The 89,670-nt window shown below is 41.7% G+C and carries 86 protein-coding genes, 1 other RNA gene and 1 pseudogene (1 of these 88 running past the window's edge); 32 read left to right on the forward strand and 56 right to left on the reverse strand.

The genetic code is table 11. The features are described from left to right. On the reverse strand, window positions 1–2,091 hold the 5' portion of the coding sequence (locus AAEU28_RS03780; RefSeq protein WP_421963010.1) for a Gldg family protein. The gene continues 843 nt to the left of window position 1, outside the view; only the first 2,091 of its 2,934 coding nucleotides appear in the window; it begins with the start codon at window positions 2,089–2,091; its stop codon lies beyond the left edge, outside the window. Then, a complete protein-coding gene (locus tag AAEU28_RS03785) occupies window positions 2,081–3,034 on the reverse strand; it encodes an ABC transporter ATP-binding protein (protein WP_421963011.1) in 954 nt (317 codons plus the stop codon). Before AAEU28_RS03785 ends, AAEU28_RS03780 begins: the two co-directional genes overlap by 11 nt. Window positions 3,035–3,420: 386 nt before the next feature. Between AAEU28_RS03785 and AAEU28_RS03790 the strand changes: the two genes are divergently transcribed. After that, window positions 3,421–4,281, forward strand: a complete 861-nt coding sequence (locus AAEU28_RS03790; protein WP_421963012.1) for a hypothetical protein — start codon at window positions 3,421–3,423, stop codon at window positions 4,279–4,281. Between the two features lie 15 nt (window positions 4,282–4,296). On the opposite strand, the gene AAEU28_RS03795 is transcribed toward AAEU28_RS03790, so the two are convergent. Then, complete coding sequence (locus AAEU28_RS03795) at window positions 4,297–4,665, reverse strand: DoxX family protein (protein WP_421963013.1); 369 nt, start codon at window positions 4,663–4,665, stop codon at window positions 4,297–4,299. A 100-nt stretch (window positions 4,666–4,765) separates the two neighbouring features. Here AAEU28_RS03795 and AAEU28_RS03800 point away from each other — a divergent pair, with 100 nt between their 5' ends. The 4 genes from AAEU28_RS03800 to AAEU28_RS03815 all read left to right on the forward strand — a co-directional run bounded on the left by AAEU28_RS03800 (window position 4,766) and on the right by AAEU28_RS03815 (window position 8,892). Then, window positions 4,766–5,644 carry a LysR family transcriptional regulator gene (locus AAEU28_RS03800; protein ID WP_421963014.1) on the forward strand — a complete coding sequence of 293 codons (879 nt, stop codon included), beginning with the start codon at window positions 4,766–4,768 and terminating at the stop codon, window positions 5,642–5,644. Between the two features lie 88 nt (window positions 5,645–5,732). Further along, window positions 5,733–6,671, forward strand: a complete 939-nt coding sequence (locus tag AAEU28_RS03805) for a hypothetical protein (protein ID WP_421963015.1) — start codon at window positions 5,733–5,735, stop codon at window positions 6,669–6,671. An 8-nt stretch (window positions 6,672–6,679) separates the two neighbouring features. Next, a complete protein-coding gene (locus AAEU28_RS03810; protein ID WP_421963016.1) occupies window positions 6,680–7,297 on the forward strand; it encodes a hypothetical protein in 618 nt (205 codons plus the stop codon). Further along, a complete protein-coding gene (locus tag AAEU28_RS03815; protein WP_421963017.1) occupies window positions 7,294–8,892 on the forward strand; it encodes a sensor histidine kinase in 1,599 nt (532 codons plus the stop codon). Before AAEU28_RS03810 ends, AAEU28_RS03815 begins: the two co-directional genes overlap by 4 nt. On the opposite strand, the gene AAEU28_RS03820 is transcribed toward AAEU28_RS03815, so the two are convergent. After that, window positions 8,889–9,779, reverse strand: coding sequence for a LysR family transcriptional regulator (locus AAEU28_RS03820; protein WP_421963018.1), 891 nt, complete (start codon window positions 9,777–9,779; stop codon window positions 8,889–8,891). The two genes, AAEU28_RS03815 and AAEU28_RS03820, sit on opposite strands and share 4 nt — an antisense overlap. 129 nt (window positions 9,780–9,908) lie before the next feature. Between AAEU28_RS03820 and AAEU28_RS03825 the strand changes: the two genes are divergently transcribed. After that, a complete protein-coding gene (locus tag AAEU28_RS03825; protein WP_421963019.1) occupies window positions 9,909–10,547 on the forward strand; it encodes an NAD(P)-dependent oxidoreductase in 639 nt (212 codons plus the stop codon). A gap of 80 nt (window positions 10,548–10,627) precedes the next feature. On the opposite strand, the gene AAEU28_RS03830 is transcribed toward AAEU28_RS03825, so the two are convergent. The 8 genes from AAEU28_RS03830 to AAEU28_RS03865 all read right to left on the reverse strand — a co-directional run bounded on the left by AAEU28_RS03830 (window position 10,628) and on the right by AAEU28_RS03865 (window position 18,510). Further along, window positions 10,628–10,819, reverse strand: a complete 192-nt coding sequence (locus AAEU28_RS03830) for a hypothetical protein (protein ID WP_138481103.1) — start codon at window positions 10,817–10,819, stop codon at window positions 10,628–10,630. A gap of 90 nt (window positions 10,820–10,909) precedes the next feature. After that, entirely contained in the window at window positions 10,910–11,404 is a 495-nt protein-coding gene (locus AAEU28_RS03835; protein WP_421963020.1) for a nuclear transport factor 2 family protein, read from the reverse strand. Continuing rightward, the gene (locus tag AAEU28_RS03840; RefSeq protein ID WP_421963021.1) at window positions 11,405–11,809 is read right to left on the reverse strand and encodes a hypothetical protein; all 405 of its coding nucleotides are present in this window, start codon (window positions 11,807–11,809) and stop codon (window positions 11,405–11,407) included. It abuts the gene before it with no gap. 284 nt (window positions 11,810–12,093) lie between these two features. Further along, window positions 12,094–12,702 carry a glutathione S-transferase family protein gene (locus AAEU28_RS03845; RefSeq protein ID WP_421963022.1) on the reverse strand — a complete coding sequence of 203 codons (609 nt, stop codon included), beginning with the start codon at window positions 12,700–12,702 and terminating at the stop codon, window positions 12,094–12,096. 35 nt (window positions 12,703–12,737) lie between these two features. Next, complete coding sequence (locus AAEU28_RS03850) at window positions 12,738–13,412, reverse strand: type 1 glutamine amidotransferase domain-containing protein (protein WP_421963023.1); 675 nt, start codon at window positions 13,410–13,412, stop codon at window positions 12,738–12,740. A 297-nt stretch (window positions 13,413–13,709) separates the two neighbouring features. Beyond that, a complete protein-coding gene (locus AAEU28_RS03855) occupies window positions 13,710–14,660 on the reverse strand; it encodes a carbohydrate kinase family protein (RefSeq protein ID WP_421963024.1) in 951 nt (316 codons plus the stop codon). A gap of 24 nt (window positions 14,661–14,684) precedes the next feature. Then, on the reverse strand, window positions 14,685–17,081 hold the full coding sequence (locus AAEU28_RS03860) for a TonB-dependent receptor domain-containing protein (RefSeq protein ID WP_421963025.1): 2,397 nt from the start codon (window positions 17,079–17,081) through the stop codon (window positions 14,685–14,687). A 232-nt stretch (window positions 17,082–17,313) separates the two neighbouring features. Next, window positions 17,314–18,510 (reverse strand): MFS transporter, encoded by a 1,197-nt coding sequence (locus AAEU28_RS03865; protein WP_421963026.1) that lies wholly within the window; start codon window positions 18,508–18,510, stop codon window positions 17,314–17,316. Window positions 18,511–18,711: 201 nt separating this feature from the next. Here AAEU28_RS03865 and gtfA point away from each other — a divergent pair, with 201 nt between their 5' ends. Beyond that, window positions 18,712–20,181, forward strand: coding sequence for a sucrose phosphorylase (gene gtfA / locus AAEU28_RS03870; protein WP_421963027.1), 1,470 nt, complete (start codon window positions 18,712–18,714; stop codon window positions 20,179–20,181). Between the two features lie 71 nt (window positions 20,182–20,252). Here gtfA and AAEU28_RS03875 read toward each other — a convergent pair whose 3' ends face one another. Next, window positions 20,253–21,308: a LacI family DNA-binding transcriptional regulator gene (locus tag AAEU28_RS03875; protein ID WP_421963028.1), complete on the reverse strand. Its 1,056-nt coding sequence runs from the start codon at window positions 21,306–21,308 to the stop codon at window positions 20,253–20,255. A gap of 146 nt (window positions 21,309–21,454) precedes the next feature. Here AAEU28_RS03875 and AAEU28_RS03880 point away from each other — a divergent pair, with 146 nt between their 5' ends. Continuing rightward, entirely contained in the window at window positions 21,455–22,330 is an 876-nt protein-coding gene (locus AAEU28_RS03880; protein WP_421963029.1) for a LysR family transcriptional regulator, read from the forward strand. A 54-nt stretch (window positions 22,331–22,384) separates the two neighbouring features. On the opposite strand, the gene AAEU28_RS03885 is transcribed toward AAEU28_RS03880, so the two are convergent. From AAEU28_RS03885 to AAEU28_RS03895, 3 genes are all read right to left on the reverse strand, one after another. Then, window positions 22,385–23,551, reverse strand: coding sequence for a DUF1624 domain-containing protein (locus AAEU28_RS03885; RefSeq protein ID WP_421963030.1), 1,167 nt, complete (start codon window positions 23,549–23,551; stop codon window positions 22,385–22,387). Between the two features lie 341 nt (window positions 23,552–23,892). Then, window positions 23,893–25,995 (reverse strand): TonB-dependent siderophore receptor, encoded by a 2,103-nt coding sequence (locus tag AAEU28_RS03890; RefSeq protein ID WP_421963031.1) that lies wholly within the window; start codon window positions 25,993–25,995, stop codon window positions 23,893–23,895. A 196-nt stretch (window positions 25,996–26,191) separates the two neighbouring features. Then, window positions 26,192–26,422 carry an Lrp/AsnC ligand binding domain-containing protein gene (locus AAEU28_RS03895; protein ID WP_421963095.1) on the reverse strand — a complete coding sequence of 77 codons (231 nt, stop codon included), beginning with the start codon at window positions 26,420–26,422 and terminating at the stop codon, window positions 26,192–26,194. Window positions 26,423–26,782: 360 nt separating this feature from the next. On the opposite strand from AAEU28_RS03895, the gene AAEU28_RS03900 reads away from it, so the two are divergent. The 3 genes from AAEU28_RS03900 to AAEU28_RS03910 all read left to right on the forward strand — a co-directional run bounded on the left by AAEU28_RS03900 (window position 26,783) and on the right by AAEU28_RS03910 (window position 29,365). After that, window positions 26,783–27,316 carry an endonuclease V gene (locus AAEU28_RS03900; RefSeq protein WP_421963032.1) on the forward strand — a complete coding sequence of 178 codons (534 nt, stop codon included), beginning with the start codon at window positions 26,783–26,785 and terminating at the stop codon, window positions 27,314–27,316. Further along, on the forward strand, window positions 27,313–27,732 hold the full coding sequence (locus tag AAEU28_RS03905) for a GNAT family N-acetyltransferase (RefSeq protein ID WP_421963033.1): 420 nt from the start codon (window positions 27,313–27,315) through the stop codon (window positions 27,730–27,732). Before AAEU28_RS03900 ends, AAEU28_RS03905 begins: the two co-directional genes overlap by 4 nt. A 172-nt stretch (window positions 27,733–27,904) precedes the next feature. After that, window positions 27,905–29,365 carry an amidase family protein gene (locus AAEU28_RS03910; protein WP_421963034.1) on the forward strand — a complete coding sequence of 487 codons (1,461 nt, stop codon included), beginning with the start codon at window positions 27,905–27,907 and terminating at the stop codon, window positions 29,363–29,365. 196 nt (window positions 29,366–29,561) lie between these two features. Here AAEU28_RS03910 and AAEU28_RS03915 read toward each other — a convergent pair whose 3' ends face one another. After that, a complete protein-coding gene (locus tag AAEU28_RS03915; RefSeq protein WP_421963035.1) occupies window positions 29,562–30,515 on the reverse strand; it encodes a LysR substrate-binding domain-containing protein in 954 nt (317 codons plus the stop codon). Between the two features lie 132 nt (window positions 30,516–30,647). Here AAEU28_RS03915 and AAEU28_RS03920 point away from each other — a divergent pair, with 132 nt between their 5' ends. Then, window positions 30,648–31,460 (forward strand): enoyl-CoA hydratase/isomerase family protein, encoded by an 813-nt coding sequence (locus AAEU28_RS03920; protein ID WP_421963036.1) that lies wholly within the window; start codon window positions 30,648–30,650, stop codon window positions 31,458–31,460. A 77-nt stretch (window positions 31,461–31,537) separates the two neighbouring features. Here the strand turns inward: AAEU28_RS03920 and AAEU28_RS03925 are convergent, their stop codons facing one another. Then, window positions 31,538–32,134: an OsmC-related (seleno)protein gene (locus AAEU28_RS03925; RefSeq protein WP_404394051.1), complete on the reverse strand. Its 597-nt coding sequence runs from the start codon at window positions 32,132–32,134 to the stop codon at window positions 31,538–31,540. Between the two features lie 122 nt (window positions 32,135–32,256). Between AAEU28_RS03925 and AAEU28_RS03930 the strand changes: the two genes are divergently transcribed. Beyond that, window positions 32,257–32,736: an Lrp/AsnC family transcriptional regulator gene (locus AAEU28_RS03930; RefSeq protein WP_421963037.1), complete on the forward strand. Its 480-nt coding sequence runs from the start codon at window positions 32,257–32,259 to the stop codon at window positions 32,734–32,736. A 19-nt stretch (window positions 32,737–32,755) separates the two neighbouring features. Here AAEU28_RS03930 and AAEU28_RS03935 read toward each other — a convergent pair whose 3' ends face one another. After that, window positions 32,756–33,121: a helix-turn-helix domain-containing protein gene (locus AAEU28_RS03935; RefSeq protein WP_349286344.1), complete on the reverse strand. Its 366-nt coding sequence runs from the start codon at window positions 33,119–33,121 to the stop codon at window positions 32,756–32,758. Window positions 33,122–33,228: 107 nt separating this feature from the next. Between AAEU28_RS03935 and AAEU28_RS03940 the strand changes: the two genes are divergently transcribed. From AAEU28_RS03940 to AAEU28_RS03950, 3 genes are read left to right on the forward strand one after another with little or no spacing between them, the layout of a single operon-like run. Beyond that, a complete protein-coding gene (locus AAEU28_RS03940) occupies window positions 33,229–33,810 on the forward strand; it encodes an NAD(P)H-dependent oxidoreductase (RefSeq protein ID WP_421963038.1) in 582 nt (193 codons plus the stop codon). Between the two features lie 21 nt (window positions 33,811–33,831). Beyond that, entirely contained in the window at window positions 33,832–34,374 is a 543-nt protein-coding gene (locus AAEU28_RS03945; protein WP_421963039.1) for a peroxiredoxin-like family protein, read from the forward strand. A 4-nt stretch (window positions 34,375–34,378) separates the two neighbouring features. Beyond that, window positions 34,379–34,750 carry a hypothetical protein gene (locus tag AAEU28_RS03950; RefSeq protein ID WP_421963040.1) on the forward strand — a complete coding sequence of 124 codons (372 nt, stop codon included), beginning with the start codon at window positions 34,379–34,381 and terminating at the stop codon, window positions 34,748–34,750. A gap of 85 nt (window positions 34,751–34,835) precedes the next feature. Here AAEU28_RS03950 and AAEU28_RS03955 read toward each other — a convergent pair whose 3' ends face one another. Continuing rightward, the gene (locus tag AAEU28_RS03955; protein ID WP_138481152.1) at window positions 34,836–35,447 is read right to left on the reverse strand and encodes a TetR/AcrR family transcriptional regulator; all 612 of its coding nucleotides are present in this window, start codon (window positions 35,445–35,447) and stop codon (window positions 34,836–34,838) included. Between the two features lie 172 nt (window positions 35,448–35,619). Between AAEU28_RS03955 and AAEU28_RS03960 the strand changes: the two genes are divergently transcribed. Both AAEU28_RS03960 and AAEU28_RS03965 read left to right on the forward strand, forming a co-directional pair. Then, window positions 35,620–36,714: an efflux RND transporter periplasmic adaptor subunit gene (locus tag AAEU28_RS03960; protein ID WP_421963041.1), complete on the forward strand. Its 1,095-nt coding sequence runs from the start codon at window positions 35,620–35,622 to the stop codon at window positions 36,712–36,714. A 2-nt stretch (window positions 36,715–36,716) separates the two neighbouring features. Beyond that, a complete protein-coding gene (locus tag AAEU28_RS03965; protein WP_421963042.1) occupies window positions 36,717–39,764 on the forward strand; it encodes an efflux RND transporter permease subunit in 3,048 nt (1,015 codons plus the stop codon). 69 nt (window positions 39,765–39,833) lie between these two features. On the opposite strand, the gene AAEU28_RS03970 is transcribed toward AAEU28_RS03965, so the two are convergent. Continuing rightward, on the reverse strand, window positions 39,834–40,811 hold the full coding sequence (locus tag AAEU28_RS03970) for an MDR family oxidoreductase (RefSeq protein WP_421963043.1): 978 nt from the start codon (window positions 40,809–40,811) through the stop codon (window positions 39,834–39,836). A gap of 69 nt (window positions 40,812–40,880) precedes the next feature. Further along, entirely contained in the window at window positions 40,881–41,510 is a 630-nt protein-coding gene (locus AAEU28_RS03975; protein ID WP_421963044.1) for a TetR/AcrR family transcriptional regulator, read from the reverse strand. 119 nt (window positions 41,511–41,629) lie between these two features. Here AAEU28_RS03975 and AAEU28_RS03980 point away from each other — a divergent pair, with 119 nt between their 5' ends. Further along, window positions 41,630–42,298 (forward strand): DUF1826 domain-containing protein, encoded by a 669-nt coding sequence (locus AAEU28_RS03980; RefSeq protein WP_421963045.1) that lies wholly within the window; start codon window positions 41,630–41,632, stop codon window positions 42,296–42,298. 145 nt (window positions 42,299–42,443) lie between these two features. Continuing rightward, entirely contained in the window at window positions 42,444–43,865 is a 1,422-nt protein-coding gene (locus AAEU28_RS03985; protein ID WP_421963046.1) for an alpha-amylase family protein, read from the forward strand. 77 nt (window positions 43,866–43,942) lie between these two features. Here AAEU28_RS03985 and AAEU28_RS03990 read toward each other — a convergent pair whose 3' ends face one another. Continuing rightward, on the reverse strand, window positions 43,943–44,341 hold the full coding sequence (locus AAEU28_RS03990) for a hypothetical protein (RefSeq protein ID WP_421963047.1): 399 nt from the start codon (window positions 44,339–44,341) through the stop codon (window positions 43,943–43,945). 142 nt (window positions 44,342–44,483) lie between these two features. On the opposite strand from AAEU28_RS03990, the gene AAEU28_RS03995 reads away from it, so the two are divergent. Further along, the gene (locus tag AAEU28_RS03995; RefSeq protein WP_421963048.1) at window positions 44,484–45,257 is read left to right on the forward strand and encodes a MipA/OmpV family protein; all 774 of its coding nucleotides are present in this window, start codon (window positions 44,484–44,486) and stop codon (window positions 45,255–45,257) included. 38 nt (window positions 45,258–45,295) lie between these two features. Here AAEU28_RS03995 and AAEU28_RS04000 read toward each other — a convergent pair whose 3' ends face one another. Next, window positions 45,296–45,688 carry a hypothetical protein gene (locus AAEU28_RS04000; protein ID WP_421963049.1) on the reverse strand — a complete coding sequence of 131 codons (393 nt, stop codon included), beginning with the start codon at window positions 45,686–45,688 and terminating at the stop codon, window positions 45,296–45,298. Window positions 45,689–45,852: 164 nt separating this feature from the next. Beyond that, window positions 45,853–46,122, reverse strand: coding sequence for a hypothetical protein (locus tag AAEU28_RS04005; protein WP_421963050.1), 270 nt, complete (start codon window positions 46,120–46,122; stop codon window positions 45,853–45,855). A 186-nt stretch (window positions 46,123–46,308) separates the two neighbouring features. Here AAEU28_RS04005 and AAEU28_RS04010 point away from each other — a divergent pair, with 186 nt between their 5' ends. Together AAEU28_RS04010 and AAEU28_RS04015 are read left to right on the forward strand one after the other, a co-directional pair. Further along, a complete protein-coding gene (locus AAEU28_RS04010; protein WP_421963051.1) occupies window positions 46,309–46,692 on the forward strand; it encodes a hypothetical protein in 384 nt (127 codons plus the stop codon). A gap of 97 nt (window positions 46,693–46,789) precedes the next feature. Next, window positions 46,790–48,769, forward strand: coding sequence for a TonB-dependent receptor plug domain-containing protein (locus AAEU28_RS04015; protein WP_421963052.1), 1,980 nt, complete (start codon window positions 46,790–46,792; stop codon window positions 48,767–48,769). A 129-nt stretch (window positions 48,770–48,898) separates the two neighbouring features. On the opposite strand, the gene AAEU28_RS04020 is transcribed toward AAEU28_RS04015, so the two are convergent. The 3 genes from AAEU28_RS04020 to AAEU28_RS04030 form a co-directional block, all read right to left on the reverse strand. Further along, window positions 48,899–49,702, reverse strand: a complete 804-nt coding sequence (locus AAEU28_RS04020) for a DODA-type extradiol aromatic ring-opening family dioxygenase (protein ID WP_421963053.1) — start codon at window positions 49,700–49,702, stop codon at window positions 48,899–48,901. Window positions 49,703–49,747: 45 nt separating this feature from the next. Further along, on the reverse strand, window positions 49,748–50,311 hold the full coding sequence (locus AAEU28_RS04025) for a YceI family protein (protein ID WP_421963054.1): 564 nt from the start codon (window positions 50,309–50,311) through the stop codon (window positions 49,748–49,750). 88 nt (window positions 50,312–50,399) lie between these two features. Next, window positions 50,400–50,927, reverse strand: a complete 528-nt coding sequence (locus AAEU28_RS04030) for a cytochrome b (protein WP_421963055.1) — start codon at window positions 50,925–50,927, stop codon at window positions 50,400–50,402. A 150-nt stretch (window positions 50,928–51,077) separates the two neighbouring features. On the opposite strand from AAEU28_RS04030, the gene AAEU28_RS04035 reads away from it, so the two are divergent. Continuing rightward, window positions 51,078–51,986: a LysR substrate-binding domain-containing protein gene (locus AAEU28_RS04035; RefSeq protein WP_421963056.1), complete on the forward strand. Its 909-nt coding sequence runs from the start codon at window positions 51,078–51,080 to the stop codon at window positions 51,984–51,986. Between the two features lie 228 nt (window positions 51,987–52,214). Here AAEU28_RS04035 and AAEU28_RS04040 read toward each other — a convergent pair whose 3' ends face one another. The 3 genes from AAEU28_RS04040 to AAEU28_RS04050 all read right to left on the reverse strand — a co-directional run bounded on the left by AAEU28_RS04040 (window position 52,215) and on the right by AAEU28_RS04050 (window position 54,007). After that, on the reverse strand, window positions 52,215–52,715 hold the full coding sequence (locus tag AAEU28_RS04040) for a GrpB family protein (protein WP_421963057.1): 501 nt from the start codon (window positions 52,713–52,715) through the stop codon (window positions 52,215–52,217). Window positions 52,716–52,888: 173 nt separating this feature from the next. Beyond that, an RNA gene (gene ffs / locus AAEU28_RS04045) (signal recognition particle sRNA small type) lies at window positions 52,889–52,985 on the reverse strand. 131 nt (window positions 52,986–53,116) lie between these two features. Further along, entirely contained in the window at window positions 53,117–54,007 is an 891-nt protein-coding gene (locus AAEU28_RS04050; RefSeq protein WP_421963058.1) for a DUF3014 domain-containing protein, read from the reverse strand. A gap of 151 nt (window positions 54,008–54,158) precedes the next feature. On the opposite strand from AAEU28_RS04050, the gene AAEU28_RS04055 reads away from it, so the two are divergent. Continuing rightward, entirely contained in the window at window positions 54,159–55,310 is a 1,152-nt protein-coding gene (locus tag AAEU28_RS04055; RefSeq protein WP_421963059.1) for a patatin-like phospholipase family protein, read from the forward strand. Between the two features lie 50 nt (window positions 55,311–55,360). Here AAEU28_RS04055 and AAEU28_RS04060 read toward each other — a convergent pair whose 3' ends face one another. Continuing rightward, on the reverse strand, window positions 55,361–57,334 hold the full coding sequence (locus AAEU28_RS04060) for a cation:proton antiporter (RefSeq protein WP_421963060.1): 1,974 nt from the start codon (window positions 57,332–57,334) through the stop codon (window positions 55,361–55,363). A gap of 144 nt (window positions 57,335–57,478) precedes the next feature. Between AAEU28_RS04060 and AAEU28_RS04065 the strand changes: the two genes are divergently transcribed. Continuing rightward, the gene (locus AAEU28_RS04065; protein WP_421963061.1) at window positions 57,479–58,375 is read left to right on the forward strand and encodes a GGDEF domain-containing protein; all 897 of its coding nucleotides are present in this window, start codon (window positions 57,479–57,481) and stop codon (window positions 58,373–58,375) included. Window positions 58,376–58,423: 48 nt separating this feature from the next. Here AAEU28_RS04065 and AAEU28_RS04070 read toward each other — a convergent pair whose 3' ends face one another. The 19 genes from AAEU28_RS04070 to rpsB form a co-directional block, all read right to left on the reverse strand. Beyond that, entirely contained in the window at window positions 58,424–58,765 is a 342-nt protein-coding gene (locus tag AAEU28_RS04070) for a hypothetical protein (RefSeq protein ID WP_421963062.1), read from the reverse strand. Between the two features lies 1 nt (window position 58,766). Next, window positions 58,767–60,092, reverse strand: coding sequence for a tRNA lysidine(34) synthetase TilS (gene tilS / locus AAEU28_RS04075; RefSeq protein WP_421963063.1), 1,326 nt, complete (start codon window positions 60,090–60,092; stop codon window positions 58,767–58,769). A gap of 53 nt (window positions 60,093–60,145) precedes the next feature. After that, window positions 60,146–61,102 (reverse strand): acetyl-CoA carboxylase carboxyl transferase subunit alpha, encoded by a 957-nt coding sequence (gene accA, locus AAEU28_RS04080; RefSeq protein WP_421963064.1) that lies wholly within the window; start codon window positions 61,100–61,102, stop codon window positions 60,146–60,148. A 14-nt stretch (window positions 61,103–61,116) separates the two neighbouring features. Continuing rightward, window positions 61,117–64,608: a DNA polymerase III subunit alpha gene (gene dnaE / locus AAEU28_RS04085; RefSeq protein WP_421963065.1), complete on the reverse strand. Its 3,492-nt coding sequence runs from the start codon at window positions 64,606–64,608 to the stop codon at window positions 61,117–61,119. Next, entirely contained in the window at window positions 64,608–65,204 is a 597-nt protein-coding gene (rnhB, locus tag AAEU28_RS04090; RefSeq protein ID WP_421963066.1) for a ribonuclease HII, read from the reverse strand. Before rnhB ends, dnaE begins: the two co-directional genes overlap by 1 nt. After that, a complete protein-coding gene (lpxB, locus tag AAEU28_RS04095; protein ID WP_421963067.1) occupies window positions 65,194–66,351 on the reverse strand; it encodes a lipid-A-disaccharide synthase in 1,158 nt (385 codons plus the stop codon). Before lpxB ends, rnhB begins: the two co-directional genes overlap by 11 nt. A gap of 80 nt (window positions 66,352–66,431) precedes the next feature. Beyond that, the gene (gene lpxA / locus AAEU28_RS04100; protein ID WP_421963068.1) at window positions 66,432–67,205 is read right to left on the reverse strand and encodes an acyl-ACP--UDP-N-acetylglucosamine O-acyltransferase; all 774 of its coding nucleotides are present in this window, start codon (window positions 67,203–67,205) and stop codon (window positions 66,432–66,434) included. Further along, entirely contained in the window at window positions 67,205–67,657 is a 453-nt protein-coding gene (gene fabZ, locus AAEU28_RS04105) for a 3-hydroxyacyl-ACP dehydratase FabZ (protein WP_138481217.1), read from the reverse strand. The genes lpxA and fabZ overlap by 1 nt, the downstream gene beginning before the upstream one ends. A 10-nt stretch (window positions 67,658–67,667) precedes the next feature. Next, window positions 67,668–68,705 (reverse strand): UDP-3-O-(3-hydroxymyristoyl)glucosamine N-acyltransferase, encoded by a 1,038-nt coding sequence (gene lpxD / locus AAEU28_RS04110; RefSeq protein ID WP_421963069.1) that lies wholly within the window; start codon window positions 68,703–68,705, stop codon window positions 67,668–67,670. Next, the gene (locus tag AAEU28_RS04115) at window positions 68,705–69,175 is read right to left on the reverse strand and encodes an OmpH family outer membrane protein (protein WP_421963096.1); all 471 of its coding nucleotides are present in this window, start codon (window positions 69,173–69,175) and stop codon (window positions 68,705–68,707) included. The genes lpxD and AAEU28_RS04115 overlap by 1 nt, the downstream gene beginning before the upstream one ends. Window positions 69,176–69,233: 58 nt before the next feature. Beyond that, a complete protein-coding gene (gene bamA / locus AAEU28_RS04120) occupies window positions 69,234–71,705 on the reverse strand; it encodes an outer membrane protein assembly factor BamA (protein ID WP_421963070.1) in 2,472 nt (823 codons plus the stop codon). Window positions 71,706–71,773: 68 nt separating this feature from the next. Then, entirely contained in the window at window positions 71,774–73,126 is a 1,353-nt protein-coding gene (gene rseP, locus AAEU28_RS04125) for a sigma E protease regulator RseP (RefSeq protein ID WP_421963071.1), read from the reverse strand. Between the two features lie 2 nt (window positions 73,127–73,128). Then, complete coding sequence (ispC, locus tag AAEU28_RS04130; protein WP_421963072.1) at window positions 73,129–74,319, reverse strand: 1-deoxy-D-xylulose-5-phosphate reductoisomerase; 1,191 nt, start codon at window positions 74,317–74,319, stop codon at window positions 73,129–73,131. Then, window positions 74,316–75,182: a phosphatidate cytidylyltransferase gene (locus tag AAEU28_RS04135; RefSeq protein WP_421963073.1), complete on the reverse strand. Its 867-nt coding sequence runs from the start codon at window positions 75,180–75,182 to the stop codon at window positions 74,316–74,318. The genes ispC and AAEU28_RS04135 overlap by 4 nt, the downstream gene beginning before the upstream one ends. 11 nt (window positions 75,183–75,193) lie before the next feature. Continuing rightward, on the reverse strand, window positions 75,194–75,967 hold the full coding sequence (locus AAEU28_RS04140) for an isoprenyl transferase (RefSeq protein WP_421963074.1): 774 nt from the start codon (window positions 75,965–75,967) through the stop codon (window positions 75,194–75,196). 76 nt (window positions 75,968–76,043) lie between these two features. After that, the gene (gene frr / locus AAEU28_RS04145) at window positions 76,044–76,601 is read right to left on the reverse strand and encodes a ribosome recycling factor (RefSeq protein ID WP_421963075.1); all 558 of its coding nucleotides are present in this window, start codon (window positions 76,599–76,601) and stop codon (window positions 76,044–76,046) included. Between the two features lie 23 nt (window positions 76,602–76,624). Further along, on the reverse strand, window positions 76,625–77,362 hold the full coding sequence (gene pyrH / locus AAEU28_RS04150) for a UMP kinase (protein WP_421963076.1): 738 nt from the start codon (window positions 77,360–77,362) through the stop codon (window positions 76,625–76,627). A gap of 149 nt (window positions 77,363–77,511) precedes the next feature. Further along, on the reverse strand, window positions 77,512–78,363 hold the full coding sequence (gene tsf, locus AAEU28_RS04155; RefSeq protein ID WP_421963077.1) for a translation elongation factor Ts: 852 nt from the start codon (window positions 78,361–78,363) through the stop codon (window positions 77,512–77,514). Window positions 78,364–78,466: 103 nt separating this feature from the next. Then, on the reverse strand, window positions 78,467–79,195 hold the full coding sequence (gene rpsB / locus AAEU28_RS04160) for a 30S ribosomal protein S2 (protein WP_349286406.1): 729 nt from the start codon (window positions 79,193–79,195) through the stop codon (window positions 78,467–78,469). A gap of 264 nt (window positions 79,196–79,459) precedes the next feature. Here rpsB and map point away from each other — a divergent pair, with 264 nt between their 5' ends. Continuing rightward, window positions 79,460–80,248, forward strand: a complete 789-nt coding sequence (map, locus tag AAEU28_RS04165) for a type I methionyl aminopeptidase (RefSeq protein WP_349286407.1) — start codon at window positions 79,460–79,462, stop codon at window positions 80,246–80,248. A gap of 57 nt (window positions 80,249–80,305) precedes the next feature. On the opposite strand, the gene AAEU28_RS04170 is transcribed toward map, so the two are convergent. Further along, window positions 80,306–80,515 (reverse strand): hypothetical protein, encoded by a 210-nt coding sequence (locus AAEU28_RS04170; protein ID WP_421963078.1) that lies wholly within the window; start codon window positions 80,513–80,515, stop codon window positions 80,306–80,308. A 240-nt stretch (window positions 80,516–80,755) separates the two neighbouring features. Here AAEU28_RS04170 and glnD point away from each other — a divergent pair, with 240 nt between their 5' ends. Further along, complete coding sequence (glnD, locus tag AAEU28_RS04175; protein ID WP_421963079.1) at window positions 80,756–83,374, forward strand: [protein-PII] uridylyltransferase; 2,619 nt, start codon at window positions 80,756–80,758, stop codon at window positions 83,372–83,374. 8 nt (window positions 83,375–83,382) lie between these two features. Then, entirely contained in the window at window positions 83,383–84,210 is an 828-nt protein-coding gene (dapD, locus tag AAEU28_RS04180) for a 2,3,4,5-tetrahydropyridine-2,6-dicarboxylate N-succinyltransferase (RefSeq protein ID WP_138481242.1), read from the forward strand. Between the two features lie 55 nt (window positions 84,211–84,265). On the opposite strand, the gene AAEU28_RS04185 is transcribed toward dapD, so the two are convergent. Genes AAEU28_RS04185 through AAEU28_RS04200 form a run of 4 tightly spaced genes read right to left on the reverse strand, consistent with a single transcriptional unit; the run spans window position 84,266 to window position 86,371 of the window. Then, a complete protein-coding gene (locus AAEU28_RS04185; protein ID WP_421963080.1) occupies window positions 84,266–84,856 on the reverse strand; it encodes a hypothetical protein in 591 nt (196 codons plus the stop codon). 1 nt (window position 84,857) lies between these two features. Continuing rightward, the gene (locus AAEU28_RS04190) at window positions 84,858–85,298 is read right to left on the reverse strand and encodes a flavodoxin (protein WP_421963081.1); all 441 of its coding nucleotides are present in this window, start codon (window positions 85,296–85,298) and stop codon (window positions 84,858–84,860) included. Then, a complete protein-coding gene (gene truC / locus AAEU28_RS04195) occupies window positions 85,298–86,032 on the reverse strand; it encodes a tRNA pseudouridine(65) synthase TruC (RefSeq protein WP_138562599.1) in 735 nt (244 codons plus the stop codon). Before truC ends, AAEU28_RS04190 begins: the two co-directional genes overlap by 1 nt. A gap of 12 nt (window positions 86,033–86,044) precedes the next feature. Further along, window positions 86,045–86,371 carry a YqcC family protein gene (locus AAEU28_RS04200; RefSeq protein ID WP_404393954.1) on the reverse strand — a complete coding sequence of 109 codons (327 nt, stop codon included), beginning with the start codon at window positions 86,369–86,371 and terminating at the stop codon, window positions 86,045–86,047. Between the two features lie 140 nt (window positions 86,372–86,511). Here AAEU28_RS04200 and AAEU28_RS04205 point away from each other — a divergent pair, with 140 nt between their 5' ends. From AAEU28_RS04205 to AAEU28_RS04215, 3 genes and pseudogenes are all read left to right on the forward strand, one after another. Further along, window positions 86,512–87,540: a DUF3549 family protein gene (locus AAEU28_RS04205; protein WP_421963082.1), complete on the forward strand. Its 1,029-nt coding sequence runs from the start codon at window positions 86,512–86,514 to the stop codon at window positions 87,538–87,540. Continuing rightward, window positions 87,540–87,842 carry a DUF3301 domain-containing protein gene (locus tag AAEU28_RS04210; protein ID WP_421963083.1) on the forward strand — a complete coding sequence of 101 codons (303 nt, stop codon included), beginning with the start codon at window positions 87,540–87,542 and terminating at the stop codon, window positions 87,840–87,842. The genes AAEU28_RS04205 and AAEU28_RS04210 overlap by 1 nt, the downstream gene beginning before the upstream one ends. Window positions 87,843–89,469: 1,627 nt before the next feature. Next, a pseudogene (locus tag AAEU28_RS04215) lies at window positions 89,470–89,670 on the forward strand (IS110 family transposase); the annotation flags it as partial.

Below are 89,670 nucleotides of genomic sequence, written 5' to 3' on the forward strand. Positions count from 1 at the left end.
GGCATCCATCACTAGGCTGTTTTCAATGTTTAAACCATGATGCGCTAACCAGTCTGTCAGCCCACTGTCGACTGAAGTCATGTTTAAACTACCACCAGCAAGATTGATGCTATAAGGCGACGTTGCTGCGATCACTGTCCCGCCTTTCATCAAGAATTGGTCTACAGCAAATAACTGTTTTTCATCCAGTGATTTAGGGGCGACGAGCATTAGAATGTCGGCTTCACCCGAAACACTACCGTCACTTAAATCTTCATTGATGATGTTCAGCTCACTGCCTAACATGCGCTCCAGCTCTCTAAAGCTGCTGCTTGGCATACCGTAGCCATAACTCGGTGCTGAAGCGGGTTTTACCAGCGCTAAGTTTTTAGTGAATCCAGAGGCAAAACGCTTAATTGCCGCATCTAGGTTACGCTCAAAGCTTGCGTCGCTAAAGTCATCCAGTGGAATTTGTACAATTTGATCTTCGCCCGCCAAAGTCAGATAAAAGTAGAAGGTTTGATCTGAGAAAAAGCTGGTTGCCATTGGCTCAAAGCCATAATCTTCGGCTATTTGAGTTGCAACTTTACCGCCTTCGGCTTCTGGCTCGATAAAGTTTACACTCAGCTTATTGTAAGACTTGGCTTGTACATCATTTAAATGCTTTTCAATGCCCTGCTTTAAGGTTTGTAACTGCTCAGGCAGTTTGTCATTTGCCGACACATAGGCGTTAAACGTCAGTGTTTGCTTTACAGTATCGAACAAGTTACCACCGCTTTGATAGTTTTGTAGTACGGTTTTAATCGCGCGGGTAATGTCGTGTTCAGGGTTACGTAACAGCACTTCAACATCTGATTCGGCGCGGGCATTAACCTCAATTAAGTCTCTAAACCCTAATACTTGATGCTCGTCACCGTATTGCACCAGAATATTAAAATAAGAGCTGACAATGGACGCTTGATAACGGTCGGCCACTTGGAACGGCATTGGTTTAATGCCAAATTGAGTGTTGGCTTCTTCTTCAAGCTCTGGGTGCATTTGCGGGTCAATAAACTCAACGCGCACTCTGCCATCGGCAACGACTTCGTACTCTTGTAATAAGTCTTTCACTTGTGGTACCAGTGGCGCAAGTAACGGGTGGGTTTTATTGCTGAAGTACCCTCGGATCAACATAGGCTCTTGTAACTGCGCCAGGTAAGACTCAGTCGCTTCAGAAATCGAGTATTGTTTGCCTGCGGTGGTGTCTAAACGCAGCTGTGGTAACTGACTGAGCCACACATTAGCTGTGAGTAAATTTACCACCAGTAAACCTGTCACTAACTGCCAGGTTTTATGATGACTTGACTGTGTACTTGCTTTGTTGTCGTTTTTCGCCCAGCGTTCTTGCTCTAAAAAGTAAGTGTTTAAAGCCAAGAATACTAAGGTTAACGAAACATAGTAAACCAAGTCTCGCACATCAATGACACCACGAGTGATATCGTCAAAGCGCGCGCCAGTGCCGAGTTGTCTTAAAAACTCAGCCCCTTGATGGGAGAAAAAGTCAGTGATCGCAGCGGTACCAATAAAGTAAAAAAGTCCACCAATCACACATGCGGTGATCAAACTGACAATTTGATTATCACTGCGCGCTGATACCGCCAAACCAATGGCAATATAGGCGCTACCCAATAACAACACCGCCAAATAACCCGAAATAACCGGGCCCCAGTCTAACTCACCTAAAAAGCTAACGGTGATCGGCAAAGGCAGTGTGATCACTAACGCTATCGCCAGCAGTGCCAAACAACCTAAAAACTTGCCCAATACAAAATGCCACAGTGGCACTGATAAGGTATGCACGTATTCAATGGTGCCACTACGTCGCTCTTCACTCCAGAGCTTCATGGTTAAGGTTGCCGATAAGAAGATCAATAGAATGGGCATCCACTCAAACATCGGGCGCACATCGGCAATGTTACGAGAGAAAAATGCCTCAGCCCAAAAGAAGATAAATAAGGTTAACCCCACAAATGCGCCAATGAACAAGTAAGCAATGGGCGATGAGAAAAATAGCGCGATTTCTTTTTGCGCAATACGAACAGCATTAAACTGCGCAGATTGACTAGGCTGCATGCGCGGCTCCTCCCTTAGTGTTATTCGCGGTCGCGACAAATTCGTCGTTATTAATTTGGTTAAAGACGGTTTCTAGGTCACGTTTTTGCGGATAAAGGGCAAACAATTGCGCGCCACTTTCAATAATGGTTTTGCTGATATTAGCCGCTACTTGCTGCATGTTCGCCTTGTCTTCTAAGCTTACGATAAATTTTTGTGGCTCGTGTACAACAGCAAAAATGCCTTTAATGTCTGTGAGCTTTTTCACTTCTGTTAAGTCGCTTTCGACCACCAACTGTTTGCTGTGCTGCAATGCTTCTAGTTGTTCATCAAGGACCAGTTGCCCCGATTTCAAGATCAACACACGATCACATAAAGCATTCACCTCTTGCATAATATGGGTCGATAAAATCACCGTGGCTTTTTTGGCGATGTCTCTGATCAGCTCGCGCATATGTTGTGTTTGCTCTGGGTCGAGGCCATTGGTTGGCTCATCCAAAATCAATAGTTTTGGTTGCCCCAAAATAGCCTGCGCCACACCCACACGCTGCTTGTAACCTCGCGATAAGGTCTCGATAGGTGCTAACAATTTTGCCGATAAGTCCGTAGCTTTGATGGCGCGTTTAATTTCGGCTACTTTAGTGTTGCCCTTTAGACCTTTTAAATCAGCGGCGTAATCTAGGTATTCGGCTACGCTCATTTCTGGATAGACGGGCAAACTCTCGGGTAAATAACCGAGTTGGCTTTGAAGTTTTTTAGGATCTGTAGAAAGCGTCACGCCATCTAAGCTGACGTCGCCAGTGTCGGCTTCAAGATAGCCACTGATCATTTTCATTATGGTGGTTTTACCCGCGCCGTTGTGCCCAAGCAGCCCGATAATTTCACCTTTTTGGATTTTAAAACTCACAGAATCTACAGCCTTAAAACTGCCATAGCTGCGAGTTAAATTACTCACCTCTAACATGGAAGTCTCCGAATTAAGCTTATTACTGATCGTTTATAAATAGATTTTTATTTGAAAAGAGTGTTTGAGATGTTATCGAAAAATACATTGTTATTATCTCCATAGTTGCTGGGCTTGTCCCCAAAACAAAGTAAAGAACGAATCGCATTTTTTGATATGGGCGAACTCAAAAAGTTCAAGAGAGAAATTATAAATTTGTTTTGCCTGGTTTATGACACTTTTATTTCAACTTACTTTATTTTTAGCCCTATGATTTTAAACAATTAAAGTCGAGACTTATTGTTAGTGTAAATACACTACCTACCACTTTTAACGTGTGTTAAAACTCTCCATCAGTTATTGTATTTATTGACTATAATGGAATAAATTAACTTCAAGTGGTGTTTATGAAGTACTTACTCTCGCTGTTTATTTTCGTGCTGATATCGTTTAATGCTAAGGCCGATACGGTCACATTGTTAAGTGATGATGCAAATGATCTCGAGCTGTTTTATAAAGATGGTCGCAACGATATTGCCAGTGACTCTTACCGCTTGTTATTTGAAAACTTAGAAAACGTTAAATTTGAGCTAAAAATCGCCCCCACCGCTCGTATTGACGCCCTGCTTAAACAAGACAAAACAATTTGTGCAGTTAATCGCATCAAAACCGAAGAGCGCGAGCTTTACAACCTCTATTCATATCCCGTGCATTTGTACCCTAGTCACCGTCTTTACTATTTTAAAGACCGCACACCTTTACTAGACAATATGCTAACCGAAAATGACGAGCTGATTAACTTAAATACTTTGTTTAATCACTACTCGATGGCAAGCCTTGCCATCGAAACAGGTAGGTCATATGGAAAAGGGTTAGATAAGCAAATACAGAAGTTGAAAGATGACAACATACTCGCTCGTGCTGGCAGCGATGCATATGATGCCATGATCAAATTGTTTGCCCGACATCGCGTTGATTTCTTAATTTCATACCCCACTATTTTTAAACAATATTACACTGAAGATCACACTGATATTGCTTCGGTGACTATTAACAATCACCCCAAGTTTATTGCAGGCCATATTGCCTGCAGTAGCACACCAAGATCTAAAAAAATAATAACAGAGATAAATAAGACCCTACTCAGGCTTTATCCCACTGAGCCTTATTTATCGATGCACTTACATCATGTGCCAAATATCGAGCAAAGCCTGTTAACTCGAAGGATCAGCGACTTGTTTTTGAAATATAAACTGCTCAGTGACTAAGTGTTTTGATAAATTTTATATGGCGTTATACACATATTGATTACTAAAAAGTAAAACAACCGATAATGCCAAAGTAACTATTGCAGGCAGCGCATCTTTTAGTGTGTCAAAACGTAGATGAAAGAAAATAGCGCCTATTGATGTAAATAGAATGCCAATTGCACCTAACGCATTGAGTAAGCTGTTGTCTATTAATACTGATAACAGCAAATTCAACGCTGATGCGCTTTCTATCAACCCAATTAAGAACATATGGGTACGACTCAAGCCATAGTTTTTGAAAAAGCCTAACTGGATCTGAAAAATCTTCTTTTGCCATCCCGTTAATTTGATTGAACTTGCAAATGAAAAGAACGCAAATAACACCAATGAAATAATCGTCATGTTTAAACTCCGTATTTGAGAATGGTGTTATTTAAGCATTCCTAAAAAATGCGATAAATGCTATTAATTACATAGTTAATATTCCCAACAGGAATGCATAATGGATAAACTCACATGCCTTTCGGTGTTTGCCACCGCAGCGCGTTTGGGTAGTTTTACTGCAACCGCAGACGAACTAAACATGACTCAAGGCGCTGTCAGTAAGCGCATTGCCTGGCTTGAACAAGACTTGGGCTTTACTTTATTTAACCGAACACCAAGAAAAATCACGCTAACAGATGCTGGGAGAGATTATTTAGCCTGTAGCCAAGAAGTGCTTGAAAAGCTATCGTTAACTGAGTACCAGATCCGCAACGAGCAATCTAAAGTCGTCGGCAAACTTAGAATTTCCGCACCTTCAGCGTTTGCAACAAAGCGGCTCGCTGAGCCCTTGAAATGCTTTATGGCACTCCACCCCGAGCTCGAACTTGATATATCAGTGAATGATCAACACGCTGATTTATTCAAAGACAATATTGATATTGCGATCAGGGCCGCTCACCTTGAAGATTCAAACTTAAAAGCGAAAAAATTAATCGAGCATTCTTTATGTTACTTCGCCTCTCCCAGATATTTAGCTGAAGTTGGCACTCCTCACACCACGTCTGAATTAAGCACTCATAAGTGCATTACCTACTCTTTAATGCGTCCTTCTAATGTGTGGACATTCAAAGACAGTAAAGTACAAGTAAACGAAGTGATAAAGAGCGATAGCCCTGACATGATAGTGAAAATGGCAAGGTTGGGTTCTGGTATAGCTGCCATGCCAAAATGGATGGTTGCAGAGTATTTTGAAAATGGTGAACTTGTTGAAATTTTACAACAGAAGCATGCATTTTCACTACCAATGTATGCTGTTTATAAAAATAGTAATTACATTCCTCACAAGATTAGCGCCTTTATTAAATTCTTGAGTGACTATTTCACAAAAAACCAATAAGCACTTTAGCTATGCACATTTATAAAAACTAATAAATTTGCATATTCGACTATGCTTAAATTATATCTGCTTGAAAAGAAGCTACTCTATGGACAAAATTATTTTATCCGTGCTTCTGTGTATAGCCAGCTGTTGCACATATGCGCAATCAAACGCTCGATTTTCTTTCGATGTTGCCACCCGTATGGTTTATAACCATAACCTAGACAATATTGGGTCTATGACCCCCATAGGTTTTGACTACCATAACGTGATAAGTGGTGAGTCTGGAGATGTTGGCACATTAATCATGCAGCTTTACGCTACAAAAATCGATAATCTCACTCCGCACCCTGGTTTTTTCTCAGACGAAAACGATATCGAAATTGTCACTCGTATTTTTAACTTCAATTACACAGGCCTAGGCCGTGATTTGCCAAATATAAAAGTGGGTCATTTAGAGCTACCTTATGGCTCCGAATATCGCATTGATACCAACGGAACACTCAAACAGTACAACCACGGTATTAATTTAGGCCCAAAAGCTGACTGGGGGGTAAGTCTCAATAAACAATATGAAAACTATGAATTTGAGTTTGCATTAACAACAGGCGGTGGCCAAGATTTTACCAATCAAAACGACTCTTATGTATTTACAGGGTATTTAGGCGTTCCCTCACACCATAATTTTCAATACGGCGTGTCTCTAAATAAAAGCAAAATTAACTTACTAGAACGCCAGAGCATAGCTTTTGATATTGCTTATTATTATCAGCTTTGGGGGGTGCTGTTTGAACTTCAATCAGGGGAGCGCCAACAACAGCATTATTCGCAAGCGTTCGTAGAATTTAATCGAACCAACTCAAGCAATACTTTAGAGCTTTACACGCAACTTCGATATCAAGAGAGTAAAAAAGTTACTCGGCAAGATTTCGTCATAGGCACAGACTACGCAATTACACCTAAAATCAGTATAAGTGCTCAATTCACACGTTTATTAAAGCAGCATAACAGCCAATTCATGGCACAGCTCAGGTGGCGCTTTTAGGAGAAAGTATGCGTATTCTTATATTTATGATTTTATTGCTATCAAGCCCATATGTTTGGGCAGAGGCATACTGTGGTTTAAGAGATCCAGTTGCAATGATAAGTAAACTTTACCCGAATTATCAAAGCTACCGCTCGATTGTAAGAACCATAGATGCTCAAACTCGTATCAAAGTGTCTGAGAAATTACCGGGGATGCCCTTACATTTTGGCGAATTGGGCAGACATACCTTATATGTCATCGAAGCAAAAGGAATAACCCAAGGTTTTGTGCACGTCCGCTCTGAGCAAACTCGGTGGGGGTTAGTCGAAATAGCATGGGCCATAGATCTAGATATGAAAATAATTGATTTCCAATTTCAACGTTGCCGCCATAGCGATAGAAAACATTTAGAAACATCTATTGCTAAAAGTGTATTTCAGGGCAAATCTTTAAACGACTTAATGTTGTTATACGACTTTAACAACAACAAACCAAACTCAAGTTATTATGAGCAAGTGAAGCACCAAGGAGATCTCAGTGACAGTGTCTTAAAATGCGCAATGAAAACTTTGTTAGTCACACAAATTGTTTGGCAGAAAGAATTAGATTCCATTAATCAATCTTTAGTAAACAAGGCGCCATGAAAATAGCGGTTCAAAGCCAAATGTTAGTTATGAGCTGCTTTATTATCAGTCTACTATCTTTTTGTGTTTTAGGTTTACAGTTCTACCAGAGCTCACAAACACAAACTGAGCTGAGTCAAATAGAGATAGAGAAAAGTCAAATTAATCACTTAGAGAGTATGTTAGGCCAATGGCTCACTACAGTAGATTTGTTTTTTAACAACCGCCAAAGCTACTTGGTTATGGGGATTGAACGCCAAGGCATACAAATCAAGGAGAAGCTCAAAAATTTAGGATTCAGTCAAATACATATTGCTAAGCCTTTGACTCAATTAAAGAACCATATGAATAATGCGCTTCCCTTAGTCAGTCAAGCTGCGATTATTGGTCCAGAAGAAACGGAAGAATGGCTCTCTTTATTAGAAGAGATTGACGGAAAAACAATTAGCCTAATTCAAGAATATGAGCTGCTTAAACAGCAAATCAAATTATTATCCGACAGAAAACGAAATGATTTTGAGGTACAAAAACAGCAATTAATTCTTAGTTTTGTTATCGTTATTCTGTTTACAGTGGCTATCTTAACTTTACTTGGTATTTGGAATAGCAGGAGCATAATTCAACCTCTGATACAACTTTCTCGTCTGTCAGACAATTCTGCGTCCTCCATGTCGTTTGATAATGCCCCCTTAGAGTTCAAAACAATTTCGCAAAAACTCACTAGCTCTTTTGTTAATTTGGCAAAAGAGAAGAGACAAGCTGAATTAGCAAACCAAAAGATTGAACAACAAAACTCTCAATTACAAGACACCATAGTACGACTTGAAGAAACACGGGTACAGTTAGTTGAAAATGAGAAATTGGCTTCAATAGGACAATTAGCTGCCGGCGTTGCCCATGAAATTAATAACCCTATCGGTTACGTAATGTCTAACTTAGAGACCTTAGAAGACTACATTAGTGATATGAAGGCATTTATTGAGCATGCCAATAAACTTCAAAATGAGATGCCACAATTAAAAGTATATTCAGAGCAATATGATATAGACTTTATTCTCAGTGACTTGCCTGAACTACTTAATAGCTCCCACTCTGGACTAAAACGAGTAAAAACCATAGTCAAAGATTTACGAGCCTTTAGCCATGATATGCCCAATCATATTGAAGAAATAGTCCTAAAAGATCTAATAGAACAAGCGACCAATTTAGTACGCCCGAGTTTGCCGAGCAATGTGTCAATTCACTTAAACTTAAACACAGAGCAAACATTAAATGGGTCAGCCACTAAACTTGCACAAGTTTTAGTGAACCTAATGCTCAATGCCGCTGATGCTATTACAAAGCAAGGCACCATTAACGTCTCATTATTATCTGAAAATAGCATTATCAAAATTCTTATTGAAGATGATGGCTGTGGTATGGATGATGAAACTCAAAACAACATATTCAATCCGTTTTTTACCACTAAACCCGTTGGTAAAGGAACTGGTTTAGGTTTACATATTTGCCTGACAATTATTAAAAGCCATGGCGGCGATATATCAGTTTCGAGTGAAATTGACAAAGGCACTTGTTTTACAATCAGTTTACCAGTCTTGAGAAATAATGATTTCTAAGAAGGTACTATATCTTCTTGCCACTGCTGCGCCACAAAGTCGATGAAAGCACGTACAACGGGAGATTGGTAACTTCTCGACAAGTACACCGCCCAAAGTTGGCTACTTTCAATATGATAATCTTGCAAAATAGGCACGAGCTTTTGCTCCTCAATATAGCCCCTTGCAATATCATACGGCAGCCAGGCGATGCCAGTGCCATTCATTGCAGCTTGCACGAGCGTCGGCACATCATTACAGACTAACGGCCCGTTCACTTTCACCTCAACACTTTGTTCTGCTTTAATAAATCGCCATTTGTCATGGGATAAATGAACTAAACAAGCATGGCTTTTAAGCTCTTCTGGACGTGTAGGTTCTGAATGATTTTCTAAATAATCAGCAGACGCGCAAACACAGGCGCCAATAGTCATGAGTCGCCTAGCAATCAAATTTTCATCGGGTGTATTGGTGTATCTAAGTGCGATATCTATGCGTTGTTCAACTAAATTCGAAAAACTATCGCAGGCATGAATATCAATTTTAACGTTTGGATGCTGCGCTATAAATTGACTGACCGCATTGACCAACATTGTTTGTGCAAAACCGATAGGGCTCGAAATGCGAACCGTGCCCGATAACGTTTGCCTACCTTCGGTACTCTCAGCAATTAATGCGCTGGTTTCATTTAAGATACGCTCGAATCTTAGCAGAGCTTGCTCTCCATACTGCGTTAAGCTCACCTTTCTGGTGGTGCGGTGCAATAACCTTTGTTCAAGCCATTGTTCTAGCTCTTGCACATGACGCGTCACTTGAAGGCGACTTAAACCGAGACGCTCAGCGGCTTTCGTAAAGCTAGACAAATGCGCCACTTCAACAAAGCTTTTAATGGCAGTAATACGATCCATATTAAAAATTCAGCCCATTATTAGATAGCAAATAAGAAATAATCTATTTCAATTTTACGCGATTATTTCATCTTAGTTTTCTTCTAACCTAGACACAACTCAAAACACTTACCCAAAGAGGAAAATATTATGAAACTAATCGTATTAGGCGCATCAGGTTGGATAGGCTCTCATATCGTGGCAGAAGCAAAATCAAGAGGTCATGAGATCACAGCTCTAGTTCGAGCACATGATAAATACGACGTACCCAATGTCACCGCAAAGTCGTTCGACTTAAATAACCCATCTGACGATTTACGCGCTTTAATCAGTGATGAAACGGTGTTTGTTGCAGCCATTGGCGGTCGAGCTTTGGGCAATCACGAAATTGTAAAAAATACCGCAGAACGATTACTCAAAGAGTTACCAAACACCAGCATTGAGCGTTTGCTTTGGGTCGGTGGTGCAGGCTCGCTAGAAATAGCACCAAACTTGAAGCTAATCGATACCCCTGAATTTCCTGCTGAATATAAAGATGAAGCCATTGCGCAAGGTGAAGCACTTGACGTGTTTAAGCAATCGAGTAGCCCATTAAACTGGACGTTTATTAGCCCTGCTGCCGAGATTTTCCCGGGTGACAAACTAAACCAATATCGTACTGGTGCTGAGCAACTTATTACCGATGAGCAAGGTAATAGTCGTATTTCAGTCGCCGACTATGCGGTCGCATTCGTAGATGAAATTGAAAAAGCAGCACATATCAACACAAGAATGGGTGTCGCTTACTAAGAAAAAAGCCTTGATGCTCAGTGAACATCAAGGCTTTAAATACTCAAGCTTGCTAGCTTTTCACAGGTTAATGCTCAATATTATAACTCTTTTTGCTTTAAGGCTTGAACTGTTCGTTCCAACTCTTCGACTCTTTTTTCAAGCGCTTCAATTTTTGTATTTGAGCCTTTCATCGACTTCAAATCTTCAATTATCTTCTGCGGTTCGAACATATAATTAATAATGAACATGAAGACCGCAAGACCTAACATAAATGACACTAGCTCCCACATACCGTTTCCTTATTATTTTTATCAAGCAAATATTTAAGCTCTTACCCCATTTAGCCGCACTTTTAAATTAGTAACAAATCTTAATTGAAGCTAGAACATCGTATTATTATTTTTAGAAGTTTCTGGTACGCGTTGGCTCACCCCCCAATGCTCTGCAAATTTGCCATTTTCCATGCGAAACACATGCATAACAGCTGAGCCAAGTGAATCAGGCGTGCGTTTTACATGAAGATGCAACCAAACTAAATCGCCCTCTGATGCGGCACGCTTTACTGACATTGATAACTGCGGAAATTTTTTATATCGCTTAGCAAAAATGGCTAATAATGCTTCTCGACCATCGGGAACATGGGGCGAGTGTTGAATATAGTTTTCTACAATGCAATCTGCTTTTAAAATCTCAATGCGTTTGGCGGGCTTGAGATCATTTCGATTTTCAAGTATCTCCATGCAATATAGAGCTTTATCTAAATTTTTTTGCTCTTGCTCCGTTCGAGTCACTTCAGTTGCAAATGCACTAAAAACAAAAATGTTCGAAACAAAAGTACATACAAATAGAGTAAAAATTAGTTTTAAGACTGTCATTTAAGTTCCTTTTATTAAATCAACTGTTACTTGTTTATGGCTAAGCCATACCTTTAGATATAAAAAGGCGATAGCCAATTCAGTCATCACCGCCAACAAAATGCCCGGCCCAGCTTGCCCTTGTTGAAACTCAAAAACGCCCAACCCAGCAAGTGCACACATCGAAACGGCAACGCTCAGGCATATTGCTTGTCGTGATTCTGAATGCTCAGCATTTCTGCCGACCCATAGCAATATTGCTAATCCCAAAAACAGCATTGCCATTCTTCGACCAACAAAAAGTGCTGAACTGCTTTGCTCAATACCAAATAAACTAAAAGGGAATTCAGGAAAAAGTAAAAATGCTGCAAACAAAGAGCATGCAATTGAAGCGGTAAAAGTGCTTATATTTTTGAAGCTAAACATGATTGTCCTTATCTAAATAAACTGACTGTAGATGTAGATAAAGAAACTACATCAAAGTACCTATATTTATACTTTAGAGTAGTGCAATAAACAACCACTTAAGTGCTCACAAAATCGCTTTGTCAGCACATATTTGTGCATGATGTAGAAGTACAAAAAGATAAGAACGACCCTATTAAAAGGAACCATCATTAAAGTCGATAGCGTGGTCAAGGTGACCCGAAAAATAAAAGCGTGCGAGACAAGCAATCTAACGCACGCTTTAAAAATTAGCTGACTAAGATTTAACCGAATGAACGCGCTTTCAAATACGCTTCTCGACTTTGTACATTTGTCAGATAACGGGCAATATTTTCACGGCCTTTTAGCAGGTTTAGACTACCTGCTATTTCAAGTGTAATAGTCATCATAATGTCGGCCGCTGAGAACTCATCGCCAGCAAAGTAGGTTTGCTGAGCGAGTACCGAATCTATGTATGAGAAATCTAGGTTTAGCTCTTTAGCAATATACCCGTCCATCGGGTTGGTGCCACTGCGCTCTTCCATTTGCATCAGTAAACTTGTGATCACAGGTAAGCCCAAAGAGCCTTCTGCAAAGTGCGACCACTCAACATATTGATAGTAGGCCTTGCTACCTTTTTCTGGGCGTAAACGTTGCTCTGTGTCTTGGTCAAGAATGTACTCCATAATTGCACCTGACTCACAGATCACAATGTCATTGTGCTCAATGATCGGCGCTTTATTTAATGGATGTACTTTACCTAGACTTGCGCGCGCTAAACGCGTAGCTGTATCGCGTTCGTGTTTCTCAACTTCATATGGCATACCTAATTCTTCTAATAGCCATAATACGCGTGTTGAACGCGATTGATTGAGATGATGTACTTTAATCATAAATCATTCCTTATTTAACAGATGTTACTAGCCAATTACTCAGCTAACAATTTCACCAAAAACTCACCTACCGCATGGGCACTTGCTGGATTTTGACCTGTCACTAAACGGTCGTCTTGAATGACAAATTCATTCCAAGGTTGTACCTTGCTATATTGAGCTGCTTTTCGCGTTAACGCTTCTTCAAGTAAGAATGGAATATCATTGATGGTGCCAAAATCGACTTCTTCTTCTCTGGTAAATGCAGTGACTTCTTTGTCCGCAATTAATAATTCGCCATTGCTGAGTGTAATTGGCAATAATGCAGCTGGACCGTGGCACACTGCCGCAATGATCCCGCCCGCTTCATAATGCTTGGCTGCCATTGCAGCAACTTCTTCGTTGCTTGCTAAGTCTGACAGTAAGCCAAAACCACCTGGATAGAAAATAGCATCGTAATCGTCTACGTTGACCTGAGAGACAGGCACGGTATTGTTGATCTGCGTTTGGAACGACGCGTCACCTAATACCTTATTATTCACCTCGTCACCCTCAATGTCGGTGCCATACAGTGGCGCTTTACCACCTTGAATAGAGGCAATATCGAACCCAATGTTATTCGCATTTAATACATCAACAACATGCGTCAGCTCTGGTGCATAGGTACCATTAGCTTGATCTGTACTGCCGAGTGTTGCGTGATTAGTGACTGGAATAAGTACTTTTTTCATGATGATTACCTTAACTCAGTGTTGTCATAAATTTGCTTGATGCTTTTCAGCAAGCTGCTAAAAAGACGATAAGGACACTGTATATTATTCCCCAATGAATGATAATTAGATAAATCAGTGAAACTCTTTTGCCATTTAGCAACAATCAATACAATTAATTGATTCAAGCTTATAAGATACGGCGCTGCCCTTTGAAAGATCGCTTTTCTATTTATTTCTTTTAAAAGCCTAAAATGAAAAAGGCCAGTCGCTTTAACGAATGGCCTTCAATCAAAATAAGTTAGACAAAGAAAGTAATTAATTTACTTCGTCGTAAGTTGGCAGTGCCGGCATTGCGCCAAGCTTTGTGCAGGTATAGGCCCCACACTTGACTGCAAACTCAGCGGCATCAATCAGCTTCTCAAGATTTGCGTTCAACTGGGATTGCTCTAATTGCTGCTGAGCTAAAGCGAACAAAAAGCCACTTATTAAACTATCTCCTGCCCCTGTGGTATCAACAGCGTTGATGCTCGGGGTTGCAATTGAGCGCGTCTGTTGTGGCGTGATCAATTGCACCGGATTTTTACCATCTGACACCAAGATCACCTGAACGCCCTGCGCGCATAATCGTTGAATATATCGCTCAGTTGAAAGCGACGCCGCTTGGCTTAAATATTCAAGCTCTTCTAAGCTGAATTTTAAGATGTCACACAGCGAAAAGCAGGCTTCAACGCGAGCCGGTAAATCAGCTAAATCGTGCCATAGATTTAATCTAAGATTGACATCAAAACTAATAATTTGCCCATGTGCTTTGGCCTGCTCTAATAGCGCCATATGCGTTGCTGTAATCGACGAATCCGTTAAGGTATTCGAACAAAAATGGTAAATACCTGCTTGCGGCCAAGTGAATTCATTAAAGTCATCCATTGATACGCTGATATCTGCCGTTTGTTGACGGTAAAAGCTAAATTGTCGCTCTTTGTGCTCATCGAGCTGAACAACCGCCAACGCGGTGTTTGCTGCTTTGATAACCGGACAATGTGCCGTATCTACCCCATAATGTTGCAATGTCTTAGCAATGATCTGCCCGAATGCATCATTCGATAGCCCACCTAAAAACGCACTGTGACCACCTAATTTGGCAAAGCCCACAGCGGCATTGGCGGGCGCTCCACCCACAATGGGAAGCAAAGCTTCGCCATCGTGAGGTAAAAGGTCTATTAATGCTTCGCCAAAGCAAGTTAGCTGCATGGTCGTTTGTTCAGTCATAATAACTCCAACTCAATATGCGGTTTAGAATTGATAGTTCAATGTGAACGACGTCGTACGGCCATTAATGCTTCGTGCGCGAATAATGTCGTTAGCTGGTACGCTGCCCTCTTCTGCTTCTGTTATGCCCACCGTATCAAACAGGTTATTGATGTTGAGTGAGACAGATAAGTTTTCAGTCACGTCATAGCTTGCAAATGCATTAACCTGCGTGTAGCCATCGAACTTTAAGTCATTATTATCTTGTGCATACGCATCTGTGGTGCCGATAAAGCTTAAACCAACCGCGCCTTGCTCCATGTTGTAACGCGCCATCAGTGAGTAGATAAAGTCAGCTTGACGGCGTGGCGTGTTACCAACCACCTCAGGTGTTAATGCATCTTTGGCTATTTCTGCATCCGTCCAAGTCATGTTACCTCTGAAGTCGAATGACCCTACGAAGTAAACCCCTTCTAGCTCAATGCCTTTTGCTTCGTATTGGCGATCAAAGAACTTTTGACTGGTTGCTTCAAAGTTTTGCTCTTCTGTTTCAGCATAAAATGCCGTTGCAAATAAACTGCCGTTTTCAAAACGCTGTTTTAAACCAAACTCATATTGGGTTACTTCATCAATGGCATCTTCTTTGGCCACGCTACCGTCGGCGTTTACTTTACCAAACAGTAATCTATCGGCATTTGCACGTGCACCTTCACTGACACGGCCAAACACAGCTTGTGTTGGGTTGATTTGATAATTCGCACCGATTGAATAACTGGTGTAGCTCCAGTCATAGTTCACAGCACTTGGGTTTGCGATATCGATGCCAGCAACTTGCTCTTCTGGTTTTGAAATAACGCCATCACCATTAATGTCTCGTTGTGATACGACAGCACCTGCATACGTGCCTTTGGCCTCTCCCGAGTCATAGCGCACACTTGCATCTAGGGTGATATCGTCAAATTGAGAAGATACCGCCAAATAAGGCGCTCGCGTTGAATAGTCTGTGTCGTAGTTACGTTGACAACAGTTGCCCCATGCTGGAGTGCCATAGGCGTACAAACCGTTTTCTGAATATGCAGTACCGTCAGCTGCAAATACATCGACGAGCGCGGCATTATCGCCTTGAAGCTCCATTAAATAAGAGTTCCAAAGCCAAGACATGGCAATGGTTTGCTCAGATGCATAAAAACCAAAAGTGACTGACGTATCATCGCTTAATGATTTAGTTAACTTAGTGTCATTGGCCATTGAGCCGAAATCACGCATTTCAACATCAAAGGTGTGAATACGCATCAATGTGTCATCATTAAAGGCTGAACCTGCTTGTGGACCGTTTGCATATTGTAAGGTGGCACCTTCTCCAGCAATACTTGCAGCGATATTCGATGCACTGCCAACCTCAGCAGGGAAAGGAGAATTAAAAGAGCCTTTCACACTTGCAACACGAAAACGGTTTTCTATTTTCCAATCATTACTGAGATCAAAACTGGCTTCTACGCCCACACTGTCTACTTGTGGATGCATGCCATCACGCATATCGCCTTGGCGAATTTCATTATTTGCGCCTAAGCCTTGTGTTTTAATAAAGTACGCCGAGTGTGGTGTATCAGATAAAGCGTCAAAGTTGGCTAACGAGTCGCCATTTGAGCGCATTGGCATTGGTAAATAGCTGGTGCTTCGGTCGTCTAAATGTTTTAGATACAAACGCACGTAACCGTTATTAAACTCTTTGGTTAAATTAGCTTTGATCTGGCCGCCTTTGTTACCTGTGTAACCTGTGTCTCTTGGCCCTTCACCTTGGCGAACAAAACCACCGATATGAAAGCGCACACTGTCAGATAAGTAAGTACCAAATTCGAAGTCAGTTCTGAACTCGTCATAATCTAAACCAAAGGTTGTCGCGATACTGCCTGACTCGCTGTCTCCTGTTTTAGAAATAAAGTTGATGATACCGCCCGGTGCATTACTTGCCGCCGTAGACGCAGAGCCACCGCGGATAGACTCGACAGATTGTACAGTGTTATCTAGACGTAAAAAGATATCAGCATTACCAAATGCAATATCACCAAACTGTAAAACCGGCAGCCCGTCTTCTTGAAGCTGTAAAAACTTAGCCCCACCCGATGCCACTGGTAGGCCACGCACGGCAATGTTTGCATTACCTTCACCGCCCGTCGACTCAGAGCGCACACCCGGTAATATTCTAAATGCTTCAGCGGTGGTTCTAGGTGTTGATACATTGATCTGCTCTGCAGAGATGCTGCTCACTGACACACTAGATGCCATCACAGTGCGACGTTGAGGCACACCTGTAACAATTATTTTTTCTAATTCATTTTGTGGCTTTGCGGTATTTGCTTGTTGTTCTTCAGCCAGTGTTTGAGTGCTGATCGCAAGTGCAATAGCGCTTAGGGCAAACCAAGTGGGGTTATGTGTTCTCATAATGTGCCTCATTGTTGTCAATTTAAAGTATGGCACCACGAATGTGGATTTACTTACTTAATCGATTAAGTAAGTTAGCAAAAATGTCACCTTTTGCAATAAAAAAGTGCTCGATTATTGTGCTTATTTTATTAAGTGATTGTTATAGATAACAAAAAAGTGTCCAACTCGGTGCACCCAAATTGGCAGATTTGGGGCAGTTGAACACTTTGACAAGGGGATTTGGTTTAAATTAAGCGTGGGCTAAACGCATTTTTGCTGGATCTTTAAAATAGTTATACAACATGCCTAGCATCAGTAAGGCAGCAAAGCCGGTTGCCAATGCAAAGCCATATTCAATATGGCCAAAATGATCGCTAACAATACCCATCAATAAAGGCGCAACCGCTGCTGACAACGCAGTGAAGAATAAAATAACCCCGGCGACAGAGCCATGTTGATGTTTTTCAAAACAGGAGATCCCTTTTGAGTTCAGGGTCGGATAAATCATCGACATAAATAAACCACTCAGTGGCAATGTAAACACAGCTGCATCTACACCAAACAGGTAAGTTGCTAAATAACATAAGAATATCGCGCTACTGAGTACAAGCATGACGCTCTGCCATGAGAATAAATTCAACAACCATACAGCCATAAATCGACCCACAGCACGCAGTACAAAGAAAATAGTCAACGCATAAGTCGCCAGTAACGTCCAATCTCCTTGGTAGGTTTTAAGCAAGGTTGGCATCCAGACATAGATCGCGACTTCAGTCGCAACGTAAAGCGCAATGGCAGCAGAAAAACCAAGGGCATGCTTGTCTTTTAACATCGCAAGCGTTTGTTTAAAGCTCGCCTGTTCGTTGTTTTTTTTCACTGTTTTAGCAGGGAAAGACACTTTAAAAGTCGCCAAACATAACAACACACACATGGCGCCTGCCAGTAAATATAGGTACTTCCAACTGACGCCAGCAACCAACATATAACTAACAATAGCCGGACCCACTATGGCACCCACAGCAAAGAACCCCTCTACGGTATTCATGGTTTTAGTATGCGCTTTACTTGATGGCGTCAAATCGCCAAGTAAGGCCAGCGCCGCGGTTTTAAACAAGCCAATTGCCAGACCTATCATACTTAACAGGCCGACAAATAGCGTAAATGTATTGCCGACAGCAAAACCAAAACACGCCACTGAGAATAATAAAAAGCCAATAATTATGGTCGGCTTATGGCCTATTTTATCTGCTAAAAAACCAAGGCACAGGCCACTAATAGCAATCCAAATCATGGGCGCATAATGAAAAGCACTGGCTTGTGTCATGGTTAGGTTATATTCGCTGATCAGCTCTGGAATAATCACGCCCACCGCGTCTGAGGTCATCGCAAACATGAAAAACATCATGTAGGTCAACCAGCGAAGCGTCGATAAGTTGTGTGTTGTCATAATGGTTACCTCGAGGGTTAATACCAACTTTATTAAGCAGTTAATTCAGTTGATATAACTGGCTGATCTTAAATAAGTCTAGCCTGTATCAGGCCAGCTTCAGCCAATTTTTATTGTAAATAGTACTTGAATATCTTTGATTGCTGATTAAAGATATAACTTAATCGATTAAGAATCAACTTTGAGATATTGAGTGCGACTATGAAAAACCAAGTGCAATTGATCACCTATGCAGACAGGCTTACAGGGAGTGGCCTACCAGTGTTAAAGCAGATGCTTGACGGGCCGCTGGTAGGTCTATTCTCTGGCGTACATATTTTGCCTTTTTACTACCCTATCGATGGTAGCGATGCGGGTTTTGACCCAATTGACCATGCTCAAATTGATAGTCGCTTAGGTAGCTGGCCAGACTTAAAAGCGTTAGGCGAAGACTATGAAATAATGGCTGATCTCATCGTCAACCACGCTTCTGGTCAATCTCCTGAGTTTTTAGATGTGCTTGAAAATGGCACAGCATCTAAATATTGGAGTATGTTTTTAAAAGAGCAAGATGTGTTTCCAAATGGCATCACAGACGAAGAAGCCGCCGCTATTTTTAGACCACGACCCACCAGTTGTTTTACACCTAAAACATTGGCTTCAGGCGAAGTTGTTAATTTCTGGACGACCTTTACCGACAACCAGATTGATATAAATGTTGAAACCGAAGCGGGTAAAAATTACTTAGATAAAGTACTCAACTTATTTGCCAACAATGGGGTGAAGATCATTCGTTTAGATGCTGCAGGTTTTGCCATTAAGCGTGCAGGTACCAGCTGTTTTATGACCGATGAAGCCTTTGCTTTTATTAAACAACTCTCAAAACAAGCCAATGAGATGGGCATGGAAACCATTGCAGAAATTCACAGCCATTATCAGACCCAAATTGCGGTTGCAGAAAAAGTTGACCGAGTGTACGACTTTGCGCTGCCACCACTTATCTTACACACTTTGTTTACGCAAAATGTGGATGCCTTGGTGTCTTGGTTGAATATTGCGCCACGTAATTGCTTAACTGTACTCGACACCCACGATGGTATTGGTATTGTTGATGCGGGCCCTGAAGGTGAAAAACCGGGTTTGCTTAATGCCGCTCAAGTCGACAACTTAGTTGAACAGATCCATGAAAATAGCAATTCACAAAGTCGTCAAGCGACCGGCGCAGCAGCCAGTAACGTCGACTTATATCAAGTGAACTGCACCTATTATGATGCCCTCGCCCGCAATGACTTAGACTACTTAACAGCAAGAACAATTCAGTTCTTCTCTCCGGGTGTACCACAGGTTTATTATGGTGGTTTACTTGCATTGCATAATGACATGGCATTACTTGATAGCACCAATGTTGGCCGCGATATTAATCGCAGTTACTTAACGCCAGAAAAGGTCGATATTCAATTACAAAAACCTGTGGTTAAAGCCCTGTCAAAACTCATTAAATTGCGTAATGAAAGCCAAGCTTTTAATGGTGCATTCTCTTTGCAAGGCGCTGACAGTTTATTGATCATGGAGTGGGAAAATCAGCAGCACACAGCCTGTTTGAAGATTGATTTTGAAACACACCAAATTGAAATGACCTTTGCTGATGGAAAAGGCACTAAGCGTTTTAATATCGCGGATTTACTTAAGTAAACTGAACTCTGAATATCAACCTCTTAACCAAAGCTCAGACTACTTCGTATCTGTTAATTACTCCAAAGGTGTTAGGTCGACTGACCTAACTTAAGATTGAAAGGCAGCATAACTTGCTGCTTTTCTTTATTTATAAAAAGCTCGGCCGCTTGTTGCCCTTTATTCTCACTGTTTTGGTGAATGGTGGTAATGGCTGGTTGAAAAAGCTCTGCTTCATCAATACCGTCAAAGCCTACAATTTTAAGCTCTTCAGGGATCTTAATTCCCTGAGCTTGGGCTTCTCTCGCTGCGGCGAGTGCAATCAAATCGCTCATACATAACAACACATTGGGTCGAGGTGATGTATTTAATGCTTCTTTGGCAGCAATGCGCGCATATCGTTCGCTACTCTCAGGTATATTCCAAGTTTTATCATCAGCAATGACGACACCCAATTCATTAATAGCTTGACGGAATCCAGCTAGACGTTGATGTGCAATCGAAGTATTAAGTTCAGGCAAATGATGGTCATACACACGACAGATAAGCTCAGTATCAAGTAAGCGTAGGCCTAAAATGGCCGCTTCAATGTTATCACTTGTGTTATCACTTGTCGTTTCAAAACCTGTAAATGCTTGTTTCGCGACGGTGTAAGCGGCTTCATGATTATTGATGTTGACACTGGCTTTATTGTCTAACTCAAAATCGACCGTCACGACATGCTTGCTGAGCGCTTCAAGGTGGGTGATTAATTTGGTATTGCGAGGACGGCCATAGCAAATAAAGCCATCAACAAAATCGACAATGTCATTGACGCTTTCAGCATTGCCCGAGAAAAGCAGTAAATTAATGCCTTGAGGTTCAAGCACTTTGGCAACACCACGCATAAAGCTGCTCGCCACCGGATCTGACACCATGTATTCAACGCTGTCAGGAAGCAAGAGCGCGACAATGTTGAACGTGCCTTTTCGCAACGAACGTGCCGCTTTATTTGGACCAAAGTAACCGAGTTCATGACACGCAGCGAGGATCTCTTCACGCTTTGCTTTCGACAGCTGATCTGGTCGATTAAAAGCATTTGAAACAGTGGCATTCGATACACCTAAATGTGCAGCGATACTTTTTAGCGTCCATTTTCTGTCGGTCATTAACGTTGAAACCCTGAGCAAATAATACTTGTGAGTGAAGATAGTAATAAATTTACCTATTAAAAGACAGCCAATCTTCTTTGCTATTTAGGATAAGTGATTGTTAAATAACACCTGAAAATATTTACCACATAGGCAAAGTAGTGATGGACAGTTTTGAAGGCATTTTTGAGTTTGTGGCTGTTGCCGAAACCGGTGGCTTTTCGGCGGCTGCAAAAAAGTTAAACTGCTCCACCAGCCATGTCAGCCGACAAGTTTCTCGCTTAGAAGCACGCTTAGGCTCGCGTCTTTTAGCACGTACCACACGCCAAATTAGCCTGACTGAAAATGGCGAGTTTTACTACCAACAGTGCAAGCAACTCGTCACTGGCTTACAACAAGCCAACGAACAATTAAGCCAGCAGCAATATCAGTTATCTGGTACGCTTAGAGTCAGTGCTGCAGGTGGGTTTGCCGAAAGTTACATCGCCCCTGCTCTGATGGAATTTGCCAAACAGCACCCCGAGCTCAATATTGAAATAGACTTCAATTCTCGACTGGTTAATTTTGTTGAAGACGGTATCGACTTTGCCATTCGCTATGGCGAATTGAATGATTCAAACCTCATCGCCCGTAAGTTAATAAGTCGCTCTATGATGGTGGTTGCCAGCCCTGAATATCTCAAAACCTATGGCACACCAAACCACCCCAACCAACTAAAAAGCCATCGCTGTATTATCGCTAATAACGACCACTGGGCGTTTAATATCGACGGAACCAAACAAAGTGTGAAAGTCACTGGTAACTGGCGTAGCAATAACGCCAATGTGGTACGCGAAGCCTGCGAACAAGGTCTAGGTATCGCCTATATGCCCGAGAGCACCTTCACAGAAGCAATCGAACAGCAAAAGCTGGTACCGCTTTTAGACTCATATTGCATTAAAGGCGCAACCAGCTGGGTTGTTTATCAAAACAAGCAATTTATGCCGCTCAGGGCACGCCTAGCCATAGACTTTTTATTAGAGCAGTTTGCAAAGTGGTAAATAACTTTGTAAAAATGAGGGCAATTCTTCAATTGCCCTGAACAAATTGAGCAACTAAAAATACTTAACCCAGCGCGCTGATGTTTTGCGCTTATAGCTCGCAAACCATTTACATAGTGGGTATAAAAGTAAACTTAAACAGATCGCAAACAGCCACACTTGCCAGACGTGATAAAAGCCAAAATATGCAGTCTGATCACTGCCATAATGCATATTTGTGCCAAATAGCCACTGTGCGACTATGCTAGCAACAAGCAATGCATATAAGTGCACTATGTAGAAAAACATAGGGGCCGAACCCAATATTCTTACAGGCTCTAACACCGTAAATACGCTCGTTTCTAACACGGCTAACACAATGGCGCCAACTCCCAATGTTAATAGAATAAAATCAAGAGACGGCGGATACTTGGTGAAATTAAAGAAGTCCATCACCGTCAAAAGCGCGGTTGCCTGTTGAGACCAACCAAGGGTTTCGCCGTAAATGTTTAGCCCTCTTAACATGAATAACCCTAATAAAAGCGCGGCGCCACTTTGCATCAAAATCGTTTTACGCTTTTGCGAAGGTACCGAACTCGAAAATAAAGGCCCCACCGCATAGCCACACAAAATAACCCCGATCCAAGGTAAAACTGGGTAAGAGGCTTTTACCTTAATGAAAGCATCTGTGACTAAATATCCTCGGTCATGCAAAATCGTCCAAAGCGAATACCCCACTTCGTTTGGCGCAAATTCAATGGGCGATAATAAGTTATGACCAGCGACTATGCTTATACCTAATATGGCGATAATGCTTCGAGGTAAAGTGACCACAACGGCTAAAGCCACCATGCTCACCCCTATGGCCCAGATGACTTGCAAGTACAATGTTTGATAAGCGCCAAGCCAAGAGAAATTGACCAATGTCATTTCAAGCAAGATTAGAAATAAGCCACGTTTTAGCAAAAATGATTGAGCTGAACGCTTTGCACCGTTAGCTGGGTTTTCATACAACCACGCTGATAGACCGGTCAAAAATACAAAAATGGGCGCACAAAAGTGGGCACTTAAACGGGTAAAATAAAGATCAGGACTCGTCGCCTGAATATCCATTGGATCAAGCACTTGAGCATGTAAGAAAAAACGCTCTCTGACATGATCAACCAGCATGAATAACATCACGATGCCACGAAGTATATCGATAGACGGCAAGCGCGTTTTACTATTTTGAAGATGATTCATTACACTCTTTCTCGTGTTTTAAACGAAAAACAGCCTAAATAACCTGAGCTCTGGATAATAAATCTATCTCCAGCGGCTACTTTCAACGTTAACTGCGTTGAATTTTTGCATTAGGCTAGCTATTGACGCGTAAATTCGCCTGGTTATCGCCAAAAGTCTCCGGCTGCAGACTTGAAAAAACAACTATCACTTCAATATCAAGACGTTAGTAAATCTCTTAACCAAAGCTCAGGTTAAATAATCTCTTACCCCGACTTTAGGTTAAGTACGATTACTCAGACTGCTATTTTCAAATACTAAAATGACTTAGAGCACACTATGGCATTAACTCACAGTTAAGATCAGAACTGATATTTAATCGTTGCACTGTAAGTTGTCGGTGAGCCCGGCATAGTCCAAAGTTTGTGGTAAGAATTTTCAAAGTAAGCCTTATCAAACAGATTGTTGATATCGAACTTCATACTTACCTTGTCATTTACTTCAATCGACGCTGACAAGTTAACGAGCGTGTATGATGGCAAAATAAAGTTTGCATCTGTTGTTTCGCCTAAACGATCACCCACATAATTTACGGTTGCACCAAGATAAGATGCTTTACCTAACAGTGTGGTGTAATGCTTTAATGAAACATGGCCGATATGATCAGCAATATTAATTAAGCGCGAGCCTTTTGGAATTGGTACACCCCAATCGGCATTAATCACATCATTTGCTGTTTTTGCATCTGTATAAGCGTAAGCAAGTTCAAGTACAGTGTTATCTGTCAGCTCAGTGGTTAGCTGAAAATCAATACCTTGACTTTCAACTTCGCCTAAAGTTGCTGATAACCCCGTATCTGGCTCAGCAGTGAGCATATTGGTTTTTTGCGCATCAAAAAGGGCTATGCTACCCGAGAAACGCCCCGCAACATCTTGCCACTTTGCGCCAATTTCGAATGACTTAGTTTCTTCTGGCTCGAACGCATTGCGGTTTGAATCAAGACCCGGATTTGGCCTAAAACCTTCTGCATAACTCGTATAAAGATTAACTTGATCATTCGCACTATAAATAAAGCCTAAACGAGGCGTAAATTCGGTTTGCTCTTGGCTTTGCGCTTCATCGCTGCGTAAGTTAAGAATGTCTTGTTCAAATTTATCAACACGTACACCTACTAATACTTTTGACTTTTCAGTCAGTTCAATCAGATTCTGGGCATAAAGGCCTAAACCTTTTTGATTCTCTTCAGTCAGGGTTTTTTGTACTGGCTCAGGTTGAGCTTGAGTGTAGTCTGGGTTGCTAGGGTCAATGGTATAAGTCGTATCACCTGAGCCCCATGCTGTGCGCCATACTTTGTAGTTGGTATCAATATCAAAATTATAGTGATCAACACCTACTAAAATATTATGCGTTATACTGCCCAGCTCAACTTCGCCACTTAATTCAAAGCGGGCCGATACATCAAGCGCTTGATAATCACGAGCACGTCGCTGTCGAGACAGTAGATTTTCCTCGGTGTACACAAGCTGTCTACCACCTGATAATTCAGTATCAGAAGACACACCTTTAAACGAAGAATCTCGATAAGCAAAGCCTGTCAGTAAATGCCAATCGTCGTTTAACTTATGGTTTAACACTAGCTGATGACCAAGCGCTTCAACTTGATGCGCGCCATCACGGATATCCCCATAAAAAGCATCAGCGTTCACACCGTCAAAGTCATTATTCAGAATGTATACACCTCTGTCTAAGGGCTTTTTCTGATCAAGCACTTCCATTTCGTAGCTCAGACTGGTGTCATCAGAAATATTCCACAATACCGATGGCGATAAATGTAAGCTTTCGATTGAAACATGATCTCTATGTGCATCTGAGTCTTCATACGAACCATTTAGTCGATATGCGGCCTCTTCATTCAGTGCATTAGTGTAATCAAATTCAAACTGCTTTTTACTGTAATTGCCAAGCGTTGCTTGAACATAACCTTGTTCATCAAATTGTGGCTTTTTGGTGATGATATTAATAGTACCACCCGGTTCACCCTGACCATAAAGTGCAGAGCCTGGGCCTTTCATCACTTCAATACTTTCGATATTAGCGGTATTTCTATTGCCGTTATAACCGCGAGAGTTAAAACCATTCACAAGGTAACCCGATGGGTTATTTTCATCTCCCGAGAAACCACGAATAGCAAAACTATCAAACATACCGCCTGAATTATTCTGCCTAACTATACTCGGTGAAAGCTCGAGCGCTTCCATTAAGCGGGTGATACTTTCGCTTTCAAGCACATCAGCGCTAATCGTATCGATTGCTTGCGGGGTTTGAACTAAAGGAACATTACCTCGGTAAGGTTGCCACACACGCTTAACTTCAATGTGCTCTATGTCCTCGTTTGATTTAACTGCATCTTGCGCAATGACACCATTCGATGCCACCAAAAGTGAGAGTAGTAATTTATTTTTCACACAAATCTCTATTTTTAGGAATGATTAATTCGATACACTATAACATATCAAATTGTATTATTGTTATTTCCTAAAAAGTAAATTAACGCGTTATTTTTCGTTTAGTCGAAAACTACTGACTGATGGATCTGATGAATGCTTTAAAACAATGCAGATATGATTGAAAGGATTATTTGAGTGAAAATAGCTGCTGTTGTTAAATCGGTAGCCGAGATGATGATTTAAGTTCTTTGAGTGATAGGCTCGATTTAATCCCTGATATGCCCTTTAATTTTCTTAAAACACTGTCAATAAAATTGCTGTAGTCATCTAAATCTTTGGCGACTACCTGTAATAAGAAATCGGCATCTCCCGTCGTATTGTGACAAGATAAAACATTCCTATGGATGCCGTTATCTCTAACGAACTCGAAATCATTGGTAGCCATGGTATGCAAGCACACAGATATGACGCAATGCTAGCGATGATCCTCTCAGGTCAGCAACAGCCTTAAAAGTTATTAGGAAAGACCATTTCTTTAACTGAATCAATCGATGTACTTACTGGCTTAGATAAAAACAATACGCCTGGTGTTACGGTCATAAATCAATTTTAGAGATCATTTAACGTGGCTATTTAGCTCATGTAAACGGGATCCCCATGAAACACTGGCTTTGCGACTAAAGAATTTCATAAACTTAGCTCTTTTAATTATGCTCTTTGGAGCAAAAGCCAGAATTCCTATCCTTGATTCTTGAAATTGCTCAGAGGTGTACCTATTTAAAAGCTTTAAATGTAGGATACCTTTATGATCGTCGCCATTGATGTGCAATACACTAACGATAAAGCATTTGTTGCTTGTGTGGCCTTTGATAATTGGCATGCGGAGTCTCCACTCAAGGAATACACAACGGTTGTAAACCATGTCGAAGAGTACGAACCCGGCGCTTTTTACAAAAGAGAGTTGCCTTGCATCCTAAAAGTGCTGTCTGACCATGCTCTTAAACCAGATACCATTGTTGTTGACGGGTATGTTTATTTAGATGATCATCAAAAGCCCGGTTTAGGTAAGCATGTGTTTGATGCCCTTCATGGTGAATCGTCTGTTGTAGGAGTCGCGAAAAAGCCTTTTTCAGGTATTGGTGATGAACATGCAATATATCGAGGAGAAAGTATTAAACCCCTCTATGTGACCAGCACTGACTCAACACAAGTCGCAAAACAGCATATTTTACATATGCATGGTAAACACCGAGTTCCAACGTTATTGAAACGTGCTGATCAAATTTGCCGTGAGTTTGCCAAAAATAGCCAGAATTTTAGCGAAGAGTTTAATGTATGAATAAAGCCATTTTCAGACTTGCAGTAATTGAAGATGCAGAAGAGATAAACTCTGTATCAACACATCTCGGGTATCAAAAATTGTCTGAAAATCAGGCCTCAGAAAAGTTGCAGTCACTATTGGAGTCTGAAGCTGTTCAGGTCTTTGTCGCCGAACTGAAAGGTAAAATAATCGGTTGGATACACCTATTTTATGCACGTCGACTAGCATCAAATGACTTTTATGAAATTGGTGGGTTGGTCGTGAATCCTGAGTATAGAGGTCAGGGTATTGGTAAAAACTTAGTTAAGTTTGCGACATCTCAAGTAACTGAGGAAGTTCGTGTTCGGTGCAATGAGGCTCGACTAAAAAGCCACCTTTTTTATGAACAGCAAGGCTTTAAAAGTACTAAGTCTCAGCGTGTATTTGTAAAATAAAAACTCGGCTTAGCGCAAAACAGTAGCTAAAAACCTATTACTTAGCTTTTACTGTTATCCAAAGTTATTTACAAACTGTATTGAGCTAATACATTTATTAAATTTTCTAGAACAATTGCAGTTTAAAAATCCATCAGATACCATCGAATAAATACCTAAAAGGAATACATTCATGATAAAAAACTGCATGGTCGTGCTGTCTTTATTAATTTCAACCTCAGCGCTATCACAACCGAAAGACTTTTCTGAGCTAACAATTAACCAGCTACATCAAGGGGTAAAGGCAGGTCAATTTACTTTTGTCGAAGTTACCCAGTATTACCTAAGCAACATACAAAAACATAACCCTCAACTAAACGCAGTGATAACTGTCAATCCCGACGCCTACCAGCAAGCTTTGAACAAAGACAAACGCTACAAAGAAAATGGTAAACAAGGCATTTTATTTGGTGTACCCGTTTTACTAAAAGACAACATAGATACCAAATTAATGGCAACCACTGCCGGGGCGCTCGCACTGCAAAATCATTATCCAAACCAAAATGCCCCTATTGTTGAGAGGTTGCTTTCAGAAGGCGCAATCATTTTAGGAAAGGCAAATTTAAGTGAATGGGCAAACTTTAAATCTTCACCTAGCTCGAGTGGTTATAGTCATGTCGGTGGTCAAGTAAAAAACCCATACGACCTGACGATGACTCCTTGCGGCTCTAGCTCTGGTTCTGCTGTAGCAGTTTCTAGTAACCTAGCACTGGTCAGTATTGGTACAGAAACCGATGGTTCAATTCACTGTCCAAGCGCGCTTAATGGTGTTGTTGGTTTTAAGCCGAGTATTCATCATATCTCCCAAGCAGGGATCATCCCGATTGCGCATTCTCAAGATACAGCAGGCCCTATTACAAGAACCGTGACTGATGCTCAGCTTACTTATTTAGCAATCTCAGAGTATGCCCACAAAGAATCACCTTCAACTCATTCATTGCAGGGTAAACGCATTGGAATTACCCCAGGCATAAACCAGTTTAATCAAGCTTATAAAGCTGAATTTGAAGACACCTTAAAACGCTTGGGTTCAGCGGGTATAACTATCGTTAACGATATAAAGTTTAATCATATGGACAAAATATTCCCCGCTGAATTTGATGTACTGTTGTACGAGTTTAATCATGGCGTCACAGCTTATTTAGCAAATACTGGCGATGGTGTCAGTGTTAAATCACTACCTGAACTAATTGAATACAACAAGAAATTGAACGACCAAAAACAAGAGCTCTTACTTGCCTCACTTCAAGCAAATGATGAAGCTAAATACAAACAAGCTATCGCTGCGATAGACAAATACGCTAAGCAACAATTAAAGGAAATATTCAAACAATATAAACTCGATGCCATCATTGCACCGAGTGTTGGCTCTGCATGGAAAATAGATCCGATCAATGGAGACAAATTTACAGGTAGCAGCTCAACACTTGCCGCCGTCACTGGCTCACCAAGCATCACTATCCCTATGGGGTTAAAAGACGGGATGCCGTTTGCTGTAAGTATTATTGGTGACTTAGACCAAGATATGAAAGTGCTTGAAATCGCAAAGCTGCTTGAGCAATTAACTCAAGGACGCGTCGCGCCTAAACTATAAAAATGGTAAACCATAGTGCTGAGCAAGAATCTTAAAGATTTTTTTAAATTAACTGATCTTTTCTAATAGCAGCTGCGTTTAACATATTGAAGGGTCGAAACGGTGTTGCATTCACCAAGAACTAGTCCTTGCATTTAGTACCCCTTCACCATTCGCAGAAATTAAGCGCACTACCCTACAGTGCGCTTTTTCTGTTTTAAGGCTCATCAAAACCATACATTTTATTAAAGCCTGGAATTCTACTTTCCCAAACCGGTGTTGCCGCTCCAACAATATCAGTGAGTATATCTAGAAATAGCTGAGTCTTTAATGCCAAATCTCTATGTGGATAAACAGCAAAGAAGTTACCGTAATTACTGAGCTCTATACCTGTCATTATTGGGATCAGTGCACCGTTTATAACTTCGTCCCCGAGCATTTGCGCGGTTGCTGCTGTCAGCATACGACCATTCAAAGCTGTTTTAATCAGTAACTCGGCTTCATTCACTTTATAAGCCGTATTCAAATGAAGAAACGCTTGTTTACCGCTTTCATCTATATACTTAATTTTATCTATGACTAAGCCGGGGGCGCAATAAACCACTGCGGGCAGTTGTTCTAATTCTGCAATACTTTCTGGCTCACCGAATTTTGCTAGGTACGCGGGAGAAGCCAACAGCAGTAAGCGATTTCGTGCAATTTTTCTAGCGATCAGATTTGATTCTAAGGGCTCTCCCATCCTAATACCCAAATCAAACCCTTCACCGATCACATCAACTAGCCTGTCTTCAAGCAAAAGCTCAATCGTGACATCAGGATATTTCTCTTGGTAAATCGTTACAGCTTGCTGAACATATTGGCGACCAAACAAGGTTGGGCTGGCAATTTTTAACTCCCCTCTTGGCTCGGTATGATAATTCTGTGCTAAACGTTTAGAGTTACTTAATACAGTGCGAAGTTGCTTCGCTTGATTTAGCATCTCAACCCCTGCAGCGGTAAAAGAAATAGCCCTTGTTGAGCGATTTAATAGATGTACCTCAAGCTCTTCTTCAAGCTTCGTTATTTGCTTTGAAATCGCGGAACGATTGACATTACGGTATTCCGCGACTTTAGCAAAACTGCCCAACTCAGACACTTCCAACAGTAATAATAATCGACTTGCCAGATCCATAACCCATCCAATTGGTTCCTATTTGGAATCATTATAATTCAATTTGACTTGTTTTTAGATAACAAATTAAACCTTAAAGTGTGCTCAACAACACGGCAAATTGCCACTTAATACACGTAAAAGGGTCATCTCATGTCTAAACTCGCAATTACAAAACAAGCTGGTGTCGCAACTGTTTTAATTCAGAATCCGCCAATCAATATATTAACCAGTGATTTAATAAACGAAATCAATACATTCGTGCTGTCTTTAAAAGGTGACAGAGATACCAAAGTGGTTGTTTTTAAGTCTTTTCATGACACTTTTTTTATCGCCCATTTAGATTTACATGTCATTAATGGCACACAAGGTGGCCAAGCGGCATCAATCGAATTTAATCATATGATTGAAAACATCAAAGCGATGAAGCAGTTGTCTATTGCAGTAGTTGATGGCGTGGCTAGAGGGGGTGGCAATGAGTTTGTAATGGCCTGTGACTTGGCCTATGGCACTGAAAATGCGGCATTTGCGCAACCAGAGCTTTACATTAACATACCTACAGGTGGTCAAGGTGCGGTTCAATTCGCAAGACGTTTAGGTAAAGGCAAAGCACTGCAAGCGTTACTCACAGGTGCTGATTTTACTGCTCAACAAGCGGAAGCGCTGAACATCATTACTCAATTTGTACCAAAGTGTGATCTCTATGAATTTTTAGCACCTTTACTCGCACTAGTTAGTCACTGGGAGTTGCGAGATATTGCCATGTATAAAGACATCATCAACACGTCAATCATTGATGAAAATGCGGGTGCAGAATTAGAATTGAGATACTTTTTAGACCGCGCCAAAGAACAAAAAACGCAAACTATCATCAAAGCATTTTTAAAGCATGGTGGCCAAACTGAACGCGAAGCACATGACATTCAGGGGATCTTTCAAGATACAGCGGCAGAATTAAGTCAGTAAATGCATAGAGGCTAATCGAGGTTAGCCTCTTAATTCACTAGCCTATTCATTGGCTGATGTTCTGTCGTAAATCAAGATTATTCACCTGAACGGCTGATCGCCTCTTTACCGTTATAAACTAAGCGTGTCGACCAAGGAATAGGGTTGCGAAGCGCAAAGTGTGCCATACAGCCATTTTCAGCTTCATCCAACAGATCTTTGATTTTCTCTTCAGGCTCAGGGCTTTCGATGATCACATGAGTCTCGACTACATCACAGCCGCCATCTGTCATGTAACCATGCTCACGCATGTGGCCCAAGTTTGTACGAAATACAATACGCTGCTCTAACTTTAAACTATCTACCTGAATTTTTCGTGCCGTCAAAATATCGGTTAAATGCGTCATCAAGCAAAAACCAATGCCTGCCGAGAAAAATGCCAGTGGCGGCGGCGCAGTATCTTCACCTACAGGAGGTTGTTCGTCACAGTATAATTTCACCGGGCTAAAGCCCGGAATATTCACCGAAACCACACCAGTTTTACTTTGCATATTGCCTGCTTCTGCACTTAAGTTGACTTCAAAGCGATACGGCTCTGGGTGCTTTGCTTTAGCAAATTTTGAAGGTTGGTATTGAGTTGTTGCAGGTTGCTCGAGACTTCTCTCACCTACGTGATAAAACTTTTGTTCTGTCATGATGCTCTCTTTAAACGTGTTTTTGTTTAAAAATAGCTTATGCCATTTTGTCTGCAGGGTGCCGTCAAAATAGCCTAAAATTGAATCTAGTTTGGTGCTATTCTTCACCTTGAAGGTAAAATATGACGGAAACCACCATGCTTGAGAAGCAAGACAAAAATATCCTTTCACAACTACAGAGTAACGGTCGCATGTCTATGGTTGATCTGGCCAAAGAAACCCATATGTCTGAATCGACTTGTTTACGTCGCACTAAATCACTTGAAGAGAAAGGCGTCATTAAAGGCTACAGTGCCGTAATCGATGCCGAAGAAGCAGGGTTTGGGGTATTAGCCTTTGTGCAGGTGAGCATTGACCAGAAAAATGAAGCGGCATTTGATAAATTCAAACTGGCTGTAATTGAACACCCGCTGATATTAGAATGCTATTCGCTCTCCGGTGCCTATGACCACTTAATGAAAGTCGTTGCACGGTCAAACAAAGAGCTCTCTCGTTTTATACTCAAAGAATTAAGAAGTTTTCCTGAGATTAAAGAAGCACAAACCCTGTTTGTGTTAGATCAGGTGAAACACACCACAGCCTTACCTGTAGAAATAGATTAAAGTATTGTCTTTTTAAACGTTAACTCAATTCAATATCATGCGATTCTGACCACTGTCGCAATGCTTCTAAAATACTCAAGGCTGAGCGCCCAAACTCTGTGAGCTCATAGGTCACAGCAACAGGGCGTTCACTGATGACTTTGCGCAGCACCATGCCTTCTTGCTCTAACTCTTTAAGTCTTTGGTCGACCATTTTCTTGGTGGCGCCGCCTAACATGCGTGACAAATCATTGAATCTCACTGGCTCATCTTTTAAGTGATAGATAATCGAGCCCTTCCATTTACCGCCGATTAAACGCATGCCTTTTTCTATGGCACAGGGTTCAGTACAGGCATCTAAAACTTTTTTTCTACCTTTACTATCTGTTTCTACTCGACTTTTCATTTTTTGACGCTCATTTTCTCTAGGTTACTAAAAGTATACTAATTGATTAAGGTTAATAGGTTCCTAAAATATACCACAAGTTAATTGCAAACACACTGGAGCAAAACATGAGCAATATTTTAATCATCAATGGTCATCAGTATTACCCGTTCTCTGAAGGTAAGTTAAACGCAACCTTGGTAGACAAAGCTGTCAGCATTTTTCAAAGCAAGGGTCATTCAACTCGCGTTGTGACGATGCAAGACAACATCGACGTCGAAAAAGAGCTTGAAAACCACAAATGGGCTGACTATGTATTCTTACAAACACCGGTCAATTGGATGGGCGTAACTTGGTCTTTCAAAAAGTATATGGATGAAGTTTACACAGCAGGTATGGGCGGTGCACTGTGCTTAGGTGACGGTCGAAATGAACAAGCACCTAAAGCCAACTATGGCAAAGGCGGTACAATGACGGGCACTAAATACATGCTTTCACTGACATTTAATGCACCTGAAGAATCATTTAACGACACTAATGACTTTTTTGAAGGTAGGTCAGTTGATGACTTAATGTTCCCTATGCATATGAATTTTAAGTTTTTTGATATGCAACCAATGGCCACATTTGCCTGCTTTGATGTGATGAAAAACGCCGATATTGAGAACGATTTAAAACGCTTTGAAGCACATTTAAACGCACATTTTTAGGATTCACTCTAGGATAATAAAATGAACTCAGATTACACGACTAAACTCCATGCGGGCGCTGTTTTTCCTGACATCACAGCCACTTTACTCAGTGGTGAGTCAGTCAATCTTGCAAAGCCAAAATCAGGTTTTGATTGGAAACTTGTGCTGGTATATCGTGGTAAACATTGCCCTTTATGTACTCGCTATCTCAACCAGCTAGAGCAGTTTAAAGGTGCCCTAGCCGACATTGGTGTCGACATCATTGCCGTCTCTGGCGACAGTAAAGCGCAGCTTGAGGCACACTGTGAGCAATTAGAGATAAGCTTTGACATAAGTTATGGCTTAAGCATTGAGCAAATGAAAACGCTTGGCTTATATATCTCTGATCCGCGCTCAGAACAAGAAACTGATCACCCATTTGCAGAGCCTGGCCTGTTCGTAATAAACGCTGAAGGTCATATTCAAGTGGTCGACATTTCAAATAACCCATTTGTGCGTCCTGAACTGCAAGCACTTGTAAATGGCTTAGCTTGGATCAGAAACCCAGACAATAACTACCCTATTCGTGGTATGCACAGGTAAGTTTATGTTTAATAAATTAACTAGGTTTTGCTTTTTTTGTGTATTGTTGGTGTTCAATGTACAAGCCAAGCCTGTTTATGAACATGCGCATCTTGCTTCACCTGAGCACTACAGCGTTTTGCTTGAAAACGAACAGGTACTGGTACTCAAAATGGTACTTAAACCCGGTGAGAGTGACCGTTTTCATAAGCACAATGCCGAAACCGTGTATTTTCAACAAGGTGGCCGTGCTGTTATAAAAACTGAAAAAGCATCACTCAACATAGATATTCCTGATGGCCACACTATGTGGCACGATCAGTGGGTACATCAAGTGAGTAATGTTGGCGACTCTGAAATTATTGCGATTATTGTGGAGTCAAAGCAGACAAACTAAGATGTGATTTGAGGCAATAAATTGAATACCAAAATAAAAACGCCTTTTAGTGCGAGCGCTAAAAGGCGTTTTAATATTTGTTAGCTTAAACTTCGTAGTAGGCCAAGAAGAAGTCGATGGTATCTTCAGCCAATTTAGTGATCTCTTGCTCAGTCAATGACTCTGCTTGATGCAAAATTTGCGGCCAAAATGCTTGGCCTTTTAATAAGCTCACCAACTGCTCATGCGCTAAACGTGGCTCAGCCTCTTTGATTTTTCCATCCTGCATGGCCGACTTTAACCATCGGATTGTTGTCGTTTCTTGTTCGAAAAACTCACCAATGTTATCGACAAATTTGTCTGGGTTAAATAAACACACCCCCATCGCAACGCGAATAAGTTCATGCATCTTTTTGTCATTCATGAACTGAATTTCTTTCACCACCAGCTCATGAAGTTGCGCTTTTACAGGGGTCGTCGCATCGTAAGGAAAGTCGTGGTTTACGAAGTTTTGGCTCCAAATATCTTTAATTATTTCAGTAACTAAAGTCTCTTTATTTTGGAAATGGTTATACACGGTACGCTTCGACACGCCAGCAGTTTCGGCCACTTTGTCCATGCTGGTATCGCTCACCCCATACTTTTGAAACGCCTCTACAGCGCCATTCACTATGGCTTCGCGCTTAAGCTCACTACGTGTTTTTTTTACTTCGCTCATAACTCACTCTCAGATATCTGACAGGGTTATTTTTACACTAATTAGTTTACTTTTCAATTTTCACCAGTAAACTACACCGTATAGTTTACTTGCTAGACTGCCAAGTTCGTTTAATATTCCAGCAGCAAGCAAGTCAAAAAATTAATTTCACTTTTTGGCGAGCCTATACAGTATGAAACTTAATGCTTTAGTTAATCTAACAACTCTCAAAGTCACGACTGCATTTATTATGACAATCGCAATGACGTCTGCCCTCACCGCTTGCGCGCCTGCCAACGAGCAACAAACAGACACGCAAGTGGTTCAAACGGTAAAACTTTCACCTGTTATGACCAACGCGAAGCAATATACCCGTACTTTTCCTGCTGAAGTTGCTGCAGTTAAAACCATAGATTTAAGTTTTGAAGTATCAGGTCGTCTTATTAATACCAAGCTGCAAACCGGATCGGTGGCGAATGAAGGTGAGATTTTGGCGCAAATCGACCCAACTCTTTTCAAACAAAGAGTACAAGAAGCACAAACGCGATTGAATCAAGCCGCAAGAGATTTAAAACGTATTGAAGCGACAGCTAAAAATGGTTTGGCCTCACAAAGTCAATTAGACAATGCGAAAACGAACTTTGAATTAGCAGAAATCGCTCTGAGTAAAGCCGAGCAAGACTTGAGTTACACCACGCTTTCGGCGCCATTTAATGCACAAGTATCTGAACGCTTAGTCGAAAACGGTAACTATGTAAAAGCTGGCGACATCATCGCCAAGTTGCAAGATGTTTCGCTATTTTACTTCAACGTGAATGTGCCTGAGCGCCTGCTTAGTAGCTACCAACAAGGTAGTTTAGTCAAAACTGAAGCCCATATTATTTCTACTCCAGAAAAGAAGTATGAACTTACTTACATAGAGCATGCCACACAGCCTGATCCCATCACACAAACATACAAAGTCGTATTTGCTGCACAAGTCAGCGACAACAGTTTAACACCCGGTGCTCGGGCCATTGTTAAAGTCAGTCTTGAAGACAATGCAAACGATGATGTGATGTTAGTGCCTTTTAATGCACTGCAAGGTAGTAACGCTGACGGCTTTCATGTTTGGGCATACGACAAAGCCAATTCAACCGTGCAAAAACGCAGCGTCGAGGTACTTAAAGTTGATAACAATATGGCTGCCATTGCTAAAGGTTTAAGTAAAGAAGATTTAGTGGTTGCAGCTGGCGCACCGAAAATGCGTGAAGGCTTAGCGGTAAAACCATATAAAGCGGAGCTATAACCATGGATATCGCACGTTATGCTATAAAAAATCCAGTCAATATCTGGTTGCTGGTAATCGTATTTTTAGTCGGTGGTGCCGTTGCCCTTGGTAAAATTGGTCGCTTAGAAGATCCCGCTTTTACCATTAAACAAGTGCAAGTAGTCACGCAGTTTCCCGGTGCCAGTGCCGAGAAAGTAGAGCGCGAGATCACCGAGCCATTAGAAATTGCATTACAGCAAATGCCGCAATTAAAGCGGTTAACCTCAATTTCTAAACCGGGCATTTCTGAAATTTCAGTCGAAGTGCAATCACATTTTGATTCAGATGTACTCCCCCAAATATGGGATGAACTCAGAAAGCGCTTAAGAGATGCAGCAAAACAATTGCCTACGGGCAGCCACGCCCCCAATGTGTATGATGACTTTGGTGATGTATACGGCATGTATTACGCACTCAGTGCCCCTGACTTTTCGTTGCATGAGTTACGTGAATTTGCCCGCGTGATTCGTCGTGAACTGTTAGTGACCGAAGGCGTTGCAAAAGTGCAAGTGAGCGGTGTTCAGCAAGAGCAATTAGTGGCTTACATCAACCCTTTTCAATTATCTGGTTTAGGGATCTCTTTTCCTGATCTAACCAGACTATTACAAGAAAACCTGCAGCCATTTAACGGCGGCCGCGTTGAAGTGGAAGGTCGCCAGCTTCGTTTAGTTGTTGAAAATCCAGTTGATCACATCGAAGAAATTTATAATCTCACCTTAGTCGTACCAGGGACGAATCAGTCAATAAAAGTGCGTGACATCGCCACTCTTAAGTTTGAGCCAGTCGACATTCAACCTGTGCTTATTCGATATCAAGGTCACGATGCTATCACTTTAGCTGTGTCGGCCATTAACGATGTGAACATTGTTGAAGTGGGCCAGCGTGTAAACGATAAAGCCAATGAATTACTGACAAAATTACCCGCAGGGATCACCCTCACGCCTATTTATGATCAAGCAGCCATTGTCGATGAGTCAGTAAAAGGCTTTATCAATAACTTGGTGCTTTCGGTTGTGGTTGTAACACTGACCTTGATGCTATTTATGGGCTGGCGCTCAGGCGTGGTGGTTGGCTCTGTACTATTAGTTACCGTCATGGGCACGGTGTTAATCATGTGGTTAATGGGATTACAGTTAGAGCGTATCTCGTTAGGTGCGATGGTTATCGCAATGGGTATGCTTGTTGACAATGCCATCGTAGTTGCAGAAGGTATGATGCTGCGCATGAAGCAAGGTAAAAAAGCCGCTGAAGCTGCGAGCTTTATTGTCAAAAGAACGCAATGGCCATTGCTGGGCGCAACTATTATAGGGATCGCAGCATTTTCTGGTATTGGTTTATCTGACGATGCAACAGGTGAATTTCTGTATTCTTTATTTGCCGTTGTTTTAGTGTCTTTAATGCTGAGCTGGGTTCTCGCCATCACAGTAGTGCCGCTATTTGGAAAGTACTTTTACAAAGTTGAACAAAACCAAGCTAACCAACAACAGCATAGTGCATTTTACCGTGGCTATGAAAAAGTTCTTCGTGGTGCGCTTAAGTTCCGCTGGATCACCGTTGCTGGCTTATTCGCAATCACCGTTGTGGCTTACGGCAGTTTTGGCTTAGTCAAACAAGGTTTCTTTCCGCCATCAAATGCGCCATTGTTCTTTGTGCATTATTGGGGCCCGCAAGGCCAAGATATTCGCGAGACCACCCGTAAAGTCGCGCTCACCGAAGCACTGATTTTAGAACATGATGAAGTTGAGTCTGTCACGAGTTTTGTTGGTCGAGGGGCCGATAGATTCACCCTAACTTATGCGCCACAGCAACCAAATGAAAGTTATGGCTACTTCTTGGTACGCACGCACAATCGTGATGCAATCGATGGTCTGATCCAAAAACTCAATAGCAGCATGCCTGCGCTTGATTTAAACGCCGATTTTTATACTGAGCGTATGCAATTTGGCCCGGGAGGAAGCGCAAAGCTCGCGGTTAGATTCTCAGGCCCAGATGCCGAGGTACTGCGAGAACTTGCCGAACAAGCCGAGTTGCTGATGATAAATGATGGTCAAATTCGAGATATTCGTCATAACTGGCGTGAAAAAGGTCTTGTACTGAATGCCCATTACGACTCTGTCAGCGCAGGTATTGCAGCTGTATCTCGTAACGATTTCGCACAAGCCATTCAATATGCCTCAAATGGGCTTGAGTTAGGTAAGTTACAAAATGGTGATTACAGCTACTCAATCAAAGCCAAAGTGGCAGGTGTTGAACAAAGCGATATTGAAGCTATTGAAAACAGTCAGGTGTGGAGTTCATCACAGCGCACTTATATTCCCTTTAAACAGGTTTCAAAGGGGGTTGAATTAGAAAATGAAGAAACTCTTATTCATCGTCGAGATCGTGTTAGAACCATTACTATTTCGGCAGAGCCTGGCTTTAACGAAACCGCAGGCAAAGCGTTCGCCCGCATTAAGCCGCAAATTGAAGCCCTACCACTGCCTGATGGCTACAAAATTGAATGGGGTGGCGAGTACGAATCATCTAGAGATGCGCAAAAAGCCCTAGGCACAGGTCTGCCAGCTGGTTTCTTAGTGATGTTACTCGTGTCTATTTTGCTATTTGGTCGCGTGCGTCAGCCGCTTATTATCTGGCTTGTGGTGCCAATGGCCGCAGTAGGTGTGGTAACAGGCCTGCTCGTCACTGATATGCCGTTTGGCTTTATGTCACTGCTCGGATTTTTAAGTCTATTTGGCATGTTAATCAAGAACGCCATCGTCTTACTCGAAGAAATTGACTTGCAAATTGCCGAAGGCACCGAACCTAAAGAAGCGATTGTTTCAGCAAGTAGCTCGCGTTTACGCCCTGTTGCACTGGCTGCTATCACCACCATTTTAGGTATGGCCCCACTATTGAGCGATGCGTTCTTTGCGGATATGTCAGTGACCATCATGGGCGGTTTAGCATTTGCAACCATCTTAACCTTGATAGCAGTCCCTGTGTTTTACAGTCTCTTTTATCGATTAAGTTACCGTAAAACCGTGTCTTAATGGTCGTTTAATTCCCAACAAAAAGGAGAGCATTTCATTCGCTCTCCTTTTTTTAACCGTTCGAAACGACTAAAGGGTAACCACCACTCGCCCTCTTACCTTGCCTTCTAATAGTTTTGAAGCGGTTTCAACGACTTCGTTTAAACCAATATCAGCCGCAACGGCCTCAAACATGTCTGGTTCAATAATATCTGCTAAACGTGACCAGGCTTCTATTCTGTCTTCAAGCGGACGCATTACACTGTCGATACCTGCGAGCGTCACACCTCTTAAAATGAAAGGCGCCACAGTTGCAGGAAACTCCATGCTTTGTGCCAAACCACATGCAGCCACAACGCCACCATATTTAATACCTGCACACACATTGGCTAAAGTGTGACCTCCCACGGAATCAATGGCCGCAGCCCACCTTTCTTTACCAAGTGGCCTGCCCGGCTCAGATAACGTATTGCGGTCAATCACCTCACTTGCGCCTAATTTGGTCAAGTAATCTGATTCGTCCATGCGACCCGTTGAAGCAACCACTTTGTAGCCCAACTTAGCTAATATGGCGATGGCAAAACTGCCAACACCACCATTTGCTCCTGTAACAAGAATATCGCCTTTTTCAGGCGTAATGCCCTGCTTTTCAAGTGCCAAAACACATAACATAGCGGTGTAACCCGCTGTGCCAATTGCCATGGCTTGTTTCGCAGATAAAGACTCAGGCAAAGGGATCAACCACTCACTTTTTAGTCTAGCTTTTTCAGCTAACCCACCACAGTGTGCTTCACCAACACCAAAGCCATTTAATAATACTTTGTCACCAACTTGGAATTTATCAGAATCAGACTGCTCAACCTCACCAACTAAATCGATACCAGGGATCATCGGAAAAGTACGAACGATGGGCGCTTTACCTGTGATTGCCAATGCATCTTTGTAGTTCAACGTACTATGAGACACCCTTACCGTCACATCACCTTCAGGTAAAACCTTGTCATCAATATCAGTAACTGACGCCTGATAACCTTGTTCATCTTTATTGATCAAAATACCTTTAAACATCGTTCGCTCCTAATTTAGACCGGTCGGCTAATAATGGTTAAATTTTTTTAAAACTTACTTATGTGAGGACTATGAAATCCCCATAACAAAACACTTAAAATAATTATCGAGTGGTTTGACCGAAGCCTCTAAACGAGCACGACTTACAGCGCCTTCCCAACCAATCCAAAAATACTCAGCAAGCAGCGCGCAATCTGCGTTTTGGCTCACTTGCCCTTGTTTTTTGGCCTCTTCTAAACATACCTCGACTTCACATTGCCAAGTTTCAAATATTGCCACCAACTCTTTTCTGAAACTGATGGGTAATAAATCTACCTCTTGCCCCAAATTACCGACCAAGCAACCGCGTTTAAAACTATGCTTTTGCATACCTGACTTGGCATCTTCGACGAAATTACTCAGCCTTGTCAGAGGCGCTTCATCACTTTGCGCTAAATGTCTGTTTAGCTTTTTAAAAAAATACGCTGCATAACTTTCAAGTACGGCCAAACCAAAGGCCTCTTTGCTACTGAAATAATGATAAAACGAGCCCTTTGGTACACCCACTCTCTTTAATATTTGTTCAATACCTGAAGCGGCAAAGCCTGATTCTGTTAACTGCTCAAGTCCAGCTCGAATTAGCTCGGCTCTTGTATCTTGATTTTCACGCGCCACTTTGGGTGGGCGACCTCGTCGAGGTTTTGCTGTTTTTTCGATCATGAAACGATATTAGACCGGTTGTCTAATAAAAGCAATTATCATTTTTTAACTGCCAAAACTTTAAATGAGAATTATTTAATGTTAGTTTTGTTATATTGTATCAATCAAATAAAATTAACATGCGTCATAACACTGCGGCCCCACTTGAATACTCTGAACTAAACCAAACAGCTAGTTGCCAAATAAGCGCCTCTGCGGATGTTTTAAGCAATATTTACAATAAGGAAGTCACACTGACTTGCTTCTCAAAGAAATCTAGTTGGGCTATATCACATGCAGCACAGTTATTTGCCAAGCAAAATCTAGGTACTGTGATCCAATATCAGGGTGAGATAAATAAAGACTTATTTGAAGAGATTCTATTTAAGCTTGAGGGCAGTACGCATTCATCGTTATTAGCACAACATATTGAACTCATGCTAGAAATGTTTGAGGTGTTATTTGAGCCCAAAGAAATTGGGTTAAGACTGATTGCTTGTGATACCTCTTTAAGCCCTCATTTCCATCAACCGCAAAACCTTGTAAGAATGGCATCTACATTAGGTGGCCTTGGTGAGAGATGGATTGCTCCCGATGAAGTTAGGTTTTTACCATTAGCGCCAAACCAATTAAAGCCCGAAATTAAAGCACCTTTACCTCATCATATTTCTCAATTACAAGATGGTGACATTGCTCTTATGAAAGGCGCTCAATGGGTTGATCATGAACAAAGTGCAATTACTTGTGCCTCTCCTGCATTTTGTAATAACGAGTTCAAACTTTGTATATACATTGATTTTATTGAATAAAATCTGTGCAAACTCTTCAGTAATTTTGATTATTGAGAAAAGACTTTTAATGAATACGTATGCATAACATTTCATTAACTTGGTTTATATGTGAGTTTTATGTTTCCTATTTCAACACGCAAGGAATGCGATAAAAGGTAAACACATGACAACACATATAAAATCAAATAAACAACTTAAAATTGCAGCGCTTTTACTTGGTGCTGTTAGCTTCCAAAGCAGCGCAGATGTTATTTTGCATGCATTTAACTGGCGCTATGATGACGTTGCGAGCAAGGCTCAAGAAATCGCTGAACTTGGGTATAAAAAAGTACTCGTCTCTCCTGCTTATAAATCGACTGGAGATGCATGGTGGTCTCGTTATCAGCCACAGGATCTGCGTGTCATCGATAACCCTTTGGGCGATACCAATGATTTTAAAGCCATGGTGCAAGCGCTTAAAGCACAAGGTGTAGAGACTTATGCCGACATTGTTTTTAATCATATGGCAAACGAGCAATGGAAACGCGCTGATCTTAACTATCCAGGAAGCGAAATTTTAGCCGACTACGGCGCTGATATTAACTATTACAACGACATTACACTATTCGGTGATGTTAAAGATGGTTTATTCGGCGCGGGGGATTTTCACGGTACATACGACCAAGGTGGTCCAAAATGTATCAGTAATTACAATGACGTTGGCGATGTACAATACAACCGACTGTGTGGCGCAGCCCCCGATCCTGGCCTCCCCGATTTAGACCCTAACAATTGGGTTATCACTCAACAAAAAGCGTATTTAAATGCGTTAAAACAAATTGGCGTAACGGGCTTTAGAGTTGATGCCGCAAAACATATGACCAACTACCATATTAATGCCGTGTTCGATGCCAACATTAAAAAAGATACGCATGTATTTGGTGAAATTATAACGACAGGTGGTTCAGGTAGCGGTGATTACGATAACTTTTTAGTGCCTTACTTGGCACAAACAGGCCACTCAGCTTATGACTTTCCCCTGTTTGCACAGATCAGAGGTGCATTTAGTTTTGGCGGTTCAATGAGTCAACTTGTTGACCCTGCAGCCTATGGCCAAGCATTGGCCGGTAACAAAGCCATTACGTTTAGCGTTACTCATGATATCCCATTGAATGATGGCTTTAGATATCAAATTATGGATGCCACCGACGAAAAACTTGCGAACGCATATGTTTTGGGCAGAGATGGTGGTGTACCACTAGTGTATTCGGATAATAACGAAAGTGGTGATAACCGCTGGAATGATCTCTATCGTCGTGAAGACATTAAAGGCATGCTCAAATTCCACAATGCCACCCAAGGCAGTAGCATGCAGGTGCTAAGCCACAATAGCTGTATTTTATTATTCAAACGCGAGCACAAAGGCGTGGTTGGTATCAATAAGTGTGGCACAGGCCAAGATAACTGGGTAGATACACAAGCCGATAATTTATGGTGGCACCGCAACTACCGAGATACATTAAGCAACGATGTGCAAAAAATCTCGAGTCAGTGGCATAAGTTTTACCTACCAGCGAGAACAGCAAGAATGTGGTTGATGGAATAACCCTCAAACTCTATTACTTTCAGATTAACTCCCTAGAAGTAACCTAAGGTCGCATTTATGCGGCCTTTTTTACGCTTTCATTTTAAAAGATCAAACAATATATCGAGACCATTAATTCTATCTGCGGTATCTAGAACTCGAATATCTTTCGCATCTCTGAAATTATGTAAGAAACCTTTTAACTCACCTTGCTTGAACCAAGCACCAAAGCAGCTATGACAATAACTAAAATGACTATTTTCGAAAAAATGACGATGCAATTGACCACAGCCAGATGGGCAAGTTAATTCTGTCGTTTCTTTCACTTGGCTTTGAACTTGCCCGACAAATGCCATGTAATCGAACTCTTTGACGGTGCCAATTGCTTTTAAAAATTTTGCTGGTAACCAAGCTCCATGACATGCTGAGCAGCCATAACCTGTGTGAATTTCGGTTAAGTCATATTCAAGTTTTACATTACATTGGTAACACTGCATACGTTACTTCCTTATAAATTCTCGGAAAACCAACCTGATAATACATAAAACCTAAAAAGGTACAAACATAAAAAATGTCATAACACTGATCTAAAATGATTTTTCATCCATACTGATAGTCTGACAACAAAAGGACCTCAAAATGCTCAGAATTATAAAAGCCTTAGCACTTGCTTCATTGCCCATAATTTTTTCTTCAAATGTCTCTGCAGATGAACGAGGTGATGTACGTGCTCAGCTTGAACCAAAAGGTTACTTGTATGGCATTGGTCTTGGCTTAAGCCAAGAAATTTATAAAGGTTATGGTAATCGAGTAACGCCTTTGCCTATTTTAGGTTATCGCGGTGACAAATTATCGGTATATGGCCCTTTTGTAAGTTACGAACTTTTAGAGTTAGGTGATATCGAATTTGAAGTGCAAGCTTCTCCTCGCTTTCAAGGCTTTGACGGATCAGACAGTGATGTCTTTATTGGCATGGAAGAGAGGGATTTTTCAATGGATTTAGGTGCAAACTTTAAATACGAACGAGATAACTGGAAATTAAGCATTGGCTTTTTACACGATATCTTCAATAAATCTGACGGCTATGAAGTAAAAGCCAAAATTGGAAAAGCGTATCGATTTGGTCCTGTCTTCTTTGAACCAAATTTATCAATAAACCATTTAGATAAAAATCATGTCGATTATTACTATGGCGTAAGAGACTTCGAAGTCACTCAAAACAGAGCATTTTACAAAGGTGATAGCGCGATAAACCAATCAATCGGCTTTTCAGTGTCGACCCCGATATTCTTTGGCGGTTTCACGCAGTTAGCCATAGATTACACCATGTATGACAGCAGTATCACTGACAGTCCTTTAGTTGATCGCGATAATAATTTAAGTATGAGATTGTTATTTAGTAAGTTCTTTTAGTCGAATAGATACTTGCAACAATAAAGCGGTAGGTTAACTTACTGCTTTTTTGTTTTAGGTATAAAATACTGCTCTAATTTTACGTTTCGAACTGCATGCTCGACTTGTTGACGCTCATTTTCTGACAACACTTTATACCCTCGCGGATATGGCCAACCATAGCCCCAGCGAAAAGGTGTTGGTAAATAAGGGCTCCCGCCTACTCTAACACCTGCCAACATCATGCTTGCGATAATAGGCTCGCCAACCTCTTTAACACATTGCTTTAAACGCGCGTCAGATTGTTCTCGTTGCATTGCTGTACCACCCTGCCAATAATCAAAGTCATGAGCGACACAACAAGCTAACCATAATTTTTGCTGGTTAAAGGTACCGTCGGGAAATAAACTACATCCATCACTTTTGAATGGCTTTAATTCAGTCGTACTCAAAGCTATTGTGCTGAAAAACAATGTGAAAAATAAAAGGCCTTTTTTAAGCATAATATTATTAGGTTAGATTAAAAACAGGGAGGAGTTTAAATGAATTTACGCCACTAGTCTCATAACAGACATGTCCTTGGCGATGATCAAAAAGGACTATCGACTAAACGTACTTACCCTTTGAAGTGACTGTAGGCATCTCCAACAGTAAAGTGTCCACTTTCAAGTCGTTTTACTAATTGTTGTGCTTCAAGTTCACTAAGTACTTGGTATAAACCATCACCATAAGTGTTGATACTATCTGCAGACAGTAAATCTACCGCTTCAGGAAAGTGTTGGCTTACATCACTTAACACCATTCGAACCATTAGTTTCTCTACTCTATCCATATAGTTACCCTCGATTAAAAAGATAATGTGTGTAAAGTAAATACTACTTTGCATAACATAATGCCAAGGGGCGTCATGTTGAGCTGCAAATTTAAATTAGCGGAGAAAGACAAAAATAGGAAGAAAAATCCATCAGTTTTTTACAATAATGTTAAAGCACAATCTAAGTGCTGTTTAAGCATCTATTCACATCCATATCAAATTCAATTAAAGTAGCGCTGACTAATCATTGAGAACTATATGTTTAAGCCACTTTCAAAAGTCTTCGTGACACTTGTTATTCTGATTGCCTTTATTGGGCAAGCATCGGCTTATAGCTTTATGCCCTCATTTGAGATCTCATCAACACATTCAGCACAAACACAATCAAGCAATTCAATTGATAGCGTCTCGAATTTATCTTCAAGCTCACACAGTGACGCTGAAGATGATTGCTGCGAAGTAGACTGCTGCGAATCTGAGTGTATTTGCCCTGCAAATGCCTGTGCTGCCTTTATTTTTGTCAGTAACCTTGGCTACTCTCAGCCAATGATGCGTTTTACAGAGTCTATTGTGAACTCGCATTTAAATATGCCAAATAATATTGTCGAGTCGTTATACCGCCCCCCCATTTTTACCTCTTAGGGCTGATCTGCCCAAAACACTCCTATTCAGAATAAATTAAGAAACAATTTATCAATGACAGCTGAACATACTGTCATGTGTACACTTTGAGGTAAAAATGCAATTTAAACTTTCTAAACTGGCTTTGTCTGTATTTCTATTTGCCCCCCTTTCTTCATATGCTGGCGGGCATGAAGAACATGAGCACGACCATCATGGTCATGAAAAAAAAGCCATAGAAAAAATTCAGGTCACTGCATCAAGACTAGGTCGCATAGTCACAGAGTCGGCAACTCGTACCGAAGTCATTATTGGTGAAGAAGTTCAAGAAAAGGCGTTAATGCGTCCTGGTAATATTTCTATGCTCGTTGCTGAAACCGGTGGTGTACGAGTACAAAATACCTCTCCAGCACTGGGCAGTGCTAACATTCGCTTGCAAGGTTTATATGGTCGTTATACTCAGTTACTGAGTGATGGCCTGCCACTGTATGGCGGACAAACCGCTTCTATCGGACTGCTGCAGATCCCCCCTACCGACTTAGCCAGTGTTGAGATTATCAAAGGTTCAGCCTCATCTATGTATGGCGGCTCTGCACTGGGTGGTGTGATTAACCTGATCTCTCGTACGCCTTCGGATGAATTCGAGGGCGAAGTATTACTGAATGCCACATCAAAAAATGGTCAAGACGTCACCGCTTATTTGGCCGCACCAGTTTCTGACTCAATGGGCGCTTCAATTACCGCTGGTGCACACCATCAAGAAGAACAAGACTTAGACAATGATGGCTGGCTCGATATGGCCTATTACGAAAGAGCAACAGTGCGACCACGTATATATTGGTCAGGTGAAAATGGCGCTAATTTGTATATAACCATGGGCGCCATGAAAGAGCGCAGAAACGGGGGGACCGCTGAAGGAGCACTCATGCCAGACGGTCAACCATTTGTGCAAAATCAGGATTCTTTGCGTCTCGATGGCGGTGTGATATTCGAGCAACCTTTGAACGATACATTGAGCTTAAATGTGCGTGGTTCATTGATGCAACAAGAGCATCAACACCAATATGGACGTGTGTTGGAAGATGACAAGCATAACAGCTACTTAATAGAATCTTCAGTAATAGGCTTCACCAACAAGACAGCCTGGATTGTGGGTCTTGCATATCAACAAGAGCAATTCGAGTCAGAACAGTACAATGAATTCGATTATACATTCGAAGTGCCCGGTTTATTCTCACAGCTTGATTATGACGCGACTGACGAATTGGCGTTGTCTCTAAGCGCCAGAACAGATTGGCACAGCGAATATGGTACTCAATTTAGCCCGAGAGTCTCAGCACTATATAAACCAGAAAATTGGTCCGTGCGTGGCTCTTTTGGTAAAGGTTACTATGCGCCAACACCTTTCATCGAGGACATTGAAGACGCAGGTCTGTCACGATTAGCACCACTAGACAACCTAGAAGAAGAAACATCCACCACCGCGTCTGTTGATTTTAGCTATACCGTCGATAGCATTGAAACAAGCCTGACACTGTTTGAGTCTGACATAGATAATGTCACTGAATTAGAAGAAATAAACTGTATCGGCTGTGACAAAACAGTACGCATTGTCAACGCAGCAGGCCAAAGTGAAATAAGAGGTGCCGAACTACTCCTTCGTTTCCGTTGGCATGATATTAAATTCACCACTAGCTATTTATACACAGATGCGAGTACACAAGATGATACAACCGGTTCAATCTCACCTATCGCGCTGACACCCAAACATTCTGCGGGCGCAGTGATCATGTGGGAAGAACATGGTAGTCATCTACTTGGTTTTGAAGCTTACTACACGGGCACACAACAACTCGAAAACAACCCATATCGAACTCAAAGTGATGCCTACTGGCACTTGGGGCTGTTAGGACAGATTACATTTGGCAATGTAAGCTGGTTTGTAAATGCTGAAAACCTGCTGAATGTTCGTCAAACAAAAGACGCCGCTTTGGTTTTACCTGAACAATCAGCAAGTGGACGCTGGACAACAGATATTTGGTCTCGTAATGATGGCTTTACCGTCAATGCAGGTGTGCGAATTCAATTTGGGCATTAATACCAGCTTTCACTAATGCTTAATCAAAAGGCTTAGTCAAAAGTCTAGAAAACGTATTGCTCGATTTATACCAATCCGCTTAACTAAGTGGTATTGCGGATTAGTATTAGATTAATGCGAGCAATGCGTTCATTTGTGCCATGCAAACATGGTCGAGTATCGATTCAAAATCTTAACGTCTAACTGCTCATCAGCAGCACTATCAGCTAAGCCATAACACACATGAAGTGGCATTAAGTGCTCTTCGCGTGGATGACAAAACCTTGCATGGGGCGCATTTGCCCAATCTAAGAGTCGGCTTGTTCGCATACTTTCATCAAGTGTTTTATCAATTACTGTGTCTCTGAGCCAAGTCTCAAATGCCAGATTTTTTTCATCAACCTCTCTGTCACCTTGCGAGAAAAATGCTGGCATATTATGAAAAGAGAATCCAGAACCAATGACTAATAAATTGTCATACGCTAGTGACTGTAAAGCTTTACCAATATTGAGATGTAAGTTCGGGTCTAAACTCTTCGCCAGTGAAAGCTGCACACAGGGTATATCAGCCTCAGGGAACATGATTTTCAAAGGAATAAACATACCATGATCAAAGCCGCGCTGCGCATCGAGTTGATGCTCAATGCCCGCTTGCGCTAACGCCTTTGCCATTTCAGATGCCAACTTTGGCGAGCCAACACAAGGATACTGGATGTTATATGCCGCTTCAGGAAAGCCATAATAGTCATAAATGAGTTCTGGTAACTTTGAAGAAGTAATCGTTGGCACAACCTCTTCCCAGTGGGCGCTTATCAACAAAATAGCACTTGGCTTTTCAATTTTTCTCGCCAAATTCTCTAGTGTTTTTACCATTTCTGTGTGGCTGGGGTCACCCAATAAAGGCATAGGCCCGCCGCCGTGAGAGATAAAAAATACATTGCGTTTTGTTTTCATAGCACACCACCGAGATCAGACTAATCGTGAGTTAAAACTCGTGTATTATTTACGAATACCTTCAACATGTAAGTCGAGCATCACCGTTGTTGGGCCAAGCACTTCTTTCATACCATAGTCTGCTAAACGAATTTCAGTGGTACCTGAGAAGCCAGCTCGGTAACCGCCCCAAGGATCTTTACCTTCACCAATTTTTTGCGCATCAATGACAATATTCTTTGTCGTTCCATGCAATGTGAATGCGCCCTGCACTTCTAGCTTGCCATTACCTTTATCAATAATTTTGCTACTTACAAACTTCGCAGTTGGAAATTTACCCACATTTAAAAAGTCATCACTACGTAAGTGCTTATCACGCTCAGCATGATTTGAATCGATACTCGTAGTATCAATATTTACTTCAATTTGTGCGTTGTCATAACTTTTACCATCGTAGTTAAAAGAACCTTCAAATGTGTTAAAACGACCCGTTAACCAAGACACACCTAAATGCGATGTTTTAAAGTTAATAAAGGCATGTGCTCCTTTGGTATCAATCACGTATTCAGCAGCACTTGCCGTTGTTGATAACGCACCTAGAAACGCTGCAGTTAAAATAAGCTTTTTCATTGTAATCTCCTGTTTAGAAGCCAAAATATTTAATAAGTAAAGGTGAAGGCACCTACTTGTTTTAAAACACTTACTTTTGTGAAGTGTCTTAAAGCATGCGCTTCAATGTATTGTCTTTATCTATGAAATGATGTTTGAGAGCAGCTAATGCGTGTAATAGAACTAACCCCATCAAACCATAAGCACTGAATTTATGAATGAGCCCTGCGGTGTCGGCTTGTTGTGAAAAAAGCTCCCCAAAGCTTGGCAACACAAACCAGTTAAACACTTCAATACCGCGACCATCAGCCGTTGAAATTAAGTAGCCACTGATACAAATCAGAACGATCAGTAGGTATAAAACGGTATGCGCAGCTTTTGCCATAAATTGCTCAAATGCGTTACCCACAGCATCTGGACTTATGTTATTTGCCTTCCAACATAATCTGGCAACAGTTAATAGCAGCAACAGTACACCGACACTTTTATGAATAAATGGTGCGGTTTTATACCAGTCGCTGTAATAGTTCAGCTCTACCATCCACCAGCCGGACGCAAACATGCCTATGACGACAACTGCAGAAACCCAGTGCAGGCTTTTAGCTACCCAACCATAGTTTTGTGTCGTGTTTTTCATTCAAAACCTCATTCGTTTGTTAACTTAATCAACAAACCTCTCTTTCAATGAGAATAATATTACTATGACGATTTTTTATGATTAAGTAGTTCTATGTTGTATTATTTACAACGCAGTGTTGATAGTTGATTATTAATGAGGACAGTGGCGATGATCAAAATTGAATTGCTCAAAGTGTTTTTAAGCGTTGCTGATGAAGGCAGCTTTACCAAAGCGGCCGAGAAGTTAGAGATGTCGAATCAACTGGTTAGTAAGTATATTTCGCAGCTAGAAACACAGCTTAATGCCCGTCTGTTCAATCGCACGACTCGAAAAGTAAGCCTCACGGAAGCGGGCGAAAAGTGTCGTCAGCACGCCAAACAAATACTAGAGAATGTAAATAACTTAGAAGCACAATTTGGTGAGCTGCAAACAACCGTCACAGGTACTTTGAATATCAGTGCACCCGTTTCGTTCTCGACTCTACATCTATCGAAGTTCATCAGTGTCTTTAGAAAAAAATATCCTGAAATAGAGCTAAACATTCAGCTTAACGACCGTAAAGTAGATGTGATCGAAGAAGGTTTTGACGTTGCGCTACGAATTGGACAACTGCAAAGCTCTTCTTTGGTTGCGAAAAAAATTGCGCCAGTGCGTTTGGTCTTATGTGCTTCTCCCGAATACTTAATGCATAATGGCACGCCTTCCCACCCGCGCGAGCTCAACCCTAAGCACTTTTTGCATTACAGTTATTCTAGCTACGACAAAACCGACAACCTACTTTTAAATACCCTAAAATCAATAAGCCAAAATAAACACCCCACTATTATCTCGAATAACGGTGAGCTGCTGATGGCCGCCGCAATCGCTGGAGAAGGCTATTTGGTGCAGCCTACATTCATTGCAGGTCAGGCACTCAAAAAAGGGGATTTAAAAATATTCTTAGAAGACTATGAACCTGAGCCCATTGCGTTATATGCGGTTTATCCGCATCGCAAATTGCTCTCTTCAAAAGTAAGAGTCTTTATTGACGAACTCAGTGAGTTTTTTGGTGAAAAGCCGTATTGGGACGAGTTTTAAAACATTGCTGCACTTAGCTGCTTGCTAAGTGTATTTAACCTGAGGTTTGGATAAGAAATAAGATAAACTTTGTTTTGCAGACTTTTTAACTTTCCTTCTCGTCTAGCCTGAAATTTTTAGGGATAGCAAGGCGAATTTATGAAGCAATAGCAGGCTATTGAAAATAAATTCAACGCAGCTAGCGTTAAAAATGACAGCTAGAGAGTTGTTAATTATCCGAAGCTCAGGTTATTTACGCAATACTTCTTTGATAAACGGCCACTTTTCTCTTGTGTAACGTTCTCTGTCTTGATGATGATCTTCTGCGAGCTTAAACTTTAACGCTTGGTAGGCTTTTGCGATGTCAGGGTTATTTCGCAAGCTATCTCGAAATTGAATACGCTCTTTCCAAAGAGGGCTTTGAAATGGGATCAAATGTAAGTGATGAGTCCGAACTTCGGGCGTAGGTTTGCAAAACCAATGCATCACATCAGCTTTATAAGGGTAATAGCAATAACCAGATTGCTCTAATTCTTTTATCGCTGGCTGCGAAACGTCTAACGATTTAACTCCAACCATAATATCAATAATGGGTTTAGCCGCTAACCCTTCAACAGACGTGCTACCAACATGCTCTATTGAGCCATGTAGCCAAGGTGAAATAACTGATTGTAACAACGCTTTTTCAGCTTCAAACATCTCGAGCCAGTGTGGACTAAACTCAACTATCTCTATTTTTGCATCAGCCATCTTATTCTCAATAGCACTGTCTATACGTAAATATCAATAATATCAATAAGATACATTTACCCACGACAGGCAAGAAAGAAGACTAAAAGTACGAATAAAATTTATATGAAGAGAAGATTGAATAAGAATGATTATAAGTTTGATTTAGATTAGTAAGAAAAATTGGGTGGTAGTCTTACCAGCCACATCCCGGCACACAAGTCATTCGCTGTGGCTGCTTCCTTCCGGACCTGACCAGGTTCACGAACTATTGTTGCGAGAGGACCAATAAGACCACCATAGTGGGCCTTGTTAGGCGCGGGAAAGATTATCTCTATTATGTGCTTTAGATTCAAGGAAAAACTGAATTAATTAAACCGATTGCCTAATGCTTAAACAATCGGTTTAAAAATATGGCGAGATTAATTTGCTAAAGACTTCTTCACAGCTTCAAGCTTAGTCTTAACACGTTTCATGTTAGCAGGACCCATACGTAAGAACTGCTTTTGCGCATCTGATAACTTTTCCCACTCTGGGTATGCGTAGCTATAAGTCACAGAATCTTTAATAAGTGGCAAGCTTGTTTCTGGAATTGGCGTATCTAAAAGTTCAGTGATCGCTTCATTTAAAGTGTAGTTAAAGTCTTCGCCCTCATAGCCAATTTCTTCATAGGCTTCAAAAATAAGCGGTTGAAACTTTTTATACACACGTACGATTTGCGCATTGCTCATCTGCGTTAGCATATCGACATAAGGTGTATAACGCTCAAAGCTATTTGGATCTGTGATGATGATGTCTGACTCAAGCGCCATAAACTTATCAACCGGTGCACTCACTGGCGCATGCTTTTTCGCAAGCTTACCTTGCGCTAAGTTATCAACAAAAACCACGGTTCTGCGAACCATATCTTCAGTCACTAACAAACCTAAAGATTGCTCAGTGAGGTATTCACCTAAGCTTTGTTTCACTTCTGCATCACTCTCATCCAACAATGGAAGCTGAGGCTCAGCAGGTTTTGATTCAACGGTACGCTCTACAACCGGCTCAGGGGTCGGCTCTAGCTGCGGTTCAGGTTCATATGTTTCTACAACCTCAGGTTCTGGCTCAGGCTCTGGTTGACTTTGCGCCGTATTGACTGGTTTTACAGGCTCTGCGGCAGGCACGACGACGTCTTGCTTAAACTTTTCATTTTCGACATGCTGCTCTGATTTGCTCGAAAGAATAAAAACAGCAACGACGATTAACGCCATAACAACAACGGCTGCAAATAGCAGCTGGGTTTGGGAAGGCTTTGAAGAAGGTTGTTCTGACATGTTTGCTCCGGTTAATGGCTGAACACAATATTCCGTTGAATATTCTATAATTAGTTATAAAGTAAAGATATATCACTGAGTGATTGTTGCAAGTGATATACGGTAACTGATGGCATTCGCAGCAAAAAGTTCATAATAATTAAGGGCGAATATGGAAAAAAAACCGCAAAATACTCAGCATTCAAAAATGGCATTACTACTGACCGGTGGTGGCGCAAGAGCTGCTTACCAAGTCGGCGTATTAAAAGCATTGGCTTTAAGTATGCCTCGTAATGCCAAAATTCCCTTTCAAATTATTAATGGTACCTCTGCGGGCGCAATTAACTCAGCTGCGATGGCGTGTTACGCCTCATGTATGCACTTGGCAGTACGCAAAATAGAATGGGTATGGCGCCAGTTTCATACTCATATGGTCTATAAGAGCTCTTTCACTGGCGCGTCGAGTTATATTCTCGGCAATATGATGCGCAGCTTTCAATCTGACTATTTAAATCACCCACCCGCCAGCCTACTAGACAACTCGCCGCTTCGAGCATTGCTCAATGATGTTTTAGATTTATCACGCATTGATAGAAACTTACATAGAAAATACTTAGAGGCGGTGTCTGTTACGGTATCAAGTTATTCAACCGGAAAATCAGTAGCAGTCTTTCAGTCGAATAATGCCGCCCCTTGGCAACGTGCTAAACGTGAAGGCGTTGCAGGGCAAATTACTTTAGACTTACTCATGGCCTCAAGTGCCATTCCTATGGTGTTTCCAAGTGTCAGAGTAAAACACCACTACTATGGTGATGGCTCAATACACCAACTTTCGCCGCTTAGCCCATCAATTCATTTAGGTGCCGATAAAATCTTCATCATTGGTGTTGAGCAACCAAAACGCCAACGCGCCATAGGTTACGAACCTCATTTCCCTGGTGTATCAACGGTTGCTGGCCACTTGCTAGATAGCGTTTTTGCTGACACGCTACAATCAGATTTAGAACGTTTAGAACGAGTTAACCGAACCATAGGTTTACTGCCTTCTAACTCAAAGAATAAACACAAAGAGCTAAAACAAGTTTCAACACTCGTCATTAACCCGACGCAAAACTTTAATGAAATAGCGACCGAATGCTATGAACATATGCCACTGGCAGTCAGAATGCTATTACGTTCGATTGGTATCAAAAAGCACTCGGAGTCGAGCTTAGCGAGTTACTTAATGTTTGAGAAAGCCTATACCCGAAGGCTCATTGAATTTGGTTATCAAGATGGGCTAGATAGGCTTGATGAAATTAGAGATTTTCTTGAGCTGAATTAGACAAGGACTCAGCTCAATTGACGCTTTAAAAAGCATCAGCAAACTTCGCTTTATGACAACCCCTCTAGCAAGAATTGCTCTGCTCGCTCTACGCGTCTGGGCTTACCTTTTAGCAATAGAATGTCGTTTGCTTGCAATATGACGTCGTCATCAGGAGACTCTATTTCTTGCCCGTCTCTTCTTAATGCGGTGATCACGACTCGCTGTTTGGTTAAATTTAACTGCGCTATTTGTTTATCAATGGCAAAGGCTGATTCTGGCAAGGCAATGGCATGCAGATACTCTAAACGCTCTAAAGGCTCGCTATTTTGCTCCACGGAGCCGTCGGTAAAAAAGCCATGGAGAAACTCATAACGATTTTCACGCTCTTGGCTTACTCGGCGTAATATACGGCGCATCGGCACGCCAGACATATGCAGTACGTGAGAAATAAGCATTAAACTTGCTTCAAGTGCTTCAGGCACGACTTCTGCCACCCCCATCTTTTTAAAGTCTTCAAGATGTATATCATCTGTGGCGCGAACAATAATGGAGACACCCGGCGCGACTCTTTTTATCGCATCTATCACGGGTTGGTTTTGTTCAAAGTCAGACATAGTAACTATCACCAACTTAGCTTGTTCAACTTTAGCTGATTTTAAAATGGTATTTTGCGCAGCATGCCCAAATAAAACAGGTTCTCCTGCGTTTTGTGCCTCTTGTACAAGCAGTGGGTTTCGCTCAATAGCAACATAGGGGATGGCTTCTGGTTTTAAAAAGCGCGTAATGGTTTGCCCTACCCGACCATACCCAAGAATTAAAACATGGCCATTTAAATTATGACTGCCGAACGTTTTTTGAAATTGTTCGTTACCCTGTTCGCTATCGATGTTTAACACACCCAAAATACGGTCTGTTTGACTGATTAAATAAGGCGTGAGGGCCATCGAAAATACACCCAGCGCGATTAAAAATGATGCGGTTGTAGAAGCCATTAATTCATGTGTTGAAGCCAACGCGATGAGCACAAAACCAAACTCCCCCATCTGCCAAAGTAAAATACCTGATGCAATGGCATCTTTTTTACGCTCACCAATTAATTGCGCGCAGCCCCAGATGAGCAATAACTTCAAAACAAATAAAACCACTAATGCAGCACAGATATACCAAAACATTTCAATAACAAAGCCGACATTGAGCTGCATGCCAACAGTGACAAAAAACAGCCCCATTAATATGTCTCTAAAGGGTCGGATCTCAGCTTCTAATTGATGCCGATACTGACTTTCACCTAACATCATGCCTGCTAAGAACGCGCCAAGCGCCATAGACAAACCAAATAAGTAAGTCAGACCAGCCGCGCACAAAGCAACCACCAAAGTAGACAGCACAAATAATTCATCGGTTCTGACTTGTGCGACTTCATTAAAAACAAATGGCAACAGCCATTTGCCTATAGCCCACAGCAAAATACAGACAAACGCCCCTTTCGCTAATGCTATCGCCAAGGTGCTTGCTAACATCTGGTTGTCTGCCTGCGCGAATAACGGAATACTGATAAGTAAAGGTACGACAGCGATATCTTGAAACAATAAGATTCCGACCGAAAGCTGGCCTCGCCGCTGATTGAGCGCGCCATTTTCTTTTAATATTTTAACGACAACGGCAGTTGAAGAAAGCGCCATAATACTGGCTATGGTAAATGCACTTAGCCAACCATAATCAAAGAAACGGACTATCGGCATAGCTACCAAGATAGTTAAGATAACTTGCAAGCCACCAAGCCCAAATACCAAGTTACGCATTGCCATTAACTTAGGCACTGAAAACTCTAAGCCAAGACTGAATAATAAAAAGACGATGCCGAGCTCAGCAATAAAGTGCATCTCATCACTCATACTCATCCAGCCAATACTCGGACTACTCGCCAGTACTCCTGTGACTAAATAAGCTAAAATTGCCGGCAAGCCAATGCGCTTGAACAACCAAACTAGAATCATTGCGGCAAGCAATAAGGCAAAAACTTGACTATAAATGCTCTGCAAATGGCCTCCAGAGAGTCAATTTTATTGATGTTTATAATTCGACTTTAATTAACTATAGCAAGCGATTGTTTTTCAGCCAGTTTAAAAATTTGGCACAAAATTAGCTTATATGAACTCAGTTATGATAATTAGGGGTTCTAACTAATGGAAAACGTCCATATTCTGACGCAAAGGCTCACAACGCGTGGCGACTATTTGCCGTTTAATACTGAGCAATATATTAATCAAGAGCCAATGTTTGCTCATCGTCTAGTTGAAAAGCTGCAAACAACACTTGATATCGAAGAGCTTCTAGCCATTTATGCAGAGCATGCCGAACGTATCATCAAATTGTCAGGTCTACAGTTTCACACTGCATTAGGCGCTTTTCAGTTAAAAGACAGTGATAAACAGTACACACCTTTTAGTTTCGATTTAGACCTCAATGGCGAGCATTTAGGTAAACTGGTGTATTTTTGCCAATACCAATTAAGCACAGCTATTAAAAGCAAGCTGCAATCTATACACCAAGTTTTAGTTTACCCATTGCGAAACGCATTGATGTATCAGCGTGTTTTACAACTGGCAACGAAAGACTCATTAACTGGTCTATATAACCGCAGCCAATTTAATGACAACCTCGTTCAGAAGATTGAAAATGGCCGTCGTCATCAACGTAAATTTAGTTTGATGCTGCTTGATTTAGACAACTTTAAACAAGTAAACGATAACTTTGGCCACAAAGCGGGTGATGATGTACTCATAGAGTTTTCAAATATTTTAAAAGCCTCGATTAGAGCAACTGACAGTGTGTATCGCTTCGGCGGAGATGAATTTGCAATTCTGATTGATGATCCAGAATTTGTTACTAATAAATTGATTGCAGAGCGCATTATGGCATCTGTCGAACACTGCGAACTGATGACTAAATATGAAGTGACCACCAGTATTGGCTTCACATTAGCAGAAAGTTCAGACTGCGAAGATAATATCTTTGCTAGAGCCGATAAAGGCTTATATAAAGCGAAGGCCGCAGGCAGAAACTGCGCACGCGCTATCTAAACAACTCGCCAAAGTAAGCCCCTAACTTACTTTGGCGCTTTCCCCTCGCTATTGCTTTGACTTGCTCCACAGCAAATAACCAAACAAACAAGCAGAAGCTCCAAAGAAAAAAGCATTGATTAACCATGCCAGAGCAACAAAACTAGGTAACTCCGCCATCACCACCAAAACCAATGGCATTAAAAGCGCGAAAATAAAAAAGCTGCCACCTTTACCGTGCCAATAGCTCAGTAATAAAATCACGGTGACCATACCAAGCACTATCGCTGAGATTAAATTACCAACGATTAGCTCACTAACCACAGCTAAAGGAATAAAAAGCAGTAAGGTGAATACCATGCCGATGGGGGATTTTTGCGCCAACGATTGACCAATTTTTCTCTGTTGCATATTAGGTTAACTCCCAAGAAATACCGCTACCCTCACTGATATAATCAGCAGATACAAAATGGCCCACAACCTGTACAAGGTTATCGTCGTAAAACACTAAGGGGATATTATCACGCTGCCAAGTGGGGACTTTTAATTCTTTAAGCCAATATTTTAACGTATTACTGCGTACTTTCTTATATGGTTTTATTTGTGACTTTAACAGCCCAAAACGGATAGAAACGCGCTCATGCTCAAAAGGCAGTCTTAGTAATCCACCAGACTCGCACTTTAACGTCGTTTTATCATTTAACACTAGCGTCGTGCTTTCGATGTTTTCAACGTTATTTGGAGTGGCGTCCTGCGCATCAAAATACAACTTATCTCTATAACGTCTAATCGCCCCTTTCGATAACTGCACTTGCATTTGTGCATCTTCACGACTTTCTAGGCTTTGCGTTAAGATCTGTGACATTTGCGCCTTTGACGGCATCACTATCCCTAAATCGTTTAACCATGCTCTCACCACATTGCTCTGTCTAAGTTCGCTAAACTGCTTTAACTCATTGAGCTTAAGTGTAATAGGCACATCGCTTTTATCTTTACAGCGCGATAAATCAGCTTGGCTTATTTCATCAATTAAGGCTTGCTGTTGCTGTAACAGTTCAATACTGCGCAGCGTACTTTTTAAGAAACCATTAAAGCGTTTTTTCAGCGGCGGAATAATTTGGTTGCGTAAAAAATTGCGATCGAACTTATCATCTTGATTCGACTCATCTTCGATATGCGCTAAAGAAAAAGTGCGAGCAAATGCTTCAATGTCTTCTCGTGAGATGTTCAATAGTGGCCTAATACATTGCCTACCCGATGATAAACGAACTGTATCTTGCATTGCACTGAGCCCTGTAAGGCCAGAACCACGCTTGAGTCGCAATAAGAAGGTTTCTAACTGATCATCCGCATGCTGACCTAATAAAATTAGATTGTCCTGCTCTGCTAGCTCATCAAGCGCCTGATAGCGCGCATCTCGAGCAAGCGCTTCAAGGGATTGTCTCGCTTTTGGCTGAACATTAACGCACTTGGTTTTAAAAGGAATAGTCAGCAATAGACAAAGCTGCTCGCAGAACTTCTGCCAGTCTTGAGCGTTTTCAGATAAACCATGATTTACGTAAATAGCTTCGACTGAAATGGATTGGTTTGAATTTAGACTTTCAAGATAGGTCTTACACAAATGTAATAACACAACAGAGTCGACACCACCCGAAAGTGCTACCGTTAGGCCTGAGCCTAAATGTAATTTTGGCTCTAACGCTGTTTTAAACTGTTTAAATAAAGTGGTTTGTATCATAACTCTAAAACGCAAAAAAGCCGCATAATGCGGCTTTTTTCAAAAGCTTAAGCTTAGCAATAACCAAACGACATTAGTCGCTTGTAACGCTGCTCAAGCATATCTTCTGTGCTTAATGCCGTTAGTTCAGCAAGGTCACGGTTAAGTTGAGCTTTTAAGTTTTTCGCCATCTCATCGTAGTTACGATGCGCGCCACCTAGTGGCTCGTCGATGATGTTGTTGATAAGGTCTAGCTCTTTTACACGCGTTGCCGATACACCCATGGCTTCTGCAGCAAGTGGCGCTTTTTCAGCACTCTTCCAAAGGATTGATGCACAACCTTCAGGAGAGATAACAGAGTACGTGCTGTACTGAAGCATGTTTACACGGTCGCCAACACCAATGGCAAGTGCTCCACCTGAACCACCTTCACCAATAACCGTACAAATTGTTGGTACTTTTAACGCAGCCATTACTTTTAAGTTACGTGCGATTGCTTCACTTTGACCACGCTCTTCAGCGCCAACACCTGGGTACGCCCCTGGCGTGTCAATGAATGTAATGATTGGCATTTTAAAACGCTCAGCCATTTCCATTAAACGAAGGGCTTTACGGTAGCCTTCAGGTTTTGGCATACCGAAGTTACGCTTAATCTTTTCTGCTGTATCACGACCTTTTTGCTGACCGATCACCATAACTGGTTTACCGTCTAAGCGCGCTACACCACCTAAAATTGCAGGGTCGTTTGCAAATGTACGGTCACCTGCAAATTCGTCAAATTCAGTAAAAATGCGCTCGATGTAATCACGTGCATATGGACGTAACGGGTGACGTGCAAGTTGAGAAACCTGCCATGCACCTAATCCAGAGAATACTTTTTCAGTTAGCTCTACGTTCTTTTCTTTTAAACGAGAAATTTCTTCTTCTAAGCTCAGGTCTAAACTGCCTGAACGGCTAACATTTTGTAATTCTTTAATTTTTGCTTCTAATTCAGCAATTGGAAGCTCAAAATCAAGATAATTGAGGCTCATGCTCTACAACCTAATTAATTAAATTCTAATTCTATATCTTGTGCCGCCAACTGAGATAATCGCGTTATAAGATCATCTGTTGGCGTCACACACCATTCTGTACCTAACGTTAGTTCTGCTAACGCATCAGGACGCTGATATTGAACCTTAACTTCGCAAGTGCCGAATTTATAAGGTTCTAAGACTTTTCGTAAATTATCGAAGAAGTTCGCGTCAATTTGCACCATATTTAGAGTCATTTTTATTGCTCTGATGCGTTTTTCACGCGCCTGAGCTATGGTACACACGTCTCTGGCTGTCATTGTAATGCCACCAGAGAAGTTATCAAAGCTGACCTGTCCAGATATTACCAAGATTTGGTTAATTTGCAGCAATTCTTGATAAGTTTCGTACTGTTCAGGAAATAAGCGTACATCAATTCGGGCACTTTTGTCATCTAAAGTTATTAAACCCCAACGTTGATTTCGTTTATTAATCAGCGTTCTTGCATTAATCACCAAACCGGCAGCCGTTGCGCTAACATCACGGTTAGTCGGCTGTAAGTCAACCAGTTTACCCGACGTATAGTGTTTTAACTCTTTACGATACTGATTGATTGGGTGACCCGTTAAATATAAGCCTAAGGTTTCTTTCTCACCGTTTAGCCATTCTTTATCGGGCATAGGTAAAGCAGATTCAAACGCTTGTTCCACTTCATCTGGCTCTGTCGCTAGTAAGCCAAATAGATCACTTTGACCTATCGCTTCTGCTTTATGATGCTGTTCGGCAGCTTTCATAGCAGCGGGTAAGCTGGCAATTAAGATTGAACGACCAGCTTGATTTTGCTCAGGGCCAAGTTTATCTAAAGCACCTGCATAAATCAGTTTTTCAACCACACGCTTATTTAAACGCTTTAAATCAACACGAGCGCAGAAATCAAATAAGTCTTTAAACTCACCACCTTGCTCACGGGCTTCGAGAATAGCTTCAACCGGGCCTTCACCCACCCCTTTAATCGCACCGATACCGTAAACAATTTCGCCCTTTAAGTTTACAGTAAACTTATATAAACCTTCATTGACGTTAGGCGGCAATAAGGCCAACTTCATGTTTTCACATTCATCAACCAGGGTAACGATTTTATCGGTGTTATCCATATCCGCCGACATTACTGCAGCCATAAACTCAGCTGGGTAATGGGTTTTCATCCATAGCGTTTGATATGAAACCAGTGCATAAGCTGCTGAGTGAGATTTGTTAAAGCCGTAACCTGCGAACTTTTCTACCAAGTCGAAGATCTTCATGGCGAGTTCGCCATCAACACCGTTGTTTACAGCACCCTCTTCGAAGGTTGAACGCTGCTTCGCCATTTCTTCAGGCTTTTTCTTACCCATCGCACGACGAAGCATGTCAGCGCCACCTAGCGTATAACCTGCCAGCACCTGCGCGATTTGCATTACCTGTTCCTGATAGAGGATGATCCCGTAGGTTGGCTCTAGAATAGGTTGCAAACTGTCGTGCTGATACTGCGCATCAGGGTATGAAATGTCTTCTCGGCCATGCTTACGGTCGATGAAGTTATCTACCATGCCCGATTGCAGTGGACCCGGTCGGAACAGGGCTACTAGTGCGATCATATCTTCGAAGCAGTCGGGCTTAAGACGACGAATCAGATCTTTCATACCACGTGATTCAAGCTGGAACACCGCAGTGGTTTCGGCGCGAAGTAAAAGCTCAATACTCGGTTTGTCATCAAGTGGGATGGCATTAATATCAACAGGCTCTTTACCTTCTCGAGCTAAACGCTCGTTGGTCATATCTAGCGCCCATTGCAAGATTGTCAGTGTTCTTAGACCTAAGAAGTCAAATTTAACCAAGCCCGCAGTTTCAACGTCATTCTTATCAAATTGCGTAACCGGGAACTTACCTTCTTCATCGCAATACAGCGCGGCGAAGTCAGTAATGGTCGTTGGCGAGATAACAACACCACCGGCGTGCTTACCAGCATTACGTGTACAGCCTTCAAGGATGCGACACATGTCGATAAGCTCTTTTACTTCTTCATCACCATCGTAAGCTTCAGGTAGACGCGGCTCGACATCAAAAGCTTTGGCTAGTGTCATACCCGGATCTGGCGGTACTAACTTTGATATACGGTCAACGAAGCCATACGGGTGACCGAGTACACGACCTACGTCACGTATTACTGCTTTTGCGGCCATAGTACCGAAAGTGATGATCTGAGATACCGCATCACGGCCATATAACTTAGCTACGTGATCGATTACCTCGTCTCGTCTATCCATACAGAAGTCGACGTCGAAGTCGGGCATCGAAATACGTTCAGGGTTAAGGAATCGCTCAAATAGTAAGTCAAATTCAAGGGGATCAAGGTCTGTGATCTTCAGAGCATAAGCCACTAATGAACCAGCACCCGAACCACGCCCGGGTCCTACTGGAATATTGTTATCTTTACTCCACTGGATGAACTCCATTACGATCAAGAAGTAACCGGGGAATCCCATTTGGTTGATAACGTCGAGTTCGATTTTAAGACGTTCATCATACTCAATGCGTTTTTCTTTACGTTCATCTTCGTCAGGGAATAAAAACTGCAAACGCTCTTCAAGACCGTCTTCAGATACTTTAACCAAGAAGTCTTCAATTTTTAAATCACCAGTCGGGTAATCCGGTAAGAAGTAAGTTCCAAGCTGCACGGTCACATTACAGCGTTTCGCAATTTCAACCGTGTTCTCAAGCGCTTCAGGAATATCGCTGAACAACTCAATCATTTGCTCAGGCGTTTTTAAATACTGCTCTTTTGAGAATCGTTTTGGACGACGTTTGTCTTCAAGTGTGTAACCATCGTGGATCGCAACACGAATTTCATGGGCATCAAAGTCATGTTCATGCAAAAACACCACTTCATTGGTAGCAACAACCGGCAAGTCACGTTGCTCAGCCAGTTTCACCGCCTCATGTAAGTAATCTTCTTCGTCGGCCCGACCCGTTCGGATCAGCTCAAGATAAAAATGATCTTTGAAGTGTTCTTCATAGAAAGCAACGGTATCTAATGCCAACTGATGGTTATGCTTTAGAAGCGCTTTACCCACATCGCCGTCTTTACCACCTGAAAGTAAAATTAAGCCTTCTTTATGCTCAGCAAGCCATTGTTTATCAACCACTGGACGATGGAATACATGACCACGCTGATAGGCTCTCGAGATAAGTAAAGTCAGGTTTTTGTAGCCGTCGTTATTTTTAGCAAGTACCACCAAACGGCACGGCTCTTCAGGAAACTCATCACTTTTAAGCCAGATATCCGCCCCGACGATTGGCTTAATACCTGCACCATGCGCCCCGCCATAGAAACGTACAAGGCCACATAAGTTCATTTGATCAGTAATAGCAAACGCTGGAAGCGCTAACTCTTGTGCTCGCGCAACAATCGGCTTGGTCTTTGCCAAGCCATCAACCATAGAAAAGTCACTGTGAACGCGTAAATGAACAAACTGCGGTGCTGGCATTATTGCTCCTTACTTTGCAAAATTCGCTGTACAGGCTTAAACGACGTGCGGTGGTGTGGCGTTGCCCTATATTGCTCTAGCGCGGCAAAATGCGCTTTCGTTGGATAGCCTTTATGACTTGCAAAGCCATATTCTGGGTATTGTGCATCAAGCTCTAGCATTTCTTGGTCACGTGCAACTTTTGCTAAAATTGACGCTGCACTGATCTCTTCCACTAAACTATCGCCTTTAACCACGCTCTGCGCTGCCATGCTAAGTTTTGGTAAACGGTTGCCGTCTACAAATACAAATTCTGGCTGAATAGTCAGACCTTCGACAGCACGACTCATAGCAAGCATGGTCGCATGTAAAATATTCAGCTCGTCAATTTCAGCCACACTGGCACGGGCAATGTGGTAGCAAAGTGCTTTCTCTTTAATTTCTTCAGCGAGCGCATTACGCTTTTTTTCTGAAAGCTTTTTAGAATCAGCAAGGCCTTCAATGGGCTTACTCGGATCTAAAATAACCGCAGCGGTGACAACATCACCCACTAGTGGGCCACGGCCAACTTCGTCTACACCGGCAATATATTTAACATTTGGTCGTTCAATTTGCATTTATAAGCTCCTTAACTGCTAGAGCCGCTTGTTTGCTGGCATCAAGTCGAATGTTGTTATGAATATCGTAAAATTTATCAATCAGTGCTTGGCTATCGCCTTTTAGCATAGGAAAGAGCGCATCGGCTAGCGCATCGCTATTACATTCATCTTGTAAAAATTCAGGTACTAAGGGCGCATCAGCCAATAAATTAGGAAGAGAGAAATACTTAATATTAAAAGTAAAAAAGGTTTTGAAGATCCAATAACTCACAGGCTTAAACTTATACCCGACCACCATAGGCTTTTTATACAACATGGCTTCAAGTGTCGCAGTACCTGAGGCAAGTAAAACAGCATTTGCCGCAGTCATCGCTTCACTAGATTGGCCGTCTAGCAGCTGGACTTTTAGGTTTGGTGCAGCTTTTTCTTTTATCTCAGTGAATTGCGCTTTGCGTTTATCGTTTACTAAAGGCACGATAACTTTTAATTCAGGAATACGCTCTTGCAACTTTTGCGCAGTTTGCAGATACGTCTCACTTAATAAGCCAACCTCAGAGCCGCGACTGCCCGGAAGAAGCGCTAAAACTATATCTTCAGCAGAAAGGTTTAACTTAGCCCTTGCTGCATTGGTATCGGTTTCAAGTGGAATGTCATCTGCTAAAGTATGGCCGACAAACGTACACGGTACTTCATGTTTGTCATAGAAAGCTTTTTCAAATGGCAATAACGACAAAACCAAGCTGGTTGCTTCTGCAATATTAAAGATACGTTTTTGACGCCAAGCCCACACTGAAGGACTCACGTATTGTACTGTTTTAATACCAGCCGCTTTTAAAGGCTTTTCTACACGAAGGTTAAAGTCTGGCGCATCAATACCCACATAGACATCCGGTGGGTTATCTATAAAATGCTGGACTAGCTGTTTTCTGATTTTCAGTAAACGAGGTAAGCGTCCTAAAACTTCGACTAGCCCCATCACTGAGAGCTCTTCCATATCGAATAAACTCTCACAGCCTTCAGCCTGCATTTTAGGGCCTGCAATGCCGATAAAACGTGCATTCGGATAATGTACTTTCAACGCTTTGATTAAGCCTGCACCCAAAATATCGCCGGACAACTCGCCCGCGACAACACCAATCGTGATTGGCTGTGTATTTGTCGTCATGTTCTAATTCTTTTTAAATAAAAACGCCATACACGTTAAATTGTATGGCGTTTGTACATGCTTTAAATAAACCGCTGAGGCTAGCGAATGATGCCGCGCTCAGACGTGTCTAAGAAATCAATCATGCTTTGCACTGCTGTAAACTGCTTCGCGTCGTCAGCCAACGAAGCCACAGCTTCATCTAGCGTTAAGCCCTTTCTATAAAGTGCTTTATACGCTCTACGAACCGCCATAATTTCATCGCTTTCAAACCCACGGCGCTTCATACCCTCGGTATTCACTGCTGCAGGTTTTGCTGGCATACCTGTCGTTGTAACAAATGGTGGCACATCTTTACTCACACCTGAGTACATACCAATAAATGCATGCGCACCAATTTTACAGAACTGATGTACACCGGTATTACCGGCTAGAATAGCCCAATCACCTACATGAACGTGACCAGCTACACTTGCGCCATTTGAAAAAATGACATTATTACCAATCACTGCATCATGAGCAATGTGCGTGTAAGCCATAAATAAGTTGTTACTACCTATTTTAGTCACGCCTTGATCTTGAATAGTACCACGGTGTATCGTCGCACATTCTCGAACAATATTATTGTCGCCCATGATTAATTGAGTTGGTTCATCCTTGTACTTTTTGTCTTGGCAGGCTTCTCCAATAGACGCAAACTGATAAAAGTGATTACCTTTACCAATGGTCGAAGGCCCTTTAACAACTACGTGAGATTCAATAATCGTGTTATCTCCGATAACAACATCATTACCAATGTAGCTGTAAGGCCCTACTTTAACGTTTTCGCCAAGTTGGGCGCCTGGTTCAATAACTGCAGTAGGATGAATTAACATTAAAACTCTCTTCTTGCACACATAAGGTCTGCGCTACACACAACCTTACCATCTACTTTTGCTTCAGCTGAAAAACGCCAAATGTTACGACGCTCTTTTTCAAACTTAACATGAATATGCATTTGATCGCCTGGTACTACAGGCTGTTTAAAACGTGCATTATCAACGCCTGCAAACAAGTATAGCTCGTTGTCGCCAGTATTTTGCACTGTTTTAAAACCTAATAAGCCAGTTGCTTGCGCCATAGCTTCTAAAATAAGTACACCTGGGAAGATTTTTTGGTCAGGAAAGTGACCCGTAAAAATTGGCTCATTCACGGTAACATTTTTTACCGCATGCAAGTAATCACCCGGCTGAAAATCGACCACTTTATCTACCAAAAGCATAGGGTAACGGTGTGGTAATAAACGCATGATTTCTTGAACATCAAAACTGTTTAATTCGTTAGCCAAAATAGTATCCTTATTCATCAACTGTTTTTTGAGATGAGCGCGTTTCTAACTCTTTAATACGCTCTTTAAAATCAGATAAATTTCTAAAATGCGCCATGTTACGGCGCCATTCTTTGTTAGTGGTGTGTGGCATACCTGAAGAATATGCACCCGGTTCAGTGATTGACTTCGTCACCATGGTCATGCCAGTCAGCATTACACCATCACAAATATCAATATGGCCGTTTATACCGACAAGACCTGCAATTTGGCAATATTTACCAACGGTTGTACTGCCTGCGATAACTGAACAAGCTGCCATAGCACTACCTTGACCAATTTCAACATTGTGTGCGATTTGAATCTGGTTATCTAAAATCACATCGTCATGGATGATGGTGTCATCTAAAGCGCCACGGTCGATGGTTGTGCTCGCACCAATCTCGACGCGATCGCCAATAATCACTCTGCCTAGCTGTGGAATTTTCACCCATTTACCAGCCTCATTGGCATAACCAAAACCGTCGCTACCAATGACTGCACCAGACTGGAATAAACAATGTTCACCAATTTCAATATCATGATAAACACTTACATTAGCCCAAAGCTTTGTGCCCTGTCCTATTTTAGTATTTTCACCAACAAAGCACCCTGCGCCAATTTGTACGTTATCACCAAGCACAACACCCGCTGAAATAACCGCATTTGCGGCAACACTGACGTTTTCGCCAAGCTGTGCATTTTCATCTATAACGGCACTCGGGTGAATACCATTGGCACATGCCGGCGTAGTATCCATCATTTGCGCGAGTTTTGCGTAAGCGATATAAGCGTCTTTTACGATTACCTTATTGCCTGAGAACAGTGAGGCTTCTTTTTCAGAAATAATCACTGCACCCGCTTGAGTTTCATCAAGCTGAGTACGGTATTTTTTATTTGCCAAAAAAGCGATATCTGTTTCTTTAGCATTCGCTAAAGTTGCTATCTTCTCAATACAATGAGACGCATCCCCCTCGAGGGATGCGTCTAAAAATTCGCTAATTTGAGCGAGGGTATATTGTTTTGTCATTACTTTTTGCTAACTGCTTCAACAACCTTGCTAGAAAGGTCGGTTACTTTATCAGGGTTAAAGTAAATTGTCGTATCTTTTACTTTAACTTCATCAAACTTACCGTTTTTAGCTACAGCTTGAATGGTTTCAATGATTAGCTTTTGTACTTTTGCTAATTCTTGATTTTGACGTGCTTTAATTTCTTGCTCTAAAGGGCGACCTTTTTCAGCAAGTTGCTTTTGCATACCTTGAATTTTGTCGCGAAGCGCTGTTTTTTGCTCATCGCTCATTGTGGCACTTTCACGTTGAAATTTTTCCATTTCAAAACGCACATCACCTTGAAGCTTTTCTAGTTCTTGACGGCGCTCAGCAAATTCAGATTGAAGCTGCTGCTCAATTTTAGCCATTTGCGGGATTTGCTGGTAGATAGATTGCATATCTACAATACCTACTTTGTGCGCTAATGCACTTGCAGAAGTACCCATCATTAATGCTGCTAAAATGCTTAATGCCGTTGTTTTTATAATCGTTTTCACAAAAAACTCCTTAGAATGTATTCGTTATATTAAAGCTGATAGTTTTAGTTTCGTCTTTGTCTTCTTTCTTCAGTGGATAAGCAAAGCTAATCAGCATAGGTCCCATAGGGGAAATCCATTGTAGTGACAGACCTGTCGATACTCTGAAGCGACCTGGGTCTGCGAAGTCACGTAATTTATTAACCTGATCTTCCGCTAAGTCAGAGTAGCGGTCAATATCAAACTCGGTGTCCCAAACGTTAGCAGCATCAACGAAGAAACTCGTTCTGACAGAACTTGTATTCTCTTCATCTAAGAATGGCGTTGGAACGATTAATTCCATCCCTGCCACTGCTTTGGCATTACCACCAATTCGACCTGACAAATAGAGTTGGTCAAACTCTGATGCCGACCCAATTGTACCTGTTGAACTGCCATCAGGTAAAACTGACCCGTCAATTGGCTTAGTTACTCTTTTAATTGCCTCTGGCAGAATTGTATTTCTGTCAAATCCACGTAATTCTTCTTCAGTGATCCTGAAATACTCTTGGAACGGTAAAATTTGATCAAAACCGTTCGTTGAACCATATCCGTTACCATATGCTAATGCCGCTCTGGTAGAGAATACCCAACGGTGGTCATTACTGATTGGCCAATAGAAACGAGAATTGTAGTTAACCTTGAAGAAGTTAAGATCTGAATTCGGCGTTGTCGCATTCAAAGTTAATGACTGACGAGAACCCGCTGTCGGGAACATACCACGGTTAACCGTGATACGAGACCAACCTACACTTAACTCATATTTGGTAAATTCATAGGCTGCGTCTGGGTTATCAGGGTTAAAGAATGCCAAACGCATAATACGCGTTTGCTCATAATCGGCAATGTCAGATAAACTTTCTTCAATCCAGCGACCACCGAAATTGATACGGTTCACCGCATCGATTGGGAAGCCGAAGTTTGTACCAATACCATAACTCTTAGATTTATAAGGTACTAGACTAAACGCAGAAGAATCGTAATTACTATAGAAAATGCTAGTACCTTGCGATACACCATCAGGTGTAAAGTAAGGGTCAGTATATGAGATACTGTAGCGGTCTGAGCCTTTTGACGTGTTGATATTAAACGCTAACTGGTTACCAGTACCTAAGAAATTTGATTCACTAACACCAATATTGAACTGCAGACCTGCATATGAACCATACGCCACACCCGCTTGGAAGCTACCCGCAGGTTGCTCTTTAACGGTGAAGTCAACGTCAACTTGGTCATCAATACCGGCTATTGGTTTTACTTCAAACTCAACATTTTCCATGTAAGGTAGACGTTGAATCTGTAGTTTTGAACGCTCAAGACTCTGGTTAGATAGCCATGCACCTTCAAGTTGCGTCATTTCTCGACGCACAACTTCATCTGCGGTTATTTGGTTACCATTGACCATAATACGGCGAACATAAATACGGCTACCTGGATTGACTGACAGTGTTAGTTTTACTTCTTTATTCTCGTCATCAATTTCAGGGATAGTGCGAACTTCGGCATTCGCATAACCAAAGCGCGCTAAATAACTTTTAATGTATTCTTCTGAAGCCGTTACCACTGAGCCATTGTAAAGTTCACCCGATTTAAGCGGAATAATACTCTTCAGTAGCTCTTCACGACCTAATAAATCACCAATAAAGTCAAAGCCTTTAACCGTGTACTTTTCGCCCTCTGTGATATTCGCTGTGACATACACAGACTCACGTTCAGGGCTCACTGACACTTGTGTTGAGTCGATGTTAAAACGTAGATAGCCTTTATCTAGATAAAAGCTTCTGATTTTTTCTAAATCGCCTTCAATCGTTTGCTTTTGGTAACGATCATTTGACAAGAACTTCCACCAAGGCAAATCTTGTTGTGACTCAACAAGGTTTAATAGCTCTTCGTCAGAAAACAGTTCATTACCAACTAAGTTAATTTGTCTAACTGACGCTGCGTCACCTTCTTCAAAATCAAGATTTAAACGCACACGGTTACGTGGCAGCTCGGTGATGCTCACTTCGATCTTGGCATTATATTTACCAATGCTATGGAAGAAGTCGATCAAGCCTTTCTCTATGTTCGATAAAACAGTTCGATCTAAAGGCTCACCAGCACGGATATTCTGTTGCTCTAAACTGTCGTTTAATTGCTCATCTTTGATGTCTTTATTGCCATCAAATTCAATAGACGCAATTGTTGGTCTTTCTCTTACTTTGAAGATGAGAAGCTCATCATCACGGTAAACTGAAATGTCTTCAAAGTGGCCTGATTTATATAACGCTTTGACTGTTTGAGAAATCGTATATTCATCAATATTATCACCCACATTGATTGGAATATGGGTCAATGCAGCACCGAGTGCTACACGCTGTAAACCTTCAACTTTTAAATCTTCTACGATAAAGGAGCTTTGCCCAGCTGCCGCAAAGCTTGCGCCAAGTAAACTGGTTACTGCGAGATGTTTTTTTATCGGCATTTTATTATCTTTATCCTTTACAACTATTAGCGTACATAGCGCTTTGTGGCTTTAAATGACATTTTGGCTTATAACCTTGAAACATCATTAAGCAATGCAAAACAGGTTAGGCCTAGAAGCAACATCGCCCCAATTTTGTAACCTAACTCTTGTGTCTTTTCAGAGACTGGTTTTTTGCGAATAAGTTCAATTATGTAATACATTAAATGCCCGCCATCTAAAACTGGCAGCGGCAATAAATTAAAAACCCCAAGATTGACACTTATTAACGCTAAGAAACTGAGAAAAGCCACCAACCCATAACTGACACTAGTGCCCGCGCCTACTGCAATTCCTACTGGACCACTCAAATTATTGACTGACACTTTGCCGGTAATTAAGTTACCAATCATGTCAAAACTCAATGTGATCAATGCGTAGGTCTTTTGTACGCCAAGCACAATACTATCCAATGGCCCATAATGTCTAGTTTCAATGTACCCAGGCGGCCAACTTTCTAACTGAGGAACGACACCTAAAAAGCCTTGTTGGATGCCATTTTGCCCAGTTCTCGCTTCTGGGGTTACTGATAAGATTTGTCGATAACCATTTCTCATCACCTCAAGCTGAATGACTTTATTAGGTGAAGCTTGTACAAGACTGACCAGAGATTGCCATTGTTCGATTTCTTGACCATCTGCAGCAACAAGCTTATCGCCTACTTGTAAACCCGCTTGGCTTGCAGCTGAGCCTTTTGCAACATGACCAATAGTGAGTGTTAAAGCAGGTCTGTATGGCACAATACCAATCGCATCTAGTGGTGGTTGATCTTTTTTATCTAGCTTCCAACCAGTTAAGTCGATGGTACGTATCTGAATTTGCTGCTGTGCATCTTGCACTTTGACATCGACTGATTGCTCACCTAAATGAGACATCAAACTGAAGGTGACTTCTTGCCAAGAAAGTACATCTTGACCACCCATAGCTAAAATATGATCGCCCGACTGTAATTGTGCCGATGCAGCTCGGCTTTGCGCATGCACATCACCCACAACAGGTTTGGCATTTTGCACACCAATCATATACATGAGTGCCAGCGCGAAAATAGCAAAAATAAAGTTGGCCATTGGTCCTGCGACTACAATAGCAATGCGAGACCATACTGATTTGTTATTGAAAGAAAGATGTGCTTCGCTAGGGTCGACGGTTTCGACACGCTCGTCGAGCATCTTCACATAACCACCAAGTGGGATCATGGCAATCACATACTCAGTGCCAAGTTTGTCATGCCAACGACACAAAGGCTTTCCAAATCCTACTGAAAACCTTAAAACTTTTACGCCCGCTTTTCTTGCCACCCAAAAGTGCCCATATTCATGCACAGTTACTAAAATACCCAATGCAACAATAAACGAACCTAAGTGCCAGAAAAACTCAAACATAATCACTCCATGGTTTTAAGTATGTTTTTAGCTATAACTCTTGCTTCATTATCTTGAGCAAGTACATCATCAATACTTGAAAGGTTTGTAATCGCGATGCGATTAAGCACTTCAGCATTTACTTTATAAATATCAGTAAAACCAATTTGTTTATTCAAAAATGCTGCAACCGCAATTTCATTTGCCGCATTCACAGCAGTCGTAGCGGCTTGTCCTGTTTTACAAGCTTCAATCGCTAATGCTAAATTTGGGTAACGATGATAATCCGGTTTTGTGAAAGTAAAATCACAAATTTGTGAGAAATCTAAAGGTGCAACACCTGCATCAATTCGCTCAGGATAAGACAAGCCATATGCAATTGGTGTACGCATATCAGGTTGACCCATTTGTGCAATCACAGAGCCATCTTGATACTGTACCATCGAGTGGATCATGCTTTGCGGGTGAATAACCACTTCAATGTCGTCTGCATCACAGTTAAACAACCATTTAGCTTCAATAAACTCAAGCCCTTTATTCATCATGGTCGCAGAGTCTACTGAGATTTTCTGGCCCATAGACCAGTTTGGATGAGCAACGGCTTCTTCAACGGTTACATTCGCTAAGGTATTAATATCACGATTTAAAAAAGGTCCGCCAGAACCTGTTAAAAGTATTTTACGAATACCAAACTGTTCAAGTTTAGGATCTGAATGCTGCTGGAAAGCACTTGGTAAGCTTTGATAGATAGCATTATGTTCGCTATCTATCGGCAACAAGGTCGCACCATGTTGCTTCACTTTATCCATAAAGATTTGGCCTGACATCACCAAAGACTCTTTATTCGCTAAAAGTACTTTTTTGCTGTGCTCGACCGCACTGATTGTCGGCAACAAACCTGCAGCACCAACAATCGCGGACATCACAATATCAACCTCACTGTGAGAAACCACATCTCGCATTGCTTGAACGCCTGTCAGAACCTGAATCTCTGATCCTGCTAAGTCATCCTTTAGTTGCTTTGCTGCTTGCTCACATTGCATCACCGCAAATTTTGGCTTAAATGTCTGACACTGCTGGCGCATCACCTCAACATTACGACCTGCTACGAGTGCAAATACCGCAAATTTATCAGCGTTACGTGCAATCACGTCTAAAGTAGAAACACCGATTGACCCTGTTGAGCCAAGGATCGCTACCTGCTGAATGCTCATAAAGCCACCGTCCACGCATAGCAAAGTGCAAATATCGGTGCTGCAGCTGTTAAGCTATCAATACGGTCTAAAATACCACCATGGCCAGGTAGGCAACTGCCAGAATCTTTCAAACCTGCTTCACGTTTAAACATACTTTCGAGTAAGTCGCCCACGGCTGAAAATAATGCAATAAACACAGTTAATAAGGCATAAACTGGCCACATGGCTTGTTCGACGTCTGCACAGGCACAGAAGATAACGACAAAAATAACCGCAGTAAGTAAACCACCTACTAACCCTTCAATGGTTTTGTTTGGGCTTACTTTTGGCATTAACTTGTGCTTACCTAGGTTTTTACCTGCAAAATAAGCACCTATATCAGCACTCCAAACGATGCCTAATACCACCATAATTAGGGTTGAACCGAATAGCTCAGATTGTTGATATTCAGCACTGCGCAAAACATTGAGTGCGAGCCAAAGCGGTACGAGTGTCAATAAGCCAGCCACCGCTTTCATTACCAGACCTTCTGACCACGCGCGAGACATACTTGGATATTTAACAACAAGAAAAGTAGCAACTAACCACCAGGCAAATGCAAGCGTGAAAACATAGTTTGCATCAGACAGTAATTGTCCGTTTTGCCAAAGTGATTCAATAGGCCAATGCAGGTGAAGTGCGCTAAGAATAGCGGCGACTAAAGCCACGAATGTGCCTCTTTGCGCCATTTTTTTCAGGCCCATCAATGAAGACCATTCCCAAGCACCTAACAGGGTAATCGCACCCGCTATAAAACTAAATAGTGATAGCGGTGTATAAAACACCAAAAGCATAGCCAGTGGTGCTAATACCACTGACGTTAAAATACGTAATTTAAGCAAATTAATAACCTTTAACTTGTTGTTTTGGACTCGGCAAGTAATTGTTTTATTTGTTCGCCGGTACAGCCAAAGCGTCGCTCTCGAGATACAAAACAGGCAATTGCCTCAGAAAAAGCCTCTTCATTAAAATCAGGCCAAAGTGTATCTGTAAAATAGAGCTCAGCATAAGCTGCCTGCCAAAGTAAAAAGTTGCTGATGCGGCAATCTCCGCCAGTCCTTATCAACAAGTCTAATTCACTTTGATCTGCCATACTTAATTGTGCTGACAAAGCGTCTTCTGTGATATCTTTCACAGTAAGTTGACCATCTTGTACTTGCTGCGCCATAGATTGAGCGGCTTGTACAATATCCCAACGGCCACCGTAATTTGCCGCAACATTTAATTTCAGACCTGTATTATTAGCGGTTAATTCATGTGCCGCTTTTACCCTATCTTGTAAGGATTCAGGAAAGCGTGAAATGTCACCAATAATAGTCAGTTTTACATTATTCTTATGTAGTTTTTTAACTTCTTTAGATAAGACGAATAAAAACAGTTCCATTAAGGTACTGACTTCATCTTCAGGTCGTCGCCAATTTTCACTGCTAAAAGCAAAAAGCGTCAACGATTCAATACCCAGTTTTGTACAAAACTGAACAGCCGAACGAACGGAATCTACACCCTTTTTGTGTCCGTATGTACGAGGACGATTGCGGCTTTGCGCCCATCGCCCATTCCCGTCCATGATAATAGCAACATGTTTAGGCAAAGACTGCTTTGAAACTGTTTCAGTACTTAAAACCATAATTCCGATTTAGGTAAAAAAAAACGCCGCCTAGTATACCCTAGACGGCGTTTCAAAACTAATAAATTTGAGCTGGTTAGATTTCCATCAACTCAGCTTCTTTCGCGCTTAGTTGAGTATCCATTTCTTTAACATACTTGTCTGTTAACTTTTGGATCTCTTCTTCACCCTGACGCGCTTCATCTTCAGAGATGTCTTTGTCTTTTAGTAGCGACTTGATATCACCATTGGCATCACGGCGGATGTTACGAATAGCAACACGACCACCTTCAACTTCACCACGTACAATCTTGATAAGATCTTTACGACGCTCTTCTGTTAGTGGAGGAAGCGGTACGCGGATCACTGTACCTGCAGACATAGGGTTTAGACCTAAATCTGAAGACATAATCGCTTTTTCAACAGCTTGCGCTAAAGACTTATCAAATACATTGATTGCTAATGTACGTGAATCTTCAGTCGTTACGTTTGCTACTTGGTTTAGAGGCGTGTCTGCGCCGTAGTAAGAAACAGTGATGCCGTCTAATAATGCAGGGTGTGCACGACCAGTACGTATTTTAGATAGCTGGCTAGCAAGTGCTGCCACGCTTTTTTTCATGCGCTCTTCAGCGTCTTTTTTAATATCGTTAATCACAATTCAATCCTAGTCTTTGTAGATTATTCAGCTACTTGTGAAGAAATAAGGGTACCCTCTTCTTCACCCATGATAACGCGTTTAAGCGCACCAGGTTTATTCATGTTGAATACACTTAAAGGCATATTGTGGTCACGAGCTAGCGTAAATGCCGCTAAGTCCATAACCTTTAATTCTTTGTCGATCACTTCATTATAAGATAAGTGACGGTGAAGTGTCGCGTCTGGGTTCTTCACTGGATCGTCACTGAATACACCGTCAACTTTCGTTGCTTTAATTACTGTGTCAGCTTCGATTTCAATACCGCGTAAACACGCTGCAGAGTCTGTAGTGAAGAATGGGTTGCCTGTACCAGCAGAGAAGATCACTACGCGGCCAGACTTCAATAAGCTAATTGCTTCAGCCCAGTTGTATGCGTCACATACACCATTAAGCGGAATAGCAGACATAAGACGTGCGTTTACAAATGCACGGTGAAGTGCGTCACGCATTGCTAAACCGTTCATTACAGTTGCTAGCATACCCATATGGTCGCCAACTACGCGGTTCATGCCCGCTTCTGCTAATGAGCCACCACGTAAGAAGTTACCGCCACCGATAACTAAACCTACTTCTACGTCGAGTTCTACAAGCTCTTTGATTTCTTGCGCCATACGATCCAATACTTTTGGATCAATACCAAAGCCTTCGTCTCCCATTAAAGCTTCACCGCTTAATTTAAGAAGAACGCGTCTAAAAACAGGTTTTCTATTCGTAGTCATAATCTCAGGGCCATATGTAAAAGTGGGGATAAAAAATAACCGCGCTTATGAAACTCATAAATGCGCGGTTATTCTAAAGAATTTTCAGCATTGAAGCAAAAGCAAATGCTGCCTAAATATGGCTTTTTGCCTCTGCTTCATGAGTAAAATTACTCGCCTTTAGCTGCTGCGATTTGCGCTGCAACTTCTGCTGCGAAATCTTCTTCTTTCTTCTCGATGCCTTCACCAACTTCTAAACGGATGAAGTTAGAAACTGAAGCGCCTTTCTCTTTAAGGAATTCGCCAACAGATTTCTTAGGTTCCATGATGAACGCTTGACCAGTAAGAGAGATCTCACCAGTGAACTTCTTCATACGACCTACAACCATCTTCTCAGCGATTTCTGCAGGCTTACCTTCGTTCATAGCGATTTCAACTTGAACAGCTTTTTCTTTTTCAACAACTTCAGCTGGAACGTCTTCAGGGTTAACGAAGTCAGGCTTAGAAGCAGCAACGTGCATAGCAACGTGCTTAAGTGTTTCTTCGTCAGCGTCACCAGTTACAACAACACCGATACGGTCGCCGTGACGGTAAGCAGAAAGGTTCTCACCATCGATGTACTCAACGCGACGAACGTTGATGTTTTCACCGATTTTAGCAACTAGCGCAACACGAGTTTCTTCGAACTGAGCTTTAAGCGTTTCGATGTCTGCTTTTGATTCAGCAGCAGCGTCAAGAACAGTGTTAGCGAAACCTAGGAAGTTTTCGTCTTTAGCAACGAAGTCAGTTTGACAGTTAACTTCTAGAAGTGCAGCAAAACCTTCGCCTTGCTTGATTAGGATTGTACCTTCTGCAGCGATGTTACCCGCTTTCTTAGCAGCTTTAGCAGCACCACTCTTACGCATGTTTTCGATAGCTAGCTCGATATCACCGTTAGTTTCAGTTAGTGCTTTTTTACAATCCATCATGCCAGCGCCAGTACGCTCGCGTAATTCTTTAACTAGGGCAGCAGTTACAGCCATTAGTATATCCTCAAATATGAAGTTTTTTTCGGGGTGCGGAATGACCGCTCTTCAAGAATATCAAGCCTTCACCTTATTTTGATGAAGGCTTGATGACAGCTAATTACTCAGCTTCTACGAAATCGTCGTTTTCAGCTTGTGCAACGATGTTGCTTTCACGACCTTCAGTGATAGCAGTTGCAACAGCACCAGTGTAAAGCTGGATAGCGCGGATCGCGTCATCGTTACCTGGTACGATGAAGTCAACGCCGTCTGGGTTTGAGTTAGTATCAACTACTGATACTACTGGAATACCTAGGTTGTTAGCTTCACGGATTGCAATGTGCTCGTGGTCAGCGTCGATTACAAAGATAGCGTCAGGAAGACCGCCCATATCTTTGATACCGCCAAGGCTCTTCTCAAGCTTTTCCATTTCACGCGTTTTCATTAGCGCTTCTTTCTTAGTTAGCTTTTCGAAAGTACCGTCTTGGCTTTGAGCTTCAAGGTCTTTAAGACGCTTGATTGATTGACGAACTGTTTTCCAGTTAGTCAACATACCACCTAACCAACGGTGATTTACGTAGAACTGCTCACTTTGAAGAGCTGCTTCTTTAACTGCTTCGCTTGCAGCGCGCTTAGTACCTACGAAAAGGATTTTGCCTTTGTTAGATGCAACGTTCTGTAAGAACTTAAGCGCATCGTTGAACATAGGAACAGTTTTTTCTAGGTTGATGATATGAACGCGGTTACGTGCACCGAAGATGAACGGCTTCATCTTAGGGTTCCAGTAACGTGCTTGGTGACCGAAGTGAACACCAGCTTGAAGCATATCGCGCATTGAAACGTTTGCCATTTTAATTTCCTCTAATATTTAGGGTTAGGCCTCCACATATCCCATAGCACCAACACGTAATATATAATTACCTGCACCCAAGTGTATGTGTCGATATGTGTGTGTGTTAATATAAAAAGTATGTTTGTCTTAACTACAAACTACCTTTAAAGATAAATTTGTAAAAAGACGGCGCGCTTTATACCATATTAAAGCGCCAGATTCAACGATACGTCTAAAATTTGTGCGTTATTGCAAAGTGAAAAATTAACGATTGGAGCCTCAATGAGTGCAGTGATTAAAACCCCTGAAGAAATCGAAAAAATGCGTGTTGCCGGTCGCTTAGCGGCTGAAGTCTTAGAAATGATCGAACCTCATGTGAAGCCTGGGGTAACAACTGAAGAGCTAAACACCATTTGTCACAATTATATTGTTGACGTTCAAGATGCGGTGCCTGCACCTCTAAATTATCATGGTTTTCCAAAATCAATTTGTACTTCAGTCAACCATGTAATTTGTCATGGCATCCCAAATGACAAGCCATTAAAAGATGGCGATATCATCAATATCGACATTACCGTGATCAAAGATGGTTACCACGGCGATACCTCAAAAATGTTCCATGTAGGTACGCCAAATATTCAGGGCAAACGTTTAGCCCAGATCACACAAGAAAGCTTGTACCTTGCAATTAAAATGGTTAAGCCAGGTGTACGTTTAGGTGACATCGGCGCTGCAATTCAAAAATACGCCGAAGGCTTTAGCTATTCTATCGTTCGTGAATACTGCGGCCACGGTATTGGTGCTGAATTCCATGAAGAGCCACAGGTTATGCACTATGGTAAACCTGGCACAGGCGAAACACTTAAAGCAGGTATGTGTTTAACGATTGAACCTATGGTGAATGCCGGTAAGCGTCAATGTAAACTTCTTAAAGATGGTTGGACGGTTGTCACTAAAGACCGTAGCTTGTCAGCTCAGTGGGAGCATACCTTGCTTGTTACTGACAATGGTGTTGAAATTTTAACACTACGCAATGATGAAACAATTGATCGTGTAATAGAACACAATTAAAATTTATTACTCTAATACTATAAATGCCAACTTAAAAAGTTGGCATTTTTTAGGATTTTATAAATCTAAGAAGCCTGTTCCTTCACATTTTCCTGAGACTCGGATCCTTTTAAATTCACCGCCTTCAAAATAAACATAATAAAGTACAGATCTATCACATATATAAGAACCACCACTTGGTAGAGCAATAGACTCACCAATAGGCGCAAGCGATGCAGCAATAAATGTTATTGAGGCAATTAAGCAAGTTTTAAATGTATTTTTCATGTCTTTTCCTTGTTTTTCATTAAAACCAAGTTTATAAAAACATATAAAAAACAACAAATCAACACAGCATTAACAAAAATACCCAAAGCAAAAACACCGAACTATCTTAGAAATTCAAGCCCGCTTAAGAACTAGACGTTTGACCTTGTTCTATGTTCCTCGGCTCGCAATTCACAGCAACTTAGTGTAAAACTTACAAAGCGCTCATCAATTCATTTGATAAAAAATCAGGGATATTCCGTGGCATTACCCAATAAATTAAAAACGCTTCTTGATTCAGCTAGCAAGCTCGACGATTTTAAAGATTGCTCCGCTTTTTTCTATAAATGGCTCGGCAATGAATTCTCAAAGCAACCGGTAAAACACCTCATTCGCGCCCGTGCCGAATTTGTCGATTTACTTCTGCAAAAACTTTATGTCATTACAAGCTTAAATAAACATGATGATATCGCGCTAATCGCGGTTGGCGGATATGGTCGAGGCGAGCTGCACCCTTATTCGGATATCGACTTTTTATTACTGGTTCGTTCTGAGCCCAATGAAGAGTTAAAAGAGTCGCTCGGTCAATTTGTCACTCATTTATGGGATCTAGGTTTAGAGATAGGCCACAGTGTTCGTACACATGAACAAGTATTAGAACAAAAAAAACAAGACGTACACTTCACCACCAGCTTACTTGAGTGCCGCTTAATCAGCGGTAATGAGTTAGAGTTTGAACGCCTCAAAAGCCACATTATTGAAACACCTATCTGGCGATCTGAAGAATTCTTTATCGCCAAAGTAGATGAGCAAAAAGTTCGTCGTAAAAAATGTCATGGTACGGCGTACAACCTCGAACCGAATGTGAAAGAAAACCCGGGTGGTCTGCGCGATCTGCAAACCATATTTTGGGTGGCAAAAAAACATTTCCACGCAGAAACACTTAGAGAACTCATCAGCCATGGTTATCTAACCCATGAAGAATATCAAGAGCTGCTCGAATGTATTGAAAACCTCTGGAATATTCGTTTTGCCCTACACCTCGCTGCGGGCAGAAACGAAAACCGCTTATTATTCGACTACCAACCTCATGCAGCAGAATTATTAGGTTTTGGCTCTGAGGGTAAAGCGTCTGTTGAGCGCATGATGAAGCGCTTATTTAGGATCATGAGCCGTGTGCGCGAAATGAACCAAATGCTGCTATCTTATTTCGAGCAAAGTATCTTGGTTGACCAAGTTAAGCATCAGCCTCAACCGCTCGATAAAAACTTTGAGCGTGTGGGTAATCGTATTCAAGTCACCGATCCTTCTGTATTCTTTAAGCGTGAACATATTTTTGTGTTGTTTGAGCATATTGCTGATAACCCTGAAATCACTGATATTGAACCCAACACATTAAGAACCATGCGCCAAGTCCGCCGCCGTCTTCTCGGTGATTTACAAGATTACGCAGGGTGTAGAGATGCCTTCTTACGCTTAATCAAGCACCCGAACGGTATGGGCAGAGCCTTCACATTGATGCACAAGCACGGCATTATTGCCGCCTACTTACCGCAATGGCGTAATATATTTGGGCAAATGCAGTTCGATCTATTCCACGCTTACACAGTAGATGAACATACCCATAAGTTAATTAATAACATCTACAAATATTTCGACAAGAATAAGCAAAAAGATTTCCCTATTTGCTCTGAAATTGTCACCCGCATGGACAAACCTGAGCTACTTTACCTTGCTGGTATTTTCCATGATATTGCCAAAGGCCGCGGTGGCGACCACTCAGAGCTAGGCGCAGTTGATGCCAGTACCTTTTGTAAAGTGCATGGTTTTAGTAATTCAGAGGCGCGTTTAGTGGCTTGGCTGGTTGAAAACCATTTATTAATGTCGGTTACTGCACAACGTAAAGACATTAATGACCCCAATGTCATCGCTGAATTTGCTTCACATGTAAAAAATGAGCGTCAACTCGATTACTTATATTGTTTAACCGTTGCCGATATTCGTGCCACCAATGACAACCTTTGGAATGATTGGAAAAATACCCTACTACGTGAACTGTATTTGCATACACAACGCGCTTTGAGAGCGGGTCTTGAAAACCCAATGGACATGCGTGACCAAATTCGCGATAAAAAGCAGCAAGCCAAACAGCGCCTCATTGAGCTCGGTTTTGAAGAGAGCCAGATTGACTTTATTTGGTCTCGTTTTAAGGCTAACTATTTTACTGGATTCAGCGAGCAGCAAATTTCATGGCAATCTGAGCACTTACTCAAAGTGAAAGACTTAAATGACTTTAGCGTGATTGTCGGCGAGAAACCGCTCCATGGGGGCACACAAGTCTTTGTTTATAGCCCTTATGAAGCGAGTTTATTTGCCAAACTCGTTAGTGTTATCGGCTCTAAAAAAGCACAAATTCAACACGCACAGGTCATGACGACTAAAGATGGCTTTGTGGTCTTTAACTTCGTAATACTCGAACAAGACGGCGATCCGGTTTCAGTAAATCGTGCTCGTTCAATTCGTAAAGGCATTGAGTCATTACTTCAAGATCCGAAGAAGAAGATCAGAGTGAAGAAAAACCGCTCTCATCGCTTTAAAGACTTTAATATCAAACCAAAAGTGATTGTGCGTCCACATGCACGTGAAAACCGCAATCTCATCGAAATTCAAGCCATCGATATTCCGGGGCTTTTAACTAAAATAGCCGAAGTATTTCAGGCTAATTCACTGCATATTCATGCCGCACGTATTACAACGGTCGGCGAGCGTGCAGAAGACTTTTTCGTCATTTCAAATAAAGATTATCAAGCCCTCGATGAAGAGCATAAAGTAACACTTCAACGAGACTTAATGAAAAAATTAAACGCAGAAACAAATTAGAGGAAACTATGTCAGATTTAAAAACCATCATCGAACAAGCATGGGAGCAACGTGATGGCATTACTCCTACACAAGTGAGCGACGAAGTTAAAGATGCAATCATTCAATCTCTTTCATTGCTAGATTCTGGTGCTGCGCGAGTTGCAGAAAAGATCAGCGGTGAATGGGTTGTGCATCAGTGGCTTAAAAAAGCGGTACTGCTGTCTTTCCGTATTCGTGATAACCAACCAATGAACGATGGCGTAAACCAGTTTTATGACAAGGTGCCACTTAAATTTTCTGACTACACGCCAGAGCAATTCCAACAAGGCGGAATGCGCGTTGTACCAAACGCTGTAGCACGTCAGGGCAGCTTTGTAGGTAAGAACGTGGTACTTATGCCTTCTTACGTGAACATTGGTGCTTATGTTGATGAAGGCACTATGGTTGATACATGGGCTACAGTTGGTTCATGTGCACAGATTGGTAAAAACGTGCACCTGTCTGGTGGTGTGGGCATTGGTGGTGTATTAGAGCCATTACAAGCTAACCCAACCATCATCGAAGATAACTGTTTTATCGGTGCACGCTCTGAAATCGTTGAAGGCGTCATTGTTGAAGAAGGCGCGGTTATCTCAATGGGCGTATACATTTCTCAAAGTACGCGTATTTACGACCGTGAAACAGGCGAAATCCACTATGGTCGCGTACCAGCAGGTGCGGTCGTTGTACCAGGTTCACTACCAAGCAAAGATGGCTCACACAGCCTTTACGCAGCAATTATTGTGAAGAAAGTTGACCAGCAAACTCGTGAAAAAGTAGGTATCAACGCCCTACTTCGCTCTGTCGATGAGTAGTCAATAAAGAATTTAAAAGGCCGCAATCATTGACGATTTGCGGCCTTTTTTATGCTTAATGTTCGCAACTTAAACCTTGAAGATCATACTGCTTAAACTGTCTTTGGTTATCTGCTGTAAAGCTGATGGTGAGTTGCTCTAACGGCTCATAACTTTCAATGGCTAATGCTGTACCAAGCCAAGGTTCTTTTACGACCGATAACAACTCGTAAAACCCAAGTCCTCTATCGCACATAATGTTAATATCGTGGAATGCCGTGAGTAACTTACCTGGTGCTTGGCTTTGAATACTGATATTGGCTTGTTCAATGTAATTATCGGCCTTGGTACCATTAAACACATAATAAACCGATGTGATACTCAGCATGATGACTTGAACAGAGGCAACGAACATTAATGGCAATACTGCCAGTTTCACCTTGTTGCTCACCTCATTGTGTTTCACAAAGTAAATCAGCAGCCAACAACCGGCAATAACCATGGCTAACTTCAGCGGCACCAAAAACACGCTGAAATAGTACATGAGCTTTTCACTGCCCCACTTTAAGCCAAATGCGTTATCAAACCAGCTGCTTTCAATTGCTGGCAGCACAATTAAAATACTGCTGAGTAGAAATACCCATTTAAATTGTTGTAACTTCGACATATTAAAGGGTTTTCTGCCACTCTGTTAACCAGGCTTCAACCACTTCCCATGGTTCAAAATACTCACACGCATCCACATCTAGACGCGGTGAAGTCTGCTTTGCATTTAATTCTTGTAATAAAACATCGACTTGCTTGCCCGCGCCACAATAGGTGTCACCGTAGCTTGAGTCACCCAGAGAAATAACCCCCGCCTTTTTGCCTGTTAACATCGGCGACTGATTTCGTAACTGCATAATCAATGGCTCAATGTTATCAGGCAGGTCACCTGAGCCTGTGGTCGAGGTAATAAACAAAGCCACTTCAGCGGCCTTTACATCGTCGATGCTTGCGCTTTCAAATAAACTCACTTGATGAGACGGTGACAAAGCAGTTTGCACCTGCTCTGCTAAATTCTGTGCATTGCCATACACACTGCCTACAAAAATTGAAATTGATGCCATTATTGATAATCCTGTTCGCTGCTGGGCCACCCCAACTGCGCACAGATATTTAGCATCTCTTCGCCTAGGTTAGCCCGAATGGTAATTTCTTGTTTTGTATAAGGATGAACAAACTTTAACCGAGTTGCAAATAACATTAAGCGCTGCAAACCAAAGTGCTCATAAAAAAAGTGATTATGCTTGTTATCACCATGGTTCACATCACCCAAAATAGGATGTGCTAAATGCTTTAAATGACGGCGAATTTGATGTTTTCGGCCGGTTTTAGGAAAACACTCCACCAGCGAATAACGAATGCTCGGAAACTTACCAAAAGGAATAGGCAAACTTGCCTGATGCAAACAGTTAAATTCTGTTTGCGCTTCTTGCGGCGCTTTATCTTGATCGGCAAATTTGTCGGCGATTTTATCTAAGTGCTCTTTTAAAGGCCTGTCTAGATAAACATGCTCTGGCGCAAAGCCTCGCACCAGTGCCAGATAACGTTTTTCTATTTTGCCCTCAATGAATACTTGGTTCATATCTCTGGCTGCTTCTGAGCTCAGTGCAAACAACAAAATACCACTGGTAGGACGGTCTAATCGATGCACCGGAAATACGTGCTGACCTAGCTGATCACGCAACATTTGCATGGCAAATTGGGTTTCGCGTTTATCTAAAAATGAACGATGCACCAATAAGCCCGAAGGCTTATTAATCGCCACATAGTTTTCGTCTTGATAGACAATCTCAAGCATGATCTTTCTCTTTTAATTCTGTTGTAAGCTTTCGTCTAACTTGGTCAGTAGACTTAAAATCTGCGGATATTGTGGGTGAGTGGCAAAGCTCATTTCAGCCATGGGCGCAATCGACATATTGGCAGGTAGTGCCATGCCTTGCTCTATCATCAAGGTCATTTTAGGAATAAACACAAACTGCAACCACTGCTCAAATGTCATCACATCACAACAAAATGGCGCGGTAGAATTTAGCTTTTCAGCCTCAATGCTTTCACTTTGCCAAAGCTTGGCGATGCGTAATACCGCTTCGAGCTCTTTCAATAAGGTATAAACTGCTTGGTATTGGGCGTGACTCATCAAACCGACTCTTTGTAGACTATTTAAAACCCGCGAATTATAGCCCAGCTAACTTCTTTACAGTAGCTTTACGGCTTCGCTTATCAAGTGCTGAGAAAATACGTATAATTCGGCTAATTTAAAATTTGCATGAGCGAACTATGACTGCGCATATTTCTACTTTAGGTGATCTTCTAAACACAGCTGGCACACAGTGGCGTGTTTACGATATGGGTCGAAAAATCACTAAAATTGATAAAGCCCTCTTCAATCAACTTGAAAACGGTCAGGTACCTTACCCTTACCCGCTTGCTGGTCATGCCCTAATAGCCATTCAATTTTGGGATAACCAAGCCACTGCTGATCCGTATGTGTGGTTTTTAAAAATGCCTCTTGATGAACAAAGTAAGTTAGTACTTGCAAGCCGTGACCACTTCGCAAATATGGTACTTGAAGCATTAGGCACTGAGCTAACGGGCGAGCAAGCTGATGGCAAGCTAGACAACAACCCGTATGTATTTACGCCTAATGCCAATAAACTTGCCGCGTTCAATGCACTATTAAAAACTGAATTAAAGCGCCCTGCATCTCAGTATTATGAATTTACCGAGCAATTTTTTGCTGGCAATTTAACAGACGATGCGTGGCAAAGTATTGCGGTACAAGGATTAGCTGATTTTGCCTTTAGACTCGACCACGGTCAGAACAGCGCAAACCTCGCTAAAACTTGGACAACCTTACCGCAAGAAGTTCAGCAACCTTTAAGTGCCATGCTTGAACATGTTGAAATTAATACACAACTTGCGGAACTATTCTTTGCGCAATGCGAACAAGCCATCGCAGATAATAATTTAAACCTATTAATTAATAACATGCGTGCGCTCTCAGGTAGCAAAGCACAAGGGTTAAAATCTCAGTTAGTCGAGCAAGTGCTAGCAAGCGAGTTAGGTAGCCAACCAGACGTGTTACTGACCTTAGCTGGCCGTTATTGGTTATGCTTTGAAAAACCAGAAGCCCTATTCAAACTACTTGATGCGGCTGCTAATAATGAGCAAATGCCTGAGTTATTCCCAAGTATTTTTGCGGACTTAGTTGCAATTCCGTCACTTCGCCCACACGTACTAGGTATTCTTCGAGCAGAAAATCGCAGCGACACACTATCTCGTGCGATAGGTAGGTTATTCTCTTAATGGCAACTCTCTGGCTTTTTATTGTTATCGGCAGCGTTATCGGCTTTTTTTGGTATAGCCGTAAAATCGCAGAGGCCGCAAACGAACATGCAAAAAGGCAAGCAAAGCAGTTGCAAGTACAGTTGCTCAGTGTCGCCTGTAAAAAAGTGCTACCCGGCATTTTAAAAAGTGGTCGTTTGGGAATAAAAAGTCAGTTTTTGTTTGAATTTAGCTCTGATGGCGAGAGCTTATATCAAGGTTATTTATATCTTGAAAATGAAAAGCTAGTGCAAGCAGATATTCCACCGCATCGCTTGGGCTAAAAAAGACAGGTTCCAGAAAAAACTAAGGCGCAACATAAGTCGCGCCTAAAGTTGACAACATCCATGAGAGCTTCCAAAGCCTATATCCTGTTTTATCATCCGCTGAATGGTCGTCTTCCATCGACAACCAAAAATCCATTTAAAATCCTATACACGTCCTGTGTTCCTACTATCCTAAATCCACTTCGCAAACCCTGTGCGCTCCTAGTACACCCTGTACTCCATCCTAATCCTAGGTGTTGTCCTAACACCTTTAACCATCCTGGTTTCCGCTTCACCCATCTTTGGGCTGTCCTCACACTCCTGTGTGTATCCTATTCCTAAGTGCAACTCCGTTACACCTCATCCTGAGTATCCTGTTGAGCTTCTTGCCCTAGCACCTATCCATAACCTTGTGCTTATTCCGTTTTTCCTATTCCTTTGCCTTCCTGACATGATTAAGTTTACGGTAATTTGCCGATTGCTAAAGCGACTTACAGCAATTTATTTAATGTCATATTATTTTAAAAATAAGATATTTGTTATTTTTCATAAACTTAAAAATAAATCACAGTCAAAGCGAATTGTTTAAAACACCAAAGCCCACAACCATGTGGGAAATATCTCACAGCTAATTTTCCGATCTGTCAGGTTCGGAGATTGCTGATTTAGTTACGACAGTTAAAATTGCTTATTTCACCTTGCGCAAAAGTAACCTTGCTTCGCAACGTATATTTTGCACATTGCAGCCCTATGCACAAAACCAACAGGCAACACCTTTTCCCTTTTATCACACCCTGAAAAGAATTAATTGATGAGTAATGCGCTCGCATGGATGCGAGCCAAGCCATGCTTGTACATGGATGTACCTTCATGGCGTGTACGTTCAACGATATTTTTAACAAAAGATAAAATTGCTCACTTCACCTTGCGCAAAAATAACCTTGCTTCGCAACGTGTATTTTGCACATTGCAGCCCTATGCACAAAACCAACAGGCAGCACCCCTTCCCCTTCTATCGAGCCTGAAAATAAGCAATTGATGAGTAATGTCAGCGCATGGATGCGCTGCAAGGCTGATTTAGTCCATGGATGGACTATTCAGCCGTTTACGTTCACATCAATTGCGTATTTGAAAAAACAGCGAGATAGAGGGGCGCCGTGGGGTGACGAGTGACCGAAACGAAGTTTCGCAGCGCGAGGAAGTGGAGGCATGGATGCCGACAGGCAGAAGCTTCATGGATGAATTTCTGCACGTTATTAAATTGAAATGCTTGACGCCCTTTGGTTGCTGTCGCCAACGCGACAAAAGGTTAAATTGAAGGCCTGCATCAGAAAACGACATTAAAAGCGCGATATAAAATCGCACCTACAACAGTACCTGCATTCAATTTAGGTCGAGGCTTTAGACCGACAAAACACAGAGCCAAAACTCAAAATGTCGCCATAAATGACGACCTTGTATCTCTCCTTGATGAGTGTTTAGCTAGCACTTATCAATTCTGGAAGTCAGAGAGCTCGAGCACGACCTGAGCACTCAGATGCTGTTTTGTAGATTGAGCCCTGACTTCCTAACCTCCATTAAACTGAATGGTATCCTAGCGCCCCAAATTCGGGTGACGCTGTATGTACAAGGGGAGTAGATAGAGATGAAAGCATTTATTGGAATTGATATAGGAAAAGATAAGCTAGATGTCAGCTGGCTTCGTGATATAGCAAAGAATAAAAAGAAAACTAAGGTCTTACAAAATAACCCAAATGGCTTCCGAGAGTTAGTTAAGTGGTTGCTAAAAAATACAAACTTAAATGCTCAGGATATTGTTATTACGACAGAGCCTACAGGTGTTTAC

The sequence above is a fragment of the Pseudoalteromonas sp. SS15 genome (assembly GCF_049257195.1).
Lineage (GTDB): Bacteria > Pseudomonadota > Gammaproteobacteria > Enterobacterales > Alteromonadaceae > Pseudoalteromonas.

Bases quoted from the DNA above. Each gene is read 5' to 3' on its own strand.
- AAEU28_RS03835 (WP_421963020.1), bottom strand. From the start codon at position 11,404: ATGACAGTCTTAAAACTAATTTTTACTCTATTTGTATGTACTTTTGTT.
- AAEU28_RS03990 (WP_421963047.1), bottom strand. From the start codon at position 44,341: ATGCAGTGTTACCAATGTAATGTAAAACTTGAATATGACTTAACCGAA.
- AAEU28_RS03930 (WP_421963037.1), top strand. From the start codon at position 32,257: ATGACGGAAACCACCATGCTTGAGAAGCAAGACAAAAATATCCTTTCA.
- accA (WP_421963064.1), bottom strand. From the start codon at position 61,102: ATGAGCCTCAATTATCTTGATTTTGAGCTTCCAATTGCTGAATTAGAA.
- AAEU28_RS04030 (WP_421963055.1), bottom strand. From the start codon at position 50,927: ATGAAAAACACGACACAAAACTATGGTTGGGTAGCTAAAAGCCTGCAC.
- AAEU28_RS04185 (WP_421963080.1), bottom strand. From the start codon at position 84,856: ATGTCGAAGTTACAACAATTTAAATGGGTATTTCTACTCAGCAGTATT.
- AAEU28_RS03880 (WP_421963029.1), top strand. From the start codon at position 21,455: ATGGACAGTTTTGAAGGCATTTTTGAGTTTGTGGCTGTTGCCGAAACC.
- pyrH (WP_421963076.1), bottom strand. From the start codon at position 77,362: ATGACTACGAATAGAAAACCTGTTTTTAGACGCGTTCTTCTTAAATTA.
- AAEU28_RS03875 (WP_421963028.1), bottom strand. From the start codon at position 21,308: ATGACCGACAGAAAATGGACGCTAAAAAGTATCGCTGCACATTTAGGT.
- AAEU28_RS04005 (WP_421963050.1), bottom strand. From the start codon at position 46,122: ATGCAAAGTAGTATTTACTTTACACACATTATCTTTTTAATCGAGGGT.
- AAEU28_RS03845 (WP_421963022.1), bottom strand. From the start codon at position 12,702: ATGATTAAAGTACATCATCTCAATCAATCGCGTTCAACACGCGTATTA.
- tsf (WP_421963077.1), bottom strand. From the start codon at position 78,363: ATGGCTGTAACTGCTGCCCTAGTTAAAGAATTACGCGAGCGTACTGGC.
- rseP (WP_421963071.1), bottom strand. From the start codon at position 73,126: ATGTTTGAGTTTTTCTGGCACTTAGGTTCGTTTATTGTTGCATTGGGT.
- AAEU28_RS04040 (WP_421963057.1), bottom strand. From the start codon at position 52,715: ATGGCTGATGCAAAAATAGAGATAGTTGAGTTTAGTCCACACTGGCTC.
- AAEU28_RS04020 (WP_421963053.1), bottom strand. From the start codon at position 49,702: ATGAAAACAAAACGCAATGTATTTTTTATCTCTCACGGCGGCGGGCCT.
- AAEU28_RS03885 (WP_421963030.1), bottom strand. From the start codon at position 23,551: ATGAATCATCTTCAAAATAGTAAAACGCGCTTGCCGTCTATCGATATA.
- AAEU28_RS03905 (WP_421963033.1), top strand. From the start codon at position 27,313: ATGAATAAAGCCATTTTCAGACTTGCAGTAATTGAAGATGCAGAAGAG.
- AAEU28_RS03790 (WP_421963012.1), top strand. From the start codon at position 3,421: ATGAAGTACTTACTCTCGCTGTTTATTTTCGTGCTGATATCGTTTAAT.
- gtfA (WP_421963027.1), top strand. From the start codon at position 18,712: ATGAAAAACCAAGTGCAATTGATCACCTATGCAGACAGGCTTACAGGG.
- AAEU28_RS03935 (WP_349286344.1), bottom strand. From the start codon at position 33,121: ATGAAAAGTCGAGTAGAAACAGATAGTAAAGGTAGAAAAAAAGTTTTA.
- AAEU28_RS04200 (WP_404393954.1), bottom strand. From the start codon at position 86,371: ATGAGTCACGCCCAATACCAAGCAGTTTATACCTTATTGAAAGAGCTC.
- AAEU28_RS03805 (WP_421963015.1), top strand. From the start codon at position 5,733: ATGGACAAAATTATTTTATCCGTGCTTCTGTGTATAGCCAGCTGTTGC.
- AAEU28_RS03800 (WP_421963014.1), top strand. From the start codon at position 4,766: ATGGATAAACTCACATGCCTTTCGGTGTTTGCCACCGCAGCGCGTTTG.
- AAEU28_RS03820 (WP_421963018.1), bottom strand. From the start codon at position 9,779: ATGGATCGTATTACTGCCATTAAAAGCTTTGTTGAAGTGGCGCATTTG.
- AAEU28_RS04055 (WP_421963059.1), top strand. From the start codon at position 54,159: ATGGAAAAAAAACCGCAAAATACTCAGCATTCAAAAATGGCATTACTA.
- AAEU28_RS03945 (WP_421963039.1), top strand. From the start codon at position 33,832: ATGAACTCAGATTACACGACTAAACTCCATGCGGGCGCTGTTTTTCCT.
- tilS (WP_421963063.1), bottom strand. From the start codon at position 60,092: ATGATACAAACCACTTTATTTAAACAGTTTAAAACAGCGTTAGAGCCA.
- AAEU28_RS03915 (WP_421963035.1), bottom strand. From the start codon at position 30,515: ATGGATCTGGCAAGTCGATTATTATTACTGTTGGAAGTGTCTGAGTTG.
- AAEU28_RS03900 (WP_421963032.1), top strand. From the start codon at position 26,783: ATGATCGTCGCCATTGATGTGCAATACACTAACGATAAAGCATTTGTT.
- AAEU28_RS04025 (WP_421963054.1), bottom strand. From the start codon at position 50,311: ATGAAAAAGCTTATTTTAACTGCAGCGTTTCTAGGTGCGTTATCAACA.
- AAEU28_RS03785 (WP_421963011.1), bottom strand. From the start codon at position 3,034: ATGTTAGAGGTGAGTAATTTAACTCGCAGCTATGGCAGTTTTAAGGCT.
- AAEU28_RS03940 (WP_421963038.1), top strand. From the start codon at position 33,229: ATGAGCAATATTTTAATCATCAATGGTCATCAGTATTACCCGTTCTCT.
- rnhB (WP_421963066.1), bottom strand. From the start codon at position 65,204: ATGCAAATTGAACGACCAAATGTTAAATATATTGCCGGTGTAGACGAA.
- lpxD (WP_421963069.1), bottom strand. From the start codon at position 68,705: ATGACAAAACAATATACCCTCGCTCAAATTAGCGAATTTTTAGACGCA.
- bamA (WP_421963070.1), bottom strand. From the start codon at position 71,705: ATGCCGATAAAAAAACATCTCGCAGTAACCAGTTTACTTGGCGCAAGC.
- AAEU28_RS03865 (WP_421963026.1), bottom strand. From the start codon at position 18,510: ATGACAACACACAACTTATCGACGCTTCGCTGGTTGACCTACATGATG.
- ispC (WP_421963072.1), bottom strand. From the start codon at position 74,319: ATGAGCATTCAGCAGGTAGCGATCCTTGGCTCAACAGGGTCAATCGGT.
- AAEU28_RS03815 (WP_421963017.1), top strand. From the start codon at position 7,294: ATGAAAATAGCGGTTCAAAGCCAAATGTTAGTTATGAGCTGCTTTATT.
- lpxB (WP_421963067.1), bottom strand. From the start codon at position 66,351: ATGACGACAAATACACAGCCAATCACGATTGGTGTTGTCGCGGGCGAG.
- AAEU28_RS04140 (WP_421963074.1), bottom strand. From the start codon at position 75,967: ATGGTTTTAAGTACTGAAACAGTTTCAAAGCAGTCTTTGCCTAAACAT.
- AAEU28_RS03960 (WP_421963041.1), top strand. From the start codon at position 35,620: ATGAAACTTAATGCTTTAGTTAATCTAACAACTCTCAAAGTCACGACT.
- AAEU28_RS03840 (WP_421963021.1), bottom strand. From the start codon at position 11,809: ATGTTTAGCTTCAAAAATATAAGCACTTTTACCGCTTCAATTGCATGC.
- AAEU28_RS04065 (WP_421963061.1), top strand. From the start codon at position 57,479: ATGGAAAACGTCCATATTCTGACGCAAAGGCTCACAACGCGTGGCGAC.
- AAEU28_RS03830 (WP_138481103.1), bottom strand. From the start codon at position 10,819: ATGTGGGAGCTAGTGTCATTTATGTTAGGTCTTGCGGTCTTCATGTTC.
- AAEU28_RS04190 (WP_421963081.1), bottom strand. From the start codon at position 85,298: ATGGCATCAATTTCAATTTTTGTAGGCAGTGTGTATGGCAATGCACAG.
- AAEU28_RS04205 (WP_421963082.1), top strand. From the start codon at position 86,512: ATGACTGCGCATATTTCTACTTTAGGTGATCTTCTAAACACAGCTGGC.
- AAEU28_RS03970 (WP_421963043.1), bottom strand. From the start codon at position 40,811: ATGTTTAAAGGTATTTTGATCAATAAAGATGAACAAGGTTATCAGGCG.
- AAEU28_RS04170 (WP_421963078.1), bottom strand. From the start codon at position 80,515: ATGAAAAATACATTTAAAACTTGCTTAATTGCCTCAATAACATTTATT.
- lpxA (WP_421963068.1), bottom strand. From the start codon at position 67,205: ATGTTAATTCATCCTACTGCAGTTATTGAACCAGGCGCCCAACTTGGC.
- AAEU28_RS03920 (WP_421963036.1), top strand. From the start codon at position 30,648: ATGTCTAAACTCGCAATTACAAAACAAGCTGGTGTCGCAACTGTTTTA.
- AAEU28_RS03955 (WP_138481152.1), bottom strand. From the start codon at position 35,447: ATGAGCGAAGTAAAAAAAACACGTAGTGAGCTTAAGCGCGAAGCCATA.
- AAEU28_RS04050 (WP_421963058.1), bottom strand. From the start codon at position 54,007: ATGTCAGAACAACCTTCTTCAAAGCCTTCCCAAACCCAGCTGCTATTT.
- AAEU28_RS04035 (WP_421963056.1), top strand. From the start codon at position 51,078: ATGATCAAAATTGAATTGCTCAAAGTGTTTTTAAGCGTTGCTGATGAA.
- AAEU28_RS04210 (WP_421963083.1), top strand. From the start codon at position 87,540: ATGGCAACTCTCTGGCTTTTTATTGTTATCGGCAGCGTTATCGGCTTT.
- AAEU28_RS03925 (WP_404394051.1), bottom strand. From the start codon at position 32,134: ATGACAGAACAAAAGTTTTATCACGTAGGTGAGAGAAGTCTCGAGCAA.
- AAEU28_RS03810 (WP_421963016.1), top strand. From the start codon at position 6,680: ATGCGTATTCTTATATTTATGATTTTATTGCTATCAAGCCCATATGTT.
- AAEU28_RS04070 (WP_421963062.1), bottom strand. From the start codon at position 58,765: ATGCAACAGAGAAAAATTGGTCAATCGTTGGCGCAAAAATCCCCCATC.
- AAEU28_RS03965 (WP_421963042.1), top strand. From the start codon at position 36,717: ATGGATATCGCACGTTATGCTATAAAAAATCCAGTCAATATCTGGTTG.
- AAEU28_RS03995 (WP_421963048.1), top strand. From the start codon at position 44,484: ATGCTCAGAATTATAAAAGCCTTAGCACTTGCTTCATTGCCCATAATT.
- AAEU28_RS03980 (WP_421963045.1), top strand. From the start codon at position 41,630: ATGCGTCATAACACTGCGGCCCCACTTGAATACTCTGAACTAAACCAA.
- AAEU28_RS03855 (WP_421963024.1), bottom strand. From the start codon at position 14,660: ATGACTGAACAAACGACCATGCAGCTAACTTGCTTTGGCGAAGCATTA.
- dapD (WP_138481242.1), top strand. From the start codon at position 83,383: ATGTCAGATTTAAAAACCATCATCGAACAAGCATGGGAGCAACGTGAT.
- AAEU28_RS04015 (WP_421963052.1), top strand. From the start codon at position 46,790: ATGCAATTTAAACTTTCTAAACTGGCTTTGTCTGTATTTCTATTTGCC.
- map (WP_349286407.1), top strand. From the start codon at position 79,460: ATGAGTGCAGTGATTAAAACCCCTGAAGAAATCGAAAAAATGCGTGTT.
- AAEU28_RS03825 (WP_421963019.1), top strand. From the start codon at position 9,909: ATGAAACTAATCGTATTAGGCGCATCAGGTTGGATAGGCTCTCATATC.
- AAEU28_RS03795 (WP_421963013.1), bottom strand. From the start codon at position 4,665: ATGACGATTATTTCATTGGTGTTATTTGCGTTCTTTTCATTTGCAAGT.
- AAEU28_RS03895 (WP_421963095.1), bottom strand. From the start codon at position 26,422: ATGGCTACCAATGATTTCGAGTTCGTTAGAGATAACGGCATCCATAGG.
- AAEU28_RS03910 (WP_421963034.1), top strand. From the start codon at position 27,905: ATGATAAAAAACTGCATGGTCGTGCTGTCTTTATTAATTTCAACCTCA.
- AAEU28_RS03860 (WP_421963025.1), bottom strand. From the start codon at position 17,081: ATGAGAACACATAACCCCACTTGGTTTGCCCTAAGCGCTATTGCACTT.
- dnaE (WP_421963065.1), bottom strand. From the start codon at position 64,608: ATGCCAGCACCGCAGTTTGTTCATTTACGCGTTCACAGTGACTTTTCT.
- AAEU28_RS04115 (WP_421963096.1), bottom strand. From the start codon at position 69,175: ATGATGGGTACTTCTGCAAGTGCATTAGCGCACAAAGTAGGTATTGTA.
- AAEU28_RS03950 (WP_421963040.1), top strand. From the start codon at position 34,379: ATGTTTAATAAATTAACTAGGTTTTGCTTTTTTTGTGTATTGTTGGTG.
- AAEU28_RS03975 (WP_421963044.1), bottom strand. From the start codon at position 41,510: ATGATCGAAAAAACAGCAAAACCTCGACGAGGTCGCCCACCCAAAGTG.
- AAEU28_RS03985 (WP_421963046.1), top strand. From the start codon at position 42,444: ATGACAACACATATAAAATCAAATAAACAACTTAAAATTGCAGCGCTT.
- AAEU28_RS03850 (WP_421963023.1), bottom strand. From the start codon at position 13,412: ATGAAAAAAGTACTTATTCCAGTCACTAATCACGCAACACTCGGCAGT.
- truC (WP_138562599.1), bottom strand. From the start codon at position 86,032: ATGCTTGAGATTGTCTATCAAGACGAAAACTATGTGGCGATTAATAAG.
- AAEU28_RS04010 (WP_421963051.1), top strand. From the start codon at position 46,309: ATGTTTAAGCCACTTTCAAAAGTCTTCGTGACACTTGTTATTCTGATT.
- rpsB (WP_349286406.1), bottom strand. From the start codon at position 79,195: ATGGCAAACGTTTCAATGCGCGATATGCTTCAAGCTGGTGTTCACTTC.